The organism is Desulfovibrio sp. GTC20076 (assembly GCF_055385905.1).
The window spans coordinates 1,088,505-1,203,847 of record NZ_AP039366.1 but is presented as its reverse complement, the minus strand read 5'-3'; the positions used below and the strand labels follow the sequence as shown (position 1 = coordinate 1,203,847).

At 54.2% G+C, this 115,343-nt stretch carries 99 protein-coding genes and 1 other RNA gene (2 of these 100 cut by a window edge); 67 read left to right on the top strand and 33 right to left on the bottom strand.

Annotated features, from left to right (window positions below; genetic code table 11):
- Positions 1–422, top strand: partial view of a DUF4139 domain-containing protein gene (locus tag ACZ495_RS05275; protein ID WP_464262769.1) — the 3' portion only. The gene continues 1,189 nt to the left of window position 1, outside the view; 422 of the gene's 1,611 nt are visible here — the last part of the coding sequence; the start codon falls outside the window, past its left edge; it ends in the stop codon at positions 420–422.
- Between the two features lie 101 nt (positions 423–523).
- Complete coding sequence (locus tag ACZ495_RS05270) at positions 524–1,177, top strand: HAD family hydrolase (protein ID WP_072312064.1); 654 nt, start codon at positions 524–526, stop codon at positions 1,175–1,177.
- A 339-nt stretch (positions 1,178–1,516) separates the two neighbouring features.
- On the opposite strand, the gene ACZ495_RS05265 is transcribed toward ACZ495_RS05270, so the two are convergent.
- From ACZ495_RS05265 to ACZ495_RS05245, 5 genes are all read right to left on the bottom strand, one after another.
- Positions 1,517–2,704: an HD-GYP domain-containing protein gene (locus ACZ495_RS05265; protein ID WP_012624769.1), complete on the bottom strand. Its 1,188-nt coding sequence runs from the start codon at positions 2,702–2,704 to the stop codon at positions 1,517–1,519.
- Positions 2,705–2,773: 69 nt separating this feature from the next.
- Positions 2,774–3,997, bottom strand: coding sequence for an aspartate kinase (locus ACZ495_RS05260; RefSeq protein ID WP_072312074.1), 1,224 nt, complete (start codon positions 3,995–3,997; stop codon positions 2,774–2,776).
- A gap of 71 nt (positions 3,998–4,068) precedes the next feature.
- The gene (gene tsaE, locus ACZ495_RS05255) at positions 4,069–4,554 is read right to left on the bottom strand and encodes a tRNA (adenosine(37)-N6)-threonylcarbamoyltransferase complex ATPase subunit type 1 TsaE (protein ID WP_012624771.1); all 486 of its coding nucleotides are present in this window, start codon (positions 4,552–4,554) and stop codon (positions 4,069–4,071) included.
- Positions 4,542–6,203, bottom strand: a complete 1,662-nt coding sequence (locus ACZ495_RS05250; RefSeq protein WP_464262768.1) for an NAD(P)H-hydrate dehydratase — start codon at positions 6,201–6,203, stop codon at positions 4,542–4,544. Before ACZ495_RS05250 ends, tsaE begins: the two co-directional genes overlap by 13 nt.
- A complete protein-coding gene (locus ACZ495_RS05245; RefSeq protein WP_012624773.1) occupies positions 6,203–6,577 on the bottom strand; it encodes a holo-[acyl-carrier-protein] synthase in 375 nt (124 codons plus the stop codon). The genes ACZ495_RS05250 and ACZ495_RS05245 overlap by 1 nt, the downstream gene beginning before the upstream one ends.
- Before the next feature lie 173 nt (positions 6,578–6,750).
- Between ACZ495_RS05245 and ACZ495_RS05240 the strand changes: the two genes are divergently transcribed.
- From ACZ495_RS05240 to ACZ495_RS05210, 7 genes are all read left to right on the top strand, one after another.
- Positions 6,751–8,085, top strand: a complete 1,335-nt coding sequence (locus ACZ495_RS05240; RefSeq protein WP_464262767.1) for a UDP-glucose dehydrogenase family protein — start codon at positions 6,751–6,753, stop codon at positions 8,083–8,085.
- Between the two features lie 364 nt (positions 8,086–8,449).
- Positions 8,450–10,018, top strand: coding sequence for a sigma-54 interaction domain-containing protein (locus ACZ495_RS05235; protein ID WP_012624775.1), 1,569 nt, complete (start codon positions 8,450–8,452; stop codon positions 10,016–10,018).
- Between the two features lie 759 nt (positions 10,019–10,777).
- On the top strand, positions 10,778–11,983 hold the full coding sequence (locus ACZ495_RS05230; protein WP_464262766.1) for an ammonium transporter: 1,206 nt from the start codon (positions 10,778–10,780) through the stop codon (positions 11,981–11,983).
- 18 nt (positions 11,984–12,001) lie between these two features.
- The gene (locus tag ACZ495_RS05225) at positions 12,002–12,340 is read left to right on the top strand and encodes a P-II family nitrogen regulator (protein ID WP_464262765.1); all 339 of its coding nucleotides are present in this window, start codon (positions 12,002–12,004) and stop codon (positions 12,338–12,340) included.
- 55 nt (positions 12,341–12,395) lie between these two features.
- Positions 12,396–14,588, top strand: coding sequence for a glutamine synthetase III family protein (locus ACZ495_RS05220; RefSeq protein WP_072312071.1), 2,193 nt, complete (start codon positions 12,396–12,398; stop codon positions 14,586–14,588).
- 346 nt (positions 14,589–14,934) lie between these two features.
- A complete protein-coding gene (dapF, locus tag ACZ495_RS05215) occupies positions 14,935–15,798 on the top strand; it encodes a diaminopimelate epimerase (protein ID WP_012624779.1) in 864 nt (287 codons plus the stop codon).
- A gap of 20 nt (positions 15,799–15,818) precedes the next feature.
- Positions 15,819–17,045, top strand: a complete 1,227-nt coding sequence (locus ACZ495_RS05210; protein ID WP_464262764.1) for an LL-diaminopimelate aminotransferase — start codon at positions 15,819–15,821, stop codon at positions 17,043–17,045.
- 440 nt (positions 17,046–17,485) lie between these two features.
- Here the strand turns inward: ACZ495_RS05210 and gdhA are convergent, their stop codons facing one another.
- On the bottom strand, positions 17,486–18,835 hold the full coding sequence (gene gdhA, locus ACZ495_RS05205) for an NADP-specific glutamate dehydrogenase (protein ID WP_012624781.1): 1,350 nt from the start codon (positions 18,833–18,835) through the stop codon (positions 17,486–17,488).
- Positions 18,836–19,360: 525 nt separating this feature from the next.
- On the opposite strand from gdhA, the gene ACZ495_RS05200 reads away from it, so the two are divergent.
- The 6 genes from ACZ495_RS05200 (at position 19,361) to ACZ495_RS05175 (ending at position 27,576) form a co-directional block, all read left to right on the top strand.
- Entirely contained in the window at positions 19,361–20,353 is a 993-nt protein-coding gene (locus ACZ495_RS05200; protein WP_464262763.1) for a transglutaminase-like cysteine peptidase, read from the top strand.
- Positions 20,354–20,361: 8 nt separating this feature from the next.
- Positions 20,362–22,482, top strand: coding sequence for an HD domain-containing phosphohydrolase (locus ACZ495_RS05195; protein WP_394027534.1), 2,121 nt, complete (start codon positions 20,362–20,364; stop codon positions 22,480–22,482).
- A 514-nt stretch (positions 22,483–22,996) separates the two neighbouring features.
- Positions 22,997–24,103: a class II glutamine amidotransferase domain-containing protein gene (locus ACZ495_RS05190; protein ID WP_464262762.1), complete on the top strand. Its 1,107-nt coding sequence runs from the start codon at positions 22,997–22,999 to the stop codon at positions 24,101–24,103.
- Positions 24,091–25,716: a glutamate synthase-related protein gene (locus tag ACZ495_RS05185; protein ID WP_072312477.1), complete on the top strand. Its 1,626-nt coding sequence runs from the start codon at positions 24,091–24,093 to the stop codon at positions 25,714–25,716. Before ACZ495_RS05190 ends, ACZ495_RS05185 begins: the two co-directional genes overlap by 13 nt.
- A 22-nt stretch (positions 25,717–25,738) precedes the next feature.
- Entirely contained in the window at positions 25,739–26,884 is a 1,146-nt protein-coding gene (locus ACZ495_RS05180) for a GltB/FmdC/FwdC-like GXGXG domain-containing protein (protein ID WP_394027531.1), read from the top strand.
- A gap of 182 nt (positions 26,885–27,066) precedes the next feature.
- Positions 27,067–27,576 carry a nitroreductase family protein gene (locus ACZ495_RS05175; protein ID WP_012624787.1) on the top strand — a complete coding sequence of 170 codons (510 nt, stop codon included), beginning with the start codon at positions 27,067–27,069 and terminating at the stop codon, positions 27,574–27,576.
- A gap of 266 nt (positions 27,577–27,842) precedes the next feature.
- Here ACZ495_RS05175 and ACZ495_RS05170 read toward each other — a convergent pair whose 3' ends face one another.
- The 5 genes from ACZ495_RS05170 to pdxR all read right to left on the bottom strand — a co-directional run bounded on the left by ACZ495_RS05170 (position 27,843) and on the right by pdxR (position 31,192).
- Positions 27,843–28,271, bottom strand: coding sequence for a DNA-3-methyladenine glycosylase family protein (locus ACZ495_RS05170; RefSeq protein WP_464262761.1), 429 nt, complete (start codon positions 28,269–28,271; stop codon positions 27,843–27,845).
- Between the two features lie 56 nt (positions 28,272–28,327).
- Positions 28,328–28,549, bottom strand: a complete 222-nt coding sequence (locus ACZ495_RS05165) for a hypothetical protein (RefSeq protein ID WP_464262760.1) — start codon at positions 28,547–28,549, stop codon at positions 28,328–28,330.
- On the bottom strand, positions 28,527–29,027 hold the full coding sequence (locus ACZ495_RS05160; protein WP_072312474.1) for a methylated-DNA--[protein]-cysteine S-methyltransferase: 501 nt from the start codon (positions 29,025–29,027) through the stop codon (positions 28,527–28,529). The genes ACZ495_RS05165 and ACZ495_RS05160 overlap by 23 nt, the downstream gene beginning before the upstream one ends.
- Positions 29,028–29,106: 79 nt before the next feature.
- Positions 29,107–29,742, bottom strand: a complete 636-nt coding sequence (locus ACZ495_RS05155; RefSeq protein WP_464262759.1) for a bifunctional transcriptional activator/DNA repair enzyme AdaA — start codon at positions 29,740–29,742, stop codon at positions 29,107–29,109.
- Between the two features lie 10 nt (positions 29,743–29,752).
- Positions 29,753–31,192: a MocR-like pyridoxine biosynthesis transcription factor PdxR gene (gene pdxR / locus ACZ495_RS05150; protein ID WP_464262758.1), complete on the bottom strand. Its 1,440-nt coding sequence runs from the start codon at positions 31,190–31,192 to the stop codon at positions 29,753–29,755.
- 184 nt (positions 31,193–31,376) lie between these two features.
- Here pdxR and ACZ495_RS05145 point away from each other — a divergent pair, with 184 nt between their 5' ends.
- The 4 genes from ACZ495_RS05145 (at position 31,377) to ACZ495_RS05130 (ending at position 34,630) form a co-directional block, all read left to right on the top strand.
- Complete coding sequence (locus tag ACZ495_RS05145; protein WP_143142690.1) at positions 31,377–31,838, top strand: pyridoxamine 5'-phosphate oxidase family protein; 462 nt, start codon at positions 31,377–31,379, stop codon at positions 31,836–31,838.
- A 414-nt stretch (positions 31,839–32,252) separates the two neighbouring features.
- Positions 32,253–32,573, top strand: a complete 321-nt coding sequence (locus ACZ495_RS05140; RefSeq protein WP_012624793.1) for a cupin domain-containing protein — start codon at positions 32,253–32,255, stop codon at positions 32,571–32,573.
- Positions 32,574–32,648: 75 nt separating this feature from the next.
- Positions 32,649–34,124 carry a DUF438 domain-containing protein gene (locus ACZ495_RS05135; RefSeq protein ID WP_012624794.1) on the top strand — a complete coding sequence of 492 codons (1,476 nt, stop codon included), beginning with the start codon at positions 32,649–32,651 and terminating at the stop codon, positions 34,122–34,124.
- Between the two features lie 134 nt (positions 34,125–34,258).
- Complete coding sequence (locus ACZ495_RS05130; RefSeq protein WP_407844437.1) at positions 34,259–34,630, top strand: hypothetical protein; 372 nt, start codon at positions 34,259–34,261, stop codon at positions 34,628–34,630.
- 204 nt (positions 34,631–34,834) lie between these two features.
- On the opposite strand, the gene ACZ495_RS05125 is transcribed toward ACZ495_RS05130, so the two are convergent.
- Genes ACZ495_RS05125 through ACZ495_RS05110 form a run of 4 tightly spaced genes read right to left on the bottom strand, consistent with a single transcriptional unit; the run spans position 34,835 to position 39,364 of the window.
- The gene (locus tag ACZ495_RS05125) at positions 34,835–35,668 is read right to left on the bottom strand and encodes a lysophospholipid acyltransferase family protein (protein ID WP_464262757.1); all 834 of its coding nucleotides are present in this window, start codon (positions 35,666–35,668) and stop codon (positions 34,835–34,837) included.
- A gap of 2 nt (positions 35,669–35,670) precedes the next feature.
- Complete coding sequence (locus tag ACZ495_RS05120; RefSeq protein WP_012624797.1) at positions 35,671–36,894, bottom strand: replication-associated recombination protein A; 1,224 nt, start codon at positions 36,892–36,894, stop codon at positions 35,671–35,673.
- Positions 36,891–37,649, bottom strand: coding sequence for a 16S rRNA (uracil(1498)-N(3))-methyltransferase (locus tag ACZ495_RS05115; protein WP_012624798.1), 759 nt, complete (start codon positions 37,647–37,649; stop codon positions 36,891–36,893). The genes ACZ495_RS05120 and ACZ495_RS05115 overlap by 4 nt, the downstream gene beginning before the upstream one ends.
- On the bottom strand, positions 37,646–39,364 hold the full coding sequence (locus tag ACZ495_RS05110; RefSeq protein WP_464262756.1) for a hypothetical protein: 1,719 nt from the start codon (positions 39,362–39,364) through the stop codon (positions 37,646–37,648). The genes ACZ495_RS05115 and ACZ495_RS05110 overlap by 4 nt, the downstream gene beginning before the upstream one ends.
- A 271-nt stretch (positions 39,365–39,635) precedes the next feature.
- On the opposite strand from ACZ495_RS05110, the gene ACZ495_RS05105 reads away from it, so the two are divergent.
- The 3 genes from ACZ495_RS05105 (at position 39,636) to ACZ495_RS05095 (ending at position 43,010) form a co-directional block, all read left to right on the top strand.
- Positions 39,636–40,673: a GAF domain-containing protein gene (locus ACZ495_RS05105; RefSeq protein ID WP_041724792.1), complete on the top strand. Its 1,038-nt coding sequence runs from the start codon at positions 39,636–39,638 to the stop codon at positions 40,671–40,673.
- Positions 40,674–40,675: 2 nt separating this feature from the next.
- Positions 40,676–41,701 carry a rod shape-determining protein gene (gene mreB / locus ACZ495_RS05100; protein ID WP_394027528.1) on the top strand — a complete coding sequence of 342 codons (1,026 nt, stop codon included), beginning with the start codon at positions 40,676–40,678 and terminating at the stop codon, positions 41,699–41,701.
- Between the two features lie 523 nt (positions 41,702–42,224).
- Positions 42,225–43,010: an inositol monophosphatase family protein gene (locus ACZ495_RS05095; protein WP_012624802.1), complete on the top strand. Its 786-nt coding sequence runs from the start codon at positions 42,225–42,227 to the stop codon at positions 43,008–43,010.
- Between the two features lie 55 nt (positions 43,011–43,065).
- Here the strand turns inward: ACZ495_RS05095 and ACZ495_RS05090 are convergent, their stop codons facing one another.
- Entirely contained in the window at positions 43,066–43,581 is a 516-nt protein-coding gene (locus ACZ495_RS05090) for an NUDIX hydrolase (RefSeq protein WP_464262755.1), read from the bottom strand.
- Between ACZ495_RS05090 and rimI the strand changes: the two genes are divergently transcribed.
- The 4 genes from rimI (at position 43,580) to ACZ495_RS05070 (ending at position 46,448) form a co-directional block, all read left to right on the top strand.
- A complete protein-coding gene (rimI, locus tag ACZ495_RS05085) occupies positions 43,580–44,053 on the top strand; it encodes a ribosomal protein S18-alanine N-acetyltransferase (protein ID WP_041724050.1) in 474 nt (157 codons plus the stop codon). The genes ACZ495_RS05090 and rimI overlap by 2 nt on opposite strands.
- A 17-nt stretch (positions 44,054–44,070) precedes the next feature.
- Positions 44,071–44,838, top strand: a complete 768-nt coding sequence (gene tpiA / locus ACZ495_RS05080) for a triose-phosphate isomerase (RefSeq protein ID WP_012624805.1) — start codon at positions 44,071–44,073, stop codon at positions 44,836–44,838.
- A gap of 53 nt (positions 44,839–44,891) precedes the next feature.
- Entirely contained in the window at positions 44,892–45,275 is a 384-nt protein-coding gene (secG, locus tag ACZ495_RS05075) for a preprotein translocase subunit SecG (RefSeq protein ID WP_041724793.1), read from the top strand.
- A 507-nt stretch (positions 45,276–45,782) separates the two neighbouring features.
- Positions 45,783–46,448, top strand: a complete 666-nt coding sequence (locus ACZ495_RS05070; RefSeq protein ID WP_232088714.1) for a Smr/MutS family protein — start codon at positions 45,783–45,785, stop codon at positions 46,446–46,448.
- Between the two features lie 487 nt (positions 46,449–46,935).
- Here ACZ495_RS05070 and ACZ495_RS05065 read toward each other — a convergent pair whose 3' ends face one another.
- From ACZ495_RS05065 to xerD, 6 genes are all read right to left on the bottom strand, one after another.
- A complete protein-coding gene (locus ACZ495_RS05065) occupies positions 46,936–47,352 on the bottom strand; it encodes a DnaJ family domain-containing protein (RefSeq protein WP_012624809.1) in 417 nt (138 codons plus the stop codon).
- Positions 47,345–50,128, bottom strand: a complete 2,784-nt coding sequence (mutS, locus tag ACZ495_RS05060) for a DNA mismatch repair protein MutS (protein ID WP_464262754.1) — start codon at positions 50,126–50,128, stop codon at positions 47,345–47,347. Before mutS ends, ACZ495_RS05065 begins: the two co-directional genes overlap by 8 nt.
- A 133-nt stretch (positions 50,129–50,261) precedes the next feature.
- Complete coding sequence (locus ACZ495_RS05055; RefSeq protein WP_012624811.1) at positions 50,262–50,699, bottom strand: LapA family protein; 438 nt, start codon at positions 50,697–50,699, stop codon at positions 50,262–50,264.
- Positions 50,700–50,848: 149 nt separating this feature from the next.
- Positions 50,849–51,403 carry an HIT family protein gene (locus tag ACZ495_RS05050; RefSeq protein WP_296985842.1) on the bottom strand — a complete coding sequence of 185 codons (555 nt, stop codon included), beginning with the start codon at positions 51,401–51,403 and terminating at the stop codon, positions 50,849–50,851.
- Positions 51,404–51,567: 164 nt separating this feature from the next.
- Positions 51,568–54,276, bottom strand: a complete 2,709-nt coding sequence (locus tag ACZ495_RS05045) for a CBS domain-containing protein (protein WP_464262888.1) — start codon at positions 54,274–54,276, stop codon at positions 51,568–51,570.
- A 5-nt stretch (positions 54,277–54,281) separates the two neighbouring features.
- A complete protein-coding gene (gene xerD / locus ACZ495_RS05040) occupies positions 54,282–55,214 on the bottom strand; it encodes a site-specific tyrosine recombinase XerD (protein WP_394027523.1) in 933 nt (310 codons plus the stop codon).
- A 275-nt stretch (positions 55,215–55,489) separates the two neighbouring features.
- Here xerD and folK point away from each other — a divergent pair, with 275 nt between their 5' ends.
- Together folK and ACZ495_RS05030 are read left to right on the top strand one after the other, a co-directional pair.
- Complete coding sequence (gene folK, locus ACZ495_RS05035) at positions 55,490–56,014, top strand: 2-amino-4-hydroxy-6-hydroxymethyldihydropteridine diphosphokinase (protein WP_012624815.1); 525 nt, start codon at positions 55,490–55,492, stop codon at positions 56,012–56,014.
- Positions 56,015–56,124: 110 nt separating this feature from the next.
- On the top strand, positions 56,125–56,418 hold the full coding sequence (locus ACZ495_RS05030) for a TRASH domain-containing protein (RefSeq protein ID WP_012624816.1): 294 nt from the start codon (positions 56,125–56,127) through the stop codon (positions 56,416–56,418).
- A 409-nt stretch (positions 56,419–56,827) separates the two neighbouring features.
- Here the strand turns inward: ACZ495_RS05030 and ACZ495_RS05025 are convergent, their stop codons facing one another.
- Together ACZ495_RS05025 and ACZ495_RS05020 are read right to left on the bottom strand one after the other, a co-directional pair.
- The gene (locus ACZ495_RS05025) at positions 56,828–61,162 is read right to left on the bottom strand and encodes an acyl-CoA dehydratase activase (RefSeq protein WP_464262753.1); all 4,335 of its coding nucleotides are present in this window, start codon (positions 61,160–61,162) and stop codon (positions 56,828–56,830) included.
- A 234-nt stretch (positions 61,163–61,396) separates the two neighbouring features.
- Positions 61,397–62,722 carry a M23 family metallopeptidase gene (locus tag ACZ495_RS05020; RefSeq protein WP_012624818.1) on the bottom strand — a complete coding sequence of 442 codons (1,326 nt, stop codon included), beginning with the start codon at positions 62,720–62,722 and terminating at the stop codon, positions 61,397–61,399.
- 196 nt (positions 62,723–62,918) lie between these two features.
- On the opposite strand from ACZ495_RS05020, the gene ACZ495_RS05015 reads away from it, so the two are divergent.
- The 13 genes from ACZ495_RS05015 (at position 62,919) to ACZ495_RS04955 (ending at position 74,499) form a co-directional block, all read left to right on the top strand.
- Positions 62,919–63,560 carry a protein-L-isoaspartate(D-aspartate) O-methyltransferase gene (locus tag ACZ495_RS05015; RefSeq protein ID WP_012624819.1) on the top strand — a complete coding sequence of 214 codons (642 nt, stop codon included), beginning with the start codon at positions 62,919–62,921 and terminating at the stop codon, positions 63,558–63,560.
- A 34-nt stretch (positions 63,561–63,594) separates the two neighbouring features.
- Entirely contained in the window at positions 63,595–64,509 is a 915-nt protein-coding gene (locus ACZ495_RS05010; protein ID WP_072311741.1) for an Mrp/NBP35 family ATP-binding protein, read from the top strand.
- 229 nt (positions 64,510–64,738) lie between these two features.
- On the top strand, positions 64,739–65,299 hold the full coding sequence (pgsA, locus tag ACZ495_RS05005; protein WP_072311743.1) for a CDP-diacylglycerol--glycerol-3-phosphate 3-phosphatidyltransferase: 561 nt from the start codon (positions 64,739–64,741) through the stop codon (positions 65,297–65,299).
- A complete protein-coding gene (locus tag ACZ495_RS05000; protein ID WP_012624822.1) occupies positions 65,296–65,550 on the top strand; it encodes a hypothetical protein in 255 nt (84 codons plus the stop codon). Before pgsA ends, ACZ495_RS05000 begins: the two co-directional genes overlap by 4 nt.
- Positions 65,550–65,852 (top strand): FtsB family cell division protein, encoded by a 303-nt coding sequence (locus ACZ495_RS04995; RefSeq protein WP_012624823.1) that lies wholly within the window; start codon positions 65,550–65,552, stop codon positions 65,850–65,852. The genes ACZ495_RS05000 and ACZ495_RS04995 overlap by 1 nt, the downstream gene beginning before the upstream one ends.
- 3 nt (positions 65,853–65,855) lie before the next feature.
- A complete protein-coding gene (locus tag ACZ495_RS04990; RefSeq protein WP_464262752.1) occupies positions 65,856–67,025 on the top strand; it encodes a tetratricopeptide repeat protein in 1,170 nt (389 codons plus the stop codon).
- Between the two features lie 136 nt (positions 67,026–67,161).
- Positions 67,162–68,619 carry a hypothetical protein gene (locus tag ACZ495_RS04985; protein ID WP_464262751.1) on the top strand — a complete coding sequence of 486 codons (1,458 nt, stop codon included), beginning with the start codon at positions 67,162–67,164 and terminating at the stop codon, positions 68,617–68,619.
- A gap of 82 nt (positions 68,620–68,701) precedes the next feature.
- Entirely contained in the window at positions 68,702–69,715 is a 1,014-nt protein-coding gene (gene fbp, locus ACZ495_RS04980) for a class 1 fructose-bisphosphatase (protein WP_012624826.1), read from the top strand.
- 69 nt (positions 69,716–69,784) lie between these two features.
- On the top strand, positions 69,785–70,870 hold the full coding sequence (gene tsaD / locus ACZ495_RS04975; protein ID WP_072311746.1) for a tRNA (adenosine(37)-N6)-threonylcarbamoyltransferase complex transferase subunit TsaD: 1,086 nt from the start codon (positions 69,785–69,787) through the stop codon (positions 70,868–70,870).
- Between the two features lie 138 nt (positions 70,871–71,008).
- Positions 71,009–71,332, top strand: coding sequence for a thioredoxin (trxA, locus tag ACZ495_RS04970; protein WP_012624828.1), 324 nt, complete (start codon positions 71,009–71,011; stop codon positions 71,330–71,332).
- Entirely contained in the window at positions 71,329–72,255 is a 927-nt protein-coding gene (locus ACZ495_RS04965; RefSeq protein WP_072311747.1) for an NAD(P)/FAD-dependent oxidoreductase, read from the top strand. Before trxA ends, ACZ495_RS04965 begins: the two co-directional genes overlap by 4 nt.
- Positions 72,248–72,979: an outer membrane protein assembly factor BamD gene (locus ACZ495_RS04960; RefSeq protein WP_012624830.1), complete on the top strand. Its 732-nt coding sequence runs from the start codon at positions 72,248–72,250 to the stop codon at positions 72,977–72,979. The genes ACZ495_RS04965 and ACZ495_RS04960 overlap by 8 nt, the downstream gene beginning before the upstream one ends.
- Positions 72,980–73,032: 53 nt before the next feature.
- The gene (locus ACZ495_RS04955; RefSeq protein WP_407844425.1) at positions 73,033–74,499 is read left to right on the top strand and encodes a cation diffusion facilitator family transporter; all 1,467 of its coding nucleotides are present in this window, start codon (positions 73,033–73,035) and stop codon (positions 74,497–74,499) included.
- A 13-nt stretch (positions 74,500–74,512) separates the two neighbouring features.
- On the opposite strand, the gene yihA is transcribed toward ACZ495_RS04955, so the two are convergent.
- Positions 74,513–75,118 carry a ribosome biogenesis GTP-binding protein YihA/YsxC gene (yihA, locus tag ACZ495_RS04950; protein WP_394027520.1) on the bottom strand — a complete coding sequence of 202 codons (606 nt, stop codon included), beginning with the start codon at positions 75,116–75,118 and terminating at the stop codon, positions 74,513–74,515.
- A 188-nt stretch (positions 75,119–75,306) separates the two neighbouring features.
- Here yihA and efp point away from each other — a divergent pair, with 188 nt between their 5' ends.
- The 6 genes from efp to pgm all read left to right on the top strand — a co-directional run bounded on the left by efp (position 75,307) and on the right by pgm (position 84,140).
- The gene (gene efp / locus ACZ495_RS04945) at positions 75,307–75,864 is read left to right on the top strand and encodes an elongation factor P (protein WP_012624833.1); all 558 of its coding nucleotides are present in this window, start codon (positions 75,307–75,309) and stop codon (positions 75,862–75,864) included.
- Positions 75,865–75,957: 93 nt separating this feature from the next.
- Positions 75,958–78,405: a DNA translocase FtsK gene (locus ACZ495_RS04940; RefSeq protein ID WP_464262750.1), complete on the top strand. Its 2,448-nt coding sequence runs from the start codon at positions 75,958–75,960 to the stop codon at positions 78,403–78,405.
- Positions 78,406–78,469: 64 nt separating this feature from the next.
- Complete coding sequence (lolA, locus tag ACZ495_RS04935; RefSeq protein WP_012624835.1) at positions 78,470–79,147, top strand: outer membrane lipoprotein periplasmic chaperone LolA; 678 nt, start codon at positions 78,470–78,472, stop codon at positions 79,145–79,147.
- A 276-nt stretch (positions 79,148–79,423) separates the two neighbouring features.
- A complete protein-coding gene (locus ACZ495_RS04930) occupies positions 79,424–80,893 on the top strand; it encodes a 30S ribosomal protein S1 (protein ID WP_464262749.1) in 1,470 nt (489 codons plus the stop codon).
- A 14-nt stretch (positions 80,894–80,907) separates the two neighbouring features.
- Complete coding sequence (locus ACZ495_RS04925) at positions 80,908–82,335, top strand: DegQ family serine endoprotease (RefSeq protein ID WP_012624837.1); 1,428 nt, start codon at positions 80,908–80,910, stop codon at positions 82,333–82,335.
- A gap of 161 nt (positions 82,336–82,496) precedes the next feature.
- Positions 82,497–84,140, top strand: a complete 1,644-nt coding sequence (gene pgm, locus ACZ495_RS04920; protein WP_464262748.1) for a phosphoglucomutase (alpha-D-glucose-1,6-bisphosphate-dependent) — start codon at positions 82,497–82,499, stop codon at positions 84,138–84,140.
- 140 nt (positions 84,141–84,280) lie between these two features.
- On the opposite strand, the gene ACZ495_RS04915 is transcribed toward pgm, so the two are convergent.
- Together ACZ495_RS04915 and ACZ495_RS04910 are read right to left on the bottom strand one after the other, a co-directional pair.
- On the bottom strand, positions 84,281–84,709 hold the full coding sequence (locus tag ACZ495_RS04915; protein WP_072311753.1) for a DUF4019 domain-containing protein: 429 nt from the start codon (positions 84,707–84,709) through the stop codon (positions 84,281–84,283).
- Positions 84,709–85,440: a pseudouridine synthase gene (locus ACZ495_RS04910; protein WP_464262747.1), complete on the bottom strand. Its 732-nt coding sequence runs from the start codon at positions 85,438–85,440 to the stop codon at positions 84,709–84,711. The genes ACZ495_RS04915 and ACZ495_RS04910 overlap by 1 nt, the downstream gene beginning before the upstream one ends.
- A gap of 421 nt (positions 85,441–85,861) precedes the next feature.
- Between ACZ495_RS04910 and rdgC the strand changes: the two genes are divergently transcribed.
- From rdgC to ACZ495_RS04875, 7 genes are all read left to right on the top strand, one after another.
- On the top strand, positions 85,862–86,485 hold the full coding sequence (gene rdgC / locus ACZ495_RS04905) for a recombination-associated protein RdgC (RefSeq protein ID WP_012624841.1): 624 nt from the start codon (positions 85,862–85,864) through the stop codon (positions 86,483–86,485).
- 19 nt (positions 86,486–86,504) lie between these two features.
- On the top strand, positions 86,505–87,032 hold the full coding sequence (locus tag ACZ495_RS04900) for a hypothetical protein (protein ID WP_012624842.1): 528 nt from the start codon (positions 86,505–86,507) through the stop codon (positions 87,030–87,032).
- 10 nt (positions 87,033–87,042) lie between these two features.
- A complete protein-coding gene (locus tag ACZ495_RS04895; RefSeq protein ID WP_012624843.1) occupies positions 87,043–88,077 on the top strand; it encodes an ABC transporter permease in 1,035 nt (344 codons plus the stop codon).
- Positions 88,077–88,913, top strand: a complete 837-nt coding sequence (locus ACZ495_RS04890; RefSeq protein ID WP_012624844.1) for an ABC transporter permease — start codon at positions 88,077–88,079, stop codon at positions 88,911–88,913. The genes ACZ495_RS04895 and ACZ495_RS04890 overlap by 1 nt, the downstream gene beginning before the upstream one ends.
- Before the next feature lie 66 nt (positions 88,914–88,979).
- The gene (locus ACZ495_RS04885) at positions 88,980–90,575 is read left to right on the top strand and encodes a DNA repair protein RecN (protein ID WP_464262746.1); all 1,596 of its coding nucleotides are present in this window, start codon (positions 88,980–88,982) and stop codon (positions 90,573–90,575) included.
- A 1,088-nt stretch (positions 90,576–91,663) separates the two neighbouring features.
- Positions 91,664–91,855 (top strand): MliC family protein, encoded by a 192-nt coding sequence (locus tag ACZ495_RS04880; RefSeq protein WP_464262745.1) that lies wholly within the window; start codon positions 91,664–91,666, stop codon positions 91,853–91,855.
- A gap of 36 nt (positions 91,856–91,891) precedes the next feature.
- A complete protein-coding gene (locus ACZ495_RS04875) occupies positions 91,892–92,098 on the top strand; it encodes a hypothetical protein (RefSeq protein WP_464262744.1) in 207 nt (68 codons plus the stop codon).
- An 84-nt stretch (positions 92,099–92,182) separates the two neighbouring features.
- Here the strand turns inward: ACZ495_RS04875 and ACZ495_RS04870 are convergent, their stop codons facing one another.
- The 5 genes from ACZ495_RS04870 to ACZ495_RS04850 all read right to left on the bottom strand — a co-directional run bounded on the left by ACZ495_RS04870 (position 92,183) and on the right by ACZ495_RS04850 (position 95,502).
- Positions 92,183–92,482, bottom strand: coding sequence for a hypothetical protein (locus ACZ495_RS04870; RefSeq protein WP_407844420.1), 300 nt, complete (start codon positions 92,480–92,482; stop codon positions 92,183–92,185).
- A 481-nt stretch (positions 92,483–92,963) separates the two neighbouring features.
- Positions 92,964–93,341: a transfer-messenger RNA gene (gene ssrA, locus ACZ495_RS04865) on the bottom strand.
- A 47-nt stretch (positions 93,342–93,388) separates the two neighbouring features.
- Positions 93,389–93,886, bottom strand: a complete 498-nt coding sequence (locus ACZ495_RS04860; protein WP_464262743.1) for a hypothetical protein — start codon at positions 93,884–93,886, stop codon at positions 93,389–93,391.
- Positions 93,887–94,105: 219 nt separating this feature from the next.
- Entirely contained in the window at positions 94,106–94,690 is a 585-nt protein-coding gene (locus ACZ495_RS04855; protein ID WP_012624859.1) for a hypothetical protein, read from the bottom strand.
- A complete protein-coding gene (locus tag ACZ495_RS04850; protein WP_012624860.1) occupies positions 94,687–95,502 on the bottom strand; it encodes an HD domain-containing protein in 816 nt (271 codons plus the stop codon). The genes ACZ495_RS04855 and ACZ495_RS04850 overlap by 4 nt, the downstream gene beginning before the upstream one ends.
- Positions 95,503–95,716: 214 nt before the next feature.
- Here ACZ495_RS04850 and dnaE point away from each other — a divergent pair, with 214 nt between their 5' ends.
- Together dnaE and ACZ495_RS04840 are read left to right on the top strand one after the other, a co-directional pair.
- The gene (gene dnaE, locus ACZ495_RS04845) at positions 95,717–99,199 is read left to right on the top strand and encodes a DNA polymerase III subunit alpha (protein WP_464262742.1); all 3,483 of its coding nucleotides are present in this window, start codon (positions 95,717–95,719) and stop codon (positions 99,197–99,199) included.
- A 13-nt stretch (positions 99,200–99,212) separates the two neighbouring features.
- A complete protein-coding gene (locus ACZ495_RS04840) occupies positions 99,213–100,370 on the top strand; it encodes a metallophosphoesterase (RefSeq protein WP_464262741.1) in 1,158 nt (385 codons plus the stop codon).
- A 225-nt stretch (positions 100,371–100,595) separates the two neighbouring features.
- On the opposite strand, the gene ACZ495_RS04835 is transcribed toward ACZ495_RS04840, so the two are convergent.
- The gene (locus ACZ495_RS04835) at positions 100,596–101,678 is read right to left on the bottom strand and encodes a glycosyltransferase family protein (protein ID WP_464262740.1); all 1,083 of its coding nucleotides are present in this window, start codon (positions 101,676–101,678) and stop codon (positions 100,596–100,598) included.
- Positions 101,679–102,142: 464 nt separating this feature from the next.
- On the opposite strand from ACZ495_RS04835, the gene ACZ495_RS04830 reads away from it, so the two are divergent.
- The 11 genes from ACZ495_RS04830 to ACZ495_RS04780 all read left to right on the top strand — a co-directional run.
- Positions 102,143–102,727, top strand: a complete 585-nt coding sequence (locus ACZ495_RS04830) for a hypothetical protein (RefSeq protein ID WP_012624864.1) — start codon at positions 102,143–102,145, stop codon at positions 102,725–102,727.
- Between the two features lie 358 nt (positions 102,728–103,085).
- Positions 103,086–103,829, top strand: coding sequence for a cytochrome c3 family protein (locus ACZ495_RS04825; protein WP_464262739.1), 744 nt, complete (start codon positions 103,086–103,088; stop codon positions 103,827–103,829).
- A gap of 7 nt (positions 103,830–103,836) precedes the next feature.
- Positions 103,837–105,156 carry an electron transporter RnfC gene (locus ACZ495_RS04820; protein ID WP_464262738.1) on the top strand — a complete coding sequence of 440 codons (1,320 nt, stop codon included), beginning with the start codon at positions 103,837–103,839 and terminating at the stop codon, positions 105,154–105,156.
- A complete protein-coding gene (locus ACZ495_RS04815; protein WP_394027511.1) occupies positions 105,156–106,118 on the top strand; it encodes an RnfABCDGE type electron transport complex subunit D in 963 nt (320 codons plus the stop codon). The genes ACZ495_RS04820 and ACZ495_RS04815 overlap by 1 nt, the downstream gene beginning before the upstream one ends.
- Positions 106,115–106,693: an RnfABCDGE type electron transport complex subunit G gene (gene rnfG, locus ACZ495_RS04810; RefSeq protein ID WP_012624868.1), complete on the top strand. Its 579-nt coding sequence runs from the start codon at positions 106,115–106,117 to the stop codon at positions 106,691–106,693. Before ACZ495_RS04815 ends, rnfG begins: the two co-directional genes overlap by 4 nt.
- A gap of 26 nt (positions 106,694–106,719) precedes the next feature.
- The gene (gene rsxE / locus ACZ495_RS04805; RefSeq protein WP_012624869.1) at positions 106,720–107,397 is read left to right on the top strand and encodes an electron transport complex subunit RsxE; all 678 of its coding nucleotides are present in this window, start codon (positions 106,720–106,722) and stop codon (positions 107,395–107,397) included.
- Positions 107,398–107,535: 138 nt separating this feature from the next.
- Positions 107,536–108,108 (top strand): electron transport complex protein RnfA, encoded by a 573-nt coding sequence (locus tag ACZ495_RS04800; RefSeq protein ID WP_012624870.1) that lies wholly within the window; start codon positions 107,536–107,538, stop codon positions 108,106–108,108.
- 105 nt (positions 108,109–108,213) lie between these two features.
- Positions 108,214–109,125, top strand: a complete 912-nt coding sequence (gene rnfB, locus ACZ495_RS04795) for an RnfABCDGE type electron transport complex subunit B (protein ID WP_012624871.1) — start codon at positions 108,214–108,216, stop codon at positions 109,123–109,125.
- Between the two features lie 11 nt (positions 109,126–109,136).
- Positions 109,137–110,180 (top strand): FAD:protein FMN transferase, encoded by a 1,044-nt coding sequence (locus ACZ495_RS04790; RefSeq protein ID WP_464262737.1) that lies wholly within the window; start codon positions 109,137–109,139, stop codon positions 110,178–110,180.
- A 472-nt stretch (positions 110,181–110,652) separates the two neighbouring features.
- Complete coding sequence (locus ACZ495_RS04785) at positions 110,653–111,963, top strand: metallophosphoesterase family protein (protein ID WP_012624873.1); 1,311 nt, start codon at positions 110,653–110,655, stop codon at positions 111,961–111,963.
- Positions 111,963–115,343, top strand: partial view of an AAA family ATPase gene (locus ACZ495_RS04780; protein WP_464262736.1) — the 5' portion only. Its footprint extends 684 nt past the window's final position; 3,381 of the gene's 4,065 nt are visible here — the first part of the coding sequence; the start codon lies at positions 111,963–111,965; the stop codon falls past the right edge of the window. Before ACZ495_RS04785 ends, ACZ495_RS04780 begins: the two co-directional genes overlap by 1 nt.

Genomic DNA, 115,343 nt, shown 5'->3' with positions numbered 1-115,343 from the left:
CAGCCGAATTCTGCGTAGATGGTCAGGGCGTTGGACAAGGATTTTTTACCCCGCGCGGTGGAGAGGCGACCCTGTACTTCGGTCCCGACCCCCGTGTGCATGTTAACGTGATCGTGAACAGCAAGCGGCGGGGCGAAAGCGGTTTTATAGAAAAAAGCCGTACCTGGACCTGGGCATGGACCTATGTGCTGACGAATACGCACAAGGACGCCATTAACGTACGGGTGGAGCGGCCCATGCCAATGATTGTCGATCAGGGTGTGTCTGTTTCCTATAATGATTCACCGGCTTCTCAGCAGGTGCCCGATGAGCACATGCTGCTGTGGAACATTGAAGTGCCCGGCGATGGCAAGGCTGAAATAAAGCACTCCGTGTCCATCACGTCTTCCAAAGAAATGCCGATGCTTACCGACATTCCTTAAGGAATGTGCAGGTTTTGATTCGTGCGATACAAGGCCGCCCCGTATTCGGGGCGGCCTTTGCAACAAAAGGCAGCATGGCTGTCCGTCAAAGGAGCGCTCTCTTGAATTTTACCCCTGTTTTTTTTGATCTGGACGGAACCATCACGGATTCTGAAGATGGAATAGTCAACTCTGTGCAGTATGCGCTGGAACACTTTGGTGTTTCCTTACCGCGGGAAAGCCTGATTCCTTTTATCGGGCCTCCTCTGCGCGATTCATTTTCAAAAATTTTCCCCAATGATCCGAAAAAAGTGGAAAAGATCGTTGGTAAATACAGAGAATATTACACTGACCGGGGTATTTTCGAAAACCGTCTTTATGACGGCATAAGCGATCTTTTGCGCGATCTGGCAGAAGAGGGGCGTGTTCTGGCGCTTGCCACTTCCAAGCCCGAAACGTTTGCCCTGCGTATTGTGGAGCACTTTGACATAGCACGCTACTTTTCGTGTGTCGCCGGGGCAGAACTGAGTGGGCCGCGTAATAACAAGCCGGCTGTATTGCGCTACGCTTGCGATCGCCTGGGTGTGGTTCCTTCTGCATCCTGCCTGATGGTCGGGGACCGCAAGTATGATGTAGCCGGTGCGCATGAGGTAGGGATGCCGTGTGCCGCGGTTTTATACGGATATGGCCCGGAAAAGGAACTGAAAGAGGCCGGGGCCGATTGGTTGTGCCCTGACGTGAAATCCTTGCGGGTCCTTTTGCAGCAACGGAATTGAAGAAAAAAGTGCAGAGCAGGCTGTGCTGCCTCTCAGCTTTTTTCAGGCTGGGTACTGCGGGGTTTTATGTCCCGGCTATTTTAGAGCAGTTAACGCTTCAAATGATTACTTGATGGTCGGCAAAGCCGCCCTACAATCATTTGGCTACAAGGATCTGCCTCCAAATCCTTGTCGGGCATTTCAAGTGTGAAATGCGCCAAGAGCGCTCTTCGGCGTTCAACCGTGGCAGGCGCATGCTGGCAAGCTCCGTCCACAAGTACTCCGCAGGGACTGAAGCAATCGGCCATTGCGGCGAACGCCTGCTCGCGCGGCCGCCGAAACAGGACGGGGAGCATGGCCTTATTGCCAAGCCTGAGACAAAAGCGCTGTAATATCCATTTTTTCGGCATCAATCCCAGTAAGGGAGCGCTCAATCTCAAGTCCGTGCTCTTTGCTCAGGTCCAGAAATGCCGGACTGATAGATCTGCCGAGAGGGTCAAAGGCTATAATAACGCAGGGCTGTGCGGGAAAGCTGGGGTTTGAGCGGCAAACAATACCCTGTTCGCCGCTGGATAGCTGTACCGGCGTACCAACGGGATAAATGCCCATCATCTTGATGAAGCGCTCCACATAACCTGGAGCCCAGGCCTGACCGCGCATCTTGTACATGACAGCCAGGGCAACATTGGCCGGCATGGGGGTTTTGTACACCCGCTTGGCCGAAAGGGCGTCATAGTTGTCGCTTACTGAAAGAATGCGTCCGTAGATGCCGATCTTTTTTCCTGCCAGCCGATAGGGATATCCTGTGCCGTTATGCTTCTCATGGTGCTGCGCAACAGCCTGCAAAACCTCCGGAGGCATGTTGTCTGCCTTTTTCAGCTGATTATAGCCCAGAATCACATGAGACTGCATGATCTCTTGTTCGTTGGGCGTAAGCCTGCGCGGAGCATTGAGAATCTCCTGCGGAATGAACGCCTTGCCAAAATCGTGAAACAGACCGGCCATGCCCACCAGATGAAGTTTTTCTTCAGGCAGGCCAAGGTAATGCGCATAGGCCACTGCAAAAATGGTCACATTGACCGAATGGGTAAAGGTATATTCGTCAGAACTTTTGAGCTTGGACAGTGAAACAAGCGCGTCCACATTGCGGTTAAGGCTGTTGACAATGGATTCTACGTAAGGCTGGGAAGCCGCAACATCAATAGCACCCCCTTGTGCGGCCTGCATGAGGCTGCGCACATGGTCAAAAGAGTCTGCATAGATTGCAGTGGCTTTGGGGATTTCTTCGTCCAGAGAGACCAGGGGGGCCTTGGGATCAGGCCAGACATCTTCTTCCTGAGCGGTTACGAGCTCATCCATCTGGCGAAAACGTGAAGGGTCGTGATAGGCTTCTGTGTAGCCCTGGCTGATAATATGGTCGATCTCTTCACGTGACGTGATAAGCCCTTCTTCCATATACACTAGAGGGGCCTTGATCCATGAAAGGCCGGGATTGACGAGATACATCCCGGGTACGATGTCGGCAACAGTTATTTTTACTGACGCCATGGCTAAAAATACCCTATGGCCGACCACGGTACTATGCTACCGTGGCCGGGTTTTCAAATATGAGGGGGATTAGCCGATGTCCCAATCAAGCCCGAAGGTATCGTGCAGGATGCGGACGGCCAGTTCAACGTATTTTTCCTGAATCAGGATTGTGATCTTGATTTCAGAGGTGCTTATCATGAGGATATTGATGCCTTCATGAGTGAGGGCAGCGAAGGTGCGGGCAGCAACTCCGGAATGGTTGCGCATGCCCACACCGATGGCGGACACCTTTGCCACACTTACGTCGTGCAGAATTTCTGAGGCACCGGTCTTTTCGGCCACAGCTTCCATCACTTCGAGCGTTTGCTGCAGGTCTTTACGCGAGATGGTAAAGGTAATGTCTGTATGGCCATCCAGGCTCGTGTTCTGCACGATCATATCAACAAGGATGCCTTTTTCGGAAAGCGGACCGAATACGGCGGCGGCCATTCCCGGTACATCCGGCAGATCGCGAATGGTTACGCGGGCTTGATCTTTATCATAGGCGATGCCGGAAACAAGAACGGCTTCCATTGTGGAATCCTCCTGAGTAACGAGAGTGCCGGGATCACTACTGAATGTGGAGCGTACCCGTACGGGAACTTTATATTTTTTGGCAAATTCTACTGAGCGGATGTGCAGAACCTTGGCCCCCATGCTGGCCATTTCCAGCATTTCTTCATAGGCCACACGGTCCATTTTGCGGGCGGTGGAGCAGATGTTGGGGTCTGTGGTGTAAACGCCATCCACATCTGTGTAGATTTCGCATTCGGCGGAACCCATGGCCGCAGCAAGAGCCACTGCCGAAGTGTCTGATCCACCCCGTCCGAGAGTCGTGATACGGCCGTTTTCAGTACAGCCCTGAAAACCTGCAACTACCAGCACGTCATGATCTTTCAGAAAGCCATACAAGGCCTTGCTGTTGATGGAAAGAATACGCGCGCGGCCAAAATCATCATCGGTTGTAATGGGAATCTGCCAGCCCAGCAAAGACCGGGCGCGAATGCCGGCATCCTTGAGCAGCATGGTGAACAGGCTGATGGAAACCTGTTCGCCGGTGGCCACAAGGGCATCGCATTCCGCACTGTCGGGGGTGCCCGACCATTCGCCGGCCAGAGCAAGAAGCTGGTTGGTTTCGCCGGCTCTGGCCGACAGTACGGCTATAACCTTATAGCCCTTTTCCAGACCGTGCAGAACCTTTTCCCGCACCTGCTTCATAGATTCAAGCTTGGCTACCGACGTGCCGCCAAACTTTTGCACCAAAATTTTCATGCCTGTATCCATTGCCCACAATCCTTCACAGTGTACAACAGGCCAATTGCGCGAACGCAGTTCTGTCGCGTTCAGACTTTGCTTACAGTCCATTGCTCGCACAAATGGCGCAACAGGGCCTCGGCCTTAAAGCCGGAGGCTTGCAGCGTCAATAAGTGACCTTCTTCGCATGCCTTCAAGGCGATGTCCAGATATTCTTCCGGCCGCTCCTGATCCGGCAGAAACTCTGCCCATTCAATTATAATTAAAGTACGCAGGTTATCAAGAGCTTCCAGCAGGTCTTCGGGCAAGGATCCCGGGCAGCGGTAAAGGTCGCAGTGCAGTACGGGCGGCACTGTGGGATAATGGTTGCACAGAGTAAAAGAGGGGCTGGCGACCTCTGCCTCTGTGCCGCCGGGTAAACCCAGAACCATAAAGCGTGTCAGCGTTGTTTTGCCGCTGCCGAGATCTCCGCGCAGCAAAAGGGTTTTCACTTCGGGAGCGTTTTCCAGGGCGCGCACGAGCAGGTCGGCAAAACAGCGGGTATCATCAAGGGTGGCAAGAGTTATCTGGGCCATGCAAGGTCATCTTCCTGGTCTTGGCTGATGGTGTGAAAAACATGAGGCAGGGCATCCGCGATGGCTGCGGCCGTATTGCCGCGCACGGGCCACTGATGGGCAAGTGAGCGCCCGGCCAGGGCGTGCAGGGCCACACCTTGTCCGGCCACGATAAGGGACGGCCCTCCGGGAAAGGCGTGTTCCGGATTGGAACTATATGTGAAACCCGGCTTTGAGGCCAGCAGGCCGCCCAGGCAACCTGCCAGTACATCGCCCGAACCGCCTATGGCCAACTGCGGCACGTCATATGGGCAAATGCCGGTAGGGCTTTCCTTTTGCCGCACCAGAGTTCCGGCTCCTTTAAGGATGTTGACTCCACGGTTGAGCGAACAGAGTCCGTCCAGCGCAGCCCATCTGTCAGCCTGCACCGCCTGGGCGGAGAGCCCCAGGAGCATGGCGGCTTCACCGGGGTGGGGTGTGAGGATGTCTTCTTCCTGCACTGCGTCCAGGAGGTCACGCTCCTGTGCCATTACGGCCAGGGCGTCTGCGTCAAAAACCGTAGGAGGGCGGCGAAGCATCATCAGGGCGCGTAAAAAGGCGGCGGCATCCCGGCCACGGCCCAGGCCAGGGCCTACTACCAGAGCGCTGCTGCGTTGCAGCAGGGCGGCAAGGGAGTCTGGAATGCTTGTGGGCCAATCGTGATCGCTGTCTTTCAGGGCAAGCGTCATTATTTCAGGCCAGCCGCACCTGATGTCGGCTGCTGCTCCGGCAGGGGCCGCTGCTGTTACAAGGCCGGCTCCAGCTCTTAAGGATGCGCGGGAGGCCAAGTGCGCCGCTCCGGCATATCCTGACGCGCCGCCAAGGACAAGTACATGCCCATATGTGTTTTTGAAACTGTTTTCAGGCAGGCTGGCAGGAGAGCCAGGTTGCCCAATGCAACGCGCATCAATAAGATATGCCGAGCAGGGGGCGTTGCGGCGTACTATGGACGGTAGGCCGATGTCACATACGTGCACCCGGCCTGACCAGGGGCGTGCGCAGGGAAGGGCCAGTCCCGGTTTGCCCGCGACGAAGCTTGCGGTGGCCGTGGCCCGCACAGCTTCAGGTTGCGGTTGCCCCGTGCGCGCATTCAGCCCTGAAGGAATATCGAGCGCCAGCACCAGCCGCTGTGGGGCAAGGCTGTTGACGGTTTCAATAAGGGCCTGTGTTTGTGGGCGCAGCAAACCGCTGAAGCCCGTTCCCATGATGCCGTCAATAATAATATGGGGCAGGTGATCCGGGGGGAGCCGCCACTTGCCCCTGTTCCAGCGTAGCGGAAAAAAAGGCACGCCCGAAGCCCTGGCAATGGCGACGTGTCTGGCGCACGCGCCCTTGCAGTGGCGCAGGGGCTTTGCGTGGAGGACCACAGGACGGGCGTGGGCATCAACAAGGTGGCGCGCAAGGCAGACGGCATCGCCGCCGTTGTTGCCGCTGCCCATGAAAAGCCATATGCTTTTTCCCGCAAGGTCCGGGCAGTAGCGGCGCAGGAGATGCAGTGCAGCCCGCGCAGCATTTTCCATAAGCAGGATTTCGGGCAGGCCGAGGTCTGCCGCGCCCTTGTCCCAGGCACGCATTTCTTCAGGCAGGGGCAGGGGAGGGAAAAAGGGTGGGGGGCAGGCAGGAGCGGGCATTATAACGCCTCCAGAACTACCACGGCCACGGCAGATGAGCGGTCATGGCTGATCGATACATGGCAAGAGGTCACGCCCAGATCCCGGGCGCATTGCAGGGCGGCCCCATGCAGGCGCAGTTGCGGTTTGCCGCCGGAAGTTGCTACTGTTTCCACAAGAGTGGGACCGATCCCCTGGCTGAAACCCGTTCCCAATGCTTTCACGGCGGCCTCCTTGACCGCAAAACGCCCGGCTATGTAATTGACGGTCAGAGTGGGCATTGCGGCCATCTCTTCGGGGCTGAGAACTTTTTCGGCAAAGCGGCGTCCGAAGCGTGTGAGGCTTTTTTCTATGCGCGCAAGCTCAACAATATCAACACCCAAGCCGACAATCATGCGTCATCGCTCCGTTGTGAAAAAAAGTATATTTCAGGGGAATACCCCCTAAAGGGCTGGTTGCCCAATGAAAAAAAATGTCGTATATGCGGCCATTCGGAAAACTATTTTGACCCGTTCCTGGCTGTAACGTCAAGGGCGCAGCCAGGTCAGGACGCAGGAGAACGTCATATATGAAATTGTGCATTATCGGCACCGGCTATGTTGGTCTGGTCAGCGCCGCCTGCTTTGCGGAAATGGGCAATACCGTAACGTGCGTTGATGTGAATCCCGAAGTGGTAAAAAAGCTGAATGCGGGATCTGTGCATATATTTGAACCCGGCCTTGAGCCGATGGTGCGCCACAGTCGCGCAGACGGGCGGCTGACCTTCACTACCAGGCTTGAAGAAGGCATTGCCCAGGCTGATTGTGCCTTTATTTGTGTAGGCACGCCGCCGCAACCTGACGGCTCGTGCGACTTGAGCTTTGTCCGGCAGGTTGCCAGAGAAATCGGCCAGTACATGCAGAAAGACATGGTAGTTGTGGATAAGTCCACTGTACCTGTGGGAACTGCGGACGAAGTGCGCGGCCTCATTGACAAGGAATTGAAAAATCGTGGCGTGGATTTGCATGTGGATGTGGTTTCCAATCCAGAGTTTCTTAAAGAAGGCGATGCCATTGCCGACTTTATGAAGCCTGACCGCGTGGTCATCGGTACGGATTCGGAGAAGGCCGCTACCCTTATGCGTGAGCTTTACTCACCGTTTGCCCGCACCCGGGATAAAATCATTGTTATGGGCGTGCGCAGTGCGGAAATGACCAAGTACGCGGCCAACTGCATGCTTGCCACGAAAATTTCATTTATCAATGAAATTGCCACCATCTGCGAACAGGTGGGCGCGGATGTGCGTGATGTGCGCACGGGCATCGGCTCGGATTCCCGTATCGGCTATCAGTTCATCTACCCCGGCGTGGGGTACGGCGGCTCGTGCTTTCCCAAGGACGTAAAGGCGCTTATCCGCACTGCGGAAAACGCGGGGGTCGAGCCGAGGCTGCTCAACGCGGTTGAGGCCGTCAATGCCAGACAGAAAAAATATATGGCTGCCCGGGTGGAAGAATACTTTGCGCCGCAGGGAGGCGTGGCAGGCAAAACCCTGACCATGTGGGGACTGGCCTTCAAGGCCAACACCGATGATATGCGTGAAGCCGCCGCCATTACCATTATCAATGAGCTGACGGCCAAAGGCATGAAAATTCGTGCATTTGACCCCGTTGCCGCTGACAATGCCCGTAGTATCTTTGCGGATAACAAGCTGGTAGAGATCGTGGATGACCAGTACGCGGCCTGCCAGGGCGCACAGGGCCTTATGGTTGTGACGGAATGGAACCAGTTCCGCAATCCCGACTTTGAAAAAGTACGCGGGCTGCTGACGGCGCCTCTGCTGTTCGATGGGCGTAACCTGTACTCTCCTTCCGCCATGGCCGAGCGCGGCTTTGCCTATTTTTGCATCGGCCGGGCAAGCGTTTAGCTTATAAGCTGCGCCGGATTGCAATGGCCTTGCAGTACGCCAAGGGGGGTGAACGAATCACGTTCACCCCCCTTTTTGTATATGTAAAGATGGTCGCCGTCGTGCTGTATATGGCGTTGGCCTGTCAATACGGTGCAGCACCAGCCTGCTGCAGGATAGTTTTGTCTGAAGCCCTGCCTGCTTGGCAGGTTTTTTATCCAAGCATGGACACACCTGGCACGAGCGGCACGATGGACATTGCTGCCCCTGGGTACGTGCATCCTGTAGTCAGCCCTGTTTCAGGGGCGACAACACATTGCATGCCCGGCGCTGCTGAAGTATACCTTTCAGAGTGAACAACCCTATTTTATTCGGGCAAGAAACTATGCAGCAGACAGATCCTGTTCATGATAGTGTAAAAAATCATCACGAGCAGCAGCTCAGCCTTTTATATGAGCTTGCGCAGATCATGAATTTCACGACAGATTTGACTCAGGCTCTGGATAAGGCGTTAAAGCTCATGGCCAGGCAACTGCACATGATGCGCGGGGCCATTACCCTCATCTCGCCGCATACTGGCGAGATACGAACAGAGGCGGGCTACGGCCTGAAACCTGCTGAACTACGGCGCGGCCGTTACGTGCGCGGTGAAGGCATCACGGGCAGAGTTATTGAAAGCGGCCGCCCCATGTACATCTCCAATGTATCTGAAGAACCGCTGTTTCTTAACCGTACCCGTTCACGCGATTTGAGCAAGGAAGGCATTTCCTTTATATGTGTGCCCATTCGTCTCAATGATCAGGTTGTGGGCGCGCTTTCTGTGGATCATCTGTTAGTGGATGAAGCTACCCTTGAAGATGAAATGCGCCTTCTGACCATAGTATCCACGCTTCTTGGGCATGCCGCGCTGGAAACTCAGGGGCGCATGGACGAAGAAACGTCCTCCCCCCTGCGCCCCAGAGGGTTTGTAGGCAATTCCGAGGGGATGCAAAAAGTCTATGCCCAGATAGCCCAGGTGGCTCCCTCAGTAACAACGGTATTTCTTCAGGGTGAGTCGGGTACGGGTAAAGAGCTTGCCGCCCGTGCCATTCACTCAGGCAGCGCCCGTGCCGGTAAGCCATTTATTTCTCTCAATTGTGCGGCCTTGCCGGAAAATCTGATAGAGAGCGAACTGTTTGGTCATGAGCGCGGGGCTTTTACCGGGGCCAGCGCCACGCGCAAGGGACGGTTTGAACTGGCCCACGGCGGCACACTGTTTCTTGATGAAGTGGGCGAGCTGTCTCTCATGACCCAGGCCAAGCTTTTGCGTGTCTTGCAGGAGCGTGCCTTTGAGCGCCTGGGCGGAATGGAAACCCATTATGTGGACGTACGTTTTATCACTGCCACCAACAGGAATCTTGAACACATGGTTGCCAAGGAAAGCTTCCGGCGCGACCTTTTTTACCGGCTGAACGTGTTTCCCATCTATCTGCCTCCGCTGCGGGGGCGGCCTGAAGATATACTTCCGCTTGCCAACCATTTTATCAGAAAATTTGCTCAGGCCAATGGACGGGAAAACGTACGTCTTTCTTTGTCTGTGATGGATATGCTGCAACGTTACGCATGGCCGGGCAACATTCGCGAACTGGAAAATGTCATGGAAAGGGCGGTACTGCTTTTGGGCCGTGAAGGCCTTGTTTTGCCGCAACACCTGCCCCCGGCTTTGCATGGAGCACACTGCGCCGGTATAAGCGGAGAGAGCGCCTGTGCAGCGCGCCCAGGATTTTCCGGCAGCCTGCAGGATCAGCTGGATGAGCTTGAACGGGCTTCCATAGTCGAAGCTCTGGAATTCAGCCAGGGCCAAATGGGCAAGGCCGCTGCGAGCCTTGGCCTGACAGAGCGTATCATGGCGTTACGCATGAAAAAATATGAGATCAATTATAAGGAATTCCGTCCCAGGCATAACCGTTCATAGCCTGTTGCAGCCCCGTCATTACTTTTGGGGCGGTTTTGCTGCTGCAGATCAAAAAAAATACCCCGATCCACGGCTCTGTTCAAAGAGCAAGAGTTGTCTCAGAGCAGAGGGGCGTAATGTATCTCTCTGCCGCCTTTGACCTTCATTTGTATGCGCACTGGAGCATGTACGTCTGGGAAGGGCAGCTGATGTGCCTGCATGTTTTTTGGCCTGCTTTTGCCATATATTACGGGTTGATTACCTGCATTGGCACGTTACGCTGTTTCCCGCGTGATTGAGATGCCATCAAGAGCATAAAACTACACTTATGTTGTTTTATGCTCTTATTATTTTTCCGGCTCATTTTGTTAAAAATTCTTTAATTAAGATGAATTGTCACATTTTTTAGGGATGGGAACACAGATCATTCATAAAAAGCCACCAAAATGTATAAAAATATAATATACTGATATAATTTTACTTTATTAATTTGTGGTCAAGAAAGCTTTTTCCCCTGTCAATAATCCTGATCTTTCCTACATAAATGTAAAAAATAATCAATCATGCACGCCAAGAAATGGAAGTTATCGTCTTTGCTTCATGTAAATACTAATTAATATAAAAAGTTACACGTGCTCAAAAAGCAACGCCCGTCTTGGCACAGATAGTGCTTTTATGGAGGCAGGCAACGATATTGTATCGTCGCTGCGGATCCGGCGCCGGTCCGCTGAAGAGATTCAGCAACACGCACACCTTGTGCGTAATGATCAAGGACGCCCTATGAATGCCCCTGATACTGCCTTTGTCATTATCTGCGCCACCATGGTCATGCTCATGATTCCGGCTTTGGCCCTGTTTTATGGTGGCTTGGTCCGCGCCCGCAATGTTCTTTCCACCCATATGTATAGCTACGCCTGCCTTGGGCTTGTTTCCGTCCTTTGGGCGCTTGTGGGCTACACACTGGCCTTTGGCGACGATATGGGCGGACTTGTGGGCAATTTCAGATTTGCTCTGCTTGACGGGGTGAACGGCAATCCCGCCCCTATGGCGCCGCAGCTGCCGCATACGGTTTTTATGGGCTTTCAATGTATGTTTGCCGTGCTCACGGTAGCCTTGATTTCAGGAGCGTACGCAGAACGTATGCGTTTTTCTGCCATGCTGCTTTTCTCTGCTTTGTGGCTGGTTCTTGTGTACGCTCCTGTGGCTCACTGGGTGTGGGGCGGAGGCTGGATGGGCCGGATGGGCGCACTGGATTTTGCCGGTGGCGCTGTGGTGCACATGTCTTCGGGAGCCGCCGCGCTTGCCTGCGCCCAAGCCTTGGGTCCCAGGATTTCAACCGGCTCACGGCATGTTCCCCATAATCTGCCGCTGACGCTTCTCGGTGGCGGTATCCTCTGGTTCGGCTGGTTCGGCTTTAACGCCGGCAGCGCGCTGGCCGCAGGAACCCTTGCGGGGCAGGCGCTGGTGACAACGCATATGGCGGCGGCATGCGGCATTCTTGGCTGGATAATTGTTGAATGGAAGCATACGGGCAAGCCTACCAGCCTGGGAGCAATCTCCGGCGCTCTGGCAGGGCTTGTGGCTATTACCCCGGGCGCTGGTTTTGTGGATGTGCTGCCAGCCATGCTCATAGGCTTTATCGGCGGAATGGTCTGCTACGGCGGTGTATTGCTGAAGAGCCGGTTCGGTTATGACGATGCCCTTGACGTCGTGGGCATACACGGCCTCGGCGGAACCTGGGGCGCACTGGCTACAGGTTTGTTCGCCAGCGCGGCAGTCAATGGCGTGGACGGTCTTTTTTACGGAAATCCCGGCCAGGTCTGGATACAGCTTGCATCCATCGCAGGTACCTGGGCTTTTGTTTATGTTGCCACGCGCATCATTGTCCGTCTGGTGGGCGCAATGGTCGGATTGCGGGTTGCCCCCGAGGAAGAGTACAGCGGCCTTGACCTCGGCGAACACAATGAGCGCGGTTATAATCTGTAATCCGGGAGAGACTGTGTCATGAAGAAGCTCGAGATAATTATTCGTCCCGGTATGTTTGAAAAAGTCAGGGATGTGCTCTCAGAACTGGGCATACACGGATTGAACTACACAGAAATAAAAGGATTCGGGCGGCAACGCGGCCATACTGAAGTGTACCGCGGCGCTATAATGCAGGTGGACTGCTTGCCCAAGATAAAAATTGAAGTGGTTTTGCATGACAACATGCTTGAACCGGCAGTGAACGCGGTGATGCTCACTGCACGCACAGGGCAGGTGGGAGACGGAAAGATTTTTATCAGCGCTGTGGAAGATGCCATGCGCATCCGCACAGGTCAACGTGGTGATGCGGCCCTGTAGGCCGGAAATTTTAACGGCAAAGCTTCACGTATCCAGGTGATAAAGGAGAAAAGGCATGAGTTCCGTCCGCAAAAAAGCTTTATTCATGGCCATTAATACCGCCCCTGTAGTCCCCGTGCACAGCGACGGGGCCAGCTGCCGCGCGGAAGACAATTTTGGCCGTTATGTTTTCGGTCTCTCGACCATGCGAAAACGTCTGCCCAAGGATGTGTACAGCAAGCTCGCCAAAACAATTCGCGATGGCGAGCGCTTGAATCCGGACATTGCCGACGTGGTGGCCAATGCCATGAAGGATTGGGCCATAGAAAATGGGGCAACCCATTACACGCACTGGTTTCATCCGATGACGGGTCTTACGGCCGAAAAGCATGATGCCTTCCTGTCCCCGACGTCCGACGGGCAGGTCATCAGCGAGTTTTCAGGCAAAATGCTTATCAGCGGCGAACCAGACGCCTCGTCATTCCCTTCGGGCGGCATCCGCTCCACCTTTGAAGCTCGCGGCTATACCGCCTGGGATCCCAGTGTGCCGGTTTTTATTATTCCTGCACCTTATGGGGCGACACTGCACATCCCTACATATTTTTACTCGTATTCCGGCGAGGCTCTGGACCGCAAGATTCCGTTGCTGCGTTCCATCTCTGCCTTGTCCCGGCAGGCCATGCGCATACTTCGCCTTTTCGGCAACGAATCGGCGGCATACGTGCGCGCAATGGTAGGGCCGGAGCAGGAATATTTTCTTGTTGACAAAAACCTTGCGGCCTTGCGGCCCGACTTGCTGCTGACAGGACGCACTTTGCTGGGAGCACCGTCAGCCAAAGGGCAGGAGATGGAAGACCATTACTTTGGCGCCATTCCGGCCCGCGTAATGAGCTTTATGCAGGATGTGGAAAAAGAACTGCTCGCTTTGGGCATTCCTGCAAAAACAAGACACAATGAGGTAGCCCCGGGGCAGTTTGAGCTGGCTCCGGTTTACGAAGAGGCCAACATTGCCTGTGACCATAACATGCTCACAATGAACATGATGCGGCATATGGCCGCACGGCACGGCTTTATCTGCCTGCTGCATGAAAAACCCTTTGCCGGTGTAAACGGTAGCGGCAAGCATAATAACTGGTCAATGAGTGATTCTGACGGCCAGAACCTGCTCAACCCCGGAACAACGCCGCAAGATAATGCGCAGTTTCTGGTGTTTCTGGCCGCGGTGCTGCGTGCGGTACATAAGCACGGCACAGCTTTGCGGCTCGGAACCATCGGTGCGGGCAATGATCATCGGCTTGGCGCCAACGAGGCTCCTCCGGCCATTCTTTCCGTCTACCTCGGTGAGCAGCTCACCGGGGTGCTGGACGGCATCATCAGCGGACACGGTCCGAAAAGTAAAAAAAGTGGCTTTATGGAGGTGGGAGTTTCAACACTGCCGCCCTTGCCGGTGGATCTTTCCGACCGTAACCGGACTAGCCCTTTCGCATTTACGGGCAACAAGTTTGAATTCCGCTCCGTTGGCGCATCGCAGTCGGTTGCCCCGGTCAACATTGTCCTCAACGCCGCTGTTGCCTGCGCCCTGGATGACATCGCTACCGAGCTTGAAGCGTCCATATCTGCCGGAGCCGATCTCAATGCTGCACTTCAGGAATTGCTGCCGCGCGTGTTTAAAGCGCACATGCCGGTTGTTTTTAACGGAAACGGATATGCCGAATCGTGGAAAGCCGAAGCAGCCAGGCGCGGTTTGCCCAATCACAACAATACGGTAACAGCTCTGGAACATTATAGTGATCCGGACGTCATGAATGTTTTTCTGCGACACGGCATACTCACAGAGCGTGAAATACTTTCGCGCCAGGAAATACTGCTTGAAAACTACTGCAAAACGATCTGCATTGAAGGAAATCTGATGCTGGACATGCTGCGCACTTCAGTCTTGCCCCAATGTCTTGAGGCGCAATCACGCGCAGCCGATGCGGTTATCAAGACGCGCGCTGTATCAGGAGAAAATATGGCTGTAGCCGAAGAAAAATATTTCAATAAATTACACACATGTATTTTCGAGCTGCAGAACAGTATGGACGATCTGGAACATGCCATTGCCAGAACAGTTACAAGCAATGGTGTTCTGGAGGAGGCCAAAGCGGCCAGAGATGGCATTCTTACTGCCATGAACGGGTGTCGTGAACATGCCGATAGCCTTGAAGGGCTTGTTGACGACACCCTGTGGGTGCTGCCCAAATATGCAGAATTGCTGTGGTCGCATTAAAGCTGGTGAACCTCAGTATTGTTCCAAAAAAACATTGTGGAAAGGTAGATCAGCAACAGTTTTTGAAAAGTTGATGGCAGAAGCCTCATCCCGGGGGGGAGCGTGGCTTTCGTGTCGTCAGCCCTTGCGCATGCTGCAGGGGGCCTCCGGACGGCGCCGTTTGCCGCAACAAACGGACCTGGCCGGAGCCACAAGGCGGAGAGTCTGGCGGCTCTTCGCCTTTCATTGCGGCGCGGGGCCACCGCGTTTACTTTTGATTTGAATGGGAATACTTTCCTTATACATCATATTGTCAAAGATGTTTTTTAGGGGCGTTTGAGTGCCCTTGAAAGAAAAAGGAGTGACTATGGCTGTGGCATTGCGCTTTACGAAGATGCAGGGCATCGGCAATGACTATGTTTATATCAACGGCTTTCAAGAGCGTATTGACAGCCCGGGAGAGCTCGCCAGAAAAATCAGTGATCGGCATTTCGGCATCGGGTCTGACGGGCTTGTGCTTATTTTGCCATCAGCGACGGCCGATGTGCGCATGCGTATGTTCAATGCTGACGGCTCTGAATCGGAAATGTGCGGCAACGCAGTGCGTTGCGTGGGAAAATATGTTTATGATCACGGCATACAGGTCAAAGACGTTATCACGGTAGAAACCCGCGCGGGCGTCAAGATTGTTCGCCTGCTGTTTGAAGCGGGAAAAGTTTGCGGTGCGACTGTCGATATGGGGGAACCTGAACTGCATCCTGCCAGAATTCCTGTACTCACCGAAACCTCCGGAGACGGCAGCCAGCAGCGTTTTGTGGCCCGCCCCGTGGACGTAAACGGTCAACTATACGAAATAACAGCTGTATCGATGGGCAATCCTCACGCCGTCATTTTTATGAAGGGTATTGACGACCTTGATCTTCCCCGTATCGGGCCGCGTTTTGAACATCACCCTTTGTTCCCAAAACGCACCAATACGGAGTTTGCGGAGGTCATCTCTTCCACCAAGGTGCGCATGCGCGTTTGGGAGCGCGGAGCAGGCGAAACGCTTGCTTGCGGAACCGGAGCCTGCGCCGTTGCCGTTGCCTGCGTGCTGAACGGGTACGCCGGGCGTGATGTGGAGGTGGAGCTTAAGGGCGGTTCCTTACATATCCACTGGGATGAAGCCAGTAACCACGTATACATGACCGGCGGCGCGGTGACCGTTTTTTCCGGCGAATACTACATTTGAACCAGAATGAAGAGGATGGCATGGCTACCGTAAACAGCAATTTTCTCAAACTCCAGAGCAATTATCTTTTTGCGGACATCGCCCGTAAGGTTACGGCTTTTAAGAATGCCAACCCCGACAGGCGCGTGATCAGCCTGGGCATAGGCGATGTTACACGTCCCTTGCCGCCTGCTGTCATCCAGGCTTTGCACAAGGCCGTGGATGAAATGGGTGATGCTACGCTTTTTCGCGGATATGGTCCAGAACAGGGGTATGCTTTTTTGCGTGACGTCATTATGCAGTATGACTACAAGGTGCGTGGCGTTACCCTTGCCCCCGACGAAATATTCGTCAGCGATGGCGCGAAACCCGATGTGGGAAATTTTCAGGAGCTTTTCGCTCAGGACAGCATCGTGGCAGTTACCGACCCGGTGTACCCGGTATATGTCGACTCCAATGTTATGGCAGGGCGTTCGGGCGAAATAAAGGACAGTCAGTGGAGCAGAATTGTCTATCTGCCGTGCATAAAAGAAAATGACTTCGTGCCGGACTTTCCTGCCGTCCGGCCGGATATGATCTATCTTTGCTATCCCAATAATCCTACAGGCACGGTGCTTTCACGTGCGGCTTTGCAAGGATGGGTGGAGTACGCCAGACGCGAGGGTTGCGTTATTCTGTATGATTCCGCCTATGAAGCTTTTATCACCGAAGCTGACATTCCTCACAGCATTTACGAAATTGATGGTGCGGAAGAAGTTGCAGTGGAGTTTCGCAGCTTTTCAAAAACTGCCGGATTTACCGGCCTGCGCTGCGCCTATACCGTGGTACCCAAGGCTCTGCGCATCAGTGACGGCAAGAGCGGCTCTGTAAGCCTGAACGCGCTTTGGAATCGTCGTCAATGCACCAAGTACAACGGTTGCCCCTATATTGTGCAGCGTGCCGCCGAAGCCGTGTATAGCGAACGGGGACAAAGTGAAATCATGAGGATCATTGCAGGTTATCAACGCAATGCCGCCATGTTGCGCACGGCGGCAAGTGAAATGGGTTTTGCCGTATACGGTGGCGTGAACGCTCCCTATATCTGGTTACGTGTACCTGACAACACAGATTCCTGGGGATTTTTTGACAGGCTGCTGCAGCAGGCAGGGCTGGTCTGCACTCCGGGCGCAGGTTTTGGCATTTCGGGCGAGGGCTATGTGCGCCTGACGGCATTCGGCTCGCCTGAAGATACGGAAGAAGCCATACATAGGCTGCGCTCCCTGTGCTGATATTATACTGGCCTGATTGTGGAAAATGATTGAAGGTCGCGGGCTGCCTTGCATTCGTCGCACAAGCCTTCGGGGTTTGCGGTCTCAAACAGGGCGGGACAACTGTTATGCTTTGTTGTCCCGCCCTGCCTTTTTGAGCATATTATATAGCCATATGTTTTTGCCATGATGCTTTAAGCAGCTGTGGCTTGAAATGCGTTAGACTATAGCTGATAGGTGCAGATTTTTACAATAGAGCAATGAACGCTTCAAAGGATTGCTTAACGGTCGGCAAAGCCGCCCTACAATCATTTGGCGACAAGAACACAGTAAAATATGGGCCGCGATTTTTGTTGATCTTTTTCGGGCAAGCATGCCGGCAAGAGAGGGCATAAGCGCAAAAAAGCCGGAAACCCTGCTGGGTCTCCGGCTTGCAGAAGGCAGGTCAGAAGACTTTGCCGTTATACTCCCTGGGCCACCATGGCGTTGGCAACTTTGCGGAAGCCGGCGATATTGGCACCCATCACGAGGTTGCCGGGTTCTCCGAATTCTTTGGCCGTTTCAGCGGCGCTCATATAAATATTACGCATGATCTCGTGAAGCTTGTTGTCCACCGCTTCAAAAGACCAGCTTTGCATGCTGGCGTTCTGGGCCATTTCAAGCTGGCTGGTGGCAACGCCGCCGGCATTGGCGGCCTTGGCGGGGCCATAGCAGATGCCGGCTTTAAGGAAGGCATGCACCGCATCAAGGGTAGAGGGCATATTGGCCCCTTCGGCAACGCACTGGCAGCCGTTGGCAAGCAGAACTCTGGCGTCTTCAAGGTTCAGCTCATTCTGGGTCGCGCAGGGAAATGCGGCATAGCAGGGAACAGACCACACGGCATTGCGGCCGTCAGGGTATTCATTAACCGGAGTGTACACCGCGGAAGAAACCAGTTCTACGTAGCGGGTCAGGGATTCGCGCTCAACTTCTTTGATTTGTTTGAGCACATCCATGTTGATGCCTTCAGGGTCATAGATCATGCCGCGTGAATCAGAAACAGTAAGCGGGGTGGCCCCTACCTGATAAAGTTTTTCACAGCAGTAGATAGCTACGTTGCCTGCGCCAGACACAGCGCACTTCTTACCTTCGAGGCTTTGCCCCTTACCCTCAAGCATGCTCTGGGCAAAGTATACAGCACCATAGCCGGTGGCTTCCGTGCGGGCCAGGGAGCCGCCGAACAGAAGGTTTTTTCCTGTCAACACCCCTTCGTAGCTCTGGGTAAGGCGTTTGTACTGGCCGAAAAGATAGCCTACCTCGCGTCCGCCAACTCCGATATCACCGGCGGGAACGTCAATGGTGGCTCCGATGTGGCGGTAAAGCTCGCTCATAAATGCCTGGCAGAAGCGCATCACTTCCGTTTCGGATTTGCCCTTGGGGTCAAAATCCGCGCCGCCTTTGCCGCCGCCTATGGCCAGACCTGTGAGGGAGTTTTTGAATATCTGCTCAAAGCCAAGAAATTTCAGAATACCCTGGTTAACACTCGGGTGAAAGCGCAGCCCGCCCTTGTAGGGACCAATGGCGGAGTTATACTGAACGCGAAAACCTTTGTTAACCTGAATCTGCCCTTTATCGTCAATCCATTGAACGCGAAATGATATGGTACGCTCAGGCTCTACAATGCGCTCAAGTATTTTGTAGCGTTCGTACTGGGGGTTTTTATCCAGCACGGGCTGTAGGCTTTGTAGCACCTCTTGTACAGCTTGCAGGAAGATAGGTTCGTAGGCGTATTTATCTTGAAGGTTGCTCACTACACGCTGTACATAAGACATTGTCGCTCTCCTTGTGGCGATGATCAGGAAGCGCTGTAAAAGGCATTCCTGTGTTTGGGGCGGATTACTAAGTAATCCAAAATAGCGGCGTCTGACAAGGCTTTTCAGATCCGGAAACCGGCAAGGGAGAAAATAATATTGTATCCCGGTCTGATGTTTTGCCGGTACGGCATGTTTCAAAAAAAACCGGGCAGGCGGATGCTCCCGTATGCCTCGAATCGGCCGCATAGGAGCCGAAAGAGCGGTATGTAAAGTTTTGTCCGGTGTGGACGCAGCACGCACTGCATCAGAAACACGGTTCTGCATTCCTGTTGGCTCTGTCTGCTCTGCGGCTTGCCCACACCAGTCCCGGGCCTTTGGGGTATATCATAGCCGGGGGAAAGGTCCAGAGGTAAAGACCAGGGGCAGAGCAACTCAAAACCATTGAAGAAAACAGGTTCTTGTGTCTGGACTCACCGGGGGTTAGCGTGTATTAGTAAGAAAGCATGTCAATACCCTTCCCAAAAGCGTTGTGATTATTTATTCATGAAGCATTCCAGTATATTACGTGCCTCAATCATAATAACACTGCTGGTGGCAGTGATCTTTTTTCTGTCTGTTTTGGCCTGGCGGCATTTTTCGCCTGCCATTGCCAGGGCGGAGCAGGGCCACAACGCGGAAATTGCAGCCGGAAGGCCCATTGATGACGATGTTGCGCCAGAGCGCCCGCTATCTGCCAGCCTGAACAGCGTGGATGATGTCCCCCCGGCTTCTTTGGCAGAAGTCGCCGGGCAGTCGCAGCCATTTTTTTCTGAACCCGGGGGCGATGAGCCCGATGCTGCCGCGCTGTCTGAAAAAGATGCCGCTTCGGTTCAGGAAAATGACGGCGACGCTCGGGAGCAGCCTCAGGCTGCAGAACATGCAAAAACGTCTGCAGACGTGGGCAGCAGCTCTCCGGAACCGTCCGCTGCGCCAGGTTCCAAGGTGCAGCTTTTCGGCACTGTTGAGTTTAAACGTCCGTTGTCTTCATTGCCGGGCTGGCTTGATGTCCTTAAGCGCAACAAAAAAGATCCGATCTTTATTCCTGGCAAGTATTTTAAAAAGTCCGTGACCTGGGACAGTTTTAAAAAAAATGCTCAAGGCAAAAATACCATGGAGCTTTTACGCTATGTTAACAGCTTCTGGAATACATGGCCCTACAAAGAAGATATCGCCAACTGGGGTGTGGAGGATTATTGGGCCATTCCTGCTGAATTTTTAAAGAAATCAGGTGATTGTGAAGACTATGCCATAGTCAAATACTTCACCCTCAAAGAGCTGGGCATTCCCGCTGAAAACATGCGAATAGTCGTTGTGCGCGATACGTTGCGAAATCTGGCACACGCCGTTTTAGCCGTCTATCTGAATGGCGACGCATATATACTTGATAATCTAAGTAATACTGTTTTGTCACACAGCAGGATCAGGCAGTATAGTCCACAATACTCGGTCAATGAGTCTGGCCGCTGGGCGCATCTTAAAGGGCGCAAGCTGAAGTAGGAAAATTTATGAAAATTCAAGAGATGGATGTCCAAAGTGTCGTCAGCAAATACCAGTTGAGAAAAGCGGTGGTTGCGGCGGTAAGTCTGGCGATTTTTTTGGTGGCGTCCGCTGTGGCGTACGTGCTGTGCACACTCCAGCTCAGGAATGTCACGCAGGATGTGTTAAACAGTCAGAGAGAGATAGAGCAGGTCTGGCTGGAAAAATCTCTTGAGGCTGTGCATACATGGCGCAACGGTCTTGTGGAGCAGGCGCGTTTTGTCAGCTCAGCAGAAATGTTTCGCCTGTATGCGGTGGATGTTCGCAATCTTGGGCCTGATGGGGCTGCCCGGCTTGCCGCGCCTGATGCGCAGGGGAGTGGCGATGAGGCTCTGCGCTCGCTGGCCGAACAGTTGCCGTATATGCAGGATCTGTTGCGGGACTTCGCAAAAAGCAGGCAGTGGACCGCAGCCCGCATCGTTCTGCCTGACGGCCAGCCGCTGGTCATACAGGAGCATGATGCTGCCCTTGGGGAAGCCCAGACAGACATGGTACGCAGGGCCATTGCTGGAAAATCAATTGTTTTTGGTCCGGTGCGCGCCTTGGGGCAAAATCTTGTCATGGATCTTGCCGATCCGCTTTATGAGGTACTTGGGCAGGGCAGCACCGTGCCTGTAGCGGCCTTGCTGGCCACCATACCCGTGGACAGGGCGCTGGCTTCCTTTTTGTCGTTGAGCCAGGAGCAGTACCGCGAAATCCGTCAGTGCATTGTACAGCAGCATGTTGAAAGCATGCAGGTAATAAGCCTGCGCGGCGGCAAGGCGGATCTTTTCCCATACCCTGCTGACCTGCAGGAGGGCAGCCTTGCCTTTAAGCGCAGGCAGGGCATTGCGGAACAGGGCGAAGTTTATTCTCTGGGCAGTTATGTAAGCGCCTTCAACTGGTGGATGGTGCTGGAAGTGCCTGTGGGTATCGTCGACTCTGTTCTGGAGAGCCAGAGCAGGCAGATATACGGTCTTGGCGTTCTCGGCAGCCTGGGTACAGCCCTGTTGGTGGCGCTGGTGTGGGCCGGCATTGCAGGACGTTCATACCGGGCCACAGCCAGACATTTTCAACGGCTTTATGCACTCATCAAGCAGCAGAAACTCATGCTCGACAGCGTGAACGCTTCTCTTCAGGCGGGCCTCATGCTTGCTGACAGCCGTGGGCGACTGCAGATGTGCAATCCGGCTTTCAGCGCCATGACAGGCAAAAGTGAAACAGAGCTTGTGGGCAGTAACCTTTGCAGCGTGCTGCCCGATTCTGCCGCAGAAACGCTGATGGAAGGCATGCAAAAAGTAGCAGAAGAAAAGGTTGAAGGAAGTCTTGAGCTTTCGCTGGGACAGGATCAGGACGCCCGTCTTTACAGGGTAACGCTCTTTCCCTTTGAGGATAGCTTGCAAGGAGAAATTTCAGAACCAGGCGGCTGCGTTGGCATTTTCCAGGATATCACAGAGTTCCGCCGCCGGGCAGAGGCTGCCCGCGAGCGCCAGGCCAGCAGCATTGCGGCCCTTGTGCGCGCCATTGAGAGTGTGGATGTAAACCTCATCGGTCATTCACAAAAAATGGAGCAAGTTGTGGAGTTGCTGGCCGGAAGTCTGGATCTTCCCGACAAGGATAGAGAAACCTTGCGGCTTGCAGCGCGGCTTTCTCAGGTAGGCAAAATATTTGTGCCTCACCACCTGCTGATCAAAACAGGTAAACTTACTCCGGAAGAGCAAAAAGAAGTCATGCGCGCTCCCGAGTATGCGTACCGCGCCTTGTGTGATTTGCAGTTTGGCTTGCCCGTTCCGGATGCTGTGTACCAGATGGGTGAAAGGCTCGACGGTACCGGCCAGCCCCGCAAGCTCAGCGGCAACGATATTACGCCCAATGCGCGTATCCTGGCTGTGGTCAACGCTTTCTGTGCGATGGTCAGCCCCCGCTCATACCGGGCCGGTATGGAGCCTCAGGAGGCTATTATCCTGCTTAAGCGTGATCAGGGTTTTGATCAGGATGTGGTGGCGGCGCTTGCGACCTTGCCGGTCGACAGCCTGCAAAAGGCCATTGCCGCCACTGAAAAGCGGCATGTACAAAATGGATGCGAGGCCCTGCCTGCCGCCACGGAATAGTTTTTATCCTTCAGTGTCATGCGTATGAAAACCAAAGGCCGCCCGTACGGGCGGCCTTTGGTTTTCATACGCATGACCGTTTCTGTGGGCAGGTTTGATATGTTTTTTACCGATGTGAATGAACGGCCGCTTCAGTCACAGCAGGTTGCACTGCGTATATATGAAGCTGGATATTTTGTTGATGATACTTTATTTTAATTATTTAGGCATGTTAAGTTTTTTCATATTTTTTGAAGATAAATTCTTGCCTGTCAGCGATGTTTGTAGCAATCTTGCTTTCCCCCCCCCTTATCGTGACCGACACTACCCGCCAGTAAGGTTTCGGCAATCCTGACGGATTGCCCGGCTGTTGCCAGCCCAGAAGCCGAAGTTCGCTCACAGCCTTGTTGTTGCGCCTTATGGTGTTTCACAGGGCTTTCATCCTGACCATCCATTTGTATGTATATACCAGTGTTGCGGTTGCCGCGTATTGCGGACCGGTCTTCTCGCGGCACTTTCTATCGAGGTTACGACGATGTGCAGAATCGGTGCTATCAAGAGCAGCATGCCGGTATCGCCCTCAGTGGCGCTCAATCTTATGTTGCCACAGCAGGAAGGGCACGACAATTCCGGCTTTGCCATGATCATGCAGGACCTGGAGGGGGTGTTCAGCCATTATAAAGACAAGCCCCTGCTTTCTCTGGCCTGCACACCTCAAGGTGTACAGCTTGTCAATGATTTTATGGAAAAAAAAGGTTTTGTGCAGGTCGCCCAGTGGGTTCCTGATGTAGACAGGCAGCCGGGCCTCAAGGTAGAGGCCATGCCCCGTTATGTCTTTAGAAATTACGATTATCCGGAAATATATCGCTATCGGATGCAACAAGACCGTGATGATCTGCTGCTTGATACGCGGCTTGCGCTACGGGCCTTGCTGGCAAAGAACAATGACGGCTTTGTCTATTCCTTCTGGCCCGATACGTTGACGCTGAAAGAAATAGGCGACCCGGCAGATATCGCCACCTACTTTCGCCTCTGGAATGATGATGAGCGTCTGACCGCCAAAAATATTGTTGTCCAGTGCCGCCAGAACACCAATTATGACATTGTGCGGTATGCGGCTCATCCTTTTTTTATTCAGGGCTATACCGTTTGCGCCAATGGAGAGAATACTTTTTTTACCAGAAACAAAGAACTTCAGAGTGCACTGCACAGGGGCTATGTCGGCTTTGAGTCTGATTCGCAAACCTTGCTGTACACACTGCACTATGTGCTGCATGAGCTTGAGTGGCCCGTAAAATATTTCAAGCATGTCATCACGCCCCTGCCATTTACGGAGGCAGAGCAGCGCGCTGACGGCAAGGTGCTTGCCCTTATACGGGAATCACTGGCGCATCTGGAAATCAATGGCCCCAACGCCATCATCGCTCTTTTGCCTGATGGGAACATGATGACCTGCTGTGACTCAAAAAAATTGCGCCCCGTCGTTGTCGGCCGTCACAAGCACATGGTGGCCATTGCTTCCGAGGTGTGCGGGCTTAACGCAATTTTGCCCGACCGCGATGTGGCGGAAGATATTTACCCGCATGAGCGGGAGATGGTGATAATCAGCAATGATCTGGCGGTGCAGAGATGGAATCAGTAAAAACTCAGGATGTCAGCGTCAATGATCTGTGCTGGAAGATAGATTACCGGCCGGACCTGTGTACCAGATGCGGTTCCTGTGTGGCTGCCTGCACTTTTGCCGCCATTGAACCATCGCGGGTGCGCCGCCATATCCAGTCGCACAAGACTCTGGATTCTGCCCAGGAATATGCCGTCCCTCTGGTCATCAAGCAAAAAACCTCTATCAGCCATGCATGCGTGGGATGCGGTATGTGCGAAAAAAGCTGTCCTACCGGAGCCATACGACCTGTGCGCAATATGGATCAACGCTTCGCCCTGCTGGCCCGCGAGCATGGTCCCATAAAGCGTGGCGGGCGCAGCAACCTGACCATGCCGCGCACGCTTGACGCCATAGTCGTCGGGCGTATCAGTCAGATGACGGATCCTGCCCTGGATTCCGAGCGGCATACCTTTGATATGCGCTCGCCTCTGGGGCGTGTCATGCCTGCAGGGGATCTGCCACTCAGAGTAGAGGGGACAAGCCTTGTGTTGGCAGGCCAAACGCCCAGAGTAACTTGGATTTACCCGGTCATCTTCAGTGACATGAGTATTGGGGCGTTATCCACGCGGGCCTGGGAAGCCATCGCCCTGGCCACAGCCTATCTTAATGAAAAATGCGGCATACCGGTACGCATGTGCTCCGGCGAAGGCGGTATGCCTGGCAAGCTGCTGGAATCAGCGCAGCTGAAATACATGATCCTGCAAATAGCCTCGGGGCACTTCGGCTGGAACCGCATCATCAGGGCCATGCCACGAATGAAAGCCGATCCGGCCGGAGTACTCATAAAAATAGGGCAGGGTGCCAAACCCGGTGACGGCGGCCTGTTGCCGGCGGCCAAGGTAGCGCCGCACATTCAGGCCATACGCGGTGTACCCAGAACTACGCTTCATTCTCCGCCCAATCATCAGGGGCTTTACTCCATTGAAGAATCTGTGCAGAAGATGCACCTTTCTCTTAACGCGGCTTTTGGCTTTCGTGTGCCTGTGGCGATCAAGTGCGCGGCTTCCGCCACATCCGTTTCTGTCTATAACAACCTGCTGCGCGACCCTTACAGAATTTGCGGCGGTTTTTTTATTGACGGTATCCAGGGCGGAACGGGTGCGGCCAATGAGGTGTCTCTGGAGCACACGGGCCACCCCATAGTGTCCAAACTGCGCGATTGCTATCAGGCTGCTGTGGCCCAGGGGCTTCAGGGGCAGATTCCCCTGTGGGCGGGCGGAGGCGTTGGCCTTTCGGGCAATGCAGCGGCCGATGCCTTTAAAATGATCTGCCTTGGAGCCAACGGTATTATTATAGGTAAAATACTCATCCAGCTGCTCGGCTGCGTAGGTAACGAGCGTGGGCGCTGCAATGCCTGTAATACAGGCAAATGCCCCACCGGTATATGCACCCAGGATCCGCGTCTGGTCAAACGTATGGATGTGGACAGAGGGGCACAGAGCATTGTGGATTACATGCTGGCTTTTGACGCCGAACTGCGCAAGCTGATGGCGCCTGTGGGTAACAGTTCCATGCCAGTAGGGCGCTCAGATGCGCTGGTGACCACTGACAGGGCCGTTGCCGACAAACTGGGCATCCAGTATGCCTGCTAGATTTTAGCAAGAGGATCACAGTATGCTGCGAATGAACACGCTGCACAATCATGAACGCATGTCCACCCAGGATCTTTTGCTGGCCATTGAAGCCGCAGTTGACAGGGGAGAGACAGCTTTTCACATAGAGGCTTCGGGGCAGCATGATATCGGCGGCCCCTTATGGAACAGAGACGGCAAAAAGCTCATGTTTACCGTGAGAAATCCCGGGCAGCGAGTGGGATCCATGTGTCTGCCTGATACGGAAGTACTGGTTGAAGGTTCGGCCTCCGCTGACGTCGGATGGCTCAACGCGGGCGGGCGCATTACTGTACGCGGTGATGCGGGCGATACTGCGGGGCATTGCGCGGCTGCGGGCGTAATTTATATTGGTGGGCGTGCCGGCGCGCGTTCCGGGTCGCTTATGAAACACGACCCCATGTACGAGCCGCCGGAATTATGGGTGCTCAAAAGCGTGGGCAGCTTTTCCTTTGAATTTATGGGAGGAGGCAAGGCGGTGGTTTGCGGCTACGAAAGCCAGACCATGCCGTCCATTCTTGGTGAAAGGCCCTGTGTGGGCATGGTGGGCGGAGTGGTGTATTTTCGTGGCCCCGTGAGCAGCCTTCCCCCTGATGTGCGTGTGTGTGCGCTGAACGACGACGATGTTACGTGGCTGGAAACGGGTCTGGAAGCATTTTTAGCCGCCATTGACAGGCCGCGCTTACGCAAAGAACTTTCCGTGTGGAAACACTGGCAAAAAATCATTCCATTGCCCCAGGAACAGCAAGCGTGCCAAAGCACTTTTTGCATGGCGCAATTCCGCGCCGGGGAGTGGATTGAAAATGGCATCTTCAGTGATGTGGCTCCGGATGATTTTACCGTTAACGGACTCGTTGCCGTGGGAGATTACCGCCTGCGCGTACCTGTGTGGGAAAATTCCGGATGCACCGGGCGCGGTTCGTTCGATAATCCGTCCGCCCGTCTGCTGCCCGGAGCCGGGGCGTGTCGTGATTGCAAAATATGCCTCAAATTCTGCCCGCAAAAAGCCATCACCCGCAAACAGACCGATGATAACGTGGCCTACGGCGCCGATTCCGGGTGCTGCACAGGTTGCGGCATCTGCGCGGCGGTTTGCCCTTGCGGCATCTGGCATATGCATTCCAACCTGGATATGCTTCAGGGAGAATGAAAAGCATTTTGGCGCGTGACGCCACAAAGCCCTTTTTGGATAACGGCCAGCAATGAGAAAGATCAATATGCGTACGCAATGGTGCGGTCGCACTGACGTGCAGCAGATATGTCCCGCTTTTTCTTTTGCCTGTTATGATGTATACTGGAGTTATAAGACAGTTATTTTCAGGAGAGTACAGTATGGACATTTTTGAAGCTCTTTTTACCCGCCGCAGCATCCGTAAATTCACTTCCGCTGATGTCAGCGATGCAGATCTTGAAATCATGCTGCGGGCGGCCATGGCTGCACCCAGTGCCCATAACCGCCAGCCCTGGCATTTTGTGGTTGTGCGCGACAAAGCCCTGCTGGCTGAAATAGCCAACCGCCATCCCTATGCAAAAATGGCCGCTGAAGCTCCTCTTGCCATTGTGGTCTGCGCCAACCCTGCCGAGGCCAAAGAGCCGCGTTACTGGCAGCAGGATTGCACAGCCGCGCTGGAGAACATGCTGCTGGCTGCGCGGGGCAAAAATATCGGCACTGTGTGGTGCGGTATGCATCCGCTTGAAGACAGGGTTGAACCTATCCGTCAATTGCTAAAAATTCCGGCGGATATCAATGTGCTGGCTCTGGTTGTGGCCGGACATCCGGCGCAGCCTTTTGACGAAGTTGACCGCTATCGCGAGGACAAGGTTCATCATAATGGCTGGTAGGCAGCTTTTGCCTGCCTGTAACAGCTTGCTGTGTTGCATGGGCCGCTTCGGGCATGATCCGTTGCGGCCCGCCTTTGTTTTGGTGGTGCGAACAAGGGCTGTCCCGGTTTGCTAAAGCTACGTTTGGTTCCGTGTATGCCTGCTGCATGTTCGCAAGGCGAATGCTTCAGGAGTGGGCACGCTCAATATTCGGGCAGGGCTGAAGCATTGCGGCGCATCAAGGGATGTATGCGCGCCAGTCACGTCACCATGCGGAAAAAACAAGGTTACTGTGTGTTCTGTTTGTCCTGTGCTTTGACCGGTTGCCGCTTTGCAGGCTTGGTTTTCTTTTTTAGCGGCGCGCAGTCTTTAAGTTCGGCGCACGCTCCCCCGGCTATAGCCCACAAATACAGGCTGGCTGTGGTCGCATGGGGGGAATAGCGCTTTCTGTATCTGGCAAAGAGTGCGGGAGTAATCTGGCGATGCCTGTACAGCATGCGCAGGCCACGCTGAATTGCCAGATCATCCCAGCTCAGGATATCCGGCCGCTGCATGGAAAAAATCATGATCATTTCCGCAGTCCATACACCTATGCCTTTCAACTGCACCAGTTGAGCGCAAATCTCCTTGTCAGTCAGGGAGGGCAGGCGGGCAAGATCCAGGCTTCCATCCAGCACAGCTTCGGTAATACTCTTGATATAGGCCGCCTTACGCATGGATATGCCGCAGGTTTGCAGGCTTTCCGCGCTTATTGTTCCTATGTTTTCCGGTGTTATGGGCAGAACTGCTCCCGCATGCGCTTCCAGATGGTGGCCTGTGCCTTTGTTGATATCTGTTGCCCTACGATGGAATTTAAAAGCGCGTTGAAAATGTCCGGCGTAACTTCGCGCCGGATGTGTCCGATTTCTTCCATAGCGGCGGCCAGCACCGGATCGCGCGACTTAAGCCATGATTTTTCTTTTTCGCCATATTCAAAATAATGTGTATTGGGCATGGGTTCTCTCTGGTTGCCACATTTTTTCATGGTCAAGCAGGTATTGCTTGATGGCAAGGCCACCCGCATATCCGGTAAGGCTGCCGTCATGCCCGATGACACGGTGGCAGGGAACAATGATGGCAACCGGGTTGCGGTTGTTGGCCATGCCCACAGCGCGACTGGCGCCGGGCTTGCCGATCATGACGGCCACATCTTTGTAGCTGCGCGTTTCTCCGGCTGGAATGGTCTGTAGCGCCTGCCATACCGTTGCCTGAAATTCCGTGCCGCCGAGGTCCAGGGGTAAGTCAAATTCTTTTCTATCACCTGCGAAATATTCCGTAAGCTGATGTTCCGCTCTTTCGATAACCGGGCTTTTTTGTAGCGTAAAGCCGTCAGGTGGAGCTTCTGTACTGAAAAACACCTGGCAGATGGCTCCATTTTTTTCAACTATGCCGATCTTGCCGATGGGGCAGGTGTAAAACCATAAATTTTTCATGGTGTAACTCCAATTGTCGGCGCATTGTCACAGGCAGTATGCCTTTTCAGGTATTGTTGCGGTAATGTGAGCAAGTGCGTCAATCTGCGATTACTGAATAATGTGCTTGTTGACGGAATTTCGCGGGGCTTGTGCCTGTCTGCTTTTTGAAAAACGCATAAAATGAAGCCAGGCTTTCAAAGCCGATGGTAGCGGCAATATCGGTGATGGGCATGCTTGTGTTTTCCAGCAGCGCGCAAGCCCGCCGTTCTCGGACATGACCAAGGTATTGTACTGGCGTCAGGCCATAGTGTTGCCGAAAAACAACCGCCAGATGGCTTTGCGAAATACCAAGATGCTTGAGTTCTGCTTGCAGGCGGGCGCGTTTGTCGAAATGGCCGTCGATGAGCTTTTTGGCCTGTCCGGCAAGGCACGCCGCAGGGTTGTATTTTTCCAGATCAGGACGGCAACGCTTGCAAGGGCGCAGCCCGGCTTGTTCCGCCTCGGCCGCTGTCTGGAAGTATAAAACATTTTTTCGCAGCGGTGCCCGCGACTTGCAAGAAGGGCGGCAGTATGCGCCCACGGTTTTTACCGCATAAAAAAATTGTCCGTCATAAGACGGGTCGCAGTCAAGCAGCGCCTGCCACATGGTCGCCTCTGAAAGTCTTTTCATGAAAAACCTCATCGATGGCGATGGTATAACACAGGCATACGCATCCGTCTTATCTGTTTTCAAGATGCAATTCCTATATGCCTTCAGGGCAAAACCATACTTTTTCAAGCCGTTCCAAGGCAGTTATGATATCCGGCTCAGTCAACGTGCCGTAGCCCAGGAACAGACAGTTGGCGGGGCTGTGTTCCCTGTTTCGCCAGAAAGGCGAGGCTGGGTATACACGTACACCGCAAGTGGCGGCCTTTGCCACAAGGCTTGCTTCGTCCGGACCTGCAGGAAATTCCAATAAAAGGTGCAGGCCGGCATTATGCCCGTGTATGCGTACGCGTTTGCCAAACAGGCGGTCAACGGTGTGTACAAAGAGGTCATGCTTTTTTTTCTTGAGCAGGCAGATTTTTCTTAAATGTTTTTCCCAGTGCCCCTGTTTTATGAAACTGCTCAAAACCGCCTGCTCAAGCCAGGGGACAGTGCACTGGAAGTCCGAAAAAACGGAGCGGAATCTGGCGGCAAGCAGGGGCGGCAGCACCATATAAGACATGCGCATACCCGGAGAAAGCACTTTTGAAAATGTTCCCATATAAATGACACGGCCGTTTTCATCAATGGACTGTAGCGAGGGGATGGGCCTGCCGTGATAGCGCAGCTCGCTGTCATAATCATCTTCGATTATAAATCCGTCATTTTTTGCGGCCCATTCCAGAAGCTTTATGCGTCTGCAAATGGGCATGACGACCCCTGTGGGAAACTGGTGCGAAGGTGCAATATGAACAAGTCCGGCAGATGATGCCGCAAGGTTTTCGATGTCAATGCCATCGCTCTTTACAGGGACAGAAAGTATGTCTGCATTGAAAAGTTCATAGGCTGCCCTGGCTCCTGCATAGCCGGGATCTTCCATGGCAACAAGAGCGCATTTCTCTTGAAGCAGGCACATGACGGCAATGATTGCGGGCTGCAGGCCGCTGCATATGATCACCTGCTCAGGGGTGCAGCAGACTCCGCGGCTACGATAAAGATAGGAAACCAGTTCACTGCGCAGGGAAAAACTGCCACAGGCATCTCCGTACGCATGCATATCCACCGCCTGACGGCTGTTTTTATGAAGAGACGACAGAATGTCGGCCATCAACCTGCGCCATATGGCGGCGGGGAAAATTGAAGCATCCAGATTTTCGTAATTGAAATCGTAGTCGATGTGTTTCTGTGGTGTCGTTTTTTTTTCGTCCGACATGACCATACCGGTGTTGACATGGGGTAGCTCGGCCGCATTCATGTGGCTGTATACGCGATTCACCCTGTATCCGCTGCCAGGGCGTACGCGTACATAGCCCTCAAGAACAAGCTGGGCATAGGCATTCTCAACCGTATTTTTGCCAAGCTGCAGCTCTTTTGCCATGGTGCGTATGGAGGGCAACCCGGCGTCAGCGCTCCTTATTCCTGCAAGAATTTCTTTTTTTATCTGCTCATAAAGCTGTTGATAGAGGGGGATTTTACCGGCAGCATTCAGATATAGCATACTTTTTCCCACGATGCGTACGTGCCGCACCTTACGAAAGTCTGAAGATGTGGACTGGCTCACTGATTGAACCGGCTTGAAGCGTCAGGTTAAAAAAAATAAAACTGTCCCTGTTCAATGCTATCTGTTTCTTGCTATCTTAGAGGTCAAAATATCATAATAGAGGAAATCTATGCAGGCAAGAATGAAAAAATATCCATTGGCTGAAGAGGAAATACACGTTCTGCTGGACACGGAACCTGTAGGCAGACTGGCCAGTATGGGGGGGGATGGCTTTCCATACATCACGCCCGTGCATTTTGTTTTTTTTCAGGGGCAGATATTTATTCACGGTTTGGCCGTGGGAGAAAAGCTGACCAACATAAAAAAGGATTCCCGTGTGGGCTTTGAGGTGGAGAAAATGCTCGGGCTTGTGCATGATGACAAACTGCCCTGTGACACCAATACCACGTATGAAAGCGTCATAATAAGAGGCAGGGCGGCCCTGGTTGAAGACTCTGCGCTGAAGCTCGCTGTTCTGGATGCTTTTGTGGCCAAATATGCGCCGCATCATACCGGCAGGGTATATCCCGAATCCATGCTCAAGATGACGGGCGTTATTGCCATTGACGTGCAGTCCTGTACGGGAAAATATTATCCCGCGTAACACCCGTAATCTGCCGTGAAGTTGGTGGATTTGTCCATAAGCCCCCTGTTGTGGATCTTCGCATCCGACCGGGGGTTTTTTGCGCTGTCGCCCACGGTGTGTGTTGTTTTTGAGAATACGTTTTTTCAAAATGAAAATGCACCAACGTTAAATAAATACTATATTTAAGCATAGTTATATGATTACGGCAGATGCGCGCCCGAGCATCCGCCACATCTGCTGTCTGCGGGAGCCACAGATAAGCATCTTTACTGTTGACAATGAAAGGCCGTAGCATATCGTAATACTGACAAGTTGAAAAAGGTTTTCAATGAATTGTGCGCATACTCACAGAATCAGATACTCCGTCTGTGTATAGCAAAGATGCCAGGCGTGATTACACCATACAACAGCCAGAACAGCGAAGGAAAAAACATGAAGATTCTGCAACTTGAATCAACGAGAGAGTTTTCGGCCAACGCCATGAAGCGTTTTTTTCTTGTGGAGGATTCTCCTTATTTCAAGATGATCAATTTCAACCTCGATGCCGGGGTAACCTTTCCTGTTCATTCGCACGACCTTGACGGCGAACTGTCCATACTGGTGTTGGAAGGAGACGGCTTTTTTCTCGGCGCTGACGATGCAAAGCTGCCCGCAAAGGCGGGAGACATTCTTGTGTCAGAAATTCGTGAACCGCACGGAGTTGAAGCCACAACACGCATGCGGCTGCTGGTAACCATTACTCCGCCCATCTAGCATGCCACTTGAGCTTGTCGCTTTCGCACGGAACTGCGTTGCAGCACGACAAGCACAGAAACGTTCGAGGTGTTTATGTTGCTCACAAAAGATACGACCATTCACTTCCTGACAAGCGAATATCCTTTTTTGATAGAATCGCTGGCCCTGCATAACGGTAGTTTTGAAAAACTGAAAAATCCGCTCTTACGGCAAACTGTGGGGCGTATTGCCACGGTCGAAAAGGCCGCAGGCATGGGCAATGAAAGTGTGCTTTCCCTGCTGCTGTTCATTGCCGGAGAAATCATGGCCCAGACAGGGCAACCGGTCGAAATAGTGCCGCCGGTGGTGTTACAGGCGCAATTTTCAGGCAAGGCATCGCGAGAGCAGCGGCTGACTATGCTCAAGGAAATCATCAAGGAATTGCATGAGGGCGTGGAATTTGCGACCCTGCAGGAAAAATTCAATAAAACCGTCGGCGACATTAGCCCGGAAGAAATCGCTTCCCTTGAGCAGACCCTTGTTAACGAAGGAATGCCGGAAGCAGAGATAAAAAAGATGTGCCACCTGCATGCGGCCCTGTTTCAGAATGCGCTTGAAGGTCAGGAGATGCCGCAGGTTCCCCCAGGGCATCCGGTGGACACCTATCTGAAAGAAAATATGCGGGCCAAAAAACTCACTGCTGAAATCAGAGACACCCTTGATCTGGTTTCCGGCGAGGCCGGTGAAAAATCATGGCCTTTTGCTGTGGGCCGTCTCAAGGCATTGACGCTGGATCTGGCTGATATCCAGACACATTACGTGCGTAAGGAAAACCAGTTGTTCCCCTTGCTGGAGCTGCATGACCTGAGCGCCCCCGGCAAGGTCATGTGGGAAGTGCATGACGATATCAGGCATTTGTTCCGGCGGGGGCAAGACCTGCTTGATACAGACGACAGAAGCAGCATCATCGAGGCTCTGAAAGAGCTTGTGGATGAAGTTGATGAAATGTTCCGGAAAGAAGAAAATATTCTGTTTCCCATGAGCCTTCAGTTGCTGACTGATGCGGATTGGGGACGCTGCCGCCAGGGAGATGATGAAATCGGCTATTCCTTTGATATTGTCCCGGACAGTCAATGGGTCGCCCCAGCGTCTTCAACCGGGCATGAAAAAACGGCGCAAACAGGATTTGTTGACCTTTCTACCGGCAAACTGCCAGAGCAGGTGGTGGATGCCATCCTTTGCAATCTGCCTGTGGACATCAGTTTTGTGGGCGCTGACGACAAAGTAGCCTACTATTCCGACAGTGCGCACCGGATCTTTCCCAGAAGCGCAGCCGTGATCGGCCGCGAGGTAAAAAACTGTCACCCCTCCAAATCCGTTCATATGGTTACGGAAATACTGGAAGCGTTTAAAAAGGGTGAAAGGGATAAAGCGGAATTTTGGCTGGAACTTGGCGGTAAGTTCATTCATATTCAGTATTTATCCCTGAAAAACGGGCAGGGAGAGTATCTGGGCTGCCTTGAAGTCGGTCAGGACGCTACTCACCTTCGCTCCCTGAATGGGCAAAGGCGTTTGCTTGAATGGACATGATCAGGGGCGCACTGTGGTGTGACGATTGCAGCAGTACAGAATAAAGCGGCTGCGGTAGGGGCAAGCCTTCTGCCGCAGCCGCTTTGCCATGATAAACGGCAGACAGCCACCGGAAAGCCGCAAGCAGGGCTGGCGTGGAAAATGTTTCTATGTCATATTCCGATGCTCCGAAACGGAGTGTGCCGGACAAGGCGCCGTTTATTTTTTATGAAGGTGGAGAGGATATGGAAAAGCAGCTACGAAAAGCCAAAGACAGATGCTTTATGTATGGGATCGGCATTTTTTTTATTATATGCGCCGTGATTCTTAAACTGCATGGTTTTTTGAGTGGTATGGGCTTTGAAGATCGCTCAACCCCCATGATGCTCATTGATTCGCTGCTGTACTTTCTTCTTTTTTTTGCTGTTATATCCATCCGCCCCATCGCCAATTTTTTCTTTTCTCTGTACTGCAAGCGTCTGCAAAAAAAACTGGCTGCAACCGAGTCTTCCGCGCAGGGCAGCTAAGGTCTGGAACAGCGCCTTTTTCGTCAACAACATGCTGCTTGCCTCGCGAAGCTTCAGTTGCAAGGACCGATGCGGCTCTGTCACACTGCAAGGCCAGCCGTGGAGCGCATTATTAATGACACTGATGAAGATTTTGCCATAAAAGCGGCCCGCCGGAAGTACCGGCGGGCCGCTGCTGTTTTGTGAGATAGAAAAGTGGGCTGATCAGACGGCCCTGGCGTTGATTCCATCCAGGCGCTGCCAGTTTTCAAGATGTTCGGCAATGTGGCGGCAGATGGCGGCGTGTTCTTCCTTGCCTTGCCCCTGAATGTGCACGGGGCTGGCAAAGCAGTACCGCACGGGCATTCCCGGCTTTACAGGGCCAAGTTCCTTGATTTTTTGCCCCTGCCCCCAAGCGTCTGTTTTAAGGGCCAGGGGTATCAGGGGTACGCCGGCTTTGCGGGCGAGTTTTATGCCGATGGTGTTGAAGTGCCGCTGATCGAAGTTGAGCGCTCGCGTACTTTGCGGAAAAACAATAATGGAAATGCCTTTATTAAGGCGCTCCAGGCCGCCCTCAAGCACCGCGGCAAGGTCTTCACGCGGGTTGGAACGCCCAAGCACAATGGGGTCGCGTGAGCGCATGACAGGACCGAAAAGGGGCATGGTGGTCAGGCTTTTTTTAACCACAAAGGTGACGGGCATGCGCGGGCGTATCATGCCGGGCAGCATGAATGTTTCCAGTGTGCTCATGTGATTGGCTACAAAAAGGCACGGGCCGCCCACTTCTTCAATGGCGTTCATGCCTTGCACTTCAATGGGGCAACCGATGCGTTCCATAAGGTCTGAGACCCATACGCTGGCGTGTACCCATGCGCTGTCGTCGCATTTGCCTTTGGCAGCTCTGGCGCAGAGCCATCGTAAAGGGCCGCCGAAAAGGCGGCTGTAAAAGCTCAGAGAGGGCATCAGACGGGTGAAAAAACCTGTGCGTGTTTCCTGGCTTGCATAGGTATCGCCAGTGAGAAATTTTTTTGCAAACTCGCCTTCGATAAAAGGGTGCATACCTATTCTTCCGTCTTTTTGATTTTGTGCAGCCTGCGCCACCATTGCGTGAGGCGAGGCTCTTCGCCGTTATCGCGCGGCTGGTAAAAACGCCGTCCTTCAAGTTCTTGCGGCAGATAGGTCTGCTGAATCCAGGAGTCCGGATAGTTGTGGGGATATTTGTATTCTTTGCCGTATCCCCATTCTTTATGCATTTGCGTGGAAGGGTTGCGCAGGTGAAGGGGAACCGGATGCGACCCGTTGAGCTTGATTTCACGCTGCGCGTTAAGGTACGCAGCGTACGTCGCATTGCTTTTGCGCGCCAGCGCCAGGTAGGTCACAGTTTCCGCAAGCGGAATGAAGCCTTCTGGCATGCCGACGAATTCTACGGCCTGCTGGCATGCCACGGCCAGCTGCAAGGCATTGGGATCGGCCAGGCCCACATCTTCAGAGGCGGAAAGAATAAGGCGGCGGCAGATGAAGCGGGGATCTTCGCCGCCTTCAAGAAGGCAGGCCAGGTAGTAGAGGGCCGCGTCCACATCACTTCCACGAATGGACTTGATGAGGGCTGAAGCAAGCTCGTAATGGTTGTCACCGTCCTTGTCGTGGCGCACCAGCACTTCGGGCAGGGCGGCTTTTATATGCTCGATCTCGCGCAAATCAGAGGGCAGGGCTGCCACATATTCCACAAGGTTCAGCAGTGTGCGCGCATCTCCGTGGGCCACTCCTGCCAGAAGTTCGGCCAGCTCGTCAGGCATTTCCACCTGCAGGTCCATCGCACCGCGGCGTGCCAGCTCTACAAGTTCTGTACGGCCCAGCGGGCGGAGGCGGAGCACATGCAAGCGTGAAAGGAGCTGTCGCGTTACACTGAAGGAAGGATTTTCCGTCGTTGTGGCGAGCAGGGTCAGGTCACCCGATTCCACCAGGGGCAGAAAAAAATCCTGCTGGGCTTTGGAAAAGCGGTGCAGTTCATCCAGCACAAGAATTTCAATGCCTGAAAGCGACCGTCGCAGGTGCTGCAATCCGGCTTCGGGCGCACTCAGGCGCAGAAAAGTTTTTCCTGTGCCCTTGGCCAGCAAAAGGGCCAGTGTGGATTTTCCGCAACCCGGGGGGCCAAAAAACAGCAGGCTCGGCAGACGCTTGGCCTGCATGAGGGAACGAAGGCGGCTGCCGAGATGCGTCTGCCCAAGAAAAAGGGCCAGATCATCCGGGCGCATGCGCTCAGGCAGGGGCTTGCTTACACTCATGCCCCAGGCTCCATTTCTGGACAGCTCTTTTCCGGCAGTTGCGAGGCCCACCAGTGCAGCCCCAGGCACAGGGTGGCCGCTGTCTCGCAACGCAGCACACGGGCGCCTAGACTTACCGCAACAAACCCGGACCGCTTGAGCATATCCAGCTCACGTGATGAAAAGCCGCCTTCAGGCCCGATGACATACACGCTCAGACCCGGCTGGCCTGCCAGGGCGGGGGTAAGCATGGGTACATTATCCTGTGCCTCCCACGGCAAAATCCGGTGATCGGCCCCGGCGGCAAGAGTTGCCAGTTCGTCAACCCCATTGGCGAGACCACGTATTTCGGGCAGCCAGGGGTTGCCGCACTGTTTGGCCCCGGCCACAAGCTGACCATGGCACGCCTCTTCGGCTGCGGCTGAAAGTTTGCCCTGGCTGTGGTCGCCCTGCCAAAGCCAGATGCCGTGAGCGCCTAACTCTACGGCCTTTTCCATGAAAAATCCCCGGCGTACAGCCTTGCTGAACGCAAGGGCTATTATCGCACGGGCTTCGGGCAGTGGCAGACGCTCTTCGCTGATGCATTCAAGCTGGACGTTTTTTTTGCCTGCCTTGCGTACAATAAAGCGGCCTTTGCGGCCCCGACCATCCAGCAGGCCCACCTCATTTCCGGGGCCAAGGCGTAAAACCTGACTCAGGTGGCGGGCTTCCTGGTCTTCAAGACAAACTTCCTTTGCCCACTTTTCAGGAGCAAGGTAAAAAAAAGCTAAACTCATGCTACAATGTTTTCCTTGCCTGTTCTTGCCTTCCGCACGGCCTTGAAGCCATCCAGAAGGGAGACGAGGCGTCCGTAGTTCTTACGAATTTCCAGTCCGGCAGGAGTCAGGTTGTCCTCTGGCGGTTCCAGATACTGGCGCTGAAGGTAGCGGTCTCGCAAAATTTTTTCAACGCAGTCAATAACAGCGTCAACCAGCGCCGGAAAGAAGTTGACGATCTCGAATTTCAGTTCGTTGAGCAGGGCCACTGCTTCACTCATCATCTGCCGATAGGTGATGTGTACGCCTTTGCAGGTGCGGGCACACAGGTCCTCAAGAATGCGCACACGTCTGGCTTGCTGGATATAGCTGAAGCGCGTGCATACGTCTTGATAAAGCTCACGCAGCCCGTCAAACACTTCGTCGTTGTCAGGTGAATAGAGGTAGTTGCACAGCACCTTGCTGACATTTGCAAAAAACTCGTCACTGTAACTGATCATGCGGCGTTGGTGCTTGGTGAGCCAGCTGTACAGGAACTTAAGGCGTTTTTCGTGGGTATCGGTGTTTTCCACTACCTCGGTGCGCTTGAAGATGATTCGCCCGGTAAACTCGCCCCGCACAATGTCATTAAGGCGCAAAAACATATTCGAAGTGTCTTTGATAAGATTCAGGCCCTTGAGCGGTTCGCCGGTGAGCGGATGCAGTACTTCCTGGGCCACCACAGAAAGGGCACGGTCCTGGCGCACGTTGCTGGAATCAAAGCTGTGCTGGCGGTATCGTACCCGCAAGATGACCACACGCCGGGGTTTGTCGAGAAAAAAACCGTCACGGTCAATAATTTCAAGCGCCTCGTCGTGATCGGCATCCACAGCCACCAGAGCCACTTTTTCCAGCAGGGGGTACCGCATGTTTTCCCCGGTGGCGGTATACGTTGTAATGGTCCTGTCTGTCTGACCGAGAACGCGCAAAAGAAAATGCTCGCCCATCTTGTGGAGTTTGCGGGAGAATAGGGCGCTGGACGTACGCCGTTCAGACACAATGGGGAAACCGTAAAGCTCCATGAGGTATTGATAGACAAACATGCGGTTTCGCTCATAAATATCGCTGTCACCATAGACAAACTTGCCTATGCGTATGCCGAAGCGCTTGAGTTCGCTATCAATATCGGAAGGAAAAGAGGCAAAAATTCCAGCAAGATGAAATTGGTTGTCAGCATCCCAGGCTAAAACCTGTGCCCTGTCCATATTGAGCAGGTAGGGCATCAATGCCGGATAATTTTCAAGCAGCACCGTGTCAGTGGAACGAAACTGGTGGCGGAATACCTCCTGGTGCATACGCGGCAGACGGGAGGCAAGGGTTTGCAGATTTTGCCCCATTACCTGATTTTCCAGTGGGCAGGAGGCCCCTTCACCTTCTGTTATTACGGGGTGGAGCTTGTCGAACTGGAATATTTCAGAGAAATAGTCGAGCTGGCGGGCAAAGGCCACCATGGCAAAGCCAGGCAGGTCTTTATATTCAAACATGTCATTGTCAAAAGAGGGTAGAAGTTCACGCCCTTCGACAATCGGGTAGTTTTTATTTTCCTGATACGGTTTTACCAGGCAAAATCGTATGTGTACGGCATCAAGAAAATACTTGAGTGACGCAAGGTCGCTTATGGCCACCGGAGCGGACAGGCAGGTTGCGTCCTTCCAGGGGTGACCATTTTTGCTGAAGACCTCTTGCCATTTTATCATCCGCGTATCCTGATACCTGATTTTTTAATTTTTTATACTTATTTTAAAAATAATTCCAGTAGTCACTACAGGTAAATAAGCGTTTTTCGCAATACTGGCTCATTTGGCCTGTTTCGGAATGGCTGAAATTGACTGTCTCCCCGAAAACAGCTGGGTCTCTGCATTGAAACGGCGCAAAAGCAGTTGCCGGGGGCGGTACGCTTTGCTACAAGAAATGTGCTTCCCATATATTCACGCGGCCAGCCCGCCTCACCATAAAACCCGCATCATCATGACTGAAAACACATTGGAAAAGCATATACTCAGTATCGTTTGCAGCGTTTTTGACGCGTATTCCGTTGTATTGTTCCTGCCCGATGAAGAAGGCGAGTTGCATCATCTGGCAGCCTCGTTCAGCCTGGGAGACAAGGTCGGCGGCAATTCCACCGTGCTGCCCGGCAAGGGGCTGGTAGGCTGGATTGTGCGCAATCGACAGCCGCTGCTCGTTCCCAATTTTGACCAGCGTCAGAGCAATCTTGGCTATTATTCCGGTGGCGAAGAAGCCAACATCAAGGCTTTCATGGGCTGCCCCGTGCCCACCGGCGGCGCATTATGCGTTGACAGTAAGAGGCAGTACTCCTTTTCTGACAAAGATCACAAGATACTTCAGATGTTCGCCGAGCTTGTGGCCCGCCAGCAGGGCAGCAGGGGACGTCAGGAGCTTGCCGGGGATATCCCGCGCTACTTTGTGGAACTGGGAGTTATTCAGGATCTGCGCTTCCGCTACAAACGCTGGCCGCAATTTTTGCAAAACTATCTGCGCATTATGGTCGAAGCCACTGGTTTTGACTACTGTGCTTTTGCCTCTGTTGATACGCCGGGCGAAACATACTGCGTTGAGGCCGAATCTGTACGCCTGCTGCTTGACGGACAGGAACCGTTGATTCTGCCCATGGGTAGCGGTATCACGGGCTGGGTTTTTCGTAATGACCAGCCTGTCATGGCCGAAGGCGTAGAAGGTGCGCCCTCGGCGGTGCTTTTCGGCAAACTGCCTGATATGCCGGATTTTCAGGCTGCCATCTGTATGCCGGTTATGGTCAACAAGAGTACACGCGGCGTTTTGTGTCTGGCACATACGCAGCCGCGGCAGATTGATGAATCCATGCGCAGTTTTGTGCGTCAGGCTGTTGATCATCTGGCCCTGTTTCTTGAAAATCTGTATCTCAAGGTCCGTCTTCGCGGCATGCTGCCCAAGGCCAGAGTGCACAGCGACGGACCCCAGGCGTATGACCCGGATAGTGCTCCCATGCCACCAGAGAAAGAATATTAGTCATGTTTTTGCGGCGTCTTTTCCGCTTTTTGTCCAAAGACATCGCTATGGACCTGGGTACGGCCAATACTTTGCTTTACACCAGGGCGCATGGCATTGTTGTCAATGAACCCTCGGTAGTGGCTCTTGATGCGAATACGGGCAAAATTCTGGCTGTGGGAGCTGCCGCCAAGGAATACATCGGTCGCACACCACGGAGTATCCGCGCCGTACGGCCTATGAAAGACGGCGTTATTGCTGATTTTGACGTCACTCGGGCCATGATTTCCTATTTTGTACAAAAGGCCATCAGCGGCCTGCGTCTGGTCAGGCCGTCCATGGCCATCTGTATCCCCACCGGAATTACCCAGGTAGAGAAAAGGGCTGTCATCGATTCCGCCATGTTGGCGGGGGCTGTTGATATTTCCATGATAGAAGAACCTATGGCCGCTGCCATAGGGGCTGACCTGCCCATTCATGAGCCTTTGGGCAACCTGGTGCTGGATATTGGCGGCGGCACAAGCGAAGTGGCTGTTATTACGCTGTCGGGTGTTGCCAACTCCCAGTCCGTCCGGGTGGCTGGCGACACGATGAATCTGGCGGTGCAGCGTTTTATGCGTGACGCCTTTCGTATGGAAGTGGGTGACAATACCGCTGAAAACGTTAAAAAAATCATTGGGGCGGCTGTTCCCATGCCCAATGCACCCATCCTTGAAGTTTCAGGTAAAGACATGGTGCGTGGCTGCCCGCGCGTAGTCAAGGTAACCGAAGCGCATATTCGAGAGGCCCTGCGTGAGCCTGTACAGGCCATTCTGGAAGTTGTCCTGCGCGCTCTCGAAAAAACACCTCCAGAACTGGCGGCAGATATTTACCGCAACGGCATGCTCATGGCTGGCGGCGGTTCACTGCTGAAGGGGCTTGATCAGTATATCTCCCGCGAAACCCGCCTCAAGGTTTTTGTGGACAGGGATCCGCTTACCACCGTACTGCGCGGCACTGCCAGAGCGATGCTTGACCGGGAAACATACCGCTCCGTTTTTATCAATTAGATTGCCTCGACTTCTCTTGCGCCAAGAACACCGCCTGTCGCGAAAAGAGTTTGCAACATTTGCGCGGCCTTCCCGTTGCCTGTCCTGATGTATACATCAAGCGAAGCTTCAAGTTGATCCGCTGAGAGTACATGCTGCCGGCACATAGCAAAAATTTTTTATGCTGCCTGCCGTACCATGGTGGATGTATCAAAATGTTTGCCTACAGTTCAGCAGATCAGGCCGCTTGCTGCTTTATAGCGTTTAACAGCTTGTTACACTTGCGGATCGACGATCTTAAAAGCACAAATCAAGCAGCTGGAAGCGGTGTTGTCTGATTCACATGCGGGTATGCTGAAAATTTGCACATGGCGGTTGATGGCCTTCGGTGATAAACTTTTTCATATTGTGCAAAGAATATATTGCCCTGGGACGGTTCAACGCTGCATAGACAATGGGCAACTGTGATGCCTTTTCACCGCTTTTATGGCCGGAGCGTCCGGCCGGCGGCCATATCCTGTCAGCCAATGTCCAAGGATTTGCCATGATTGATGTTAATTCCATTCGCAAGCGCTGCGTAGATATCGTGCTGCAAAGCGGCGAAATCGTGCGTGAACACTGGTTTCAGCCCAGCAATGTCCGTCACAAGGGCAGTATTGATCTGGTGACCCAGACTGATCTGGCTGTTGAAAATTTTTTGAAAGAAAAACTCGCGGACCTTGTACCAGGAGCATGCTTTTTGGCTGAAGAAAGCAGCCAGGAAGATTCTGCCCCCAAAGATACCTGCTGGATTATCGACCCTGTGGACGGCACGACAAATCTCGTACACCGTATCCCCCAGGTCGGCACATCTGTTGCGTTATGGCATCAAGGACGGGTTGAACTCGGGGTTGTGAACGTGCCGATGCTGCGCCGTTGTTACTGGGCAGCCCGTGGGTATGGTGCGTTTTGTAATGATTCACGCATTGCAGTCAGCGGGGTAGACAGCCTGGGGGACGCTCTTGTGGGTACGGGCTTTCCCTATGATATTGCGGCGCGCCTGCCTGAGGTTATGGAGCGGCTTGCCCTGGTGTTGCCCATTGCCCAGGGAGTGCGGCGTATCGGCGCGGCCTCCATTGACCTTGCCTATGTGGCCTGCGGCAAGCTGGATATTTTTTATGAGGCCGGACTCAAACCCTGGGACTACGCTGCTGGCATGCTGCTGGTCGAAGAGGCGGGCGGGCGTGTAAGCAATCTTAACGGCGATCCGCTGCAATTTGGCGAACCTTTGCTTGCCAGCAACGGACGCCTGCACGCTCTGGCCGTGGACTTGCTAAGCTCTACCAACTGAGGACTTTTGATAGATACCCTGTGGACATCTCCCAGGAGCGGGGTGGGTGGAGTCGTCATGCAGGGAAAAGATACTGTCTTTGTATGGCAGTGCGCATAAGGGGAGAAAGAAGGTCAGCAAAGTGCGTACCCAGCCCCTTGAGTTCATCCCGATCCACCAGCAGGTGCCGGTCCCGGTCGGCGGCCTTGGCGGCAATGATGGTGCGCGGCAGTCTGGCCGTAAACAGATGTAAGAAGGTCATGGCATTTTCAAGGCCTGGGGCTATGAGTCCAAGGGCGGAAATCTGTTTTCCCTCATGGCCCCAGTCGTTGAGCAAAATTTCCCGGACGCGGTATTCACACGCCATGCCTGCTGGTACGCGGCCATGAGATGAAAAACACCAGCCCTGACTGCTCCGTGTCAACAGGGCTTGGCCGTTTCTATCGCTCACAAGCAAGGCCACCGCGCGATGCGGCAGGCGCTGGCGGATGACGTCTTCGTCAGGCAGTATGCATAATGGCCTGTTTTCATTGTCCACCACCTCGAGGCTGTGGGCAGGATTTTTCAGGCCGGTGTAAGGAATCGTTTTCATGAGTATACCCACGGGGCAAGTGTGGCGCATGTTGCGGCTCGATGCGCGGCATGCGGTGGAAATGGCCGCCATTGAGCGGGAGTGTTTTACTCTGCCCTGGTCTGAAGAGCAATGTCGCGCCGCCTTCGGGCAAAAAGCGTTTGCCGCTTTTGGCCTGGGTTGCGAGAATGACCTTGTGGGCTATATCTCCATCTACCACACCGAAGACGAGCTGGAAATACTCAATCTGGCGGTGCGGCCCCATCTGCGACGACAGGGGCATGGTTTGCGCATCCTGCGTACTGTCTTGCGTCTGGCGCGTAAAATGGATATGCATAAAATTCTGCTTGAAGTACGGGATAGTAATACGCCAGCCATTAGCCTGTACGAACGTTGCGGCTTCAAACGCGTCGGCCTGCGCCGTAAGTATTATGCCGATACGGGGGAAGACGCCCTTATTTATCAGTGCGAGCTGAATTCCTGTCAGCTTTAACGCCGCAAGGGGTATGTATGCACAAGATTATCGCTGCAAACTGGAAGATGTACAAAGACCGTACTCAGGCCGCCACAACCGCTGGCGAGCTTGCGGCCGTTTTGCCCGAAATTTTACCTGCGGGACGCGAAGTTATCGTCTTTCCGCCTTTTACCGCCATTGAGAGCGTAGCTCGTGTATTTGACGGTAAAAAAGGGCTGGCTGTGGGCGGGCAGAATTTTTACCCCGCGCCGGAAGGTGCTTTTACGGGTGAAATCTCTATTGATATGCTGCGTGATGTCGGGGCGCAATGGGTGCTTGCCGGACATTCCGAACGCAGGCATGTCTTTGGCGAGAGTGATGAGCTTGTGGCCCGCAAGGCTGTGTTTGCCCTTAGCCATGGCCTCAAAACCATGCTTTGCATAGGGGAAAAACTTGAAGAGCGTGAACAGGGCAGCCTTTATGCTGTACTTGAGCGGCAGCTGACGGCTTTTTTTGAAGCCAGACCCGACGGTATGGCTGGTGAAACCCTGCCGGGGCGCTTGGCCATCGCCTATGAACCCGTGTGGGCCATAGGTACAGGCAAGGTGGCTGGCCCTGGTGAAGTACGTGAGGCGCACGGCGTTACGCGGGCCTTGCTTGAAAGATTTGTGGGTGATTCCGGCAAAAAACTGCCGATTTTGTATGGCGGCAGCGTAAAACCGGATAATGCCGGAGCACTTATCGCCCTTGACAATGTGGATGGTCTTTTGGTAGGAGGAGCCTCTTTAGAGGCGCAAAGCTTCTTACAAATTATCGGGGCCTGATGCCCAACTTCTGGCGCGCCATCGGGCTGTGGCCGGACGGCGAGGAGGAATACGTGCAGACTCTTATTCTTACGCTGCATATCATTGTATGCGTGTTGCTTGTTATCCTTGTACTCCTGCAGTCGGGCAAGGAGGGCATGGGCGTCATATTCGGCGGAGGCAATACTTCTGTTTTCGGCAGCGGCGGCGCTGGCGGCATACTTGCCAAGCTGACCACGCTCATGGCCGTGATATTTGTCATCACTTCGCTGAGCTATACCTATGTGAGCAGCTCGCGCCCCAGCAGCGAATCTACAATTCTTAACGTGAAGATTGAGGATCCCGTTGCGCCGAAACCGGCTCCTGCGCCGATTGAGTCGGCACTTCCCGGCACGACCGCGCCGGCTGAAACCCAGAGTGCTCCTGCCGAGGCTCCGGCAGCGCCTGCGGGACAATAAGACTTTCTCCCGATCAAACTGAAAAGCCGCGGCGTGCCGCGGCTTTTTTTTCAGGCAATTTCTAGCAGGAGGTGAAATGTGAGCAACTCCGAATCGTTTGGCGAAAACCCTTTTCGTTCTCTTGCTGCCGGAAAATTTCCGGACAAAGATAAAAAGCGTCAACCTGGCAACGGCTTCGCTCAGGACAGGTCGCGTCGTATCAGCCATGCCAGCCTGTCTAGAGGGCAGACCGCAACGGCTGGTGGCAGCCTCGATACCGAAGATTGCGAGCTTTTTTTGAATGCTGTTGGTCTGGTCTGTCCTGCGGGAAAAGGTGGCGCAAAAAGAAAGAAAAAAAACACGGAGCACTCCGGCACGTTTCTTTTTGAGGAGCACTGTTCTTTGCCATGCCAACAGTCCACAAACAAAGGCAAAAAAAATAATTCGGTCATATGTGCTGCTGCTCGAAAAAATTCTTCTGAACCGGAAAAAAACTCGTTGCAGGGCCGTGGGCTGGAGAGGCCGGGTATGAAAAAAAATATCGGCAAGCCCGGTCATACCTGCAAAATTAAGGAAATTTGCGCAGATGCGGCTGAAGAGAATGGTAATTCCAGCCGAAGCGAAGATGAAGACGCCATTTTTATGCAGGCCATGGGGCAGGTGCAACCCCTTCAAGGCCGTGGCCGCGACATTGCCCCTGCTCCTGAGGCAGGAACTCCGCCACCGCAAGGGCAGCTTAGCTTGCAGGACTTTATGGAGGGCAAACTGGAATTTGCCCTGTCCTTTACGGATGAATACATTGAAGGTCATGTGGTCGGGCTTGACCAGATGATAATGAACAAGCTGCGGGCAGGTTCGCTCAGCCCGGAAGGCCACCTTGATCTGCACGGCCTTAACGCCGTACAGGCCTTTGAAGCACTGCGAGGTTTTTTACGTGGCAGTTGGTATAAAGGATTGCGTACCGTCCTGGTCGTTCCCGGGCGTGGACGCAATTCGCCTGACGGCATCGGCATCTTGCGCGAAAAGCTGCAACTCTGGCTGACCCAGGAACCACTCAAAAGGGTAGTGCTGGCATTCTGCACGGCGCAACCACATGACGGCGGGCCTGGCAGCGTTTATGTACTACTGCGGAAATATCGCAAAAAAGGACGTATTTACTGGGAACGATTGCCAGCGGATTCCGACCTGTATTAGGGCAGATAATTCTTGAACAGTCTTTGGCTAGCCCGAGGCGGTTACAATACAACGGGCTGGCCCGTACGTGACTCCCATTATCCAGCACGGGCCGGTATCGCTGGTGGCAGTGGCGGCGTGGAGAGAGAGCCGGACGAAGAGAAGAAGCCCCGCAGCCCTCGCCGGCTGCATGATAATTAAAAATCCAGGGAGGCTCTCCAGAAAGAGTGCAAAAAGGGCTTCGGAGGGGGACAGGTCCTGGCAGACTTCTTTTGCCGCCCACCGGGTGGCCGGTCCAAACGAAAACAGGGCGGGAACTTCAAGCGTTAATTGCCTCGGGATTATTTTATGCAGGCAGGCGGCAGTATGCAGCGAGGCGGCGGGCATGAAAGCTGTACCCGGGGAAAACGGAGTTAGGCACGATGTTACCGGTATGATTGACAGGTTTCTGGTCGTTGGCTCTGTCTTGATTTGCAGCGCTTGCGACAATGATACATGCACTCTGGAACTATTCGCTACACAGTCTTTTGGGCCTGCCAGCGGCGCATATCCTGTCCAGCAGCCTGTCGTAATAAGGATCATCCTGTTCGATACACATGTGCCGTTGATAGCGCATACGGGTGCGTGCAACCATAAATTGGAGCTTTTGCATCTGCCGTACACGTTCCTGCTCGTCTTCACATTGATCCAGCAGATCAACCAGCCGGTTCAGCTCTTTGCGCTCCGCCAATTCCGGAGGCAGATAACCGGCATTTCGCAGAATTTTGTAGGCCATGCGTAAGTCTTCCGGCACATGGCTCATATCTTCAAGTTCAAGAGGGCGCCCTTGCCCCGGCAGGTTATCAAAGGCCCCTCGGGACCGCGCCTCCTCGATACGCCGCTCGGCAATGAACTGGAGGGCGGACCATGGGTTGCCGTTAGCCACGGCTGTTTTTTCCTTCGTCGTGTTTGTCGGGGCTTTCGCCTTGCTCCGCGCTTCCGGGTTGTGCGCCCCAGAGTTTTTTCCATTCCATAAGTGTTTTAAGGGCATCAAGAGGGCTTAATTCTTCCGGTTCGATCTGGCGCAGCAACTCTATCACGGGATGTTCGGATCGTGGAGGAGCCGCCTGCAGAACAGGCATGTCTTCTTCGGGGCCGGTCTCAGGGAGGTCAATGCCAGGCAGGCACACGGCCGAAACAACCGCTTTTCGCGCTACATCACGTCCGCGTTCAAGATTTGTCAGAATGGCTCTGGCACGCTGCACTACGGGGCCGGGTACGCCAGCCAGTCTTGCCACTTCAACGCCATAGCTTCTGTCAGCAGGGCCGGGAACGAGCTTGTGCAGGAAAAGAATATCACCGCTGTACTCGCTGATGGCAATGTTCATTGTAAAAACGCCATCTACCCGGCCTTCAAGGGCAGTAAGTTCGTGGTAATGTGTGGCGAAGAGGGTGCGTAACTCCCCTTGGGCGCGACGGGAAAGGTCTTCGACCATGGCCCATGCCAGAGCCACTCCGTCATAGGTGCTGGTGCCGCGGCCTATTTCATCCAGAATAATGAGGCTGCGCTTTGTGGCCTGACGCAGAATGCGCGCAGTCTCCATCATTTCCACCATAAAGGTGCTCTGCCCCTGTGCCAGGTTGTCAGAAGCACCTACGCGGGAAAAAAGTCTGTCCACAAGGCCAAGGCGGGCAGATGTGGCAGGAACCATTGACCCCATCTGTGCCAGAAGGCATATGATGGCTACCTGACGCAACACGGTGGATTTGCCCGCCATGTTGGGACCGGTAAGCAGGCACAGGCGGCGCTTTTCATCCAGCCTGAAATCATTGGGGACAAAATTGGCGCGCCCGATCATGGCTTCTACCACAGGGTGTCGCCCTTCGCGGATGGTCAGGTTGCCGTCAGTTTCAAGCCCGGGCCTGCACCAGTTGTTCAGGCGGCCTACCTGCGCAAGGCTTTGCCAATAATCCAGATGTGCTATCAGCTGAGCCATGTGGGCGATACGTTCCCGCTGATCGGCCATATGCTGGCGCAAATCCTGAAACAGGGTATATTCCAGCGCCTTGCGTTTGTCTGAAGCGGAAAGCAGCTCTTCTTCAAGATTCTTCAGGGCCTCAGTGGTAAAGCGCTCGGCATTGGCAAGGCTTTGGCGGCGGATGAAGTGGTAAGGCACAGTACCGCTGTGGGCGGCCCGTGACACTTCAAAGTAGTAGCCAAACACACGGTTATAGCCCAGCTTGAGCTTGGCAATGCCCGTGGTTGACTGTTCTTCGGCCAGCATGGCTTGCAGTTTTTGTTCGCCGTGCTCGGCCAGGTCCAGCAGTCTGTCCAGCTCGGCGTTATAGCCGCTTTTAAAGAGGCCTCCGTCAGTAATGACCGGTGGCGGGTTGTCTACAAGGGCGCTTTGCAGAAGTTGTACGCAGTCCTCCATAGCGTCCCAGGTCTTGAGAAGCTCGGTCAGGGCGCGGGGCTGCGTAAGGCCGTTTTCTTGCGAAGTGTTTTCTGAGGCGTCTTTTTCCTGATCCGGGCGCAGCAAGAGAGACGTTGTGGGTTCGGTAAGATCTGTAAAAATTTGCGGCAGGGCAGCCAGGCTGTTGCGCAGGGCTATAAAGTCGCGTGGGCTGCCCTGATTGAGGCTGATGCGCGTGGAAAGGCGTTCCATATCATATACGCCGTTAAGAGCTTCGCGCAGTGCGGTCCGGCGGCCGTCATCGACATAGAACCATTCCACAGCGTCCTGGATACGAACTATGGGGGAAATTTCCCGCCAGGGGTGGCGCAACATGTCTTCCAGCAGGCGGCCGCCCATCGGCGTCATGGTCTCATCCAGCACATGGCGCAAGGTTCCCTTGCCCTTGCGCCCGTTCAGGCGGGTGAAAATTTCCAGATTGCGTTCTGTAACTTCATCGATAATAAGTCTGCGGCTCAAATCCAGGCGCAGGAAGGGCTGCAGGTGTTCAGGGCTGCGCATTTGTGTTTGCGCAAGGTATGCAAGCAATGCGCCGCACGCTCGCATGATTTCCTCACGGCCTTCAAGCCCAAGAGCGGCGGCTTCACGCACTCCTTGCGCAGCCAGCACACGTTCGGTAGAGCGTTTGAGATCAAAACGGCTTAGCGGCAGGCGCACAAGGCGTATACCCTCAAGCAAAGTGCGGGCGGGCGGTTGGAAACCTTCAGGCACAAGAAGTTCGCGGGGGGCCATTTTTAGCACCCACTGCCATAGCTCTGTCTGTCGTCTGAAATCCACGCCTGACCATTGACCGGTGGAAACGTCCAGCCATGCAAAGCCGCCCTTTTCAGCGTCGCTTCCGGGGCAGAGTGCGCCAAGGTAGTTATGGCTTTTGGTGCTCAGGTTGGCGTCATCAAGGACGGTTCCGGGAGTCTTGACGCTGGTTACAGCTCTTTTCACCAGTCCCTTTGAGGTTTTGGGGTCTTCTACCTGATCGCAGATGGCAATATGATAGCCTTTGTCCACAAGCTGCGCCACGTACGTGTCTACGGCATGCCAGGGAACACCGCACATGGGGATGGGATTGTTCGGGTCCCTGCTGCGACTGGTGAGGGTTATCTGCAGTTCACGCGCCGCAAGTTCTGCATCGTCAAAGAAAAGCTCATAAAAGTCGCCCATGCGATAAAAAAGCAGAGCATCAGGGTAGTCGGCCTTGATGCTCATGTAGTGTTCAAACATGGGGGTCATCTTGAAAGTGGGTTCAGACATGGCAGTGCTTTATGGCAAAAGGGAGTGTGAGATCCGCGTGAGCAACAGCGGAGCAGCCAGCATATATCGCGTGGCCTGCTCCGCTGTTCGACACCGCCGTGATTTTTCAGCAGTGCCCGGAAAACAGAAACGGCTATTGCTTGTCAGGGTCAGGAGCAAGGGATTCTTCCGCGGTTGAAACCGGCCTGGCTACAGTCGGAGCCGGCTGCACGGCATCGGTTTTTTCCTTGTTCCGATGAAAAAAGCTCCGCTTTGCAGTTTCCATGTCGGCCTTTTTGCGCAGTTGGGCCATTTCGCGTTCAAGGCTGCTGATGTGCCATTTGTGCTTCATCAGGCGGGCCGAGAGGTTCAGCTTGTCCCATACAAGGAAGCTCAGGGTGAGCAGCGCGCCCAGGGCGAAAGCTACAATCACCAGAAAATAGAACGGCAGCGGAATGGAATGCATGGGCGGAATAAAGAAAAGGTGAAGCGTCAACACCATGTCCTGCGAAAGAGGCCCCTGATTCTGAAAAAAGAACACAAGGGCAAGAAAAAAGACGATGGCCAGCAAGAGAACCTTGATATACCGCATAGACACACTCCTCTCAGGCTAAAGCTATCTCAAAAAATTCACGGGCTTTTTGAGAATGCCGCCCGCCCATGAGGGGCACAGCTTGCGCTCTCCAGCCGAATTTTTTACGCCGCCCGGCGTAAAAAACACTTCCTTCGCCACTGATTCCGTCAACTGTTCCGCTGCGGACTGCAACCTTCCTGATGGGGCGAGGAACCGGCGCTGTATGGCTCCCCAGCCAAAGCGCCATTCGTGAAATATGGTTTCAACGCCGCATAGCTGCGGCTTAGGTGTTCAGGCATTGTACGCACTTCGTCAAAGACCGCCATGAAGGACGAGTCTCCGTTCCAACGCGGGACCAGGTGAAAATGCATGTGTTCCCTGATTCCAGCTCCGGCAGCTTCGCCCTGATTGAGGCCGATATTGATACCTTCACAGTTAAAGTGTTTCTTTAATATTGTGGCGCATATTTGAAGAAGATCCATAATTTCATGGGTTTCAGTAGTGTCCAGGTCGGCAATGTTCATGACATGCCTGTAAGGACAAACCATAAGATGCCCGTTATTATACGGAAATTTGTTCATGATGACAAAGGCATGCCGCCCCCTGTAAAGGACGAGGCGCTGTTCGTCCTCCTGGGGGCCGGCGGGAAGACAGAACACACAGGTGTCCGGCTTTGGTCCAAGAATGTACTCAATACGCCAAGGTGCCCACAATTGTTTCATAGTTTTTTTCTATACACCGCCTGATCATCAGGAGCAAGCGGAAAACCAGTCTGGCATAAAATGTTGATTGTAATATGAGCAATATATTCAATACATTATGCGTGCAATAAATTCAATCAAAGTGAGTTGTCCGCAAGGATATGCCCGCGCGAAAACCGGCTTGATCAATTGTTGCGCTTGGCTGCTGCAAGCTTTTTTCCTTCGTCTTTTGTTCTGTTGCGGGCCAGACTGCGTGCAAGGGCCAGTTGTTCTTCCCGCCCCGGCGTCTCGCCGTCAAGCTTGGCCTGAAGCACCGCGCGCAGTATTTGGCTGAAAAGAGGTCCGGGCGACAGACCCATATTTTTGAGATCCTCGCCGGTGATGTCCACTTTTTCGTGACGCCACTGGGTAATATAGCGGGACAGATTTTTTTGCAGCCCCTCGTCGTTGGTTTCGGCCATAAGGTAGAGCAGGGATTCCAGCGACAGGGGGGCCAGCAGCCCATGAAGGACGCTTACCTTGAACTCCTGCACGCCTTGGCGTTTTTGTCGGCTTTCCAGGCGTCCTCTCACGGTGCGCATCTGTTCCCGTTGACCAAGGATATCGTTTCTTTTGTTCTCAGGTAGCCCCATCCGGCGGTAAAGTACGGATGTTTCCACATAGGGCAGGCCATGGCAAAGCCCGAGAAAGTATACGAGCCAGGGTTGAGGCATTTTTTCAAAGTATAAAAGGCGGTACCAGGACAGCATGTCCTGAAGTTCTTCGAGGATCTTTCTCTTCCCTGGCGTAAGCGCCAACTGTTGTGCGATGGCCGGCAGTATACCCAGTTGGTCCAACCGTTCAAGGCAGGCCAGTGGGTTCTCTTCATCACAAATCAGCTTGAATTCATGAAAAAGCCGCGGCCCGCTGAGCCTGTCCATCAGCTTGAGCCCCATAGCATTTTTGATAAGCTTTTCTGAACCTGCCCCTATACGAAAATCATAGCGCTGTTCAAAACGCACGGCCCGCAGGCAGCGTGTGGGGTCTTCAACAAAGCTCAGGGTATGAAGTACGCGTATAATGCGCTCTTTTATATCTCTTTGGCCGCCGAAAAAGTCCACGAGCTGTCCGAATGGAGTGCTGTCCAGACGCACCGCCAAAGCATTTATGGAAAAATCACGCCGGAACAGGTCCATTTTAATGGAAGACAGCTCCACTGTAGGCAGGGCAGCGGGATACTCATAATACTCAAGCCGGGCGGTAGCCACATCAATACGCGATTCGCGGCCTTCGGCATCTTTGAAGATGACTACCGAAGTCAGAAATTCCTGATGTTCGCGCACTCTGCCACCAAGCTCTGCGGCCAGGGCCTTGGCCAGGGCAATGCCGTTGCCCTCTACCACCAGGTCGATATCCTGATTGGCCCTGTTGAGCAGAAGATCACGAACAAAGCCGCCTACAGCATAGACGGGCAGGCCCAGGTCACGACCAAGCCGGCCTGCCAGATGGAGCAGGTTTTTGGCAGAAGCGGGCAAACGGTCCTGTATGAGCTTGCCCACATGTCGCTCCTTGCTGGAGGAATGCTTCAGAACGGGCAGGTTTCCGGGTTCGTGGGCGAAAACATTGATAAGGTCGGTACGCGTCACAACGCCGATGACATCTTCATTTTCGACAATCGGTACCAGGCGTTGTCGTGCGCCGACAATGGCTGCGGTAAGGTCTTTGAGCACCGCTTCCGGCGGCAGGGTTTGGATGCGCCGTTGCATATAGTCTTCCACTCTGGCGTTTCCAAGCCCGTGGGCGCTGGCGCGCGAGGCAGTCTGGGCGTCCAGTAGCCCCTCGCACCTGCGTGTACTGGGTATGAAGACAGGTACTGCCTTGAGGCCGAAGTGCAGCATCAGTTCATCTGCCTGACGTATGGTCGCTGTGGATTCCACACCTACAGCAGGGGATGACATGTATTCGCGCGCTGTCTTGTCAGGCTGTGCCTGTGCGTAGAGCTGCCTCAGAATGGCGTCGCGCACTTCATGCAGGGTCATGTGCCGCACAGAGGCCGATGCCGCATAGACATGCCCGCCGCCGCCCAGAGCCGCGCAGATATCGCCCACGTTGACAGTATCGCTGCGGCTGCGGGCCACAACCTGTATACGATCTCCCATGAGGCCGATGGCAAAAAGGACAATGAATTTCTCCATTTCCATAAGCCGGTGCGCAAGATAGGCAAAGTCGCCCAGATAATGCTCCATGGAGGCTTCGGCCAGAACCACTTGGGTTCCGTTAATGGTGTAGGACTGTGCCGATTCCAGAAGGCTGTTGAGCGCCTGTATATGCAGGCTGGTCAGCTCATGGGCAGCCAGATCATTTATGCGGTTGACTTCCATGCCCTGACCAAGCAGCCATGCGGCAGCTTCAAAGTCCGCCGTTGTGGTGGATGAGTAAGTGAAGGAGCCGGTGTCGCCATAAATGCCGAGTCCCAGCAGGGTGGCATCTTCTGCTTCAAGGCGGATTCCGGCTTCGCGCAGGTGCTGCACTATAAGGCTTGTGACAGAACCTATAGAGGCAAAATATAGCCTGTCGGGGGTGATGTCGTCGCCGGATTCCGGATGGTGATCCCATATTTCCACATGTACATCCGGTCGATCCAGCAAGGGGGCCACATGGCTGACCCTGCCGCGCTGGCGCGTATCCACCAGTACCAGTCGGTCAAATGAATCCCAGTCCAGCTCCGCGCTGGCGGCAAAATTATAGGCTCTGGTATCAAGAGTGGCGTAAAGTTTTTGCAGTCCACGTTCCTGACTGCCCGGAAAAAGCAGCACGTGCGGGCTGTACAGGTGGCGGGCGGCCAGCATGGCGGCGAAGGCGTCAAAGTCCGCATTGGCATGGCAGGTTATCAGCGTGGCTTTGGCAGCACTCACATGGCTCACATCTGGCTCCGGGGGTGGAATTTGCGGTGGATGCTACGCAGGCGCTCTGCCTGTACATGGGTATATATTTCTGTGGCGCTGATGTCGGCATGACCGAGCAGCAATTGCACCGCCCGCAGGTCCGCGCCGCCTTCAAGCAGGTGTGTGGCAAAAGAATGACGGAATGTATGGGGAGAAACCGGGCGGCGTATGCCTGCCTCCAGAGCGTATTTTTTTACCATCTTCCAGATATACTGCCGTGTCAGCGCACGGCCGGAACGATTGACGAAAAGCTGGTTGCCTGTGGGTGAAAAAGCCGGGCGCCAATCACGGATGTAATTTTCAAGCATGTTCTGCATAAGATCATGCAGCGGCACAAGGCGTTCTTTGGCTCCCTTGCCGAAAACACGTACCAATCCGCGCTGAAGGTCCAGATCGGGCAAACACAGATCGCACAGTTCAGACACCCGCAGGCCAGCGGCATAGAGCAGTTCGAGTATGCAGCGGTCGCGCTGGCCGCCCCTGTCACGCAGATCGGGCCGTGCCAGCAGGGATTCCATTTCATCCCGGCTCAGTACTTCGGGCAGGTGTTGGGGCAGTTTTGGATTGTCCAGCAATTGCGCAGGATTATTTTTTATGGCGTTTTCCTGTACGGCAAAATCAAAAAAAGCCCGCAATGCTGAAAGGCGGCGCGCCAATGTCCGTCCTGTGTTCTGCCGGGCGCGCAACCATGCCAGATAGAGGAAAACTTCCTGTTCATCTGGTTGGGGGCTTACTGCTTCGCCCTGGGCCAGTTCCTGACGAAAAAGGAAAAAATTTTCAAGGTCTTGCCCGTAAGAGGCAACGGTCTGGGGCGACAGCCCCCGTTGGGCCAGCAGATAATCCTGCCATAGCGGCAACAGCGGGGCCAGCGGACAGAGGAATGATGGGGCCGTGTCTTGTTTGATCATACGCGTATGCTAGCCGCCTTGTGCCGGACGGGCAAGTTTTTTACATGTTCCCAACCGGATGCGGTACAAAAGGTTTGTGCAGAGGCTTTTGTTCCTTTTGCGCCTGTGCTATCCACAGCGGCATATTGATGAGGCCGGAGTCGCTCGCGCTTGAAATGTCTGCAGGGATTTGAACATATCGTTGCCGCAGAGTGGACGCAGCCAAATTTGTCCGCTGTACGCGATTCGTCCAAGCGTTTATGTCCTAACGAGCATCCATGGGAAGGGGAAGACATATGCCCGAAAATTCGCCGGGAAAAGAATTCCAGGCTTACGTATGCCTTGGATCCAACTGTGCAAATGCGGAAGAGATGCTGGTACGCGCCCGGCAGAAGTTGGCCGCCTTGCCGCGCATGCGTACAGGAGCAGCGTCGCCTCTCTACTGCACCGAACCACAGGGCTACGCGGACCAGTCCTGGTTTTTCAACCAGGTGATAGAGCTTTTTCCCGGTGCCTCCTGGACGCCGTGTTCTCTTGTGGATGCCCTGCTGGATATTGAGGCAGATCTTGGCCGGGTGCGCAGCGCTGATCCGGCGCTACGCTTCGGACCGAGAGCCATTGATGTCGATCTGCTGCTGTTCGGGCAGATAGGCAGCGAAAACCCTCACTGCCTTGTGCCGCATCCCCGCCTGACCCAAAGGGCTTTTGCCCTTGTACCACTGCTTGATGTTGCCCCGCATGCCGTTATTGACGGTTTGCCCGCAACGGAATGGCTCGCGCGCCTACAGTACAAAAAGGAAGGGCAGAGAATTTTTCAGTGACTGGAAGAGGGGCCTGTGATAATCTTGTCCACGGCTTTCATGAATATTGTCGGAAGCCGCACAAGAGCCGTACGTGCCCGTGCCCTGCACGGACCTAAGGAGCATGACAGATGTGGAAGTGGCTAATTCTTATTCTGGCGGGCTACGCCCTTTATCGTCTTTTTGCCAATGACGTGCTGAAAAAGAAAAAAGAAAACAAAGAGGATAACGCTGCCGAGATGGAGCGCAAGATAGCTGCGGGCGAAATGGTCAAAGACCCCGAATGCGGAACCTATGTTGCCGTTGAGGGTAATATTTCCGTGCGTGACGGAGAGACCATCCATCGTTTCTGTAGCTACGAATGTCGTGACAAATTTTTGCAGCGCCTTGAAGAGAGCGGCCGCGAACTTCCCCCACGCGAATAAGGCGCGATATATCTGTATAGTTCACGGGTGAAAAAACGGCCGACGGGCTGTTTTTCACCCGTGTTTTGCGTTCCGATTTCCTGCACGTCTCTGGTTCAAGGATTTTTATATCGCGTGCCATGGGCTATAGCTCCGGGTACTTGCCAGGCGGACCTTTCATGGGCAGTTTCAACGGGACTACCCGGTGTGCGGCCGCAGCATTGCCTTTCGCCAACGCCGGTTTCAGCGTAACACGGCATTGATTCTGCCGGAAATGGCATTTTCGTCACAATGACCATTGTGAGATGTGAAGTATTCCAAAATTAATCTGCTCCAGGTGGACGCCGGGCATGCCCGGCGTCCACCTGATCGGTTCGGCAACCACTCTGTGTGTTCAACGCGGGTTTGTCATTGGTTTGGTAAAAGCAATCTATGTCACACCGCAAAGTTTTTTGGCAAAGTCAGACTGGTCCTGAAGGTCTCCAAGCCGCAGAATACCTTGCTCTCGCGCCAGTTCTCTAGCTATGGCCATAAAAAGGCGGATGCGGTTCAGCTGATTGGCCTCACTGCTGCCCGGGTCATAGTCAATAGCCATTATATTGGCCTGGGGCGCCATCCGGCGTACAGTTTTGAATATTCCGCGGCCTACCACATGGTTGGGCAGGCAGCCGAAGGGTTGCAGGCAAAGAATGTCTTTTGCGCCGTGGTTAAGAAATTCCAGCATTTCCGCAGGTAAAAGCCAGCCTTCGCCCGCGGCATTGCCCAATGAAAGCATGGTTTCGCCCATGCGTGCCAAGGTGTCCACATGGGCCACCGGCATGACTCTTTCTGCCAAAGATGAGCGGCCAAGGGCCTGCCGCATACTTTTGCGCAGACTTTCCACCTTTCTGATTATCAGAGCGCTGCCAAGGGCATCCAGGGCGCTGCCGCCCTGGCGCTGCCAGTCGTATATGGAATCCCGCAAGCAATAGAGCATGAAGTTTGTGATATCCGGCAAAAGCGGCTCGCCACCTTCCTGACGGATGATATCAACGATATGCCGATTGGCATCCGGGTGATAGGTGAGCAGAATTTCACCCACAACCGCAACGCGCGGACGGCGTCCGGAATCCAGGGGTATCTGTTCAAAATCTCGTACAAGACGCTCCATGCTGTGGCGGAATGCCCTGTCATCACCCTGCCTCACTATGGGCGAAAGAACGCGCAGCCAGTGGGCTGTCCGGTCTTCTGTGTCACCGGGGCGCCGTTCATAGGTCTGGGTAAAAAGCGAAAGGCGTTGCAGCATGTCTCCCCCGAGCATGCCAAGCAGCATGCGGTGGAGCATGCCGCGGCTGGGCCTGAAACCGGGATGTCCCTCTGTTCCCGAGGCGCTCAGGGTAAGGATGGGGACAGAATCCATGCCGCATTCCAGCAGCGCCTTGCGTAGCAGGGCCGGATAATTGCTGGCGCGGCAGGGACCGCAGGTTTGAGAGAGCAAAAGCGCCACGCGCTGCGGATCATATTCACCGCTTTGCAGGGCGTGCAGCAGTTGGCCTATGGCCACTATAGCGGGGTAACAGGCATCATTATTTACATACGCCTGTCCAAGGCTGATAGCCTCGGGACTTACATGGGGCAGCAGCTTGATGCTGTGGCCGCTGCCTGCGACGCCTTCCGTGATCAGGGGAAAATGCAACGGGGCCATCTGCGGGACAAGAATGAGCCGTGACTGGGCGTCTTTTTTGGCAAAGACAGGCGGGGGTGGCGGAGCTGCGTGGACGGCGAGCTGTTCGTCTCGCCCCTGGGCCACAGCCAGCAGGGAGCGGATGCGGATGCGCGCCGAGGCCAGAGCGTTTCCTTCATCCATTTTGATCAGGGTGTACAGCTTACCGCATTCCTGCAACTGCTCGCGCACCTGGTCTGATGTGATGGCATCAAGTCCGCAGCCGAATGACGTAAGCTGTACAAGCTCAACGCGGGCTTTCCCGTGTTCCGCCTGCCCCGCCCACGCCGCGGCACGGTAAAGTCGTGCGGGATAGGTCCATTGGTTTCGTACACGCAGGCCAGGTAATGAAGCTTGCTGAAGCCATGTCCGGGGCAGGCAGTCTTCGCTCAAAACAGTGGCTCCAAGCGAGGCGATGAAATCCGGCAGGCCATGATGCACCTGGGGATCGGCATGGTAAGGCCGTCCTGCCAGAATAACCAGTGTGCCTCCCTGGCGGCTTGTCGCGCCGTACAGTTTTTTTGCTTCTTGCCGGAGTTCATTCAGGTAATTTTCCTGCTCGCGCCGTGCGGTTTTTATGGCGGCCCGCACTTCTCCCCTGGGCAGGCCCATTTCCTGGCAAAGATTGCGGACCAGGGAGGCGGTATGGTTGAGGTTGACGAAGGGGGCGTACATGGCGACCTTGCCGGCGGCAAGGTCGGGCAGGTTTTCACGCACAACCTGGGGGTAGCCACAGGCAACGGGGCAGGAAAACGCATCACACATTTCGTCAAACTCTTTGGATTCACGCGGAATGCAGGGCAGAAAAACATGCTTTACACCAGCCTCAATAAGGGCAAGCACGTGTCCATGCGCCAGCTTGGCCGGGTAGCAGACACTCTGCGAAGGCACAGAGGCCAGCCCACGGGCGAACAGGGCGCGATTTGTGGGAGGGGAAAGCTCCACCCTGTAGCCAAGCTCGGTAAACAGGGTGAACCAGAAGGGGTAATGCGAATAAACTGTGAGTACACGCGGTATGCCCAAGATGCCGCGCGGGGCATTTTCCACGGGCAGCGGCTCATAGTTGAACAGGCGACGGTACTTCCAGTCATAAATATTGGGGGCCTTTTGAGCTTTTTTGCTGGCGTTGTTGGCGAACTTGTCGCAACGATTGCCTGAAAAGTGCCGTTCGCCATGTGAAAAGCGCGTTTCAGTGAGAAGGCAGTTGTTGCCACAGTCGCGACAGCGAAAACTGCGGCTGCGCATCTCAAGGCCGCGTATGCGTTCGGCTGTGATGGGCGAATGGTGCTTTTCATGAGCAGGCCGGGCTTCAATGGCAGTCAGGGCAGCGCCATAAGCCCCCATAAGGCCGGATGAAACCGGGCGGTGCACAGGGTGGCCGAGGGTGCGCTCCATAGCACAGAGCAGGGCATCATTGAGAAAAGATCCCCCCTGTACCACCACATGCTGGCCCAGTTCATCCACATTTTTTATGCGCAAGACCTTGTCCAGAGCATTGCGCACAACTGAGTAACACAGGCCCGCGGCAATGTCGGCGGCCTTCATGCCTTCTTTTTGTGCCTGGGTAACCTTGGAGTTCATGAACACCGTGCAGCGCGATCCGAGATCCGCCGGGTGCTCGGCGTAAAGGGCCGCCTGAACAAATTCGTCCATATTCATGCCAAGCCCTATGGCGAAGCTTTCAAGAAAAGCTCCGCAGCCGGCAGAACAGGCTTCATTAAGGCTCACGTTGGTTATGACGCCGTTTTCAGCCTTGAGGCACTTCATGTCCTGCCCGCCAATATCAATGACGTAGCTGACTTCCGGCACAATGCGGTGGGCCGCCTTGAAGTGCGCCAGGGTCTCAACGGTTACACAGTCCAGCTTCAAGGCCGCTTCGGCAAGCTGCGCGCCGTAGCCTGTGGCTGCCGTACCCGCAAGCCAGGCCTGCGGCGGAATCTGTTCAAGCATGTCTGCCAGGGGCGGCAAAAGAACCTGTAGCGGGTTGCCGCCATTGGATACGTAACATGACGCAAGCAGGCGCTGCTGACTGTCCATAAGGGCGGCTTTGACTGTGGTGGAACCCAGGTCAAGCCCGAGATATAAGGGGCCTTGGGCTTCGCTGAGAGCTGCCCGTGGCAGCTTGTCGTCAGAATGGCGCTTTTTGAAGATTTCGTATTCGTTCTGGTGGGAAAAAAAGCGGGGAAGGGCCTTGGTAAGCGGACTAGCACGCTCGCGTGACAGGCTACGGGCTTGCCCAGCCAGGGCATCCAGACGCACCAGCGACATTTCAGCCTGCATGCCTGCCACGCACAAGGCTGCTCCGTGCGCAGCCGCGCACTGGGCATGGGGCAGATGGGCGATTTCTTTTTCGTCCAGACTGAGCGCCTTGACGAAAAGAGTTTTTAATTCCGGCAGAAAATGCAGAGGCCCGCCGAGAAAAGCCACTGTTCCCTCGATGGGGCGGCCACAGGCCAGCCCGCCAATGGTCTGTTCCACCACGGCCTGGAAGATGGAGGCGGCAATATCTTCGCGCGCCACCCCGCCATTCAGAAGGGGGACTATATCGGTCTTGGCGAAAACGCCGCAGCGCGATGCAATAGGGTAAAGGGTGGTGTGGCGCGATGCCAGCTCGTTGAGGCCCTGCGCATCTGTATTGAGCAGACGGGCCATCTGGTCGATAAAAGCGCCTGTGCCGCCCGCGCAGGATTCATTCATGCGCAGTTCCACATCCTGCCCCAGATAGAGCAGTTTGGCGTCTTCACCCCCCAGTTCCACAGCCACGCTGGTATGCGGGGCGGCGGCAGCCACGGCCCGGGCCGTGGCAAGCAGCTCCTGCACGAAAGGCAGGCCAAGCGCTTCGCCAAGGTCCAGAGCGCCCGAGCCAGTAATGGCACATCGCACTGGTAATAAAGGATATTTTTGTGCCAGCTCGTCTAGAAGGGCAGACAGGGTGGCCCTGACAGCGGTTCCGTGACGACGATACATGGTTTCAATAACCATGCCCTCGGCGTCCAGAAGTGCCAGTTTGACAGTGGTGGAACCTATGTCCAGACCAAGAAATGCCGCAGGATGTGGAGACACAAATAAGTCCTCACATTTCTGTGTGTTAATGGGGATAGACAAATCGAACCTTTCATAAGGAAAATCCTTGATTGTGGAAAAGCCGTGATATTTTCCAGCTATACAATTAAGATATACTGCAAGCTACGTTAAATACAAGCCCCCGGTTGCCACAAAAAACGCCGTGCCTTCTGCAAGGGCGGTTAATCCGGTCCCTGCGCAAAAGGCACGGCGTGAGCATTGTCACAGATACTTTTATTGGGCCATGGACGCCTCGAGACGGCTGGTGATGTTGTCACGTATCCATTTGGGATCAAGCCATTCGAGGGGGGTCACTTCAACACCGCCCACCATTATGCCGAAGTGCAGATGGTCACCGAAAGCGAGGCCGGTGGTTCCCGTATGCCCTATGGTTTGGCCTTTTTGCACCACATCGCCCGCGTTGACCATTGAGTCGTTAAGGTGAGAGTAGAGGGACATGAGTCCAAGGCCGTGGTCAATGACCACAATATTGCCGTAAATGCCCAGGTCTCCGCTGAATATTACGCGACCGCTGTTAGCGGCAGGCACGTCATCATTGCGAACGGAGGCGAGGTCAAAGCCCAGATGGTAGGATTCGCCCACAAGCTTGCCCTGGTAATTATAAAAGCGGTGGTCTGCGTATCCGGCGCGCGGGGCAGAGCGGGGCATGCGCTGGAAAACGCCACTCCACAACATGGCCGATGCCGTATCCTTGCTGATATTGCGCAGATCTTCCACGTTGGCGGCGCGCACCTGATTGTTGATGTACAGGTAGCACTCCAGCGGGTTGGCTGCATTCGGCGCAAGGTGCCGCAGCTTGTTTTCCACACTCAGTAAAAAGTCGTCGCTCAGTTCAAGGCTGTCGCTTTTGAAGGTACGCTCAAAAGCCATAACTGTCAGACGGTTTTTGGTGACGTTGCCCGCCAGGTCGGTGGCTGTAATCTCCACGCTGTTCTTGTAGTCCTTGGCGGTCATAGTGTATGGAAAAGGGAAAAAGCAGATATAGCTGCCGTCTTTTTGCAGGTAGCCCGGCACAAAATAACCGGCTACCAGCACCCCGCTGTTGGTGACGTCTTCGTCAACCGTATACCGCACAACTGCAGCACCGCCACGGCGGACGTTAGGGGGCAGGGTTTTGACGGATATGCGCGGGGGCTGTGTATCCAGGCGCATAGGAAGCTGCACGGTACGGGTGTTGCCCTGCCCGAAACCGGCCAGAGAGCCGTCTGTTGCGCGCACCTCAAGATCAAAGGCTCCCTCACGCAGGTTGGCGTCCTTTAAGGGAACCTCCACAGTGCGTTCGGGCAGGTATTGATCAAAATGTTTGTTGAAAATAACATTGAGCACGTTATTCTTTCGGACTCCAACTGTAACAGAACGAATTCCTGAAGGATCCTTCATGCTGACCTTGAGCACGCTGGCAGGGGAAACTCTGCCGGTGTTGGGCGAAACGTCAATAACAGGCCCTTCAAGGTCCTTAAAGAATGTGTAGCCGCCTACGCCAAGAGCAACGACTACCAAAATACCCAACACTGATGAAAACATACTTTTTTTTCGCATTACAGGCTCCTCATTAAACTCCGTCAAAGCCTTGCATAAAGAAAGCCAAGTTTCAAGGAAAAGTCTGGAACTTTTATAACGTTCCGTTAAAGCCGCAGAGCGCATTGACTTGACGGGCAAAATCTGTTTTCACTTCCGCAGTATGCAACACGCCAAGTACACAGGCCAAAGAGCGCCGGAACGCACACGTAGCCCCATGGTGGACCCCAAACGCCTGCGACGACGCATGGTGCGTGAACAACTTGAAGCCAGAGGCATAAACGATGCCGAGGTGCTGGCCGCCATGTCGGCCGTGCCGCGTCATCTGTTTGTGCAGGAGGCGCTGCGCGCCCAGGCGTATGAGGATACCCCGCTGCCCATCGGCTACGGTCAGACCATTTCACAGCCTTATGTGGTGGCACTGATGAGCCAGTTGCTTGAAGTGCGCCGCGGCATGCGCGTGCTGGAAATAGGCACTGGCTCGGGATACCAGGCCGCGGTGCTCGCGACTATGGGCTGCACTGTCTTTACAGTGGAGCGTTTGCGCGAACTGTACCAGGATACAGGAAATCTCTTGCGGCAACTGGGCCTGCGCGGCGTACACATGCAGCGTCGGGACGGCACGCTGGGCATGCCCGAGGCCGCCCCCTTTGACAGAATCATTGTTACGGCGGGCGGGCCGGAAGTGCCGCGCCCCCTGACAGACCAGCTTGACGAAGGCGGCATTCTGCTTATTCCCGTGGGACCACGCCCCCGAGCACAGCGGCTCATGCGTTTTCGCAAGGAGCAGGGCCGTATGACCGGGGAAGACCTCGGTCCCGCTATTTTTGTGGATCTGGTGGGCGACCACGGCTGGTAGCACGGCCTCTCGCCATCAAAAACAAGGAGATGTCATGGCTTCCTGTTCCTCCTGTTCTTCATCTTCCTCCTGTCCAAGCGCCACGGGCAAGGGTGGAGACGGAAAATGCAGTGACCCTGTCGCCCGGCAGGACAAAATCATCGCCGACAGGCTCGGGCATATACGGCACAAGCTTTTCGTCATGAGCGGCAAGGGTGGGGTGGGTAAAAGTTCCGTCACCGTCAATACTGCCGCAGCCCTGGCCCGGCGTGGTTTCAAGGTGGGCATTCTCGATGTGGACCTGCACGGCCCCAGTGTGCCCAACCTGCTGGGCCTCACAAGCACCGTCGAGATGGACCCCGGCGGCGAGCTTATGCTGCCAGCGACCTATAATGAAAATTTGTCTGTCATTTCTATGGACTCACTGCTGCAGGACAAGGATCAGGCCATCCTGTGGCGTGGTCCGAAAAAAACGGCTGCTATCAGGCAGTTTATTTCGGATGTGAAGTGGGGCGATCTTGATTTTCTGCTTATTGACTCGCCTCCAGGCACTGGTGATGAGCATATGACGGTCATGCAGTCCATTCCTGACGCGCTTTGTGTGGTCGTGACCACACCGCAGGAAATTTCCCTGGCGGATGTGCGCAAGGCCATCAATTTTCTCCAGTATACCAACTCCAATGTTCTTGGCGTTGTAGAAAATATGAGCGGTCTTGTGTGCCCGCACTGTCATCAGGAAATTGATCTTTTCAAGAAAGGCGGCGGCGAAGATCTCGCAAAACGCTACGGCCTCAAGTTCCTGGGGGCCGTGCCTTTGGATCCCACCACTGTAGTTGCTGCGGACCGCGGGGTTCCTGTGGTGTATCTTGAATCGGAAAGCCCAGCCAAAGCTGCCTTTCTTCAATTGGCAGACGCCATTGCCGATGCCTGCGACAACAGCCTGGAGGCTTTGGCCACCTCGCGCTCCTAGGAATGCCCCTGGCCCCGGCTGACACTGATTCGCCGCAGTGCACAAGGCTGTTTTTCAGTAATTTGTGCAAGAAGGTAAAAGCCGGAAAAGCGGGTGGAGTATTTTTTTACAGCAAAAATCTCCCCTGCCGGATTGCGCAAACCCGGCAGGGGAGATTTTTTCTTCTTTTCTCTCGTCTGCTTTTATGTTACTTGGACAAAAATTCTCCGGGAGAGTCAAAATAAATACAATGCTTAACCTTGCTAATAAAATTACGCTGTTACGTATTCTTATGACCCCTCTGGTGGTTTTACTGCTTTACTTTGAAGGTCCAACGGTGTGCAAGATCGCGGCCTTGGCCTTTATTTTTGCCTCAGTGACTGACTGGGCTGACGGTTATGTGGCCCGGCGTTCCAACATGGTTACCAGCATGGGCAAGTTTCTGGACCCGCTGGCCGACAAGGTGCTCATCTGCTCTGTGCTCATCATGTTTGTTCAGCTCGGCTGGACTGAGGCCTGGGTCGTTATCATCATGGTTTGTCGTGAACTTGTAGTCACAGGCCTTCGCGCCATTGCCATTGACGAAGGCATTGTGCTTGCTGCGGACAAGTTCGGCAAGGCCAAGACGATTCTGCAGGTTTTTGCCATTGTTCCCCTGACCCTGCATTATCCCCTGTGGGGTATGGACCCGCAGCCCATAGGGCAGGTCCTGTTGTATGCCGCGCTGGCGCTGGCGCTTATTTCCGGCACCAACTACTGCTATGATTTCTACCGTCGTACCCGCGAACGCAAGGATTCCGGCAAGGCATGAGCACGCTGCAGATACGCCTCAAAAACTGTATCCAGACCATACTGGAGCTGGAGCCGGATATGAAAGCCGGAATGTGGGGGCGCTATTTCGATTCAGAATTGAACTCTCTCAAAGACTACCTTTCTCAGGTTGACCAGATGGATCTGGCTGAAGAGGATGTCCAGCGGCTTGAAAACGCTACCGCGACATTTCTTGCGGAACTGAAACTTTCCCGGAAGGGCAAAACTCAAAAAAGACGGCTTTTGCAATAATGTTCTGGCGTTCTTTCATACTTGTGGTGCTGGGCCTGATCAGTGTAGTGCTTTTCAGTCGCATGGTCTGGGGGCCTACCGGACTGCTTGAGTATCGTGAACTCAAACGGCAGTACGCCGCTCTCGAAAAGCAGATCGCCGGTCTGGATGCGGAAAACATGGCCCTCAGCCGTGAAATCCGCCTTTTGCAGTCTGACAACCAGTATGTGGAGAAAGTCATCCGGCAGCGCCTGCATTATGTGCGGGACAATGAGGTGCTTTACCTTTTTGACGCATCGGCCAAGCCCCATCGGGAGCCGTAGTATATGACAGAAAAAATTGAGTGGTATAAAGAAGTCCTGGATCTTGAACCCAACTCCAAGGTCTTTTTTCCGCTGGCGCGTCTGCTGGCGGAAGCACAGCGGACCGATGAGGCAGTAGAGGTTCTGGAGCGGGGCTTGAAACGGCACGACGAATTTCTTGAAGCCCGCATATTTTTGATCGAGCTGCTCTACAGGGCAGGAAAACAGGACGCCTGTGAAAAACAGGTCGAAAAACTCAGCAAGATGCTTACGGCGTATGCCGGTTTCTGGCAGGCCTGGGCAGCCAGCCTGGCCGCGGAAGCCCATTCTCCGGATGCTGCGGCCGTCATGAATTTTTTGGCCCTCAATTTTGCCCGTGGTCCGGTATCCTTGCAAGAGGTAATGGAGAGGGGCGTTAACAGTCTTCTTGGTCAGGATGTTCCTCGCAACACTGTGCATTGCCAGCCAAGGAGAAATGAAGCCCCCGGCAACGTCATTGGAGCGCCCAAAGAAGCTGAAGTTTCACTTGAAAGTGAGGACACGGCTGTTTCCGCCAGCCAACCTGCAGATTTTTTCCTTGAACCTGAGGCCGCAACCGCCCTGCATTCAGACATCTCTGAGCAGTCCGCGGATCTGCCTGAAGACAGCCTGGAACAGGTTGTCCCTGTGGATGATACGCTCTCTGCTGTCCATTCCGCCCAACAGCATCTCGCGCATGAACATCTGACACACGAAAAGCTTGCGGCTTTTGATCCTGACAATATCCTGAACGAGACCCGGCCGCAGCGTCCTGACCCTGCAGTTGCCTGCGAGGCTTCTCCGACGGCAGAAAAAATCACAGTTGCGCGGGATACTGCGGTAGACAATCCTGCAGGTCATGGCGATGAAGGAAACGAAGAAGGGGAAGAGCGGTTTTCTTTGCGCACGCGCTCCATGGCCGAAGTCCTGGCCGAACAGGGTGACACCAAAGGGGCGCTGGATATTTATCACGAACTGGCAGCCGCTGCCACGGCGCCAGAAGAAAGCGCCGACCTGCGCCAGAGGATAGCAACCTTGAACGCACGATTAGGCAGCGCGCAGCTGGAAGATCTTACTCCGGATGCCGCCACGCCTGAAGCGGCAAGCGGCAAAGACAAGCTTATAAGCATGCTCGAGGCTCTGGCAGAACGTGTTGAGGCCAGAGCGCACAGCTGATAAATTTCAAGATGTATTTATCTGTATACCGCCAGGGTGCTGACAGGCTCTGTGTCAATGCCTGACGGCGCTTTACCATTCGTGCGGAGTTGTCCGGCAATAATGCATGGCTGCTCTAAAGCTCAGGGAGAACACGGTGTTCAAATCATATCTGCGGACCACACTCATGCTGGCAGCTGCCGCTCTTCTTGTTGCAGGTTGCAGTTCATACCAGCCAACCAAAAACGCATGGAAGTCCACCAAAGGATTCTGGAATACGTACGTCAGTCCACCTGCCTCGGTGGATTATGACGAAAAAGGTGAACTTTCGCCGCAGGCTTTGGCCCTGACCCATAGCATGATGGGTATTGATGTGGAGCTGAGCCGCCTTGAGCGCGTCATGCTTAACGCCGACAAGCCGCCCACGCGTGACTGGATCGTCACGTTCTTCAACAGCTTCCCTTGGGTCAGCGGCTTTGCGGGCGTCAAGTATGACGGCAGCATTCTTGGTCAGGAGCCTGCTAACCCCATGAAGCAGCTTGATTTTATCCCTCTGCTTTATGAAGATAAAAAACAGAGCAGCCGCGCCTTGCGGGCCGATGTGCAACCTTCTCCTTTGGGGCCGGAGGTTTTACTGGCCGCTCCGCTGTATGACGGCGTAGACTTTTTGGGTGTGGTGGCAACCTATTTTGACATGCGTGCGCTCATACAGTATTCCGGTAGCCCGGAAAACGTGGTCATTCTTACTCCCCAGGCCCTGTTGTGGCCTGGCAAGTATGATTTTGCGGCCACGCCTTTGGCTGGTGTAAATTGGGATGAAGCCGTTACCAAGAGTTCTTCCGGCACATGCACCAATGTAACCGGCACGTTTTATTATCTTGTTCGCTACCTGGGCAACCTGCCCCTTGTTTTTGCCGTTGCTGAAAAAGGCACCTTCCCTGAAGGCGGCGGCAATGTGGATCAGGGGCTGGCGTTTTTCCCGAAAGAACGGGAAAAGTTGCCGCCGCCCCCCCAACCCGAACGCAAGCGCAAAAATCTGGACGGTCCGGCCATGGCTGTGCCGGCGCCCGGCGATGCTGTCACCGCCGAAGGCGAAGCACCGCGGCCTGCAGGCGCCCCTTCTCACGACCTTCAGCCCGGCAGCCACGACAGTGTGTTGCTCAAGAACAAGCGTGCCGAGAAGGGCAGGGTTCAGGAGCGTCAGCTTGAGGGAGAAAATGTTCCTGTGGAAAGGGTGCAGCGGCCACGCCGTGCGGCTCCCGCTTCGCCGCCTGCCGGTCTTGGCTTGCCGGCAGATATGGATGCCGGCAGACCGAGTCCCTTTGGCCCCCGCGAAGAAAGGCCCACGGTAGTTATGCCGAGTCCCTTCGGCCCTCGTGCGGATGAGACAGAGGAAGGTAAGGCCGGAACTGCCACTGAAGGAGTTGGCAAGGAAAATGCTGCTCCTGTGGACGAAGCCGCCAAGGCTCCAGCACCCGCCGCGGAAAAACCGGCTGAAAAGCCTGCACCGGAAGAAACTGGCGCTGCATCTTCAGCTGACGATGAACCGGGCAGCAACGCCGCTCCGGCCATTTTGCCGGGTGGGCGTCCAAGTCCTTTCGGGCCACGGAATTGACGCATATTATGAAGCTTGCGCCGCCCCGGGGCGGCGCAAGCCTTTAGGTATTCGGAACATCTGTTTTTTGCAGGAGGCCTGCATGGCTGATATCACGGTCACGGAACATCTGCTGCTGCATCAAAAGCGCACCCCGCAGGCCACGGGGCAATTTACCGGCTTGCTGTACGACCTTATCCTTTCCGGCAAAAGTATCTCCCGCCGCATTAACAAGGCGGGGTTGTTGGATATTCTCGGCGGTACAGGCGAAGTTAACGTTCAAGGCGAGAATGTTCAGAAAATGGATACAATCGCCAATCGCATCATGCTCTACCGCATGGAGCGGTGTGGCGCCCTGTGTGCCATGAGTTCGGAAGAAGAGGCCGACCTGATACGCGTCAGCCCGGAATTTCCCCGTGGCGACTATATCTTGATTTTTGATCCACTGGACGGTTCTTCCAACATTGATGTTAACATCAATGTTGGAACAATTTTTTCGATTTTACGTCGTCCCGATGGGCATTCAGGCGAAGTGACGCTGGATGAGGTGCTGCAGCCGGGCAACAGGCAAGTGGCGGCAGGTTATATTTTATATGGTCCCTCCACCATGCTTGTACTCAGCACGGGGCAAGGAGTTCATGGCTTCACCCTTGACCCCGGAGTGGGAGAATTTTTGCTTTCCCATCCCAACATGTGCATCCCCGAGCAGGGGTACATCTATTCGGTAAATGAGGGGAACTGGAAGAATTGGGATGCCCCTGCCCGCGAGGCTGTAAACTGGTTTCACGGCTGTGAAACTTCAGACGGAAAGCCGTATTCCTCCCGGTATGTCGGTGCTCTTGTTGCGGATTTTCATCGCACGTTGATCAACGGCGGCATTTATATGTACCCATCGGATGCCAAAAAACCCAACGGCAAACTGCGTCTTATGTGCGAGGCTGCCCCCTTGGCTTTTCTTGCGGAGCAGGCCGGGGGCAAGGCAAGTGACGGCAGGGGCCGCATTCTTGAAAGGGTTCCCGAGCACTTGCATGCACGTACGCCTTTATTCATCGGCTCCGCCAAAGATGTGGAAGCTGTTGAAAACATTTATGCCAAGTATGCCGGTTTGATAGCCTGACAGCAAATCGTACGTAATTCTGGGGCCGCGTTCGGCGCGGCTCCTGTTTTTTGTTGAAAGAGAGACCATATGCTTTGCCTTGGCATTGAAAGTTCCTGTGACGAAACCGCGCTGGCCTTGGTGGAAGATGGCCGCCTGCTGCATTCTGTATTGTCCACCCAGGCTGATATGCACGCACTGTTTGGCGGTGTTGTGCCCGAGCTGGCATCCCGCGAGCATTATCGTTATATCGGCCCCCTGTTTGACGAATTGATGCGGCGTAGCGACAAGAGTAATGAAGAAATCGACCTTGTAGCTGTCGCGCGTGGGCCGGGGCTGCTTGGCAGTCTGCTGGTGGGTGTGGCCTTTGCCAAGGGGCTTGCTTTCAGTCTGGGGGCACGTTTTCTCGGTGTCAATCATTTACAGGCGCATCTACTGGCAGCCGGGCTGGAGCAACCTTTGAAGTTTCCGGCTTTGGGACTGCTGGTTTCCGGCGGGCATACGCACCTGTATCGCATGGAAACCCCGTGGAACTGTCTGCCCCTTGGGCGCACCTTGGATGACGCGGCGGGAGAGGCCTTTGACAAGGTCGGTAAGGTGCTTGGCCTGGCCTATCCAGGAGGACGCCTTATGGACGCTCTTGCCGGAGAAGGGCGGGCGGATGGAATTGCCTTTCCACGTCCCTATCTGGACAATGACAACCTGGATTTCAGCTTCAGCGGATTGAAAACTGCCGCCAGTACCTATGTACAACAACATTTTGCGGGCATGACATGGCCGCGCCCTTTGGGTTCGACGGCGGACGCGCCGCAAGATCTGAAAGATTGTTGCGCCGCCTTTAATCTGGCCGTGGTGGATACCCTTTGCACAAAGGCTACGAGAGCGCTGGACAGAAATCCGCAGTTGAAATATTTGATTCTTGCGGGCGGCGTTGCCTGCAACTCGTTGTTGCGCCAGCGCGTTACGGAACTGATGGAGCGCAGAGGCGGTCAGGCCATCATTCCCGGCCCGCATTTATGCACGGACAATGCGGCCATGATTGCCTATGCGGGCTGGTTGCTCGGAAAAGAAGGATATTACCACCAATTAAACATGGAAACCGTACCCCGCGGGCGCGCCCTGCCTGACGATATGAGGCGCTGCCGGGAATACGCTGAAGACCTGTCAGAAACATGAGATTGTCTTGACAGTCAGGTCTTTGGAAACTACTCTTGCTCAATACAGAGGCCTCGGAATCCATATCCCGAAGCTTCGGTTTTCCGCCTCTGCGCCCTTTCGGCATGCAGTGCGCAACATAAACCTAAGGAGATAGTTATGGCTGAACAGGTCACTGACGCCACCTTTGAAAGTGTTGTCCTCAAGTCCGATCTGCCGGTTCTGCTTGACTTTTGGGCACCCTGGTGCGGCCCCTGCCGCGCTGTTGGCCCTATCATTGACGAACTTGCCACCGAATATGCAGGCAAAGTGCGCATCGTAAAGATGAACGTGGATGAAAATCCTGCCACTCCCACAAAATTCGGCATACGTGCTATCCCCACCCTCGTCCTTTTCAAAAACGGCGAAACTGTCGAGCAGATCACCGGCGCTGTGACCAAGGCTGCCATGAAAGATCTGCTTGATACCAAGGCGCTGGCATGAAAGCATACGATGCCGTTGTGATCGGTGGCGGCCCCGCCGGCGTTACCGCAGCCCTGTATCTGGCGCGGTCCGGTTGCAGCGTTCTTATGCCGGAGCGTTTGACCTCCGGGGGGCAGTTGCTGCAAACCGAAGCGCTGGAGAACTACCCGGGCTTTCCCAAGGGCATCAAGGGCTATGAACTTGCCGACCTCTTCGCCGCGCATCTTGATGGTTTGGCAGTAGACAGGCCCGCCACCGTTGTTGAATCCATTACCGGCTCGGCGGGCCGGTTTACTGTGCGCACTTCTGATGGGGAGCATACGTGCAAGACCGTGCTGGTATGCTCGGGGGCCAAGCACCGTCAGTTGGGCCTTGAAGATGAAGACAGGTTGCGTGGCAAAGGAGTTTCCTACTGCGCACTTTGCGACGGTAATTTTTATCGCAACCAGACTGTGGCCGTGGTGGGTGGCGGCAACGCCGCAATGGAAGAAAGCCTCTATCTTACCAAAATAGTAGGCAAGCTTCATCTCATCCATCGGCGTGACAGTTTCCGGGGTCTCAAGGTATACGAAGACAGGCTCGAAAGCATGCCGGACAAGGTCAACATCATACGCAGCTCGACTATTACGAAACTGCATGGTGAGGATTTTTTAACCGGACTGACCGTAAAAAACCTCTTGAGCGGCCAGGAAGAACTGCTGCCTGTTGACGGGCTGTTCGTTTATGTGGGCTTTGCTCCGGTAACGGACTTTCTGCCGCAGGGCATCGTGCTTGATGAGCAGGGCTTTATCGTGACAGATACTGAAATGCGTACCAGTATTCCCGGCATTTTTGCCGCCGGAGACATACGCTCAAAGCTTTGCCGCCAGGTCATCACTGCCGCCGGCGATGGCGCAACCGCCGCTCAAGCGGCATTTGTCTTTCTGGAACAGCTCCATGCATAAAAAATTGTTACGCTCCATCTTGCTTGTCATGAGCATGCTCATGGCTTCCGGCTGCGGTATTATTGATATGATATACCTGCCGCCTGCCGAAGACACTGCGCAGGAAATTTTTGAGGCCGCCAACGACGCCATGAGTGAAAAAAACTATGTGCGGGCAGTGGAGCTATACAATAAACTGCGCGATACCTATCCCTTCAGCCCTTATACCATTGATGCTGAACTTTCTTTGGGCGATGCGTATTTCCTTGACGAGGAATATGAACTCGCTTCTGAAAGTTACAAAGATTTTGAATCATTGCATCCCAGGCATGAGGCCATCCCTTACGTGCTGTATCAAACGGGCATGTCCCTGCTGAAACAGTTCCGTTCCATTGACAGGGCGACAACGGAATTGCAGGAAGCATACGATTATTTCAATCGTCTGCACCAGATGTATCCGGATTCTCCCTATGCCAAGGGCGCGGAAGAGCACATGATAACCTGCCGGAAACTTATGGCGGAGCACGAGCTTTATATTGCGGACGTGTTCTGGCATATGAAAAAATACGGCCCGGCCTGGCATCGCTACGAATTTATCGTAAAGAATTTCCAGGACGTGCCGGAAGTGGCTGAGCATGCCAAAGAAAAAAGCCTTGCCGCCTACCATTACTACAAGGAAGAGCAGGCCAAGGAGACACGGCAGAAACGTCAAGGGTCCTGGCGTGAATGGTTCAAATGGCTATAGGAACTTAAAGATAAAAGCCCCTCCGGGGGCTTTTTTTACTCGTGGGGTCTGTTATGTCCAGTTCGCTGGAAGCCAGTGCTGAAAAAAATCGTGCGGCGCTTACATCATTGTGGGCGGCCTTTGCCCTTACTGCCGTCAAGCTTGCTGTAGGGCTGCACACAAACAGCCTGGGCATTTTGTCTGAAGCACTTCACAGTGGCCTTGATTTGCTGGCGGCAGCCATGACTCTTGCTGCCGTGCGTGTGGCATCCAGACCCGCAGACGCGCGACATCCCTACGGTCACGGCAAGATAGAAAACCTTTCGGCGCTGGCCCAGACGCTGTTGCTGTTTTTGACCTGTTTTTGGGTCGTCCACGAAGGCGTGCAGCGCCTCTTGGCTGGTGCAAGCCCCGTAACGCCTTCTTTGTGGGGCGTTGGGGTTATGGCTCTTTCTATCGTTATTGATGTCAACAGGGTCCGCGTGCTGCGCCGTGTGGCAAAAAAATATAAAAGCCAAGCGCTTGAGGCTGATGCATTACACTTTTCCACTGATATTCTTTCTTCAGCGGTGGTTCTTGTTGGTGTTCTTGCCGTATGGCTGGCTTCTGCCCTCAATGTTCCGGGGCCGATGCATGCGGTACTGGTTCAGGCTGATACGGTAGCCGCCCTGCTTGTCGCCGTTATCATTTTTCGCGCCAGCATTCGCATGGCTCGTCAGGCTGTCGATATCCTTATGGACTCCGGCTCCATGCGCGAGCAGCAGGCCATTATAAAGGTTGTCGGCCGGGTGCCTGGCATTACGAATGTTCGCGATGTGCGCCTGCGCACCAGCGGTCCCACCAGTTTTGTGGATCTGACTGTAGGGGTAGAGCCGGGCATACAGGTCAGCGAAGGGCATAAGCTGGCCCATGAGGCGGAAGAGGCCGTGGCTTCAGTGCTGGAAGGCGCGGACGTTACCGTCCATGTAGAGCCGCATAGTGCCGCGGATGACAAACACTGTGATCCATTCGTGCAGGTGCAGCACACCGCCTGGAAGCATGCCCTGGCTGTGCATAACGTGCACATCCTGCGTTCGGCCGGTAACTGTTTTGTTGAATTGCATGTAGAGCTTCCCGGCAGGATGCCCTTTGTGCAGGCATATGGCCGGGTGGTGGATTTTGAAGACGATCTGCGCAAAACCATGCCCGGCAGCGAGGTTGTGAGTCATCTTGAGCCGGTGGGCACTGCTTACGCGCTGGCGTATGGGGCTTCTGTATCGGTACCGTATGCCGAGATGGTTTGGCGTGAAATAGAAGCTGTGCTTGCAAAAGAGCCGTTGGCCTGTAACCCGCACAAGTTTTCGACCTACGAATTGCCGGAGCAGGGCGTTTGCATTTCTTTCCACTGCGATGTGGACGCCACGTTGAGCGTTGAAGAGGCGCATACCGTATGCATGCGCCTGGAAAAACAATTACGTCTGAGCGCCCCGCAGTTGGGCCGTATCATTATTCATATGGAGCCGGGAGCACGCCCCCAGAGGGAGCAGGGTAGCGTCATATAGGGCGACCATCTGCCTACTGTGCATTTTCTGCCGATGGTATTATGGTAACTCCGGCGGCCCGGGCCAGTTCCTGCCACAGGCGATCAATGCCCAGACGGCTGCTGGAGGAGGTCAGTACCGGGCAAATCCCAACGATGTTTTGCCATTCTTTCTGTTTTGCCGCGCGCTCACGCTGGTTGCACTTGTCGGCCTTGGTCAGTATGGGAACCAAGGGCAGCCCATGAGCCTGGGCAAAGGACGCCAGGTTGAGGTCGAGCTGTTGCGGAGGAAGCCGGCAGTCCAGCAAAAGGGCCAGAGCCTTCAGGCTGGCGCATTCCGTGAGATAGCGCTCCAGCAGTTTTGCCCATTTTTCTCTTTCGCTGTGGCTTGCACGGGCATAGCCATAGCCAGGCAGGTCTACAAGGTAAAAGCGTAACGGCTCCACTAGGTAAAAGTTGACGGACCGTGTTTTTCCCGGGGTGGAACTGACTTTGGCCAACTTTTTTCTGCCGGCCAGCGCGTTGACCAGGGAAGATTTACCCACATTTGAGCGCCCGGCCAGGGCTATCTGGGCTTCGGGGTGCGCCGTTAGTTGATCCAGCGTGTAGGCGGTGCTTTCCAGGGTAAGGCTGATGGCCATAAAAACCTCATGTGATACTTGAAGTGTTGGTCTTGACAACGGCTTGACTTTCGGCAAGTATTTACAGTTCGGAAACGTGATTTCCTTCAAAACACTTCCGCACAAGGTAGCCGCTCTTGCCCCTGTTGGCAAATGACCGGCCTGACTGCCAGTTTATGCCGGTTTGCGGCGACAAGTAGGAGGTAACTATGTATTCTACCACTGATTTTCGCAAGGGTCTTAAAATCGAAGTCGAAGGTATCCCTTACGAAATTGTGGACTTTCAGCACTTCAAGCCCGGCAAGGGCGGTGCTATGGTGCGCACCAAATTGCGCAATATTCTCACCGGGCGTATGCAGGACATTACTTTTCGTTCCGGCGAAAAGGTGAACAAGCCTGACCTGGAAACGCGCGACATGCAGTTTTTGTATCGTCAGGATGATGACCTCATCTTTATGGACATGACTACCTACGAGCAGCTGCAAATGCCCGTCTCGACCACCGATGGCAAAGAAGGCTTCCTGAAGGATGGCCAGGAGTGCCGGGTGCTGCTGTACAAGGGGAATCCGCTGGACATTGATATTCCCGTAAGCATGGTGCTGGCTGTTGTTGAGACCGAACCCGGCGCCAAGGGGGACACAGTGAGCAACGTCACCAAGCCCGCCAAACTCGAAACCGGCCTTGTTGTTCAGGTTCCCATTTTTGTTAACGAAGGTGACCGCATTAAAGTGGACACCCGCTCCAAGGAATACCTGGGCCGGGAATAATGCCCGGTTCGGGAGGGTAGCCCTACGGACGCCCATAAATTCAGCCGCGAACTTCTTGGCCTTTTTCTGCTCTTCTGGGCACTGCTGCTTTTATTGAGTCTGCTCAGTTTTGACGCCAATGACCCCAGCCTCAACCATGTGGTCAGTGGCACTGTCGAAGTGCATAACAAGGCTGGCCTTTTTGGCGCGTATACCGCGGGATTCCTCAACGACGTGTTTGGCGTGGCCGCCTTCCTCTGTCCGCTGGTTTTCGGCGCATTGGGGGCGGCCTACGTCTCTCCTGCCTATGGCATGCACTGGTGGCGCTGGTGCGGCTTTTTTCTGCTTACCATCTGTTTGCTTGTTGCTGGGGCGGCCTGGGATTTTTCCATCGGCGACATCTGGGGCGGCGGCATGGTCGGCAATGCTTTGCACAGCAATGCCAGCCGCTATCTCAGTCCGGGCGGTTCTGCCCTTGTGTGGTTTTTTGTCTTCCTGGCCGGGCTTCAGCTTGCCTGGAATATCTCATGGTTTACCCTGGCCGGTCGGTTTGCCCACTGGTTGCGTGGCAAGCTTGAGGCAAGGTTTGCGTCCACAGAAGCCGGACAAAATGAAAAAACAAAAAAATCTGGCAAAAATGCTTCAGCGTCAGACAAGTCTGCCGCTCGTGAGCAAGTCTTGCCTGAAATAGTGCGGCATACGTCGGAAGCCGTCACTGCGGAAAGCGAAGAAAAGCAACCTGCCCGTTTCCGGCTGTCCTGGCCCATTTGGAGTTTTTTATCCCGCTGGCGCGATCGCCTGGGGGACATTCATCCCACAGCGGACTCCCTGCCTGAAGTTTATGAAGAAAAAACTGTGGATCCAGGGGGCGCAGAATCTACGGCTCCTCTTGTTCCTGCTGATGCGGGGGACGACCCCTTCGCCGTGGCCCAGGACCTGAGCGGCCAGCCGTTGGTGGAGCAGGAGGGGGCAGTGTCGGATGAATCCATGCCGCCCGTGCGGAAAAGTTCCGCCGTAGCAACTGCCGATGCAGCACCAGGAACGGTTACTCCTGCCACTTCTCCTGGCGAGGCCGGGCCTGCTAAAAAAAGCGGCCTGGGCGGTATGGTTGCTTCGGCATTTCGTAAAAAAGCGGCCCCCCCATTGCCGGGACTTGACCTGCTGGCCCCTCCTTCTGCCAAAAGTGGTGGACTCAGCCGTGAAGATATTCAGGCCAGAGGCCAGGCGCTCATGGCTTGTCTTAATGATTTTGATATCCAGAGTGAGCTTGTGCGCATCACTCCCGGCCCCGTGGTCACTATGTATGCGGTGCGTCCGGCTCCCGGCATTCGCGTAAGCCGTATCGCCAACCTGAGCGATGACCTCGCCCTTGCTCTCAAGGCCGTGGCCATCCGTATTCAAGCACCCATTCCCGGCTCTGACACCGTGGGGATAGAAATTCCCAACGAGCAACGCGAAACTGTCAATTTTCGTGAACTGGCCGCTTCCGAAGCGTTTCGTAACGGCTACGGTCCGCTGACAATGATTCTTGGCAAGGATATTGCGGGCAAGCCGTTTATGGCAGATCTGGCACGCATGCCGCACCTTCTTGTGGCCGGAGCCACGGGAGCGGGCAAGAGTGTTTGCCTGAACGGCATTCTCGTCAGCCTGCTGTACCGCACCCAGCCGCAGGATATGCAGCTGCTGCTTATAGACCCCAAGCGCATTGAAATGGCTGTGTATGCCGACGCTCCGCACCTGGTGCACCCGGTGGTCACGGAGATGAATGAAGCCAAAAATGCTCTGGACTGGGCCGTGCATGAAATGGATCGGCGTTATGCCGCCATGGCTCGTCTGGGGGTGCGCAATGTTGCAGGATTTAATCAAAAACTGGCTGCGTACAAGGATGGCCTGCCGCCGGATTTCTCCGATCTGGAACCATTGCCCTATCTTGTTATTGTGATTGACGAACTGGCCGACCTCATGATGACTGCGGCCCGCGAGGTCGAAACAAGTATTGTGCGCTTGGCACAGCTGGCGCGCGCGGCCGGAATTCATATGATTCTGGCCACACAGAGGCCCAGCGTGGACGTGGTCACCGGCCTCATCAAAGCCAACTTTCCTTGCCGTATTTCATTCCAGGTCACTTCCAAGCATGACTCGCGCACCATTCTTGACCAGGTAGGGGCCGAACATCTGCTTGGCCGGGGCGATATGCTGTTCAAGCCCAGCGGGGGAAGACTGCAGCGCCTGCACGGTCCGTTCCTTAGTGATGAAGAAGTGCAGAGCGTGGTAAATCACTGGAAGCGCCAGTTAAGCCCATCCTACAAGATCGACTTTGCCCAGTGGGGAATTGATGCTGCCGTTGCCGGCAACGGCAGCGGGGGGGGGGATGCGGCTCAGGACCCCCTGTATGGCGAGGTTCAGGCTTTCGTAAGCGAACAGGGCAGGGCATCAATTTCTCTTGTGCAGCGCCGCTTTAAAATTGGCTTTAACCGTGCGGCACGCCTGATTGAACAATTGGAACATGACGGTATCATTGGCCCGGCAGACGGCAGCAAGCCCCGCGCGGTGGTCAAATAACCTGAGCAGATTTTTTTTGAGATTGATTTTTCTGTCAGAGGCCCCACCGGGCCGTGGAGGTTGTATGCGTATGTTGCGCGCGGCTATCGCCGCAATGGCCCTGTGTCTCATTATGACTTCATTTGCAACGGCACAGAATACTGATATGGCTGCGGCCATCCAGGCGCGTTATGAAAAGCTTGGTTCCTTTGCTGCTGACTTCGACCAGACCCTTACACATAAAGAAAGCGGCGCTGTAGAAAAAAGGCAAGGCAAGCTGCTTTTTAAAAAACCTCTGCTCATCCGCTGGCAAACGGTAACCCCACATGAAGAAACGCTTGTTGTGACAGGAAAAGAAATCTGGAACTATATTCCGGAAGAAGAAGTCGCCTACCGTTATCCGCCAAGCCTGGTTCAGGATTCACGCAGTATTATTCAAGTTATTACGGGGCAGGCCGCGCTTACTAAAGACTTCGACGTAAAAGCCGAGGGCAGGGAGGATGGCCTCTCCAAACTGCGCCTTTTCCCCAAGGAACCGGCGCCACAAATGGTGGAAGCCGTTATCTGGGTGGAGCCTGACACCGGATATATCCGGCGGGCCAGCATCCTGGATTTTTACGGCAACAGTAATGAAGTGCGCTTTAATCGCTTTTCTCCGGACGTCAGCATCAAAGCTTCTGAATTCAGCTTTACACCGCCTAAGGGCGTGGATGTTGAAGATCGCATTGATAGTGCCGTACCCGAAAAAGAATTGTTTCGGTAACGCCGGAAAAAGCGGATAATCAAGAGGAACTGATCAAGCCGTGACGCAAAATGCGTCACGGCTTTTCTTCCCCTGATTTTTGAGTGACGTAGCGTGGGGAAATTTTATAAACCTGACAAACTCTACACATAGGTAATGCAGGCAAGGAAATATTTTTACTGCCTAAAATATTTAACAAATATGCGCGAGAGCCGATGCAGCATCATTGTTTTCTGCAAGCGCATAAAGTAATATAACCGACTTGAGCAATCAGCCCAGCTTGAAGGAGCAGGAAAAATGACCGAGGAAAAATCCGCGACCTCCATGCAGGAGGAAGGCGTTGAAGACTTTGCCGCCATGCTGGCGGCCCATGAAACTTCCGGACATCGCCTTCAGGCGGGTCAGAAGGTTACCGGTACAGTTATTGCCATCACCGGCGACAGCGTTTTTGTCGATGTGGGCATCAAGGTTGACGGCATCATGGAGCGTAAGGATATTCTTGATGCTGACGGCAAGGAAACTACTGCCCCCGGTGAGCCTGTAGAGGCGTGGGTTATCGGCGTTTCTGCACAAGAAATCCGCCTCTCCCGCTCTATGAGCGGCAGCGGTGTGGCTGCGCTTGAAGAAGCCCGCGATGCAGCCCTGCCTGTGGACGGACGCATTGCCGGTTCCTGCAAGGGTGGGTACACCGTTGAAGTTCTGGGGAAAACTGCTTTCTGTCCCGGCAGCCAGATAGGCCTTGCCTCTGCTGAAGATGCCGAGACCCTCACAGGCCGCACCCTGCAGTTCCTCGTCATCAGAGTTGAAAACAGAGGGCGTAATATTGTTGTTTCTCGCCGCGCGCTGCTTGACCGCGAACGGCAGGAGCAACTTGAAGCTTTACTTGAGAAACTTGGCGTGGGCGATACCGTTGAAGGAAAAATATCCCGGTTTGCTCCCTTCGGTGCATTTATGGAGCTGGATACAGCCGTAGAAGGGATGATACATCTTTCCGAGTTGTCATGGTCGCGCGTAGGCGCGCCGGATGAGGCCGTTTCTCTGGGCGATACCGTACGGGCCAAAGTGCTGTCGATCAGCAAAAGCGACAAGGGGCAGGTCCGCATTGCCCTTTCCCGTAAGCAGGCAGAGGGCGATCCGTGGCAGGATGTAACTCAGCGTCTTGAAAACGGCGCTGTGGTACAGGGCAAAGTTGTACGCCTTGCCCCCTTTGGCGCCTTTGTGGAAATTTTGCCTGGCATTGAAGGTTTGGTGCATATTTCTGAACTATCCTGGACAAAGCGCGTCAACAAACCTGAAGAAATTCTTCAGGTTGGAGATATCGTCGCGGTAAAAATCAAAGAAATCAATGCTGATTCGCGTCGCATTTCTTTGAGCCTGCGCGATGCCGAAGGAGATCCCTGGCAGGATGCCGCGCAGCAGTTTGCACCCGGAAGCATCGTTCAGGGCATAGTGGAAGGGCGCAGCACCTACGGGCTTTTCATTACGCTTGCTCCCGGCATCACCGGCCTTTTGCCTGCGGGCATCATCAAGAATGCCAAAAACGCAGGCCAGTACAGCAAATTGGACAAGGGCGACAGCGTAACTCTTGTAGTACAAAATCTGGATACTGCCGCTCGGCGTATCAGTCTTGCCCCTGAAGGAAGTGAAGCTTCATTCAGTGCAGACGATAAGGCATGGAAGCAGCATGCCAGCAAGGGGAGCGGTTCTGCAAACACCGGAATGAACACTTTGGCACAAGCTTTGCATAAGGCAATGCAAAACAAGTAACCAGGAGTTTTTCCATGTTTATAAAAAAATGCCTTTCGGGCCTGCTCGCAGTGACTTTTGTCGTTGCCGCGCAGTTTGCCCAGGCAGGAAACCTGCCGGATTTCAGCGAGCTGGCAGCCAAAAGCGGCCCCGCTGTGGTCAATATCAACACTGAAAAAATGGCTGCCAGCGGCGGCTCTGAAGAGTTTTTTGGCGAGATGTTCCGTAATATGCCCCCTGGGTTTGAAAAATTTTTTGACCAGTTCGGCGGCAAGCGGGACGGCAAGCGCCCCCAGTCCAGACAAAAATCGCTCGGCTCCGGTTTTCTGGTATCGGCGGATGGCTTTATCGTCACCAACAACCATGTGGTGGCCGATGCTGACGTTATTCGCGTAACGCTGGATCAGGAGAACGGCAAGAGCGAATCCTTCACGGCGACCCTTATCGGCGCTGATGAAGAAACCGACCTGGCTCTGCTGAAAGTGGAAACCAAAAAGAATCTGCCTTTTCTGGTTTTCGGCAATTCCGACGAACTCAAGGTGGGCGAGTGGCTGCTGGCCATCGGCAATCCCTTTGGCTTGGACCACACGGTGACCGCGGGTATTCTGTCGGCCAAAAACCGCAACATTCATGCCGGTCCCTTTGACAACTTTCTTCAGACTGATGCCTCCATCAACCCCGGAAACAGCGGCGGACCTCTGCTGAACATGCAGGGGCAGGTGGTAGGCATCAATACGGCCATCATTGCCAGCGGGCAGGGCATTGGTTTCGCAATACCCAGCAACATGGCTGCCAAGATCATTGATCAGATCAAAAGCGGCAAAAAAGTCAGCCGTGGCTGGATTGGCGTTACCATCCAGGATGTTGAAGAAAATACCGCAAAGGCCTTGGGCATGAAAGACGCCAAGGGCGCGCTTGTGGGCAGCGTTATGGAAAATGAACCTGCCGGCAAGGGCGGCATGAAAGACGGCGACATCATCCTGGCTGTAGATGGAAAGGATATTGATGACGCGTCGGCCCTGCTGCGTGCCATTGCTGAAAAGACCCCCGGCAGTAAAGCCGTAATCAAGGTATGGCGCGATGGAAAGGTTCTTGACCTTACAGTCACCCTGGGTGAGCGTCAGTCAACTTCTCAGGCCTCTGCATCTGGAAAGGGCGGTCCCAAACAAAACGAAGGCCTCCTTGGCATCGCTGTGCGACCTCTCAATGATACCGAACGCCGGGATATGAAGATTGATAAAAATGAAGGACTGCTTATTGTGGATGTCACCCCCAGCAAACCTGCGGCCGAAGCTGACTTGCGCCCCGGTGACGTAATCCTCAAGGCAAACCTCAAACCTGTGAATACGTCAGAGGCATTGTCAAAAATTGTTAATGAAGAGGGCGCAAAGCGTGGGGCCATCATGCTGCAGATTTCGCGCCGCGGCGACGTGTATTTCCGCACAATTCCTTTGAGCAAATAAGAAACATCGCTGACTCTGGCAGAACAAGGACTGCAAGGGCTGCTCCTCTGGGGCAGCCCTTTTCTGTGCGGAGGTAAAAGATAATCTGGTCTGAATGTCATGTCGCAGGCGTGACAATCCATAATATCTTATGGTAATTAACAAGACAGTGGAGGTACATCATGCCTGTTGTTCATGCCCGGGCCGGACAATTGCCCCTGCCTGAAGATCTTGAAAATATCCCGGCGCTTGTCAGCGCCTATTTTACAGAATATCCCAATCCCGCAATTCCGGCCCAGCGTGTGAGTTTCGGAACTTCCGGGCATAGAGGTTCTTCGCAGCTTCATACCTTTAATGAAGAGCATATATACGCCATTACACAGGCAGTATGCGACTATAGAAAGGTCAAAGGCATTGACGGTCCTCTTTTTCTCGGCGGTGATACTCACGCTCTGTCTGAAGCGGCTTTTCGTTCTGCCCTTGAAGTTCTGGTAGCCAACGATGTGCATGTGCGCATTGCACCACGTGGCATCTACACTGCCACCCCCGCCATATCACATGCCATATTGCGTTGGAATGCAGGGCGCTCCAAGGGGTTGGCCGATGGTATCGTTATTACCCCCTCGCATAACCCCCCTCGCGATGGCGGATTCAAGTACAACCCCCCACACGGGGGGCCGGCAGAGACCGACGTTACCGACAGGATAGAAAAAGGAGCCAATGCCTATCTTGAAAGCGGCAATCGCGGAGTTCATCTCACACACCTGCGGGCGGCGCAGTCCTCTTCGCTGGTGGAAGAATACGACTTTATCCGCACCTATGTGGATGACTTGCCTAATGTCCTGGATGTAAAGGCCATCGCAGCCTCGGGCCTGCGACTTGGCGTTGATCCGCTTGGCGGAGCGAGCCTGCAAATGTGGGAACCCATAGCTGACGCCTATGGGATTGAAATTACTGTGGTGAATAAAGCCGTGGACCCCACATTCCGTTTTGTGCCTTTTGATAAGGACGGGAAAATCCGTATGGACTGCTCCTCGCCTTATGCCATGAATGGCCTTCTTGAGATGCGTGACCGTTTTGATCTGGCCGTTGCCTGCGACCCCGATTCAGACCGCCACGGCATTGTCACGGGGCAGGGGTTGATGAACCCCAATCACTTCCTGTCTGTAGCCGCATGGTATTTGTTCCGTACGCGCCGCTCATGGTCATCTGCCAGTGGCATTGGCAAGACATTGGTAACCAGTGCTCTGCTGGACAGAGTGGGGCAGGAAGCAAACCGCCCGGTGGTAGAAGTGCCTGTGGGGTTCAAGTGGTTCGTACCCTATCTTTTGAACGGACATTGTGGAATGGGGTGTGAAGAAAGCGCCGGGGCTTCGTTTCTGCGCTTTGATGGCAGTCCATGGAGCACCGATAAGGATGGTCCTCTCATGTGCCTGCTGGCAGCGGAAATGTTGGCTGTGGAGCAATCCTCCCCCGCTGAACTGTATGAAAAACTTACAGAACGCTTGGGCTGCCCAATATATCAGCGGCTGGATGCCCCTGCCGATGATCAGGTGCGCGCGAAGCTCAAGGCTTTAACGCCGGAAAGCGCTGATATTGCCAGCCTTGGCGGTTCGCCAGTTACAGAAATTATTACCAGAGCGCCTGGTAATGATGCTCCCATTGGGGGTATTAAAATTTCCAGCGCAGATGGCTGGTTTGCTGTCCGCCCCTCGGGAACAGAACCCATATGCAAGGTGTATACAGAAAGTTTCAAGGGAGAAGAGCATCTTTGCGGCATACAAAAGGACGCCATGAATTTCCTGGAGCGACTGCTGAAAGACTGAGCCTGAAAAACATAGCCTTGCGCATATGTAATATAAAAAGATCTCTTTCTACATTAGGAGAGCTTTTTATATAAATGGTATTTCCGGTTGGAATATATTTTAAATTTTATATAGGTGTATTTTTGTGCAGTTAATTTTAACTATTGAATAAAATATCCAACAGTGCGCCATGCTCCATCTGCTTCTTTTTGAAGTACCAAAATTTCTGTAGCGCTTTTTTTATTAGCAAATTCCGTTTGAAAACCCATGATGGCATACTCCCCGTCCGGAACGCCAGGCAGGGCAGTGGTGGCTTCAGTGGCAAGGTGCTTTCGTTGTTTGACTGCTCCCAAGGGTTGCCGGGCCTTGGGCAAGGTTGTTTCCCAGTCTTGCAGTTCAATGCCGGCTTTAAAAGCTCCGGCCGCCTGATTCCATCTGTCTTGTGCCTTTACGGCATCAGCCAGAGAAAGCCATGTTATTGCCGCCTGCATGGGTTCATCAATTTTCTTGCCAGAGGCAATAGCCCCCGTGGCCAGGTTAGCCGTCAATATGGCCGCAACCAACAGTAAAGCAGAAAAATGTTTTTTCATCAATGTACCTCCTGTAAGCAGACACTTTCTTTCAGTACCTTGATTTCAGCGGCTGTCAGCTGCCGTGCACGGCCACTTGCAAGGCCGCCCAGCTCAATCGGGCCTTGTGACACGCGTTTCAAATAAAGAATGGTGAGGCCAAGATCGCGACACATACGACGTATCTGGCGGTTCAACCCTTGATGCAAAACCATGCGCAACAGGGTACGCCCCTTGGTAAAACTAGCTTCAACCTCCACCGGCATAAGATCCTCGCCTTCAGCCAGACGCATTCCATGCCGCATGGCGGCAAGTGATGCGTCAGAAACAGCCCCACGCACCAAAACTTCATATGTTTTTGGCTGATGATGGCTGGGGTGGGTGAGTCGTTGAGCAAGTTGGCCGTCATTGGTCAACAATAGTAACCCTTCAGAAAAATAATCAAGACGGCCGACAGGGTAGAGGCGTAGCGCCCGCATGTTTTTCGGCAGGTAATCCATAACCGTAGGCCGCCCCTCAGGGTCATTTACAGTGCACACCACCTGAACAGGCTTGTTGAGCATGAGGTAGTAAAAGTCCTGCGCTCCGGTAAGCGGACGGCCGTCAACGCCGAGGGCGTCTTCCGGAGAGACCTGACGGGCGGGATTGGGTTCAGCTATGCCGTTGACGGTTACACGACCAGAAAGAATCAGCTCGTCCGCCTTTCTGCGTGAGCATAGCCCCGATGCCGCAATGGCCTTGTTCAAACGCATGCGGTCTGGATCTGACAATGCCGCAGGCTGTGGCGAATGGGGCACACAAGAGCCTGGATTTTTCAGGTTCGCTCCAGAACCTGCGGTTCTGGACACGCGTTCGTTTTTTTCGACGGTTGCCGTTTTGTTTGCCTTGCGGGGGCCTCGGGAAAATTCTTTGCCAGAATGCGATGCATGGCCTTTTGACGGCCGATGTGAGCGACTGTGCGACGTCACCTTGTTCTCCTTGAGTATGCTGAAAAGTATGGTGCGGGAAGAGAAGCGCGAGGTCAAGAATACATCGTAACTTCGCTCTTTTTAGACAAAAGTTTACATAATTATCATTATGGGACATTGTGCGGACTTGCTCACAAGACGGCTCTGACGTACAACACAAACCAACGCCATCCCAACGGCGCATGTTTTCAACCGAGGAGTTTTCATGGGCTTTGCCAACAGTGCGTGCAGTTTTACACGCTTTCGCATCCTTGATCCGGTTCCGGCTGAACTCTGGCCGCAACTACCCGACAAGCTTAAACAGTTCGCCTTTCGGGACATTGACGATATTCCGGAAATGCAGGCTCAGGGATGGGTCTGTTTTGAAGATATGTTGGATTCTGAATGGTTCACCGCACCGCCGCAAAAAGGCGCGTATCTTGTCTTTTCGCTACGGCTTGATATGCGGCGTATTCCCGCCGGAGTGGTAAAAAAGCACCTGGCCGTGGCCTTGCGCGATGAAAAAAAGCGGATGCACGAGCAAGGCAAGACCTTTATTTCCCGTGAGCGCAAAAAGGAGCTGAAAGAACAGGTTATGTTACGCCTGCGCGCACGCTTCCTGCCGATTCCCAGCGAGTTCAACGTGTTGTGGGCTACGGACAGAAACGAAATATGGTTTGCCTCTACCCAGAACAAGATGATTGATCTTTTCATGGAAGAGTTTCTTAAAACCTTTGAACTGCACCTTGAGCAGCTGACGCCTTACACCCTGGCGGCCTCCATGCTGGATGAAGAAAGCCTCATCCGCCTGGATCAGCTTGAGGCCACGCAGTTTGCCCCCCAGTCCTAGCCGTGGAGAGCCAGTACACATGAATATGCCCTATCTTGGAGAGTCTACTGATATTATTCTTGGTCAGGAATTTCTCACCTGGCTTTGGTACCAGAGCGACACTGCCCCTGGCGCATTCACCGACAAGGAAGGCGCCCCTTTCTCTGTTTCTATGGAACAGCGGATAGTGGTACAAGGGGGCGAAGGAGACGCCCGGGAAACAGCCTCCGTTTCCGGTTCGCTTTCTCCCTTGCGGGAGGCACGCTTTGGACTCGGAACCGGCAAGAAGGTCAGCCGTGCGCTCATCCGGCTTGAAAAAGAAGAACTGGCGTTTCAGGTAACGCTCAAGGCAGAAGATTTTTGCCTTAACAGCCTGAAAACACCCAAGCTCGACAAAGGGGACAGTGACGACGATCCAGACGCCCTGCTGCTTGAAAAATTTTACCTGATGGAAATATGCACCAATCTGCTGGACGCGCTGTACGCGCGCTTTCTTGCTCTGCGTCTTTCTCCACAGTGGCAGAAAGAAGTGGACGACATGCGCCAGTGGATGACCCGTACCGAGTAGAGAGCCGCTCATGCCTCCCCTGCCCTCACATGCCCGCCGTCACGGTCGGCTGACCGCTATCGCTGCCAACGTCGCACGCAAGACGTTGTGGATGTTGCTGGTCCTGTGGGGGATTACGCTTATCAGCTTCTGGGTCATTCATCTGGCTCCAGGGTCTCCTACGGATATGGAGACAACGCTCAACCCCCTCGCAGGCGAGGCTGCCCGACAAAGGCTTGAAGCGCTGTACGGACTTGACCGCCCGCTTCACGTCCAATATGCAGACTGGCTGCTGCGCTTGCTGCATTTTGACTTCGGCAACTCCATGTCTGCTGATTCACGACCCGTACTGACCAAGATTATGGAGCGCCTGCCCCTCACAGTGGGCATGAATGTCACCGCCATGGTGCTGACTCTGCTCATTGCCATACCGGTGGGAATAATTTCGGCCTGCCGCCGCAACTCTCTGCTGGACCGCTCTGTGACCGTGCTGGTTTTTCTGGGCTTTGCCATGCCTTCATTCTGGCTTGCGTTGCTGCTCATGTTGCTGTTTGGCATTGAGTTGCAATGGTTACCCATCTCCGGCCTTACATCCATGCACTATGAGCAGTTGAGCCTATGGGGAAAGTTTTGTGATCTGGCAAAACATCTGGCTCTGCCCATACTTGTCTATACCGTGGGCGGTCTTGCGGGCATGTCACGCTATATGCGGGCGTGCATGCTGGAGGTTCTTCAACAGGATTATATCCTTACGGCACGGGCCAAGGGCCTTGGCGAAAAGGCCATTATCTGGCGTCACGCGTTGCGCAATGCGCTATTGCCCGTCATTACCCTGCTGGGACTTTCAGTGCCTGGACTCATCGGCGGCAGCGTCATTATTGAGTCCATTTTTGCCCTGCCCGGCCTCGGTCAGCTCTTTTATGCAGCTGTTATGGCCCGGGATTACACTATGATTATGGGCAACCTTGTTTTGGGGGCCGTGCTTACCCTCTTTGGCAATCTGCTGGCCGACATCTGCTATGGCCTGGCTGACCCGCGTATACGCAGTGCAAAGGATAACGCCTGATGCTTCCCCGCGCTGTCAAAAATGCGCTTGGGCGTCATGCCATGCTGCTGATCGGGCTTTTTATTGTCCTTGGCATGTCCCTGGCCGCCCTGCTGGCTCCGGCCCTCGCGCCGCATAATCCGGATACGCTGCATCTGAACAACATTCTTGAACCGCCCTCTTCCCGGTTCTGGCTTGGAACAGACAGGCTCGGTCGCGATGTTTTTTCACGTCTGCTTTATGGCGGGCGGGTGTCTCTATGGGTCGGCTTTGTGGCTGTGGGCATCTCCATCAGCATCGGCACCACGCTTGGCCTGATAAGTGGGTATTTTCGACGGTGGGTGGATGAAACAATCATGCGTATCGTTGACATAATGCTCTGTTTCCCCTCATTTTTTCTTATTCTAGCTGTCATTGCCTTTCTTGAGCCCGATCTTACAAATATCATGATCGTCATTGGACTTACCTCATGGATGGGCGTTACGCGCCTCGTTCGCGCTGAAGCTTTGAGTTTGCGCGAACGCGAATTTGTGGATGCGGCTCGCCTGGCAGGAAGTTCCACAAAAAAAATACTTTTTTATCACATTTTACCCAATGCCTTGGCGCCGGTGCTTATAACCGCTACTCTTGGTGTAGCCGGAGCCATCCTTGTGGAATCAAGCCTGAGTTTTCTCGGTCTTGGTGTGCAGCCACCCACGGCAAGCTGGGGCAATATGCTTATGGAAGGTAAAGCCGTGATCGAGAGCGCCCCTTGGCTGTCGGTTTATCCTGGATTGGCCATTCTTGTGACGGTGCTCGGCTATAACCTGCTTGGTGAAAGTTTGAGAGATATTTTCGATCCCAGGCTGCGGCGCTGAACCATGCCGGGGCATCTTTATATTTAAAGTAAAACTTTAAAAACATACTGTGCGGACGCAAACAACATGTTGGAATACCTTCGCATTCGCAATCTTGCTCTTATTGAAGATATGGAGCTGGAGTTCGAGCCGGGCATGAACGTTCTCACCGGTGAAACCGGGGCCGGCAAGAGCTTTATCCTTAAGGCTCTGGGCTTTCTGCTGGGCGATAAACTGTCAGCAGATATGGTGCGTGGGGGAGCGGAGCGTGCTCAGGTAGAGGCCCTTTTCACCTTGAAGGATGACGATATTGTGCTGCGACGCGAACTGTTGGCTGAAACCGGCCGCAGCCGCCTTTATATTAACGATGAACTCCGCTCCCAGGATAGCTTGCGTGATCTGCGCCCGCGCCTTGTGGCCCACACAAGCCAGCACGCGCAGCAAAAACTTTTGCAGCCTGCGGTCCAGGCGCGCCTGCTCGAGAGCGGTCTTGAGCAGCCAGAGCTTCTGGCCAAGCGTGACGCCCTGCTCTCCCGCCTGACTGAAGCTGCAGCACAGCGCAAAGCGTTGCTTGAACGGCAGGCCGGGCTTGCCGAAAAACGCGAACTGCTCGAGATGCAACAACAGGAAATTGACAAGGTCGAGCCGGAAGATGGTGAAGAGGAACAGTTGGAGGAGGTGCGCGCCCAGGCGCGTTCACTTGAAAGCGTGCGCGAAAACTATGAGCAGGCTCTATCGCTTTTGCACGGAAATGAAACTGAAGGATTGCTGGATCTGCTGGGTAATTTTGAAAAAGTGCTGACCCGCATGGCCAAAGAGGACGAATCGCTCAAGCCTGATGCTGATGCTGTCACTGCCCTGCGCCAGCAATTATCCCATCTGGGTGGGCGCTTGCGCCGCCCACCTCAAATGGAAGACATGCCCGATATGGATCAGGTTGAGGAAAGGCTTTTCGCTTTGGCTCAACTTAAGCGCAAGCTGCACCGGACGCTGCCGGAAATCCTTTCCTTGCGGGATGAAATAACAGAAAATCTTTCATTTCTTGATGTTTGCGCTTTAGATCTGGCCCGCCTTGGGCGGGAAGAAGAGGCTCTGGTTCAGGAACTCACCGCTTTGGTGGAGACGATCATTCCCATTCGTCGCAAGGCGGCTTTGGCCCTGGCTTCGGCCCTGGAAGAAGAATTGCGGCAACTTGGTTTTTCTGAACAGGTGCAAGTGATCCCCCATTTTGAAAAGCAGGAAATCTGGCCCGGCGTTATGGATGAGCGCGGGCGCATCCTGTGGGCGCCAAACCCTGGGCAACCTCCCCAACCTCTGGACAAGATTGCATCCGGAGGCGAACTTTCCCGCTTTTTACTGGCACTGGCCAGCGTACGGCAGGATGGTGAAAACGCGATTTTTATCTTTGACGAAGTGGATGCCGGGGTGGGAGGGCTTACCCTCAACAAGCTGGCTGAAAAGCTGTATGCGCTCGCTGCAAGCAGGCAAATGCTGCTTATCACGCACTGGCCCCAGCTGGCGGCCCGAGCGCGCAAACATTTTCAGATCAGCAAAACCGTGCGGGATAATGCTACCTTTACCCTTTGCAGACCGCTGGACAAACAGGCCCGGCATGCAGAGCTGGCACGCATGGCCGGGGGCGGCGCACAGGGAGAAGCCGTGGCGCACAGCCTGGAAATCTGACGGAACAGTTTCGACCACCCGGCACAGATACCCTGGAAAAACAGGCAGGTCTTCACGTTCGTGGAGTCATGCCGCTAAGTATGTATGCGTTGAGAGCAGCGTAAAGGCAGCCGCCATCCTCCATTTCTCAGCGCACACCATTTGCCAGACAATTCATATGCCGGCCATCAATAGCTAATTGCTTGCCCGTGCTTGCATCAAGTCGCTTTCTTTTTCTGGTGTTTAAAAAAGCTCTGCCCTATTCATGTCTTTGATCAGCGCCCCCGTGAAGCTGCCAGCTTTCTTCATATACACATGCTTTATGAGGAATCCAATAGTTACTAAAAATGATGATCTGTCAGTGTAGATAATGGATAAAAAAGGCTGGCAGCCTGATTCTGGGAAGTGTCTTGATCAGACTTCCAGATCCGTGGATATTAAAAAATGTTCAATAAAAAGCGAAAAATATATCTTTTCTAAAATGTTATACAATTCTGATTGATGTGGTCATGATTTTTTTGGTGCATCTTCCAGAAGACAAAAGCTCTTTTGTATGCCAAATTATATCCCCAAGATGGGTAGTCACAGCATGAAATCGTGCCCCCAAGCAGTACTGTCGTTGGAGAAGGCCGACGTAAAGCGTAAAGTATGATCCCGTGTTACGTCTCGTATCTCGATATAGTGTTGCTATACTGAAAAATGAATATTGCGTGGCCCTTGAACGCAAAAAATACATCCGTAAATCCCCACAACGGACAAAAAGTTATCAAACTTCAGGCAGACATTGATGAAAACAGGAAAACTATCCTTGTTTACGCTGATTGAGTAACGTGACGAGCAGGCAGAGGTAAATATGTTGATTCTGAAAAAACTGTTTGCAACAGCGCTGGTTACCATGGTGCTTGTGCTGATTACAAAAAAGGATTCGTGAGGGTTCTGTTTTGCGATCTGTTTTTACGCTAATTATCGTTGTGATCATTGCCGTTGGGCTGCATTTCGCCTTTCAGAGATACTGCGGCGGAATTTATGTGGAAAGAAATCACTCTGAGACATACTCATGCGCAGACGGCAAAAGCATCTCTGTTCAGTTTTTTTCCACAAGCGACCGCATGCTGATGTTCGCCAAAGTCGTCATGCCGGATGGTGTGGAATACTCTCTTCCCCTCATGCCTTCGGCGTCTGGCAGCAGGTACTCAGATGAGTTTGCCCTTGAAGCCTGGTTCAAAGGAAACGAGCTTACCGTAAGCAAGCCCTTTGAGAACAGGACAATGGAACCGATCTACGAGTGCACGGCCAAATGAGCTGCAAGCTTGAAGTCGTGTCACAGGGAGGCTGTGATGGAACCGTTAAAAAACACCCTGTATGCCGCAATTGAGTTCGGCGAATGCGTTCATGTTGTAGAAAAACAGCGTGGAAATATTGGAATTATTCCGCGCGGTCTGACTGCGGACATTGTGGTCTGCGATATAGTCGCCGTTTCGTGCCCGGGCGATGCCCAACAGCGGCGGGTAAGGCTCAACTTGGCGAATATCCGGCTGATGTAAAAAAGCCAGGCAGAGTCTGTACGGCGGACGAGAGCTTTCACTTGTTTTGAATGAGTGCGTATTGATTTCAGCAGCCGTCTGTTTTTAAAACATCTGAAAAAGCGGCATGACCGTTGAAGAGACGGCAGCAAAATCAATATGTACTGCTGCCAACCAGGACAGCATGACAAATATGGCTCTACATACGTTCTTGGCTTTTTTTTGTATGGAAAAGTTGCGCGAAAACCGCGAGGAGGCATCCCGCGCTGACATTCCACGCAGTGCAAGGGCATGAATAGCAGGCCATGCGCCACGCCCGGCCCGACTGAAAGACGGAAATGTGAAGCTCCCAAGGCGCACCCGTGTAGCCTTTTGATAAGCTTCCTGGGAAAAACCGGCGTTCATGCGCTTGGCCTTGTGCCTTCACATGTCGTCCCATCTGTTAGAGCAGCATGCTGCAAAACAAAAGACTGAATTTCCTTAATCAAAAAGACCAAATCCAGAGGATGGATTTGGTCTTTTCTGTACGTAGAAAATCTCCGTCAGGTCGGGGCTTTTTGATGAAGAAAAAGTTGTTTTGTGGGGTGGTGAATGCCGGCGCACTTTTCAACTTGCTACTCTGATATGCGGATACTTTGGCGGCTTTTTTAAAGATATTTACGGAACATGTACGACATCATCCAAAAGATATAAACGCGTGTCCGCAAGATATTCACCGTTGCTGAACGATTTTGAAACTCCTTGCAGAAATATCCCTCTCCCGGTGCGGACAGGCTTCGCCACCGGGGCTATGATATACTCATGTCTCTACAGGAACAAGACGAAACAAAAAAGTAAATTCCCACAAGGTTCCAAAAACCTTGCGGGAATTTTTGAAATTGTTAGATGGTGGAGGCGGGGGGAATCGAACCCCCGTCCGAGAACATTCCACACGAAGCATCTACAGGTTTAGGTCAAGTATGTATTTCACCGCGCTGTTGGCCCCTGACCAGGCACAACGCAGCAATCCCGCCGGTAAACTCCTCGCGAAAAACCCCGGCGAGAGCCGGTTTTCGCCAGCCTGATAAGTGTCGCCAATCAGGGTTATCAGGCATGGCCCTGATCGGCGCGACCGTTAAACGGTCATTGCCTCGCTGTTATTAGGCAGCGTAAGCGTAGTCGTAATCGTTGTTGGCAATTACTTTTGTGCCGCTTTTTACGAGGCCAGCGGCGCCTCGACCTGCCGCTACGGCTTCCACGTCCCCGTCGAAACCAGTGCGCCCCCATTTAGTTGGGAAAATAATATAAGACGGTTACTGCCGATTGGCAAGCTCAACGAACATAGAAATGTGAAAGGGAGCCTTTCAGGCACATCCGGTAACGGCTGAATACGGTGGCATCATCGTTTTCAGTGCTTGTTTTTAATGCGCATTGCGCGTGGGACGCTACTGATAACCCATGAGCAAGAAGGGCAATCTTGGCCATTGTATGAAAATATTTCTGTAAAGAGGGATGCTCAGAAATAATTCGACACAGTTTTTCAGCATCTTGCTCATTACTTTCCACAACAAGAGCACCCGTATGCGACAGGTACAGCAGTATGCGCTCGTCAAAATCAAGAAGCTGCTCTTTCAGGCAAGACAGGAGATGCAACATGAAGGTTTCCTGCATGGCCTCAAGCCTGAGTTCCAGGGTTTCAACAAGTCCGCTCCCCGAGCGCTCCAGATCGTGTAAAATGCGCAGGGTTGCCTCATCAAGATGTGCCAGAGGCTCACGTAAGGAAGTCCCGAAATATTCATCGTTGCCTGTGGCAGCTCTGTCGGACTGCATATGGAGCATGCTGCTTATATCATTTGTGCTTTCTGGTGTCACAGGCTCCCCCGGTAGGCTTGTGGTCTTTTTTTCCGTATGCGGCTGCACTGCGGGGTATTAAGCAAGATGGATGCCAGAAAAAGTCGTTTCCCGTCAAAGTCTAAAAAAAATCAAGAGATACATACGACTGTACACGGAAGATGTGACATTTTTTCCTTGATGGGCAAAAAACAAGCGTCAGTTTGTCCGCAAGCGCAACATAACAGCCGCTCCTGCAAGGACAGTGCGTCTTTCAACTATTTTCAGTCCGGTGCGAAAAACAAGCCCTTCCAATCCCCCTGTTTTCAGAAATGCCGTCCGGGCGACGCGCCGCAGGTCCGGCAAAAAATTCACCAATGCCACGGCAGGCAACTCCAGATTGCGTTCAGCACACTTGAAATCAACAACCAGGACCTCGTCAGCAGCAGATGACGCAAGGCGTAGCAGGTCTTCAGCGGCGGATGGCGGCCGGCAAAAAAGTTCATACGCCATGCGTACAAGGGAAACCGGAGCGCCTGTCATGTGCCAAAGCGCTTCCGGCGAGGCATTAAGCGGCGCGTTGATGGAGTCCACAGGCCATGGCGTCATACGTGCAAGCAGCTTGCCCGACAGGAAAGGCGGACAAACTGCCAAGGTCTGTGGGGTAAGGGCAGATGCTCCAGAGGGCGGTTCCGCATGTTCGCTTTCTTCCCCTGTGGCAAGCAGAATTGCGGGGCCGGGAGCATGGCGTTTTTGCAGAGCAGGTGGCGAGGGTGCGCTTTGCTCAGGTTGGTAAGGCATCATGATCTGCCGCCGATTTTTTCAAGCATTGCCTGACGTGCTCCATCGTAGGCCGCGTCAGTGGGCAGCCCCTGAACAAGATTTCGTGCATGGCCATCTTCTACGAATTGATAGCGGCTGGACGTAAAATGCATGTCAAAAAACCATGTACCCAGCAACAGGCGAAAATCATTGACACTGCGTAAATCAGCGTAAGCCGCCACGCGGTTTTCACTGACAGCCTTGAGTATGGTTTCGCTGTACAGGCCAGGAGTGTCGGGAAGGCTCAATACAACGGTGGGATTATACGGGCCGGGGCCGGACAGATGCTCGTCCATAACACGTAAAATATCCAGCTTGTCTGCATCGCGCACTACATGGGCTGCCACTGCCGTGGCCTCTGGCAGGCCAGACGGCAGCGCAAAGCGATTATGCAGTCCTATCGCGGCCAATATTGCTTTACGTGTGGCAGGTTCTTCGTCAATGAGGCGATGCTCACGCTTGAGTATGCGTACGCCCAGGCTTCCGTGGTCGCACGACTGCCTGTCCTTAAAAGTGTGATAGCGCAGGTATTGTTCAAATCTGCCGATATCATGATAAAGAGCGGCAAGCAGGCAGACCCGCCCCAGGGCTGGAGAAAATCTTTCTCCAGCCACAATACGTTCCGCATTTTCAAGCACTGCGTGGCTGTGACGCAACTTAAGGAGCATCGGGGCAACATCGCCATGCTGCCTGCCTTCTTCTTTGGCACATTGCTCAGCGGCATAGGCCATAAACCAGTTTTTGTGGTCTTTGATATCGAAGATATCGAGCGTGCTGTTGTGTTGTAATTCCATATCGTTCGTGTACTCCCGTGCAGCGTGCAAATCAATGTGCGCTCCACAGTAACCCCTGTTTGTGCATTTCTGCCAGGCCATCCTGGGCCGCCGGGCGGCTTGTGCTTGAGAGGCCGGACGGCTTTTGCTATAAGAAACGGCCGAGGCCTGCTGCGCCACCAGCACTACGCATTTACGGTCTTCAATCCCTTCAGTTTACAGTTCCGGAGAATCCATGTCCGATTTTGTTCACCTGCATTGCCATACCGAGTACAGCCTGCTTGACGGGGCCATTCGCATCAAAGACCTTTGCGCCCGCGCCAAGGATTTTGGCATGCCTGCCTGCGCCATCACCGACCACGGCAACCTTTTTGGCGCTGCCTATTTTTATCAGGGCTGCAAAGATTTTGGTATTAAACCCATTTTTGGTTGTGAGGTTTACGTTTGCCACGACCATACAGACAAGAAAACGGACTCTCCCCTTGCCCGCAGGCGTCACCACCTTATATTGCTGGCACAGAATAAAACCGGCTATCATAACCTGGTAAAACTTGTGAGCCACGGCTTTCTTGATGGTTTTTATTACAAGCCGCGAGTGGATAAAGGGCTTCTGCGCAAATATTCTGAAGGATTAATCTGCCTTTCTGCCTGTATTGCGGGTGAAATCCCCCGGGCCATTCTGGCTGATGACATGGATCTGGCCCGCAAGCTCACACACGAATACGCCGACATATATCCGAACCGTTTTTATCTGGAACTTCAATCAAACGGACTTAAAGAGCAGGAAAAAGCCAATGCCGGGCTGATCGATCTGGCTGAAACATGCAACCTGCCTCTGGTAGCCACCAACGACTGCCACTACCTTAACGCTGATGACGCCGAGGCGCATGAGGTGCTGCTCTGCATACAAACGCAGACCACCATGGACGACCCCAAGCGCATGCAGTTCGGTACGCACGAACTTTATTACAAGTCGATAGAAGAAATGGAAAAATCTTTCGGCCATGTGCCGGAAGCTCTTGCCAATACCGCGCGCATTGCCGAGGTCTGCAATGTGGAGCTGGACTTTGGCAACCACTATTTCCCTGTCTATCAACTTCCTGAAGGCGCCAGCATGGAGTCCGAATTTCGGCGCCTTGCTGAAGAAGGTTTGGAAAAACGGCTCGTAAATCACCCCGATCGCGATCAGCTGAATCCACAAGCCTACCGTGACCGCCTGCAATACGAACTGCGTGTTATCCTGGAAATGGGCTTTCCGAGCTATTTTCTTATCGTGCAGGAGTTCATCAACTGGGCAAAAAATAACGATATTCCCGTGGGACCGGGGCGAGGGTCCGCAGCAGGGTCGCTGGTGGCCTGGGCCTTACGCATTACCAATCTTGACCCCATCCCCTACAATCTTTTGTTCGAACGTTTTTTGAACAGTGAGCGCGTGTCGCTGCCCGATATCGACGTGGACTTCTGCGAACGTCGCCGGGGCGATGTCATCAAGCACATGGTCGAGACCTACGGTGAAGGTTCTGTGGCGCAAATCACCACCTTCGGCACGATGAAAGCCAAAGGCGTTGTGCGCGACGTTGGGCGCGCTCTGGGTATGAGCTTTGCCGAGACAGACCGTATCGCCAAACTGGTGCCGGCTGACCTCAAGATGACCATTAAAAAGGCTCTTGAAAGTGAACCGGAACTGGAAAAATTGTATCTTGAAGACCAGCAGGTCAAGCATCTGCTTGATACGGCGCGCCGCCTTGAAGGCCTGGCCCGCCATGCCTCCACCCACGCCGCCGGACTTGTGGTCTCTGACAAGCCCATGAAGGAATATCTTCCTCTTTACCTCGGTAAACGTGGCGAACTTGTGACCCAGTTTGACGGCCCCATGACGGAAAAGGCGGGGCTGGTCAAATTTGACTTTCTGGGCCTCAAAACCATGACACTTATTCAGGACACCCTGGATAATATAAGCCTTCAGGGGCAGGTCCCGCCGAACCTCGACAATCTCTCCCTGACAGACGCCGAAACGTATGAGCTTTATGCACGGGGCGAAACCGATGGCGTGTTTCAGGTAGAAAGTTCTGGCATGCGACAATACCTGCGCATGCTCCGTCCTACCTGCTTTGAAGATGTCATCGCCATGCTGGCGCTTTATCGGCCCGGCCCCCTTGGTTCCGGTATGGTAGACGAGTTTATCAAACGTAAACACGGGCAGGTTCCTGTCATCTACCCGCACGAGTCTCTTACCGACTGCCTGCGCGACACCTACGGCGTTATTGTCTATCAGGAACAGGTCATGCAGATCGCCCAGATCATCGCCAGCTATACACTTGGCGGGGCTGACCTGTTGCGACGCGCCATGGGCAAGAAAAAAGCCGAAGCCATGGCCAAGGAGCGCGTCACCTTTGTGGCTGGAGCGCAAAAAAATAATATCAGCGAAGAAAAAGCCAACGAAATATTCGACTTGATGGAAAAATTTGCAGAATATGGCTTCAACAAGTCACATTCCGCCGCCTATGCCCTTATTTCCTATTATACTGCCTACCTGAAGGTTCACTACAAGGTCGAATTCATGGCTGCCCTGCTTACCTCTGAAATGGGCAATCAGGACAAGCTGCTTAAATATGTTTCCTGCTGCAAAGACATGGACATCGATGTGGTGCAACCTTCAGTAAACCGTAGCCAGCGCGAGTTTACAGCTCATGAAGGCAAGGTTGTTTTCGGCCTTGGCGGCATCAAGAATGTGGGCGACGAAGCCATCCGCGAAATTGTAGAAGCCCGCCAGCAGGAAGAAGAATTTGCCTCGCTTTTTGATCTGTGCTGCCGGGTAAACCTGCGCAAAGTCACCAAGCGCGTACTGGAGTCCCTTATAAAAGGCGGAGCCTGCGACTGCTTCGGCGTGGCACGGGCCGCCATGCTTGCCTCGCTGGACCTGGTAGTTGCCCGCGCCCAGAAAAAGGCCAAAGACAAAAGCTCCAACCAGGTATCCCTGCTCGCCATGGCCCCTGTGGCAGAAAGCGCTCCGCAGCCAGGCATCGGCATAGACTGCGCGGAAGCCGCCACGCCGGAGATGGCAGATGAAGACAAGTTGCGGGCCGAAAAAGACGCTCTGGGCTTCTTTCTTACGAGCCACCCTTTGCAGCCTTATGTGCGCGAAATACGCCGTCTTGGTCTTACAACGCTTGAAGATGCGCGTGACATGTTCCCCGGGGCTGAAGTGCGCTGCGCCGTGCTTGTGACCAGCGTGCGGGAGGTTATTACCAAAAGCAAGGGCGAGCGCATGGCGTTTGCAGCTGTCGAGGACCTTACCGGACATGCCGAGGTTACTTTTTTTCCTCGCAGCTATGCAGAGATACGCCAACTGCTGCACTCGGAGCAGCCCTTGTGCCTGACTGCCCGTCTGGATAAAGAGTCGGGCGATAACCGCGACCTTGACGATGAAGGAGAAGAAGCCCCGCGTGAACTCAAGCTCCTGGGCCAGAGCCTGCTGCTGATGGCCGAATGCTGCGGGCTGAACGATACGCCGGTATGCGTACAGATCCCCCCGCACCGGATGGGACGCGAAGACATGCTGGCTCTGCGCAATATTCTTGAGAGCTACCCCGGTCCTGTAGAAACCCACGCCCAGATATGCCTTGATGGACATGTCTGCCACCTGCATCTGGACAACGCCCTCAAGGTTTCTCCCGGCCCCGACCTGGACAAAGCCCTTGCCGCCTGGGCTTCATGAGGTCTGTTTATTTATGGTAAGGTTTTTTGTGATCACGGGCCTTGGGCTGGCTCTTGTCAATGGCTGGATTATTTGGTGGCTGTGGCGGGCGCTTCCCCACACGGGTTGGCTGCGCCCGCTTCTGTGCCTGACTGTCGTTACGCTTGGAGCCTCGTTTCCCCTGCTCTACAAGCTTGGCGACCATTCTCTGGTGCAGGTCTGGATGCTGCGGGCCGGTGCTTTCTGGCTTGGCATGGTTTTGTATGTTTTTTTGCTGGTTCTGCTCATGGATGTCTGGAGCCTGACAAGTCGCCTGTGGCTTGGACCACCTGATGCAGGCACCCCCAGGTGGGGCGCGGTGCTGCTGGTGGTGGGACTGCCTCTTGCCATTGGCTGCGCAAGCTGGCTTAACGCCGCCTACCCTACTGTGCGCCACTACGATCTTACAGTAGAAACAGCCGGCGCCATCCCCCCTGCCTACAAAGACGCCCCCCTGACTCTGGGCGTACTGGCCGACATGCATCTGGGGCGTATCATCACTGCCCCGCGCCTGGTTCGCGCCATGGATCTGCTCGCTCCCTACAAACCGGATGCCGTACTGTACCTGGGGGATATTCTCGATGACCATACCCTGCTGGACGTGGAGGCCATGGCCGCGGCGCTGGCCCGCGTGCAACCGCGCCTTGGTCATTGGGCTGTACTCGGTAACCACGAGTACATATCAGGGCCGGTAGAAAACAGTCTGAATATCCTGCAGCGCAGTGGAATGCGTGTCTTACGCGACCAGTGGCATGTTCTTGATGGTGTGCTTGTTTTGGCAGGCAGGGATGACAGAAGCAAGCTGGCGTTTACCGGCAGTCCCCGCAAAAGCCTGCCGGACGTTCTGGCCGATTTGCCGCCTGAATACAGAAGACTTCCGCTGGCGGTGCTGGATCATCAACCTCATGTGTTGGATGAAGCCCGTGCAGCAGGGGCCATACTGGAGATTTCCGGCCATACTCATTACGGCCAGCTCTGGCCTTTCCACTGGGTGGTGGAAAACATGTATGAAAACCCTCATGGCCTGTTGAGCAAAAAGAACCTGCACTCGCTGGTATCAGCCGGTACTGGAGCCTGGGGGCCACCCATGCGGAATACAGCGCGCCCCGAGGTGCTTGTAATAAAAGTATATTTTGTTGAAGCTGGAAAATAAAAGAGAGAGGATCAGGCTTGCTGCATCAAACGGGCTACATCAGGATGACCCCACATGATCGTAATGCCAAATTCCAACATGCGTGATATGTTAACCCGCATTTTTCTAAGATACCTGCAACTAAAAAAAGAAATTCTGTTTACCTTTGCCCGATATAGGGATCCTCTGCAATGCGTCTCAAAAACATCACGTGTTGCTTGTATCTTTCCTTTTCAGACTCTCTTCTTATTCTTCAACTTTTGGATCACCCGCAGCGGGTAAAAAACCATGTCTGATAAAGTGGTCCACCAGGCCGAACACGGTTTCGTTGCCGCAAAACTTTCCAGCGGCAATGGCCTGTTTGTATGCGGGCAGGCTGGCTTCAAAACGCCGCAGCAGATCTGGCTCAAGGGTAAGCATGTCAGCCTGCATTCCGTAGCCGAGCCGCTCAATATACAGCGCGTTGAAACGCTGTTCCACCATGGCCTTCAACGGCAGGGTCAAAATGGGTTTTCCAAGGTAAAGGGCTTCTCCCATAAGTGTATGGCCACCGCCCTGGATAACATACGAACAGCCTTCAAGCAGGCGTAAAAATCCCTCTTCACTTTTGCGCATGAAGATGACATTGCCCTCCTGCCCTTCCATGCGGTTATACCCGAAGACATAGCAGGTCTTTCTGGTGGATGCGCGCAAAAACTCCACCAGTTTATGGTGTGTGGAATTGCTTTGGTACACAAGCACATGTCCGTCATCGCGCGGATTCAGGTCCAGCACGCTGTCACGCAAAATGGGAGGAGCCACACGCGCCTTGTATTGGGGCAATACCGGCGGCGCGTAAAAGGATATGATAAGATTTTCCATCGTGGGACGAAAAAGATACCGTGGCGTCAGCCCCTGCACAAAACTGTCCCACCACATGTCGAAGGGCAGGTTGTGACTGCAACAGGTGATAATATGCTGATGGTCCAGTGTCAGGCAGGGCAGACCGGCCTTTTCCGCCGCACGTGGCACGAAGTATTCCAGATCTGTCATGCAGACATCCGGCTTGAATTCGTCAATGAGGCGTAAAACCTGTTCAATATACCGCTCTCTGTGCCAAAGCAGCGGTATGGCTTTTTTAATGGTGGCAGCCATGTCCACCTTGTAATTTTTGAATACCGTACCCAGGTTGGGCAGGCGGCGCACGGAAAATTCCGGTTCAAGAATTTTTGGGGCATCGTCGTCGGCCACAAACAGGAACTCGTGTTTGCCCAGACGACGGGCAATGGTCAAGCCGCGCATGGCATGGCCGTGCCCCGTGCCGTGAATGCCATAAAGAACGCGCGCCATATTTTTCCTTTTTCCTTGAGACAGGTTGTTTTAAAATATCATATTACGGCAAGAAGGCCCATAATCCCAGCGTACCTTCCTGGCTTCAGGCCCTGTGGCACGCCCGTCTTGTCAACCCTGTGATACTAGCAAGCCGCAAGCCGTGCCGTCAATGTGATACCCTAAAGACGATATCGCAACCTCTTGACGGCATTGTCTTTTATTTCCTACGATCAGGCAGGCATTTACGGTATGCCCATATCTGTGGCGGCAGTTTTTTTACCGCAGTGCCGCCTTTATGACAGCTTACCCTTTAAAATGTACACTCTCAAAGGTAAACCACGCCCATTCCGGCGCTTAACAGCGCAAATGAACTGCGCTTGCACCTCCACAACGGGCGTTTGCTCATCGCAGCCACCAGAGTATTTCTAAAGTGAAAATACTCTAAAAGATTCGGGCACTACTTTTGACCAAACGAGGCAATCATGAATATACGCAAGATACGTGAAGACCTGGGCCGGGCAAAGGCCAGTTGCATGCGACGCGACCTGTTACGAGCCCTTTATCTGACCATTGCGGCCTTGAGGGAACTGGGCGGTCAGACCGCCCCCTCTGACCTGCGGGGCGATATCCGTACGACAGTAAACGCTCTGTCCTCTGACCCCGGCCTTGTGGACCACCTTCCCCCCAACGTGACCTACCAACCCGGCAACGAAAAAGAGCTGCTCCAGATTTTTGCCAGGACGTACAAAAAATTCAAGGCACATGATGAGCAGGAAGATTATGAGACCACCCTCCAACGCAAACTTAATCTTGACCGCTGGATCAAGGATGGAAAAAAATTCCTTGACGAAGGCCGGCCTTCAGACGCAGATGCCTGTTTTACCGAAGCCATGAAGTATTACAAGGATGAGCAGGCTGTTTTTGTCATGATGGCCAAAGCCATGATGGATGCCGGAGAATACGTGCGAGCCATTGGCCATGCGCGCAATGGACTCAAGGAAAATCCTCAGGACGAGACACTGTCACGCCTGATTGACGAATGCACACGCCTGCGGCCGCAAGCCTGACGATGCCCGCAGAAGGCTGCCCTACCCCTTCCTTCTGGTCAGCGCCAGCTTTGCGGCCGCGTTTAGCCTAAAAACACGGCCGCGTCTGACTATCTTCTAGAATACCAACCTCTTCCAAGATTGATCCTATCCATAGACAGATGCACTGTGAAAAATATCACCAAATAAAACATGCAATACCTGCTTCACAACATCTTTTAATGCTGTTATAAATTACAACAATGCCTGTGTCTCAAACTGCCGGGCTGGCAGAGTCCAGCCCGGTTGCGTTGTTAATGATCGCCATATCTGGGGGGCTGCGTTGCAAAAACGTTATTTTGCAGTTGCCGTTTTGACGGGCGTTCTGGCCGGAATAGCCGTGCTGGGATATTTGCTGCCGACAGACAAAGAGGCCGTGCCAAAGCGTATTCTGCTGCAGAATACCGGCGGTGCTGTGGTTTTTCAGCATGCTGACCATGCCTACGCATATAATGTGCGCTGTGAGACATGCCATCACGAAAGCCCGGAAAAACGCCTTGAAGTGCAGGCATGTAAATCCTGTCATGGCGTAAACTTCAATGAAGCTTTCCGCAAAAAGCATGTGGCCCAGTTCAACGACAATGCTGCATGTGCCACCTGTCATCACTATGAGGCAGGTGCCAAAAAATGGGGACATGAGCGGCACTATGAAGAACTGGGCCTCGACTGCCGGGAATGCCATCATAAAAATACCGACATAGAGCCAGAGCCGCAAAACTGTGCAGACTGCCACTCATCCGGCGTTCCGAACGACAAGCCCGCCGAGAAAGGCACTCCCCCCAATCTGGCCGATGCGGTACACGCCAGATGCGTCACCTGCCATGAAGACATGTTCGCCGAAAAGCCCAAAGGCTGTGCCAACTGCCACAGCATGAAGGCAGTACGTGACATGTTGCCTAAAACCGGTCTGGTCAAGTTAAACCCTCTGCAAACCAACTGTGCCGTATGTCACGGGGTCACTGCTGAAAAGCTCATCCCCGGCGCCATGGATGCCTTTCATAATCAATGCATGGGCTGCCATGAGAAGCTTGGCAAAGGTCCTTTCGACAAGCAACAATGCGGCCAGTGTCATACTGGCAAGTGAGGCGGGGATGAAAGAACTTTTTCAGGTAATCAATGACCCCCGGTTTCACCTGCTTTACGGGGTGACGCAACGCTTCAGCCCGGGACCACAACCGGACAGGGTGCGACTCAACCGCGAAAACTGCAAGCTGGTTGATGGCGTTACAAAAAAAGCGCTTGTCTACCCTTACAAGCTTCTGGCCGAACATTCTTCGCCCTTGAAAGGCGATCTGTTTTCGCCAGTTTATGGCAAGATCAGTGAAGTAAGCCAAAGCAGTATTTTTATTGACGCCATTGAACCGGATGATGAATTGCGCCAGGCCGCAGAAGCCGTACAGAAAACCGACCTGCTCGCCGCTCCTCAGCGTGGTGAAGAGTTGCGGCCATTGCTCAAAAGTATGGGGCTGAACACCAGATCGCTGGGGCAGCCCTGCAACACGCTTATTATCAACGGCCTTAATCCGGATCCGGGCGTGACCTGGGCTGAACCCATGCTGCTGGCACATCAGGAAACCCTGCGTGATGGCCTTGAAATGCTACGCCGTCTCTCACCCGCCAAACGAATCTTGCTGGCGGTGCCCAAGGAAATGCGCCTGCATCACAACGACATTGAGGTGGTGCACGTACCTTCGCAGTATCCGGCCAGCGTTAACGCCCTTGTCATCAAGGCTGTGACCGGGCAGGAAAATCCCAAGGGCGTCGGCATAGTAGGCCTGCACAATATCTGGAGCCTGGGGCGGATAGCCCGAACCTGTCTGCCCCTTGTGGAGAGTGTCGTCACTATTGGCAACTGCGAATATTCGGGGAACTATATCGTAAAAGACGGCAGCCTGATCGGCCAACTGCTTGAATTCTCGCACATCACTCTGCGCAATGGCGACACGCTTGTCCGGGGCGGCCCCTTGCGGGGTGAAAGCCTGGAAAAGCTTGATCGTAGTGTTACCCGCGGTTCAACAGGAGTTTTTGTTGTCGAGGCAGGCACTATTCCTCCCATGAAAGGACACAGCCCCTGCGTGAATTGTGGAGCCTGTGTGCTGATCTGCCCTGCCCGGCTCAGCCCGAGCATTTTGAGCCGCAATGCCGAGTTTGCCCTGCACGAGCGCAATCTGGATGAACACATCGGCTCCTGTCTTGAATGCGGCCTGTGCGGCTATGTCTGCATTGCCCGCAGGCCGGTCCTGCAATATATCCGTCTGTCCAAATTCAAATTGGCGGAAGCCGCCGCAGCCAGGGGAAAAGCACTGGATGCGGATGACGCACTGGGCATGATCGTCGCCGACAATGCCGAGGCTTCAGCCGAAGCCGAAAACAATAACAGGGCTGCCCGTGAGCAGCAGGGAGGCAACTGATGTCATCTGCTTCATCAGGCTCTGTTCTGCTTGCCATGAGCGTTCCGTCTTTCTGGCACTGCGGGCGCACCATTCGCAAGTACAGCCTTTTCACCATTCTTTGCTGTTTGCCGGCAGCAGCCATGGCTATCTGGAACTGGGGCCTGCCCGCCCTTCGGGTCATGTCTCTCAGCGTTGCTGCCTGTGTAGTTGTGGAAGCCCTGTGCGAAAAAGCCATGGGCCGGCAGATAGAGGTAGACGACTTTACCGCCGTATATGCGGGACTCATTTTTGCTTTTCTATTACCGGCAGATGCCCCCTGGTGGCTTGTCATCCTTGGGGCGATTATCTGCATCACGTTGGGCAAAATGGCTTTTGGCGGTCTTGGGGCCAACCCGGTAAGCACGCCGCTCGTGGGCTGGGCCGTTCTGGCAGTGTCCTTTCCCATTTTTATGGACCCTAACGCCATGCAGCTTGGTACGGACTTTATTGATCCCCTGGTGCGCCTGAAGTTCTTCGGCGCTGCCAGCGCCGACTCCATCCCCTTGCTGGACCTGCTTATGGGAAAACAGATCAGCGGTCTGGGGGCGGGCCAGGTGCTTGGCCTTTTTGTGGGCGGCTCTTTCCTCTGTGCCACAGGCACGGTGCGTTGGCAGATCAGCCTGGGCTTTTTCGTTGGTGTTGCTGCTCTGGCTGCATTTTTTCATATGTCAGACCCGGTCCACAATGCTTCTGCCTTTTTCCATCTGTGCACCGGATCGGTCATGCTTGGCGGTTTTTTTATGGCCACCGAAATGGGGACAACGCCCCTGCGCCCGCTGCCCATGTTTCTTTACGGCCTTACCGGGGGGCTGCTGGTCATGGTCATCCGCAAGTATGGCGTCTGGATTGACGGAGTTCCGTTCGCCATTCTTCTGGCAAATATGTTGACCCCTTATCTCGATATGCTACGCCCCAGACCTTTCGGAGGTAGCCGCCCATGATGGCCATAGTACGCATGGTGGTAGTGTTGTCGGTTCTTTGCGGGCTTTCCGGTTTTGCCCTTTCGTATCTTAAAATGATCACCGCTACAGCCATTGAAGAACAGGAACTGACTTACGTGCAAGGGCCTGCGCTCAAGAGGGTTTTTGCCCAGGCAGAAAATTCGCCCATTGCCGACAGGCGCGGCTTTACCCTTTCCAACGGTGAAAAGGTCACAGTCTTTCCGGTTATGAAGGCAGGCAAGCTTGTGGGGGTTGCTCTGGAAAATTTTGGTAAAGGGTATGGCGGCCCCATTGGTGTCATGGTCGGCTTCAATACCGCGGACGACACTCTGGCTGGTGTTGGCATGACCACCATGAAGGAAACTCCCGGGCTGGGCATGCGCGTGGCTGATCCGGGCTTTACTACCCAGTTCATGAGTGCCGCCACCCCGGTGAACCTCAAGAATCAGGGCGGAAAAATCGATGCTGTTTCAGGCGCTACCATCTCCTCTGCCGGATCTGTGGAGGCTGTGAATAAAGCCGCTCAAACGTATATGGGCCTGAAACCTGAAATTTTCAAAGCCTGGGCCAAGTAACCCACTGGCATACGCCTGGAGTTTCCATGAGCATACTACAAGAATTTACCAAAGGGCTTTGGAAAGAACTGCCGCCATTCCGTCTGGTGCTGGGGCTTTGCCCCACCTTGGCCGTAACCAACTCTGCCGACAATGGTCTTGGCATGGGAGTGGCCGTCATTTTTGTGCTTGTACTTTCCAACATGCTCATTTCAATGGTACGCAGCATTATCCCCAAAACAGTACGTATCGCCTGTTTTATTGTCATTGCGGCTTCACTGGTGGTCGCGGTGGAACTGCTCATGCAGGCATATGCCTACCCTCTGTACCAGAGACTGGGCATCTTTGTGCCGCTTATCGTGGTCAACTGCATAATTCTCGGCCGGGCCGAAGCCTTTGCAGCCAAAAATGGCGTGGCAGCTTCCATTGCTGATGGGCTGGGCATGGGGCTAGGCTTCACCCTGTCGCTGACCTTTCTTGGCTCGTTGCGCGAAATTTTTGGCAACGGAACATGGTTTGGACAGAGCGTCATGTGGGAAGGCTTTGAGCCCATGCGCATCATGATTCAAGCGCCGGGGGCCTTTATTTGTCTCGGCCTCATACTGGCGGCCATGAACATGTACAACTACTGGAAAGCCGGCAGAGGCAAGGCCGTGCCCGCCCCGCAGGGCGGTTGCGGTTCCTGCGGGTGCTGCTCGCTGGAACGGCGTGAAGAAGCCCGGTAACTGGGTGTTTTATACAGCCAGGAGCAGTTACGGCAAAATGCCCGACTGCAACGCCACGGCAACAAGCAGGACCTGAAAGGCTGTCGCTGGCAGGTGTGATCTCAAAGCGAAACCGCTCTAAAGGCACAAGGATAGCGCATGGATATTTTCGCCATCTTTATCTCGGCCATCTTCGTAAACAATATTGTGTTGGCCCAGTATCTCGGCAACTGCCCGTATGTGGGATGCTCTAAAGAAAAAGGTGTAGCCCTCGGCATGGGTGGCGCGGTAGTTTTTGTAACCATTGCCGCCACGCTTTGCACTTGGCTCATGCAGAAATATGTGCTCGACCCCTACGGGTTGGGGTATCTGCAAACCATCGTTTTTATCGTTGTCATCGCGGCATTGGTGCAGTTTGTTGAAATGTTTCTCAAAAAAATTGTGCCGCCGCTTTACGCCGCCCTGGGTATTTTTTTGCCGCTCATTACCACCAACTGCGCGGTTATGGGGGTTGCCATTCTGGTACAGCGTGAAGGCTATGGTTTGATGGAATCTCTGGTATGGGCGCTGGCCTACGGCCTGGGATTCACTCTGGCGCTGCTGCTGATGGCAGCCATCCGCGAAAGGCTGGACACCTGTCGTCTGCCCAAGGCCATGGCCGGTACGCCGCTGGCTCTTGTTATGGCTGGCCTTATGTCACTGGCTTTCATGGGCTTTAAAGGAATGGGATAAAGGGCGGCCAGCACGCGCCACAGCACTCAACAAGACTTTGGCGCGTGACTACGGCTGATCGGTCAATTCTGCTGTACAGCAGTTACGTTAGACGGGGACGAAACTATGGTCTTTGTATCGATTTTGACCCTTTTTGCCCTGGGCCTTGTGGCATCCATCATCCTGGCCGTGGCCTCGCGGGTTTTTTATGTCAAGGAAGACCCGCGGGTTGAAGCCATAATGGAAGCCCTGCCGGGAGCAAACTGCGGTGGATGCGGTTTTGCCGGGTGTGAAGGATACGCCGTTGCAGTGCTCAACGATCCGAACATTGCGGCAAACAAATGCTGTGCGGGGGGGCCGGAAGTAAGCATCGCCGTGGGCGAACTCACCGGCAAAACCGTGGCCGAAGCCGAACCGTTGTACGCCCTGCGCCGCTGTGACAAGCAGGCTGGCCAAGTTGGCGCGCGCTATGAATATCAGGGGCTGCCCTCGTGCGCCGCGGCTTCGCTCATGCGGGGCGGCACTGACTGTTGTGCCTTTTCCTGTATAGGGTACGGCGACTGTGTGCAGGCCTGCCCGTTCAATGCCATGCGTATTGTCAACGGACTTGTGGAAGTTGACCAGGATAAATGTACTGGTTGTGGTACTTGTGTAAACGTGTGCCCGCGCGGGGTTCTGGAAATGACGCCTCTACGGGCCAGAGTTGCTGTTTACTGCAATACTCGTGAAAAACTGCGGGCAGTTTCTGATGTATGCAAAGTAGGCTGCATCAAGTGCCTAAAATGCGTGAAAGCCTGCCCGGCCAAGGCGGTAAGCATGGTCGATGACCGCATAGAAATAGACCACCTGCTTTGTCTTTCCTATGGCCCGGCCTGCCAGGAAGCGTGCGTATCCTCCTGCCCCAGGCACATCTTTAGATATACCAGGCCGATTCAGGCTGTGGGGTGTGACGAGTCAGGCTGCAGTGAGCCGGCGCACACACCCCTTTCGGCTCCTGTACCTGATCAGAACGTCTCCCAGGCGCAGCCTGGGGCCTGAATGGAGGCAATATGTCCAGCTTTTTGAGCCGCCGTCATTTTCTTCGCTTCGCGCTTGTGAGCGCGGGCATGCTTGGGGCCGCCCCGCTGCTGAGTCTTGCGCCCTCCGCCGCGTTGGCGCGGACGTCCGGCAGTGAAGAAACCTACACCAGAACTGCCCTGTTTATGGGAACCATGGTCACAGTTACCGTGGCAGGAACTACTGCGGAACAGGCTGGGGAGGCTGTGAGCACCGCCTTGGCCCTTGGCCGCGACATGGCCGGCACGCTGACCCGGTTCAATACCGGTGCCCCTTTGGGGCAGCTTAATGCAAGTACCGCCTTGAACGATGCCCCTCCCGCACTTGTGCACCTGATGCAGCGTTCACAGCAGATGCATGCTCTCACAGGCGGCGCTTTTGACCCGACCGTTCTCCCCCTTTTGCATCTTCTTGAAAGCCACCGTGACCATAAAGCGCAAAAACACCTTCAGCTTGATCAAGCGGAGGTGCGCGATGCCCTTGAAATGGTGGGAATGGAGCGGGTGCATGCAGACGGATATGCCTTGCGCCTTGAGCGGCAGGGCATGGGCATCACTCTGGACGGTATTGCTAAGGGACATATTGCAGACCTCATGTCGCGCAGTCTCAGCTCTGCGGGATACCCCAATCATTGCGTCAACGCCGGCGGAGATATTGCGGTCAGCGGAAGCAAGCTCAAGGGACAACCCTGGCGCATAGCTATTGCAGATCCCTACGGCAAAAATGCCTATCCACAAGTGGTGGAAGCATACAGCGGGGCCGTAGCCACTTCGGGCATATATGAGATTTTTTACAATGCCGATGCCAGCCGTAACCATCTGGTTAATCCTGTAACGGGAGCCAGCGCTGGTTTGGCCAGCGTGACGGTTACCGCTCCCGACTGCCTCACGGCCGATGCGCTTGCCACAGCCATGGCTATCATGCCCCCGAGAGAAGCTCTTCATTTGGCCGACAGCCTGTCGGGCTGCGCCTGCTGTCTGTTGCGCCATGACGGACTGACACAGTGTTCCCGCAATTGGCGGGGGCGTAGCGCATAAGCACTGCGGATATTTGTTCTTCATGCATCTGTCGCATGCAGATAGATGCATTTTGGCACTCAAATTTACCCTGAAAATTTTTCTCTCGACAAGGTACAGAGCTTTCGACTGCTCAGTACCTTGTCGTTTTATGTCTGTAATGTGCTTTTGTAAATATCATTCAACAAATATGAAGAACTCACCTCTTCAATTGTTGAACTCCATATTGATATAAATGTATGATAGTAGAGTACATAATCAATTTTTGTACAGCGCCAGTATAACGTTCAACGGCGCTCATGATTTACGGTGCTGTCTTCATCGTGAACACCTGGGGTACGGTTGAAGCTGATCTACTTCTCCGTGGCAGCTGTCTGCCACGTAACCGTTAGAATAGTTTTAAAACAAAATTGTTCTATTTCCTGTGCTTGTCATACCTTGTGAAAAAGTCTAGAGTTTGGAGCCGATACATTATCATAGCACTGAGGCAAATATGGACATTGTACGTTATATTCACGCGGCCGATCTGCACCTGGATACGCCCTTTCGTGGCCTTTCGCGGGAAGCAGCCCAAGGGGGGCATCTGGCGCAACTACTGCACGATGCCACTTTCAAGGCCCTGGAGCGCCTTTTTCGCTTGTGTGAAACAGAAAAACCCGACTTCCTTGTTTTGGCTGGCGATATCTATAACGAAGAAGATCATAGTGTTAAAGCGCAATTACGTCTGCGCGACGGCTGCCTGCGCCTCAATGCAGCCGGGGTTCGCGTCTTTATTGCCCACGGCAATCATGATCCCCTAAACTCCATGCTCGAGTCCATCCGCTGGCCCGATAACGTGACGATTTTCGGTCCGGAAGTTGAGCGGCACATCGTAGAAAAAAATGGAGTGCCTCTGGCCGTAGTGCACGGCATAAGCCACTCCAGAGCCCGCGAAGGCCGCAACCTTGCCCGCCTTTTCCGGCGCGATGCCACGCACAACTGCTTTCAGATTGGTGTACTACACTGCACAGTCGAGGGTGAAAACAAAGCCGACCGCTACGCGCCCTGCTCGCTTGACGACCTTAAAAATACCGGCCTGGATGCCTGGGCGCTTGGACATGTGCATGAAAGGCGCACCCTGAGTCATGAACCGTTTATTGCCTACTGCGGTAATAGCCAGGGCCTGCATATCAATGAAACCGGTCCACGCGGCTGCCTGCTGGTCACGGCTCACCCATCCGACGTGTTGCCCGGCGCTGAAGAACAAGAGGCCGTTTCGTATGTCTGCCATGCAGATTTTGTGCGCCTTGGGCCGGTTCAATGGGCTGGTCTGGACCTTGACCTTGATGGCGTGGAGCATCTTGACCATGTGGAAAGCCGCCTTGTTCAATGCCTTGACCAGGCGGCGGAAGCGACCGAGCCAGGCTGCGAAGCCCTGCTTGCACGAATTCGGCTGCAGGGCCGCACCAACCTGGATGCCGCGCTGCGCGAAACAGGCAACCAGGAAGACATCCTGGAGCGCATGGGACATCTCGCTTCCGGCACACCGGGCGTCTGGATCAAAGACCTGCATGTGAACACAAGTCCCCCTGTGGACAGCACCCAATACCTGCAGCGTGAAGATCTGCTTGGCGAAACCCTGCGCCTGGCCCTTCGCATGAGCGAAAGCCATGAAGCCCTGCAGGCGGTGGGCGGACCAGCCCTGTCGCCGCTGTTCTGTCATACCCAGCTGCGGAAAATACTGGCTCAGCCGGATGATAGCCAGATGCAGGCCCTGCTGGAAGAAGCTCAACGACTTTGCATAGACCTTCTGGAGGTCCGCTGATGTATATCCAGTCCTTCCACATGGACGGATTCGGCATTTTCTCCGACCTGACGGTTGAAGGTCTGGCTCCCGGACTTTCCATTTTTCTGGGAGAAAACGAGGCCGGAAAATCCACCTGCCTCGAATTTCTACGCACCACGCTGGCGGGCTATCCCGCGCCCAACAGCAGAGAAGGCAAGCTGATCCCCGGTCCTTTACGTGGCGGCAATGCGGGCGGCAGCCTTACCCTCAATGCGCACGAAGAAGGCATCCTTCGTCTCACGCGCCGCCCGGGCGGTTCCGGGGGACACGTTTCCCTCACAGACGGCCAAGGCAAACCTTTGGATGAAGACGTGCTGCGTCGTCTGCTTTCCGGCGTTAGCCGTGACGTATACCGCAATGTTTTCGGGTTCAGCCTTACGGAACTGGAAAATATGGCTAATCTCACCGGCGAAAGCGTGCGCCACGCCCTTTATGGCGCCAGTTTCGGCCCCGGGCTTCGCTCTCCGGGTGAAGCGCTGGCTATCCTGAAAAAACAGACGGACGAAATTTTCAAATCCGGCGGCAGCAAACCCCCTCTCAACCAGGCGCTCAAGCAGCTCAACGAACTGCGCCAACGCATGGCCGAGCTGCGCCAGCAACAGGCGGGTTTTGATGCCCTTGCCGGTGACCTTGGCGAAAAGAAAGAAGAACTGGCCTCCATGCGCAGCCACAGGTCACGGCTGGAAGAAGAACGTCGCCTGCTTGAGCGTCGCCTGGGCGTATGGTTGCAGTGGAATGAGTGGCGTATGGTCTGCGCAGCCCTTGAGCGGCTGGGACCTATCAACACTTCATTTCCCGAAGACGGGCAGGCACGCCTGGCGCGTGCACAGGAAGCGCGCGAAAGCTGTGAACGGCATCTGGCCGCGCTTGCAGAAAAACTTAATCTTTTGCATGAACGCCGCAACGCCATCCGACTGGATCAACCCCTTCTGGAGGCACTGCCTTCCCTGCGCCGCTTGGCTGAACGCAAAAGCGGATTTCGTCATGCGCTGACAGCGTTGCCCGCTCAGAAAGAGCACTGCCGTCGCGCTGAAGAAGACCTCACGCGCGAACTGGCGCGCCTTGGTCCGGACTGGACCTGCAACCGCATTCGCCAGACCGACCGCTCCCTTTTTGCTCGTGAGGATCTGGAGAAACAGGCGCGAGAAATGACGGCTGCCGCATCGGCCCGGCAAGCTGCCGTGGACAGTTTGAATCAGTGCAACCGTGAAATGGAAATTGCCGAACGTGAAGTGACTGCTGCGCAAGATGAACTTGCCCTTCTGCCGGCTCCTGTGGCCGCCCTGGACGATGAACAACGCGATGACCTGCGTCAGACACTGGCCCGGCAGGAGGAAATGCGCCGCCAGCTGCCCTCGCGCCAGCGTGCCCTGCAAGAAGCACGCACCATGTTTGTCAGAGCGTACGGCCCGTTGCGGCTTTCCGGCGGAGCGCACACTTCTCATACCCTGGACGACGAAACCGTTGCAGCGACCCTGGACACCCTGTTGGCCCAACAGGGTGAGGCGCTGGAACTCGCCGGCCGTGTCCAGGAAAAACTGGGGAATGCTGACGAAGCAGCCCAGGCGGTGCAACAGGCAGAAGAGCACCTTGCCGCTGGCAAGGCGCGTATGGAAGCACTGCGGGAAGAACAGCGGGGCATTAATGGCCCCACACGCGAAGCACTTGATGCCCGTACAGCGGCCCTGCGTTCATTGCGCGCCCTCTCTTCCGTCCTGGGTACGGAAAAACAACGGCTTGAGGAGCTTGAAGCAAGACTGGGCAATGAGCCGCCGGTCAAGCGCATCAAAAACCTGCCCCTCTTGCTACTCGGTCTGCTCTTTTTTTCAGCCGGAGCAGCCATGCTTCTGACCTACTGGCGTATGGGACTTACAAGCATTGCCTTGGGCGAAGGCCTGGACGTGCCGGTCAACCTCTGGTCGGGGTATCTTATGCTGCTCTGTGGCGTGGGTTTTCTTGCAGGCGGCTTGCCGCACAATGGGCCGGAAGCCAGACGGCGCAAAAAAGAACTTGCTCAGCTGGTCAGCCGACGTGAAACCTGCGCTGGCCATGTGACAGAACTGGAAGAGCAGGCTCGTCAGCTCTGTCGCACAGCCCAGGTGCAAAATATGGATATGGTCACCCTGGAAGCCACGGAAGTATTGTTGGAACGAGAGCGCGAGCAATGCTTCCTTGAAGAACGCACCCGCAAAGACATGGATGCGCTCAAACGCTCCATTGATCTTGCTCGCACCGAGGTAAGCAGGCGCCAGGCCCAGTATCAGGAAGCGGAAAGCGTGGTGCAACAAACCCGTCGCCGCTGGCATGAGTTCATGCTTACTCTTGAGGTCGGCAATGTTCCCGCGCCAGAGGGGGCCACGGCTTTTTTCGCTAAAGTTGAATCCGCCCGTCTGGCGTACAGTGCTGTGGCTGCAGCACAGACTGAACTCAGGACGCTTGAGGAAGGTCTCGCTCATGCCGAAGAGCACATGCGGCGCTTCCCCGCTGTTGCCGAACGGCTGCCTGCCGGAGAGGACACGCCCGGAACATCGCAGGAATTGCCTGCAAGAGCAGATACGCCCAGCAATGCAACACCGTGCGGAACACTTTTTTCTGACATTCTTGCTGAAGTTGTGCGCCAGATACTGGAATCATGCCGGGAGGCCGATGCCGCACGGGAACGGCGCATCAAGGCCGAAGCTGCGTTGCAGAGTGCGGAAAGTGACCGACAGCGCGTCCTCATTCGCCAGACCGAAGCCATAACAGGGCTACGCAATGCCGAAGAACGGCTCGCTGCCGCACGCAGCCAGTGGTCACACTGCCTTGAAGGCTTGGGGCTTGGAGCGGAACTTGATCCGGAAACCGTCCGCGAGGCGTTCAAGTATATGGAAAATTGCCTGGCCGCAGAAGCAGACCTTGAGCGCGCCAAAATGGAACTGGCACAAAGCCATTCCGAACTGGCCGCATTGCGTGAACCTTTGTCCCTCACGCTCGACAGTCTGAACCGCTCGCCCCAGATTGACGCCGATGGTGGACCAGACTGGCTGCTCAGTCTTGATTCTTTACTTGAAGCAGCGGAAAATGCAGTCACAGCACGCACACGCCGTCTGGCCATGGAACAGGAACTTGCCGCTCTTGATGATGAGGTTCGTGCCGCTCAGGTTGCTCTGGACACGGCTGTACATGCTGAGCGGGGCTTACTGGCCCTGGCAGGGGCGCAGGACGCCGAAGACTTTTTACGTCAGGCGGCGGCACACGAAGAGCAGCGCAAACTGGCCCAACGCAGGCTGGACCTTGAAGATGCTTTGCGCCTCGCGGCGGACAAATGCCCGCTTGAAGATTTTCTGCAACAATTTGAGAATGAAAATCGCGAAACCCAG

Coding starts and splice junctions, on each gene's coding strand:
- ACZ495_RS05210 (WP_464262764.1), top strand. CDS start 15,819: ATGGCTACCGTAAACAGCAATTTTCTCAAACTCCAGAGCAATTATCTT.
- ACZ495_RS05055 (WP_012624811.1), bottom strand. CDS start 50,699: ATGCGGTATATCAAGGTTCTCTTGCTGGCCATCGTCTTTTTTCTTGCC.
- yihA (WP_394027520.1), bottom strand. CDS start 75,118: ATGGCCATCAGCCTTACCCTGGAAAGCACCGCCTACACGCTGGATCAA.
- ACZ495_RS05165 (WP_464262760.1), bottom strand. CDS start 28,549: ATGCCCAATACACATTATTTTGAATATGGCGAAAAAGAAAAATCATGG.
- ACZ495_RS05180 (WP_394027531.1), top strand. CDS start 25,739: ATGCTGCGAATGAACACGCTGCACAATCATGAACGCATGTCCACCCAG.
- ACZ495_RS04860 (WP_464262743.1), bottom strand. CDS start 93,886: ATGCAGTCCGACAGAGCTGCCACAGGCAACGATGAATATTTCGGGACT.
- ACZ495_RS05195 (WP_394027534.1), top strand. CDS start 20,362: ATGAAAATTCAAGAGATGGATGTCCAAAGTGTCGTCAGCAAATACCAG.
- pgm (WP_464262748.1), top strand. CDS start 82,497: ATGCCTGTTGTTCATGCCCGGGCCGGACAATTGCCCCTGCCTGAAGAT.
- ACZ495_RS05230 (WP_464262766.1), top strand. CDS start 10,778: ATGAATGCCCCTGATACTGCCTTTGTCATTATCTGCGCCACCATGGTC.
- ACZ495_RS05125 (WP_464262757.1), bottom strand. CDS start 35,668: ATGCACCCTTTTATCGAAGGCGAGTTTGCAAAAAAATTTCTCACTGGC.
- mutS (WP_464262754.1), bottom strand. CDS start 50,128: ATGTCTGAACCCACTTTCAAGATGACCCCCATGTTTGAACACTACATG.
- ACZ495_RS05220 (WP_072312071.1), top strand. CDS start 12,396: ATGAGTTCCGTCCGCAAAAAAGCTTTATTCATGGCCATTAATACCGCC.
- ACZ495_RS05265 (WP_012624769.1), bottom strand. CDS start 2,704: ATGGCGTCAGTAAAAATAACTGTTGCCGACATCGTACCCGGGATGTAT.
- ACZ495_RS04870 (WP_407844420.1), bottom strand. CDS start 92,482: ATGAACGCCGGTTTTTCCCAGGAAGCTTATCAAAAGGCTACACGGGTG.
- ACZ495_RS05095 (WP_012624802.1), top strand. CDS start 42,225: ATGATTGATGTTAATTCCATTCGCAAGCGCTGCGTAGATATCGTGCTG.
- trxA (WP_012624828.1), top strand. CDS start 71,009: ATGGCTGAACAGGTCACTGACGCCACCTTTGAAAGTGTTGTCCTCAAG.
- mreB (WP_394027528.1), top strand. CDS start 40,676: ATGTTTTTGCGGCGTCTTTTCCGCTTTTTGTCCAAAGACATCGCTATG.
- ACZ495_RS04815 (WP_394027511.1), top strand. CDS start 105,156: ATGTCATCTGCTTCATCAGGCTCTGTTCTGCTTGCCATGAGCGTTCCG.
- ACZ495_RS05105 (WP_041724792.1), top strand. CDS start 39,636: ATGACTGAAAACACATTGGAAAAGCATATACTCAGTATCGTTTGCAGC.
- ACZ495_RS04990 (WP_464262752.1), top strand. CDS start 65,856: ATGACAGAAAAAATTGAGTGGTATAAAGAAGTCCTGGATCTTGAACCC.
- ACZ495_RS04915 (WP_072311753.1), bottom strand. CDS start 84,709: ATGAAAAAACATTTTTCTGCTTTACTGTTGGTTGCGGCCATATTGACG.
- ACZ495_RS05190 (WP_464262762.1), top strand. CDS start 22,997: ATGTGCAGAATCGGTGCTATCAAGAGCAGCATGCCGGTATCGCCCTCA.
- ACZ495_RS05090 (WP_464262755.1), bottom strand. CDS start 43,581: ATGAAAACGATTCCTTACACCGGCCTGAAAAATCCTGCCCACAGCCTC.
- ACZ495_RS05010 (WP_072311741.1), top strand. CDS start 63,595: ATGGCTTCCTGTTCCTCCTGTTCTTCATCTTCCTCCTGTCCAAGCGCC.
- ACZ495_RS05200 (WP_464262763.1), top strand. CDS start 19,361: ATGAAGCATTCCAGTATATTACGTGCCTCAATCATAATAACACTGCTG.
- ACZ495_RS04840 (WP_464262741.1), top strand. CDS start 99,213: ATGGTAAGGTTTTTTGTGATCACGGGCCTTGGGCTGGCTCTTGTCAAT.
- ACZ495_RS04955 (WP_407844425.1), top strand. CDS start 73,033: ATGTCCAGTTCGCTGGAAGCCAGTGCTGAAAAAAATCGTGCGGCGCTT.
- ACZ495_RS04875 (WP_464262744.1), top strand. CDS start 91,892: ATGGAACCGTTAAAAAACACCCTGTATGCCGCAATTGAGTTCGGCGAA.
- gdhA (WP_012624781.1), bottom strand. CDS start 18,835: ATGTCTTATGTACAGCGTGTAGTGAGCAACCTTCAAGATAAATACGCC.
- ACZ495_RS05140 (WP_012624793.1), top strand. CDS start 32,253: ATGAAGATTCTGCAACTTGAATCAACGAGAGAGTTTTCGGCCAACGCC.
- rdgC (WP_012624841.1), top strand. CDS start 85,862: ATGGGCTTTGCCAACAGTGCGTGCAGTTTTACACGCTTTCGCATCCTT.
- dnaE (WP_464262742.1), top strand. CDS start 95,717: ATGTCCGATTTTGTTCACCTGCATTGCCATACCGAGTACAGCCTGCTT.
- fbp (WP_012624826.1), top strand. CDS start 68,702: ATGGCTGATATCACGGTCACGGAACATCTGCTGCTGCATCAAAAGCGC.
- ACZ495_RS04785 (WP_012624873.1), top strand. CDS start 110,653: ATGGACATTGTACGTTATATTCACGCGGCCGATCTGCACCTGGATACG.
- ACZ495_RS05030 (WP_012624816.1), top strand. CDS start 56,125: ATGTGGAAGTGGCTAATTCTTATTCTGGCGGGCTACGCCCTTTATCGT.
- tsaD (WP_072311746.1), top strand. CDS start 69,785: ATGCTTTGCCTTGGCATTGAAAGTTCCTGTGACGAAACCGCGCTGGCC.
- ACZ495_RS05120 (WP_012624797.1), bottom strand. CDS start 36,894: ATGAGTGTAAGCAAGCCCCTGCCTGAGCGCATGCGCCCGGATGATCTG.
- ACZ495_RS05240 (WP_464262767.1), top strand. CDS start 6,751: ATGAAATTGTGCATTATCGGCACCGGCTATGTTGGTCTGGTCAGCGCC.
- ACZ495_RS05145 (WP_143142690.1), top strand. CDS start 31,377: ATGAAAAAATATCCATTGGCTGAAGAGGAAATACACGTTCTGCTGGAC.
- ACZ495_RS05050 (WP_296985842.1), bottom strand. CDS start 51,403: ATGAAACAATTGTGGGCACCTTGGCGTATTGAGTACATTCTTGGACCA.
- ACZ495_RS05260 (WP_072312074.1), bottom strand. CDS start 3,997: ATGAAAATTTTGGTGCAAAAGTTTGGCGGCACGTCGGTAGCCAAGCTT.
- ACZ495_RS05225 (WP_464262765.1), top strand. CDS start 12,002: ATGAAGAAGCTCGAGATAATTATTCGTCCCGGTATGTTTGAAAAAGTC.
- ACZ495_RS05135 (WP_012624794.1), top strand. CDS start 32,649: ATGTTGCTCACAAAAGATACGACCATTCACTTCCTGACAAGCGAATAT.
- ACZ495_RS05250 (WP_464262768.1), bottom strand. CDS start 6,203: ATGCCCGCTCCTGCCTGCCCCCCACCCTTTTTCCCTCCCCTGCCCCTG.
- dapF (WP_012624779.1), top strand. CDS start 14,935: ATGGCTGTGGCATTGCGCTTTACGAAGATGCAGGGCATCGGCAATGAC.
- ACZ495_RS05115 (WP_012624798.1), bottom strand. CDS start 37,649: ATGAGTTTAGCTTTTTTTTACCTTGCTCCTGAAAAGTGGGCAAAGGAA.
- ACZ495_RS05235 (WP_012624775.1), top strand. CDS start 8,450: ATGCAGCAGACAGATCCTGTTCATGATAGTGTAAAAAATCATCACGAG.
- ACZ495_RS05110 (WP_464262756.1), bottom strand. CDS start 39,364: ATGATAAAATGGCAAGAGGTCTTCAGCAAAAATGGTCACCCCTGGAAG.
- xerD (WP_394027523.1), bottom strand. CDS start 55,214: ATGATCAAACAAGACACGGCCCCATCATTCCTCTGTCCGCTGGCCCCG.
- rnfB (WP_012624871.1), top strand. CDS start 108,214: ATGGTCTTTGTATCGATTTTGACCCTTTTTGCCCTGGGCCTTGTGGCA.
- rimI (WP_041724050.1), top strand. CDS start 43,580: ATGAGTATACCCACGGGGCAAGTGTGGCGCATGTTGCGGCTCGATGCG.
- ACZ495_RS04790 (WP_464262737.1), top strand. CDS start 109,137: ATGTCCAGCTTTTTGAGCCGCCGTCATTTTCTTCGCTTCGCGCTTGTG.
- pgsA (WP_072311743.1), top strand. CDS start 64,739: ATGCTTAACCTTGCTAATAAAATTACGCTGTTACGTATTCTTATGACC.
- pdxR (WP_464262758.1), bottom strand. CDS start 31,192: ATGCTATATCTGAATGCTGCCGGTAAAATCCCCCTCTATCAACAGCTT.
- ACZ495_RS04925 (WP_012624837.1), top strand. CDS start 80,908: ATGTTTATAAAAAAATGCCTTTCGGGCCTGCTCGCAGTGACTTTTGTC.
- folK (WP_012624815.1), top strand. CDS start 55,490: ATGCCCGAAAATTCGCCGGGAAAAGAATTCCAGGCTTACGTATGCCTT.
- ACZ495_RS04930 (WP_464262749.1), top strand. CDS start 79,424: ATGACCGAGGAAAAATCCGCGACCTCCATGCAGGAGGAAGGCGTTGAA.
- ACZ495_RS05245 (WP_012624773.1), bottom strand. CDS start 6,577: ATGATTGTCGGCTTGGGTGTTGATATTGTTGAGCTTGCGCGCATAGAA.
- ACZ495_RS04850 (WP_012624860.1), bottom strand. CDS start 95,502: ATGGAATTACAACACAACAGCACGCTCGATATCTTCGATATCAAAGAC.
- ACZ495_RS04885 (WP_464262746.1), top strand. CDS start 88,980: ATGTTGGAATACCTTCGCATTCGCAATCTTGCTCTTATTGAAGATATG.
- ACZ495_RS04895 (WP_012624843.1), top strand. CDS start 87,043: ATGCCTCCCCTGCCCTCACATGCCCGCCGTCACGGTCGGCTGACCGCT.
- ACZ495_RS04800 (WP_012624870.1), top strand. CDS start 107,536: ATGGATATTTTCGCCATCTTTATCTCGGCCATCTTCGTAAACAATATT.
- ACZ495_RS04910 (WP_464262747.1), bottom strand. CDS start 85,440: ATGCGTTTGAACAAGGCCATTGCGGCATCGGGGCTATGCTCACGCAGA.
- rnfG (WP_012624868.1), top strand. CDS start 106,115: ATGATGGCCATAGTACGCATGGTGGTAGTGTTGTCGGTTCTTTGCGGG.
- ACZ495_RS04880 (WP_464262745.1), top strand. CDS start 91,664: ATGCTGATGTTCGCCAAAGTCGTCATGCCGGATGGTGTGGAATACTCT.
- ACZ495_RS05070 (WP_232088714.1), top strand. CDS start 45,783: ATGAAAAAAAATATCGGCAAGCCCGGTCATACCTGCAAAATTAAGGAA.
- ACZ495_RS04835 (WP_464262740.1), bottom strand. CDS start 101,678: ATGGCGCGCGTTCTTTATGGCATTCACGGCACGGGGCACGGCCATGCC.
- ACZ495_RS05175 (WP_012624787.1), top strand. CDS start 27,067: ATGGACATTTTTGAAGCTCTTTTTACCCGCCGCAGCATCCGTAAATTC.
- rsxE (WP_012624869.1), top strand. CDS start 106,720: ATGAGCATACTACAAGAATTTACCAAAGGGCTTTGGAAAGAACTGCCG.
- ACZ495_RS04900 (WP_012624842.1), top strand. CDS start 86,505: ATGAATATGCCCTATCTTGGAGAGTCTACTGATATTATTCTTGGTCAG.
- ACZ495_RS04965 (WP_072311747.1), top strand. CDS start 71,329: ATGAAAGCATACGATGCCGTTGTGATCGGTGGCGGCCCCGCCGGCGTT.
- tsaE (WP_012624771.1), bottom strand. CDS start 4,554: ATGGCCCAGATAACTCTTGCCACCCTTGATGATACCCGCTGTTTTGCC.
- ACZ495_RS04995 (WP_012624823.1), top strand. CDS start 65,550: ATGTTCTGGCGTTCTTTCATACTTGTGGTGCTGGGCCTGATCAGTGTA.
- efp (WP_012624833.1), top strand. CDS start 75,307: ATGTATTCTACCACTGATTTTCGCAAGGGTCTTAAAATCGAAGTCGAA.
- ACZ495_RS05020 (WP_012624818.1), bottom strand. CDS start 62,722: ATGCGAAAAAAAAGTATGTTTTCATCAGTGTTGGGTATTTTGGTAGTC.
- ACZ495_RS05185 (WP_072312477.1), top strand. CDS start 24,091: ATGGAATCAGTAAAAACTCAGGATGTCAGCGTCAATGATCTGTGCTGG.
- ACZ495_RS05160 (WP_072312474.1), bottom strand. CDS start 29,027: ATGAAAAATTTATGGTTTTACACCTGCCCCATCGGCAAGATCGGCATA.
- ACZ495_RS05015 (WP_012624819.1), top strand. CDS start 62,919: ATGGTGGACCCCAAACGCCTGCGACGACGCATGGTGCGTGAACAACTT.
- lolA (WP_012624835.1), top strand. CDS start 78,470: ATGCGTATGTTGCGCGCGGCTATCGCCGCAATGGCCCTGTGTCTCATT.
- ACZ495_RS04820 (WP_464262738.1), top strand. CDS start 103,837: ATGAAAGAACTTTTTCAGGTAATCAATGACCCCCGGTTTCACCTGCTT.
- ACZ495_RS04960 (WP_012624830.1), top strand. CDS start 72,248: ATGCATAAAAAATTGTTACGCTCCATCTTGCTTGTCATGAGCATGCTC.
- ACZ495_RS04830 (WP_012624864.1), top strand. CDS start 102,143: ATGAATATACGCAAGATACGTGAAGACCTGGGCCGGGCAAAGGCCAGT.
- ACZ495_RS04890 (WP_012624844.1), top strand. CDS start 88,077: ATGCTTCCCCGCGCTGTCAAAAATGCGCTTGGGCGTCATGCCATGCTG.
- ACZ495_RS05000 (WP_012624822.1), top strand. CDS start 65,296: ATGAGCACGCTGCAGATACGCCTCAAAAACTGTATCCAGACCATACTG.
- ACZ495_RS04855 (WP_012624859.1), bottom strand. CDS start 94,690: ATGATGCCTTACCAACCTGAGCAAAGCGCACCCTCGCCACCTGCTCTG.
- tpiA (WP_012624805.1), top strand. CDS start 44,071: ATGCACAAGATTATCGCTGCAAACTGGAAGATGTACAAAGACCGTACT.
- ACZ495_RS05170 (WP_464262761.1), bottom strand. CDS start 28,271: ATGCGTAAGGCGGCCTATATCAAGAGTATTACCGAAGCTGTGCTGGAT.